The 115343-nt window shown below is 60.6% G+C and carries 95 protein-coding genes and 3 pseudogenes (1 of these 98 running past the window's edge); 43 read left to right on the top strand and 55 right to left on the bottom strand.

Annotation, left to right across the window (positions count from 1 at the left end):
- Both ACSQ3E_RS06270 and ACSQ3E_RS06265 read left to right on the top strand, forming a co-directional pair.
- On the top strand, window positions 1-175 hold the final stretch of the coding sequence (locus tag ACSQ3E_RS06270; protein WP_436122025.1) for an adenine deaminase C-terminal domain-containing protein. 1610 nt of this gene lie to the left of the window's left edge; only the last 175 of its 1785 coding nucleotides appear in the window; its start codon lies beyond the left edge, outside the window; its stop codon occupies window positions 173-175.
- Between the two features lie 159 nt (window positions 176-334).
- Window positions 335-1258 (top strand): LysR family transcriptional regulator, encoded by a 924-nt coding sequence (locus ACSQ3E_RS06265; protein ID WP_310322962.1) that lies wholly within the window; start codon window positions 335-337, stop codon window positions 1256-1258.
- Window positions 1259-1318: 60 nt separating this feature from the next.
- Here the strand turns inward: ACSQ3E_RS06265 and ACSQ3E_RS06260 are convergent, their stop codons facing one another.
- From ACSQ3E_RS06260 to ACSQ3E_RS06210, 11 genes are all read right to left on the bottom strand, one after another.
- Complete coding sequence (locus ACSQ3E_RS06260) at window positions 1319-1801, bottom strand: NUDIX domain-containing protein (RefSeq protein WP_436122024.1); 483 nt, start codon at window positions 1799-1801, stop codon at window positions 1319-1321.
- Window positions 1802-1973: 172 nt separating this feature from the next.
- Window positions 1974-3020, bottom strand: coding sequence for an XdhC family protein (locus tag ACSQ3E_RS06255; protein ID WP_436122023.1), 1047 nt, complete (start codon window positions 3018-3020; stop codon window positions 1974-1976).
- A 1-nt stretch (window position 3021) separates the two neighbouring features.
- Window positions 3022-3606 carry a UbiX family flavin prenyltransferase gene (locus tag ACSQ3E_RS06250; protein ID WP_067964800.1) on the bottom strand — a complete coding sequence of 195 codons (585 nt, stop codon included), beginning with the start codon at window positions 3604-3606 and terminating at the stop codon, window positions 3022-3024.
- Between the two features lie 3 nt (window positions 3607-3609).
- Window positions 3610-4983 (bottom strand): UbiD family decarboxylase, encoded by a 1374-nt coding sequence (locus ACSQ3E_RS06245; RefSeq protein WP_436122022.1) that lies wholly within the window; start codon window positions 4981-4983, stop codon window positions 3610-3612.
- Window positions 4984-5043: 60 nt separating this feature from the next.
- Entirely contained in the window at window positions 5044-5988 is a 945-nt protein-coding gene (locus tag ACSQ3E_RS06240; protein WP_310322955.1) for an amidohydrolase family protein, read from the bottom strand.
- A gap of 18 nt (window positions 5989-6006) precedes the next feature.
- On the bottom strand, window positions 6007-6930 hold the full coding sequence (locus ACSQ3E_RS06235) for an amidohydrolase family protein (RefSeq protein WP_067964806.1): 924 nt from the start codon (window positions 6928-6930) through the stop codon (window positions 6007-6009).
- Window positions 6931-7333: 403 nt separating this feature from the next.
- Window positions 7334-8455: a CobW family GTP-binding protein gene (locus ACSQ3E_RS06230; RefSeq protein WP_436122021.1), complete on the bottom strand. Its 1122-nt coding sequence runs from the start codon at window positions 8453-8455 to the stop codon at window positions 7334-7336.
- The gene (locus tag ACSQ3E_RS06225; protein WP_436122020.1) at window positions 8452-10758 is read right to left on the bottom strand and encodes a xanthine dehydrogenase family protein molybdopterin-binding subunit; all 2307 of its coding nucleotides are present in this window, start codon (window positions 10756-10758) and stop codon (window positions 8452-8454) included. Before ACSQ3E_RS06225 ends, ACSQ3E_RS06230 begins: the two co-directional genes overlap by 4 nt.
- Window positions 10755-11237, bottom strand: coding sequence for a (2Fe-2S)-binding protein (locus ACSQ3E_RS06220; RefSeq protein WP_436122019.1), 483 nt, complete (start codon window positions 11235-11237; stop codon window positions 10755-10757). The genes ACSQ3E_RS06225 and ACSQ3E_RS06220 overlap by 4 nt, the downstream gene beginning before the upstream one ends.
- Window positions 11234-12097, bottom strand: coding sequence for an FAD binding domain-containing protein (locus ACSQ3E_RS06215; RefSeq protein WP_436122018.1), 864 nt, complete (start codon window positions 12095-12097; stop codon window positions 11234-11236). The genes ACSQ3E_RS06220 and ACSQ3E_RS06215 overlap by 4 nt, the downstream gene beginning before the upstream one ends.
- 93 nt (window positions 12098-12190) lie before the next feature.
- A complete protein-coding gene (locus ACSQ3E_RS06210) occupies window positions 12191-13585 on the bottom strand; it encodes a nucleobase:cation symporter-2 family protein (protein ID WP_436122017.1) in 1395 nt (464 codons plus the stop codon).
- A 162-nt stretch (window positions 13586-13747) separates the two neighbouring features.
- Between ACSQ3E_RS06210 and ACSQ3E_RS06205 the strand changes: the two genes are divergently transcribed.
- Window positions 13748-14644, top strand: a complete 897-nt coding sequence (locus ACSQ3E_RS06205; protein WP_436122016.1) for a LysR family transcriptional regulator — start codon at window positions 13748-13750, stop codon at window positions 14642-14644.
- Between the two features lie 269 nt (window positions 14645-14913).
- On the opposite strand, the gene ACSQ3E_RS06200 is transcribed toward ACSQ3E_RS06205, so the two are convergent.
- Window positions 14914-16392, bottom strand: coding sequence for a protein adenylyltransferase SelO (locus ACSQ3E_RS06200; protein ID WP_436122480.1), 1479 nt, complete (start codon window positions 16390-16392; stop codon window positions 14914-14916).
- Between the two features lie 719 nt (window positions 16393-17111).
- Here ACSQ3E_RS06200 and ACSQ3E_RS06195 point away from each other — a divergent pair.
- The 7 genes from ACSQ3E_RS06195 to ACSQ3E_RS06165 all read left to right on the top strand — a co-directional run bounded on the left by ACSQ3E_RS06195 (window position 17112) and on the right by ACSQ3E_RS06165 (window position 27717).
- Window positions 17112-19808 carry a LuxR C-terminal-related transcriptional regulator gene (locus ACSQ3E_RS06195; RefSeq protein ID WP_436122015.1) on the top strand — a complete coding sequence of 899 codons (2697 nt, stop codon included), beginning with the start codon at window positions 17112-17114 and terminating at the stop codon, window positions 19806-19808.
- A 137-nt stretch (window positions 19809-19945) separates the two neighbouring features.
- Window positions 19946-21622 carry a hydantoinase B/oxoprolinase family protein gene (locus ACSQ3E_RS06190; protein ID WP_436122014.1) on the top strand — a complete coding sequence of 559 codons (1677 nt, stop codon included), beginning with the start codon at window positions 19946-19948 and terminating at the stop codon, window positions 21620-21622.
- Entirely contained in the window at window positions 21619-23673 is a 2055-nt protein-coding gene (locus ACSQ3E_RS06185) for a hydantoinase/oxoprolinase family protein (protein ID WP_436122013.1), read from the top strand. Before ACSQ3E_RS06190 ends, ACSQ3E_RS06185 begins: the two co-directional genes overlap by 4 nt.
- A 3-nt stretch (window positions 23674-23676) precedes the next feature.
- A complete protein-coding gene (locus ACSQ3E_RS06180) occupies window positions 23677-24771 on the top strand; it encodes an ABC transporter ATP-binding protein (RefSeq protein ID WP_436122012.1) in 1095 nt (364 codons plus the stop codon).
- A 99-nt stretch (window positions 24772-24870) separates the two neighbouring features.
- Window positions 24871-25998, top strand: a complete 1128-nt coding sequence (locus tag ACSQ3E_RS06175) for an ABC transporter substrate-binding protein (RefSeq protein WP_436122011.1) — start codon at window positions 24871-24873, stop codon at window positions 25996-25998.
- Between the two features lie 61 nt (window positions 25999-26059).
- Complete coding sequence (locus ACSQ3E_RS06170; RefSeq protein WP_310322942.1) at window positions 26060-26917, top strand: ABC transporter permease; 858 nt, start codon at window positions 26060-26062, stop codon at window positions 26915-26917.
- 41 nt (window positions 26918-26958) lie between these two features.
- Complete coding sequence (locus ACSQ3E_RS06165) at window positions 26959-27717, top strand: ABC transporter permease (protein WP_436122010.1); 759 nt, start codon at window positions 26959-26961, stop codon at window positions 27715-27717.
- A 196-nt stretch (window positions 27718-27913) separates the two neighbouring features.
- Here the strand turns inward: ACSQ3E_RS06165 and ACSQ3E_RS06160 are convergent, their stop codons facing one another.
- From ACSQ3E_RS06160 to ACSQ3E_RS06150, 3 genes are all read right to left on the bottom strand, one after another.
- Entirely contained in the window at window positions 27914-28204 is a 291-nt protein-coding gene (locus ACSQ3E_RS06160) for a hypothetical protein (protein WP_436122009.1), read from the bottom strand.
- A gap of 178 nt (window positions 28205-28382) precedes the next feature.
- Window positions 28383-29144, bottom strand: a complete 762-nt coding sequence (locus tag ACSQ3E_RS06155; protein ID WP_436122008.1) for a FadR/GntR family transcriptional regulator — start codon at window positions 29142-29144, stop codon at window positions 28383-28385.
- A 111-nt stretch (window positions 29145-29255) separates the two neighbouring features.
- The gene (locus ACSQ3E_RS06150; RefSeq protein ID WP_436122007.1) at window positions 29256-30152 is read right to left on the bottom strand and encodes an NAD-dependent epimerase/dehydratase family protein; all 897 of its coding nucleotides are present in this window, start codon (window positions 30150-30152) and stop codon (window positions 29256-29258) included.
- Window positions 30153-30246: 94 nt separating this feature from the next.
- On the opposite strand from ACSQ3E_RS06150, the gene ACSQ3E_RS06145 reads away from it, so the two are divergent.
- Complete coding sequence (locus ACSQ3E_RS06145; RefSeq protein ID WP_310322935.1) at window positions 30247-31173, top strand: NAD(P)-dependent oxidoreductase; 927 nt, start codon at window positions 30247-30249, stop codon at window positions 31171-31173.
- A gap of 23 nt (window positions 31174-31196) precedes the next feature.
- Here ACSQ3E_RS06145 and ACSQ3E_RS06140 read toward each other — a convergent pair whose 3' ends face one another.
- The 3 genes from ACSQ3E_RS06140 to ACSQ3E_RS06130 form a co-directional block, all read right to left on the bottom strand.
- Window positions 31197-31964: a FadR/GntR family transcriptional regulator gene (locus ACSQ3E_RS06140; RefSeq protein WP_436122006.1), complete on the bottom strand. Its 768-nt coding sequence runs from the start codon at window positions 31962-31964 to the stop codon at window positions 31197-31199.
- Window positions 31965-32104: 140 nt separating this feature from the next.
- On the bottom strand, window positions 32105-33091 hold the full coding sequence (locus tag ACSQ3E_RS06135; protein WP_310322933.1) for a substrate-binding domain-containing protein: 987 nt from the start codon (window positions 33089-33091) through the stop codon (window positions 32105-32107).
- A gap of 47 nt (window positions 33092-33138) precedes the next feature.
- A complete protein-coding gene (locus ACSQ3E_RS06130; RefSeq protein WP_436122005.1) occupies window positions 33139-34119 on the bottom strand; it encodes an NAD-dependent epimerase/dehydratase family protein in 981 nt (326 codons plus the stop codon).
- A 248-nt stretch (window positions 34120-34367) separates the two neighbouring features.
- Between ACSQ3E_RS06130 and ACSQ3E_RS06125 the strand changes: the two genes are divergently transcribed.
- On the top strand, window positions 34368-35111 hold the full coding sequence (locus ACSQ3E_RS06125) for an ATP-binding cassette domain-containing protein (protein ID WP_436122479.1): 744 nt from the start codon (window positions 34368-34370) through the stop codon (window positions 35109-35111).
- A gap of 41 nt (window positions 35112-35152) precedes the next feature.
- Entirely contained in the window at window positions 35153-36151 is a 999-nt protein-coding gene (locus tag ACSQ3E_RS06120) for an ABC transporter permease (RefSeq protein WP_310322930.1), read from the top strand.
- Between the two features lie 102 nt (window positions 36152-36253).
- Here the strand turns inward: ACSQ3E_RS06120 and ACSQ3E_RS06115 are convergent, their stop codons facing one another.
- From ACSQ3E_RS06115 to ACSQ3E_RS06040, 16 genes are all read right to left on the bottom strand, one after another.
- Entirely contained in the window at window positions 36254-37012 is a 759-nt protein-coding gene (locus ACSQ3E_RS06115; RefSeq protein ID WP_436122004.1) for a hypothetical protein, read from the bottom strand.
- A gap of 10 nt (window positions 37013-37022) precedes the next feature.
- On the bottom strand, window positions 37023-37916 hold the full coding sequence (locus ACSQ3E_RS06110; RefSeq protein WP_436122003.1) for a glycosyltransferase family A protein: 894 nt from the start codon (window positions 37914-37916) through the stop codon (window positions 37023-37025).
- Between the two features lie 386 nt (window positions 37917-38302).
- Window positions 38303-39235 (bottom strand): LysR family transcriptional regulator, encoded by a 933-nt coding sequence (locus tag ACSQ3E_RS06105; protein WP_310322926.1) that lies wholly within the window; start codon window positions 39233-39235, stop codon window positions 38303-38305.
- Window positions 39236-39445: 210 nt separating this feature from the next.
- Window positions 39446-40114 (bottom strand): RraA family protein, encoded by a 669-nt coding sequence (locus ACSQ3E_RS06100; protein ID WP_310322925.1) that lies wholly within the window; start codon window positions 40112-40114, stop codon window positions 39446-39448.
- Between the two features lie 108 nt (window positions 40115-40222).
- Entirely contained in the window at window positions 40223-41047 is an 825-nt protein-coding gene (locus ACSQ3E_RS06095) for a carbon-nitrogen hydrolase family protein (protein ID WP_436122002.1), read from the bottom strand.
- Between the two features lie 31 nt (window positions 41048-41078).
- Window positions 41079-41813, bottom strand: coding sequence for an aldolase/citrate lyase family protein (locus tag ACSQ3E_RS06090; RefSeq protein WP_310322923.1), 735 nt, complete (start codon window positions 41811-41813; stop codon window positions 41079-41081).
- A gap of 61 nt (window positions 41814-41874) precedes the next feature.
- Window positions 41875-42666, bottom strand: coding sequence for an ABC transporter permease (locus ACSQ3E_RS06085; protein WP_436122001.1), 792 nt, complete (start codon window positions 42664-42666; stop codon window positions 41875-41877).
- A gap of 12 nt (window positions 42667-42678) precedes the next feature.
- A complete protein-coding gene (locus tag ACSQ3E_RS06080; RefSeq protein WP_436122000.1) occupies window positions 42679-43575 on the bottom strand; it encodes an ABC transporter permease in 897 nt (298 codons plus the stop codon).
- Between the two features lie 6 nt (window positions 43576-43581).
- Window positions 43582-44718, bottom strand: a complete 1137-nt coding sequence (locus tag ACSQ3E_RS06075) for an ABC transporter ATP-binding protein (protein ID WP_436121999.1) — start codon at window positions 44716-44718, stop codon at window positions 43582-43584.
- Window positions 44719-44810: 92 nt separating this feature from the next.
- Complete coding sequence (locus ACSQ3E_RS06070; protein ID WP_436121998.1) at window positions 44811-45881, bottom strand: extracellular solute-binding protein; 1071 nt, start codon at window positions 45879-45881, stop codon at window positions 44811-44813.
- A 733-nt stretch (window positions 45882-46614) separates the two neighbouring features.
- Window positions 46615-46965, bottom strand: coding sequence for a metal-sulfur cluster assembly factor (locus ACSQ3E_RS06065; RefSeq protein WP_436121997.1), 351 nt, complete (start codon window positions 46963-46965; stop codon window positions 46615-46617).
- Entirely contained in the window at window positions 46962-48113 is a 1152-nt protein-coding gene (locus tag ACSQ3E_RS06060) for an amidohydrolase family protein (RefSeq protein WP_436121996.1), read from the bottom strand. The genes ACSQ3E_RS06065 and ACSQ3E_RS06060 overlap by 4 nt, the downstream gene beginning before the upstream one ends.
- Window positions 48114-48153: 40 nt before the next feature.
- The gene (locus tag ACSQ3E_RS06055; RefSeq protein WP_436121995.1) at window positions 48154-48975 is read right to left on the bottom strand and encodes an alpha/beta fold hydrolase; all 822 of its coding nucleotides are present in this window, start codon (window positions 48973-48975) and stop codon (window positions 48154-48156) included.
- Window positions 48976-48983: 8 nt separating this feature from the next.
- Entirely contained in the window at window positions 48984-49982 is a 999-nt protein-coding gene (locus tag ACSQ3E_RS06050) for an ABC transporter permease (RefSeq protein ID WP_436121994.1), read from the bottom strand.
- Window positions 49979-51493, bottom strand: coding sequence for a sugar ABC transporter ATP-binding protein (locus tag ACSQ3E_RS06045; RefSeq protein WP_436121993.1), 1515 nt, complete (start codon window positions 51491-51493; stop codon window positions 49979-49981). Before ACSQ3E_RS06045 ends, ACSQ3E_RS06050 begins: the two co-directional genes overlap by 4 nt.
- An 83-nt stretch (window positions 51494-51576) precedes the next feature.
- Window positions 51577-52704 carry a sugar ABC transporter substrate-binding protein gene (locus ACSQ3E_RS06040; protein WP_436121992.1) on the bottom strand — a complete coding sequence of 376 codons (1128 nt, stop codon included), beginning with the start codon at window positions 52702-52704 and terminating at the stop codon, window positions 51577-51579.
- 183 nt (window positions 52705-52887) lie between these two features.
- Here ACSQ3E_RS06040 and ACSQ3E_RS06035 point away from each other — a divergent pair, with 183 nt between their 5' ends.
- Both ACSQ3E_RS06035 and ACSQ3E_RS06030 read left to right on the top strand, forming a co-directional pair.
- Window positions 52888-53835, top strand: coding sequence for a helix-turn-helix domain-containing protein (locus ACSQ3E_RS06035; protein WP_436122478.1), 948 nt, complete (start codon window positions 52888-52890; stop codon window positions 53833-53835).
- Window positions 53836-54255: 420 nt separating this feature from the next.
- The gene (locus ACSQ3E_RS06030; RefSeq protein ID WP_436121991.1) at window positions 54256-55173 is read left to right on the top strand and encodes an MBL fold metallo-hydrolase; all 918 of its coding nucleotides are present in this window, start codon (window positions 54256-54258) and stop codon (window positions 55171-55173) included.
- Between the two features lie 154 nt (window positions 55174-55327).
- On the opposite strand, the gene ACSQ3E_RS06025 is transcribed toward ACSQ3E_RS06030, so the two are convergent.
- The gene (locus ACSQ3E_RS06025; protein WP_436121990.1) at window positions 55328-56095 is read right to left on the bottom strand and encodes a DUF1194 domain-containing protein; all 768 of its coding nucleotides are present in this window, start codon (window positions 56093-56095) and stop codon (window positions 55328-55330) included.
- 1053 nt (window positions 56096-57148) lie between these two features.
- Window positions 57149-58678 carry a winged helix-turn-helix domain-containing protein gene (locus tag ACSQ3E_RS06020; RefSeq protein ID WP_436121989.1) on the bottom strand — a complete coding sequence of 510 codons (1530 nt, stop codon included), beginning with the start codon at window positions 58676-58678 and terminating at the stop codon, window positions 57149-57151.
- Window positions 58679-59654: 976 nt separating this feature from the next.
- Between ACSQ3E_RS06020 and ACSQ3E_RS06015 the strand changes: the two genes are divergently transcribed.
- The 8 genes from ACSQ3E_RS06015 to ACSQ3E_RS05980 all read left to right on the top strand — a co-directional run bounded on the left by ACSQ3E_RS06015 (window position 59655) and on the right by ACSQ3E_RS05980 (window position 67032).
- The gene (locus ACSQ3E_RS06015) at window positions 59655-60539 is read left to right on the top strand and encodes a LysR substrate-binding domain-containing protein (RefSeq protein WP_310322902.1); all 885 of its coding nucleotides are present in this window, start codon (window positions 59655-59657) and stop codon (window positions 60537-60539) included.
- A 323-nt stretch (window positions 60540-60862) separates the two neighbouring features.
- The gene (locus ACSQ3E_RS06010; protein WP_310322901.1) at window positions 60863-62221 is read left to right on the top strand and encodes an NAD(P)H-dependent oxidoreductase; all 1359 of its coding nucleotides are present in this window, start codon (window positions 60863-60865) and stop codon (window positions 62219-62221) included.
- A 24-nt stretch (window positions 62222-62245) separates the two neighbouring features.
- Window positions 62246-62563, top strand: a complete 318-nt coding sequence (locus tag ACSQ3E_RS06005) for a putative quinol monooxygenase (protein ID WP_310322899.1) — start codon at window positions 62246-62248, stop codon at window positions 62561-62563.
- Between the two features lie 34 nt (window positions 62564-62597).
- Window positions 62598-63488, top strand: coding sequence for an NAD(P)-dependent oxidoreductase (locus ACSQ3E_RS06000; protein WP_310323428.1), 891 nt, complete (start codon window positions 62598-62600; stop codon window positions 63486-63488).
- A 34-nt stretch (window positions 63489-63522) separates the two neighbouring features.
- Complete coding sequence (locus ACSQ3E_RS05995; protein WP_310322898.1) at window positions 63523-64515, top strand: DctP family TRAP transporter solute-binding subunit; 993 nt, start codon at window positions 63523-63525, stop codon at window positions 64513-64515.
- A 98-nt stretch (window positions 64516-64613) separates the two neighbouring features.
- Entirely contained in the window at window positions 64614-65168 is a 555-nt protein-coding gene (locus ACSQ3E_RS05990; RefSeq protein WP_310322896.1) for a TRAP transporter small permease, read from the top strand.
- Window positions 65169-65170: 2 nt separating this feature from the next.
- Complete coding sequence (locus ACSQ3E_RS05985; protein WP_310323426.1) at window positions 65171-66454, top strand: TRAP transporter large permease; 1284 nt, start codon at window positions 65171-65173, stop codon at window positions 66452-66454.
- A gap of 71 nt (window positions 66455-66525) precedes the next feature.
- Entirely contained in the window at window positions 66526-67032 is a 507-nt protein-coding gene (locus ACSQ3E_RS05980) for a gluconokinase (protein ID WP_310322895.1), read from the top strand.
- 47 nt (window positions 67033-67079) lie between these two features.
- Here ACSQ3E_RS05980 and ACSQ3E_RS05975 read toward each other — a convergent pair.
- Window positions 67080-67718, bottom strand: a pseudogene (locus ACSQ3E_RS05975) (SOS response-associated peptidase).
- 485 nt (window positions 67719-68203) lie between these two features.
- Here ACSQ3E_RS05975 and ACSQ3E_RS05970 point away from each other — a divergent pair.
- Window positions 68204-69403 carry an ABC transporter substrate-binding protein gene (locus ACSQ3E_RS05970; protein ID WP_409014626.1) on the top strand — a complete coding sequence of 400 codons (1200 nt, stop codon included), beginning with the start codon at window positions 68204-68206 and terminating at the stop codon, window positions 69401-69403.
- Window positions 69404-69605: 202 nt separating this feature from the next.
- On the opposite strand, the gene ACSQ3E_RS05965 is transcribed toward ACSQ3E_RS05970, so the two are convergent.
- Together ACSQ3E_RS05965 and ACSQ3E_RS05960 are read right to left on the bottom strand one after the other, a co-directional pair.
- Window positions 69606-70079 (bottom strand): tyrosine-type recombinase/integrase, encoded by a 474-nt coding sequence (locus tag ACSQ3E_RS05965; RefSeq protein ID WP_436121988.1) that lies wholly within the window; start codon window positions 70077-70079, stop codon window positions 69606-69608.
- A 162-nt stretch (window positions 70080-70241) separates the two neighbouring features.
- Window positions 70242-71330 (bottom strand): sensor histidine kinase, encoded by a 1089-nt coding sequence (locus ACSQ3E_RS05960; RefSeq protein WP_310322890.1) that lies wholly within the window; start codon window positions 71328-71330, stop codon window positions 70242-70244.
- 313 nt (window positions 71331-71643) lie between these two features.
- Between ACSQ3E_RS05960 and ACSQ3E_RS05955 the strand changes: the two genes are divergently transcribed.
- Window positions 71644-71829 carry a hypothetical protein gene (locus ACSQ3E_RS05955; RefSeq protein WP_310322889.1) on the top strand — a complete coding sequence of 62 codons (186 nt, stop codon included), beginning with the start codon at window positions 71644-71646 and terminating at the stop codon, window positions 71827-71829.
- A gap of 189 nt (window positions 71830-72018) precedes the next feature.
- Here ACSQ3E_RS05955 and ACSQ3E_RS05950 read toward each other — a convergent pair whose 3' ends face one another.
- Entirely contained in the window at window positions 72019-73653 is a 1635-nt protein-coding gene (locus ACSQ3E_RS05950) for an OmpA family protein (protein ID WP_310322887.1), read from the bottom strand.
- 513 nt (window positions 73654-74166) lie between these two features.
- Here ACSQ3E_RS05950 and ACSQ3E_RS05945 point away from each other — a divergent pair.
- Window positions 74167-75666: a winged helix-turn-helix domain-containing tetratricopeptide repeat protein gene (locus ACSQ3E_RS05945; RefSeq protein WP_436121987.1), complete on the top strand. Its 1500-nt coding sequence runs from the start codon at window positions 74167-74169 to the stop codon at window positions 75664-75666.
- Window positions 75667-75672: 6 nt separating this feature from the next.
- On the opposite strand, the gene ACSQ3E_RS05940 is transcribed toward ACSQ3E_RS05945, so the two are convergent.
- From ACSQ3E_RS05940 to ACSQ3E_RS05895, 10 genes are all read right to left on the bottom strand, one after another.
- A complete protein-coding gene (locus ACSQ3E_RS05940; RefSeq protein ID WP_310322884.1) occupies window positions 75673-76005 on the bottom strand; it encodes a hypothetical protein in 333 nt (110 codons plus the stop codon).
- A gap of 336 nt (window positions 76006-76341) precedes the next feature.
- Window positions 76342-79425 (bottom strand): efflux RND transporter permease subunit, encoded by a 3084-nt coding sequence (locus tag ACSQ3E_RS05935; protein WP_310322883.1) that lies wholly within the window; start codon window positions 79423-79425, stop codon window positions 76342-76344.
- A gap of 118 nt (window positions 79426-79543) precedes the next feature.
- Window positions 79544-81112: an FAD-dependent monooxygenase gene (locus tag ACSQ3E_RS05930; protein WP_310322882.1), complete on the bottom strand. Its 1569-nt coding sequence runs from the start codon at window positions 81110-81112 to the stop codon at window positions 79544-79546.
- Window positions 81113-81114: 2 nt separating this feature from the next.
- The gene (locus ACSQ3E_RS05925; protein WP_310322881.1) at window positions 81115-82254 is read right to left on the bottom strand and encodes an efflux RND transporter periplasmic adaptor subunit; all 1140 of its coding nucleotides are present in this window, start codon (window positions 82252-82254) and stop codon (window positions 81115-81117) included.
- A gap of 708 nt (window positions 82255-82962) precedes the next feature.
- Window positions 82963-83367, bottom strand: coding sequence for a sunset domain-containing protein (locus ACSQ3E_RS05920; protein WP_310322880.1), 405 nt, complete (start codon window positions 83365-83367; stop codon window positions 82963-82965).
- A gap of 145 nt (window positions 83368-83512) precedes the next feature.
- Complete coding sequence (locus ACSQ3E_RS05915; protein WP_310322878.1) at window positions 83513-84031, bottom strand: prepilin peptidase; 519 nt, start codon at window positions 84029-84031, stop codon at window positions 83513-83515.
- A 1-nt stretch (window position 84032) separates the two neighbouring features.
- Window positions 84033-84581, bottom strand: a complete 549-nt coding sequence (locus ACSQ3E_RS05910) for a tetratricopeptide repeat protein (RefSeq protein WP_436121986.1) — start codon at window positions 84579-84581, stop codon at window positions 84033-84035.
- A 58-nt stretch (window positions 84582-84639) separates the two neighbouring features.
- Window positions 84640-85497, bottom strand: a complete 858-nt coding sequence (locus ACSQ3E_RS05905) for a type II secretion system F family protein (protein WP_310323424.1) — start codon at window positions 85495-85497, stop codon at window positions 84640-84642.
- A gap of 108 nt (window positions 85498-85605) precedes the next feature.
- Window positions 85606-86577, bottom strand: a complete 972-nt coding sequence (locus ACSQ3E_RS05900; RefSeq protein WP_310322875.1) for a type II secretion system F family protein — start codon at window positions 86575-86577, stop codon at window positions 85606-85608.
- Window positions 86577-87965, bottom strand: coding sequence for a CpaF family protein (locus ACSQ3E_RS05895; protein WP_310323422.1), 1389 nt, complete (start codon window positions 87963-87965; stop codon window positions 86577-86579). The genes ACSQ3E_RS05900 and ACSQ3E_RS05895 overlap by 1 nt, the downstream gene beginning before the upstream one ends.
- A 683-nt stretch (window positions 87966-88648) precedes the next feature.
- Here ACSQ3E_RS05895 and ACSQ3E_RS05890 point away from each other — a divergent pair.
- The 10 genes from ACSQ3E_RS05890 (at window position 88649) to ACSQ3E_RS05845 (ending at window position 96815) form a co-directional block, all read left to right on the top strand.
- Window positions 88649-88858: a Flp family type IVb pilin gene (locus tag ACSQ3E_RS05890; protein WP_310322874.1), complete on the top strand. Its 210-nt coding sequence runs from the start codon at window positions 88649-88651 to the stop codon at window positions 88856-88858.
- Between the two features lie 106 nt (window positions 88859-88964).
- Window positions 88965-89969 carry a Flp pilus assembly protein CpaB gene (gene cpaB / locus ACSQ3E_RS05885; protein WP_310322872.1) on the top strand — a complete coding sequence of 335 codons (1005 nt, stop codon included), beginning with the start codon at window positions 88965-88967 and terminating at the stop codon, window positions 89967-89969.
- 72 nt (window positions 89970-90041) lie between these two features.
- Window positions 90042-91490 (top strand): type II and III secretion system protein family protein, encoded by a 1449-nt coding sequence (locus ACSQ3E_RS05880; RefSeq protein ID WP_310322871.1) that lies wholly within the window; start codon window positions 90042-90044, stop codon window positions 91488-91490.
- A gap of 19 nt (window positions 91491-91509) precedes the next feature.
- Entirely contained in the window at window positions 91510-91764 is a 255-nt protein-coding gene (locus ACSQ3E_RS05875) for a hypothetical protein (protein ID WP_436121985.1), read from the top strand.
- Between the two features lie 71 nt (window positions 91765-91835).
- Window positions 91836-93350 (top strand): TadE/TadG family type IV pilus assembly protein, encoded by a 1515-nt coding sequence (locus ACSQ3E_RS05870; protein WP_310322868.1) that lies wholly within the window; start codon window positions 91836-91838, stop codon window positions 93348-93350.
- A 5-nt stretch (window positions 93351-93355) separates the two neighbouring features.
- Window positions 93356-93883 (top strand): TadE/TadG family type IV pilus assembly protein, encoded by a 528-nt coding sequence (locus tag ACSQ3E_RS05865; RefSeq protein WP_310322865.1) that lies wholly within the window; start codon window positions 93356-93358, stop codon window positions 93881-93883.
- A 2-nt stretch (window positions 93884-93885) separates the two neighbouring features.
- Entirely contained in the window at window positions 93886-94509 is a 624-nt protein-coding gene (locus ACSQ3E_RS05860; protein ID WP_310322863.1) for a TadE/TadG family type IV pilus assembly protein, read from the top strand.
- A complete protein-coding gene (locus ACSQ3E_RS05855) occupies window positions 94506-95669 on the top strand; it encodes an AAA family ATPase (protein ID WP_310322861.1) in 1164 nt (387 codons plus the stop codon). The genes ACSQ3E_RS05860 and ACSQ3E_RS05855 overlap by 4 nt, the downstream gene beginning before the upstream one ends.
- A gap of 52 nt (window positions 95670-95721) precedes the next feature.
- Window positions 95722-96252 (top strand): L,D-transpeptidase, encoded by a 531-nt coding sequence (locus tag ACSQ3E_RS05850; RefSeq protein ID WP_310323420.1) that lies wholly within the window; start codon window positions 95722-95724, stop codon window positions 96250-96252.
- Complete coding sequence (locus ACSQ3E_RS05845) at window positions 96249-96815, top strand: hypothetical protein (RefSeq protein ID WP_310322860.1); 567 nt, start codon at window positions 96249-96251, stop codon at window positions 96813-96815. Before ACSQ3E_RS05850 ends, ACSQ3E_RS05845 begins: the two co-directional genes overlap by 4 nt.
- Window positions 96816-96828: 13 nt before the next feature.
- Here the strand turns inward: ACSQ3E_RS05845 and ACSQ3E_RS05840 are convergent, their stop codons facing one another.
- Window positions 96829-97368: a hypothetical protein gene (locus ACSQ3E_RS05840; protein ID WP_310322859.1), complete on the bottom strand. Its 540-nt coding sequence runs from the start codon at window positions 97366-97368 to the stop codon at window positions 96829-96831.
- 470 nt (window positions 97369-97838) lie between these two features.
- Window positions 97839-98615 (bottom strand): annotated as a pseudogene (locus tag ACSQ3E_RS05835) (IS110 family transposase); the annotation flags it as partial.
- Window positions 98616-98774: 159 nt separating this feature from the next.
- Here ACSQ3E_RS05835 and ACSQ3E_RS05830 point away from each other — a divergent pair.
- Window positions 98775-99005, top strand: coding sequence for a hypothetical protein (locus ACSQ3E_RS05830; protein ID WP_310322857.1), 231 nt, complete (start codon window positions 98775-98777; stop codon window positions 99003-99005).
- A 1119-nt stretch (window positions 99006-100124) separates the two neighbouring features.
- The gene (locus ACSQ3E_RS05825) at window positions 100125-100847 is read left to right on the top strand and encodes a GGDEF domain-containing protein (protein WP_310322855.1); all 723 of its coding nucleotides are present in this window, start codon (window positions 100125-100127) and stop codon (window positions 100845-100847) included.
- A gap of 52 nt (window positions 100848-100899) precedes the next feature.
- Here the strand turns inward: ACSQ3E_RS05825 and ACSQ3E_RS05820 are convergent, their stop codons facing one another.
- On the bottom strand, window positions 100900-101355 hold the full coding sequence (locus ACSQ3E_RS05820) for a MucR family transcriptional regulator (RefSeq protein ID WP_310322853.1): 456 nt from the start codon (window positions 101353-101355) through the stop codon (window positions 100900-100902).
- A 362-nt stretch (window positions 101356-101717) separates the two neighbouring features.
- On the opposite strand from ACSQ3E_RS05820, the gene ACSQ3E_RS05815 reads away from it, so the two are divergent.
- The 5 genes and pseudogenes from ACSQ3E_RS05815 (at window position 101718) to ACSQ3E_RS05795 (ending at window position 107590) form a co-directional block, all read left to right on the top strand.
- Window positions 101718-101939, top strand: coding sequence for a hypothetical protein (locus ACSQ3E_RS05815; protein WP_310322851.1), 222 nt, complete (start codon window positions 101718-101720; stop codon window positions 101937-101939).
- A gap of 82 nt (window positions 101940-102021) precedes the next feature.
- The gene (locus ACSQ3E_RS05810; RefSeq protein ID WP_436121984.1) at window positions 102022-102336 is read left to right on the top strand and encodes a transposase; all 315 of its coding nucleotides are present in this window, start codon (window positions 102022-102024) and stop codon (window positions 102334-102336) included.
- A gap of 27 nt (window positions 102337-102363) precedes the next feature.
- Window positions 102364-102759, top strand: a pseudogene (locus tag ACSQ3E_RS05805) (transposase); the annotation flags it as partial.
- A 98-nt stretch (window positions 102760-102857) separates the two neighbouring features.
- Complete coding sequence (locus ACSQ3E_RS05800; protein ID WP_436121983.1) at window positions 102858-105074, top strand: putative bifunctional diguanylate cyclase/phosphodiesterase; 2217 nt, start codon at window positions 102858-102860, stop codon at window positions 105072-105074.
- A 2213-nt stretch (window positions 105075-107287) separates the two neighbouring features.
- Window positions 107288-107590 (top strand): DUF982 domain-containing protein, encoded by a 303-nt coding sequence (locus ACSQ3E_RS05795; RefSeq protein ID WP_310322848.1) that lies wholly within the window; start codon window positions 107288-107290, stop codon window positions 107588-107590.
- Window positions 107591-108135: 545 nt separating this feature from the next.
- Here ACSQ3E_RS05795 and ACSQ3E_RS05790 read toward each other — a convergent pair.
- Window positions 108136-109239 (bottom strand): TIGR03032 family protein, encoded by a 1104-nt coding sequence (locus ACSQ3E_RS05790; RefSeq protein WP_310322847.1) that lies wholly within the window; start codon window positions 109237-109239, stop codon window positions 108136-108138.
- An 87-nt stretch (window positions 109240-109326) separates the two neighbouring features.
- A complete protein-coding gene (locus tag ACSQ3E_RS05785) occupies window positions 109327-115236 on the bottom strand; it encodes a hypothetical protein (protein WP_310322845.1) in 5910 nt (1969 codons plus the stop codon).
- Window positions 115237-115343: the final 107 nt, after the last annotated feature.

The following is a 115343-nucleotide window of genomic DNA, read 5'->3' as shown; positions in this document are numbered from 1 at the left end:
CCTGCCTATGAATATCTACGGCATGATGACCAGCTATTCCGTCGGTGAATTGATCAAGCGCTCGAAGGAGCTAGACCACGCGCTCGAGGTGCTCGGCCATGCAAAATCGGGCGCTGCCGTGAGCACGCTGCTGGAGGTGTTCTATCTCGCCGACCGCCACGGTTATCTGGATTGAACTCAAACCGGTCGGGCCGGGTGTGGTATCAGACTGTATCCGGTCCCACGAAGCAGTGTTGCCAATGGCAGGCGAGACCGAACAACCGGTGCTGCGGGCTGGACAGGCATAGGGACGGCAGGATTTGATGACATTGGAGAACAGGAGGGCCGCACATCCATGAATATCACCCTGCGGCAACTCAGGGCCTTCATCGCCGTGGCCGACCTTGGCCAGTTCAATCTCGCGGCCCGGAACCTTCACCTCACGCAATCGGCCGTCAGCATAGTCATTCGAGATCTGGAATCGGAGATTGGCGTACGCCTGTTTGACCGCCACACCCGCATGGTTTCGCTCACTCTCGTGGGCCAGGAGTTCCTGCCACAAGCCCGTAAGATACTGAAAGACCTGGAACTAGCAGTTGGCGATATGCGCGACAACGCATCGTTGAAACGCGGCCAGGTGACGATCGCTGCTGCAATCGTGCTCGCAGCGACCATTGTGCCCCCTATCATTGCAGCGTTCGTGAGCATGCATCCCGAAATTCTGGTCAGCATCCGCGACATGCCCGAAGAGGCGATCAGTCCGGCGCTCAAGCGCAATGAGGTCGATATCGCCATCGGCACGCTCTCAGAAGACGATCCCGAAATCACCGCTACGCCTCTCATGCGCGACAAGCTCATGCTTGTCTGCCGCGAAGACCATCGCTTCGCCAGGCAAAAATCCGTTCGCTGGGCCGAGCTGCAGGGCGAGACACTCATCACGCTCGCCGCCACGAATCCGCTTCGCAGCATTGTCGAGCATAACCTCATCCGTGTTGTGCCCAACTTCCAGCCAAAATACGAAGTGCGCTTCTCGACCACCGCCATCAGCATGATCTCCGCCGGCATGGGCGTTGCCGTCTTGCCGGAGAATTCCAGCCAACTGGCGTCAGCAGTTCGTGTAACGACCGTGGATCTCGTCGACCCGACCGTAATGCGCAATGTCTCGCTCCTGCAACGGCGCCAGCATAGCCTGTCACCGGCAGCTGAACGTTTGAAAGCGGCCTTCGTGGCGGCGATGCGACCTGAAAACGCTGGCGCAAGCGCCCTCGGTCGCACTTAGGTGGTGCGATCCAGTCGTCGGCACCTGGCTTTCGGTGAGCCTAAGGCTGGCCTGGACCTGTCAGGACGCTCTGAACATTACGATTTCGCGACTCTCCAGCGCACAGACAGTCTCTTCGGTAACACCTTCGGGCGGTTGACCAAACCACCGCGCCTCATCCAATTGGCCAGAGGCTGTTACACGCGGTTCTCCGGAGAGTATGGAAACCGCATAAGTGATCGAAAGTGTGTGGAGGCCACTAATGTCATCAAACTGGTCATTTATGAAAACTGCCGTGACTGGCCATGTGAGGATTCCCAGATCGTCGTGAAGGCATCGAACAATCGACATGGCGCAGCTTTCTCCGCGCCCTATTTGGCGACCTGGCATCTGCCACAGACGATTGGCTGAATTCTTGGATCTGACCAGCAGGATATTGCCACGCTCATTCTTGATCAGCGCGCGAGATGTCAGTTCGATGCGATTTGAGAAGGATAGCTCTGCCCCTTGCGGACAGGCACCTTGAATGCTGCCGTTTGCTCGTGGCGTGGAAACGCTCTTCATCGGTTCGCCTTTCAAACGATTTGCTGGCACTGCATGCAGGGCAGGATAAGGAGCCGGCGACGCAAGGGAGCGTTGTGGGAGCCCCCGAATGCGTCGCCGGCCTACGCCGGACTTTGGGAACACGCTGGACAAGCTGGGAGGCCTGCGGCCAGCGAAAAGCCCGGGCGTATCGCTAGTCGACCACCGCGTTTGTGATGAGTTCACATGCGTTCATGGGGTCGAAGCACTTGTCGATCGTGTTGAGAGCAAGCGTCCGGGGGACCGTCGGGTCGGTCGGGACCTTGCCCTTCAGGTGGACCAATCTTGCCTGCGCGAGGTCGGCGACCACCGAAAGGGCAAGCGAGTTTGCGTCTGTCGCCTTGTCGAATATGCCGATAGGCGCCTTGATCCTGGCAAGCGTGGTCTCGCCGTGACCGCGTTTGCGCAAGACCTCACAGCGTTTCGCGTGGGTACGGCGGCTTCCCAGAGCGCCAATGTAGAAGACGGATGAGGCGAGCGCAGCCTCGAGCAGCGGCAATTCACGGTCGATGTCATGGAAGAGGAGCACGACCGCCGTGTCAGCGTCCAGCTGTTTCGGCGATGGAGCTTGGCCCCGCTCGATCTTCACGACTTCATAGCCGGATACTTCCGCGAGACGCGCCACCACGCCAGCCTCCAGGGGCGTGCCGGCAACAAGCATGCGCTGCTTTGGGTGGTAGACGCGCACAAATTCCTCCCCCTCCCAGCAACTCACGCCTTCGCCTGGTTCGAAGAAAAGAACCTGCCTGCCAGGGTTGTACCGGAGGCGCCCAGGAGCACGGCTGTGCAGCGCGGCAAGTATGTGGCGGAGTGCGGTGACATCTCGCAGGACGTGGATAGCCAGCGTGATGCCGCCGCCACAGGGCAGCACGATGTCGAAGAACGGCGAACCTTCGCCGAGGCGAAGCTTGCGATCGATGCCTTTCTGGAGGGCGACCACGGCGTCAGCGGCGACCGCCGCTTCGGTGCAGCCGCCGGAGACGAAACCGCAATAAAGGCCGTCATCGCGCACCGCCATCTGCGCGCCGATGGCGCGGGCAGCGCCGCCGCGGATTTCAACGAGCGTGACGAGGGCGGCGGCCTGGCCCTGTTTGAGCGCTTCGGCGGCGAATGCCAGGATGTCGATCGCATCGTCCGAGAGGAAGGCAGCGCGGGGTTCTGGCGTGAGCGTTTTCGGCTCGCTGGCAATGCGGGCGCCCATATCATTCCCCTCCCTGCGTTCCCGGCCAGCGGCGTACGATGCCGGGGTCGAGATCGAAGAGGTCGAGCACCCGGCCAACGGTGTGGTCGACCATTTCTTCAAGGCTTTGCGGCTTGGCGTAAAAGGCCGGAACGGGCGGATAGATGATGCCGCCCATTTCGGTGACCTGCGCCATGTTGCGGATATGGCCAAGATGGAGCGGCGTCTCGCGCAGCATCAAAACGAGGCGGCGGCGCTCCTTCAGCACCACGTCGGCGGCGCGGGAAAGCAGATTGTCGGTCGTACCAGTCGCAATTTCCGCCATGGTCTTCACCGAACAAGGCGCGACGATCATGCCAAGCGTCTTGTAGGAGCCGGACGAGCAGACGGCGCCGATATCCTTGTTGGAATGGGTGACTGTCGCCAGCGCCTCAAGATCCTGCTTGGTGAAATCCGCCTCGGCCGCGAGCGTGATGCAGGCGGCGCGTGACATGATCAAATGAGTCTCGATCTCGAGGTCGCGCAGCACTTCGAGGATGCGCTTGCCGTAGACCATGCCGGAAGCGCCCGAAATGCCGACGATCATGCGACTTGGCCGCGTCGTCATGGCCTATCCCACGCTTTTGAGGAGTGCGGCAGCGCGAGCCGAGGCCTCGTCGCTTATCCGGGCGCGAACGCCGTGGAAGTTCGGGCCGCGCGTCGCATCGAGCCCCATGCGCGAGGTCGTGCCGATGCCGCTCGCCGACGGGTCGAGCGCATTGCCAGGCAGGCCCTCGATGATGACGACATCCTTGTGTGGCTGGAAATGGGTGGCAAGCGCCCAGAGCACCTCGCTGTCGCGGGTGATATCCACGTCCGCATCGACCACCACGACGGTCTTGAGGTACTGGTCCCAGCCGAGCAGGCCGAGCATGACCTGCCGTGCCTCGCCCTCGCGCGTCTGATTCATCGCGATATAGGCGTGGAAATGGGTGCCCGACGACGGGTAGTGCACGGCTGTAATGGAGGGGAAACGAGCTTTCAGCTTCTCCACCACCTCCGCCTCGCGCGGCACGCGGCCAAGGTTGAGGTGTTCAGCTGAATTGCCGCCGGCGACAGAGACGAGGATCGGATCACGCCGGCGCATGATGGTTTCGACTGTGAAGAGGTTGTTGGTCGAACGGTCGGAGGAATAGCCGGTGAACTCGCCGAACGGCCCCTCCTCCACATGGGCCTCGGGATCCAGTACGCCCTCCAGCACGATCTCGGCATGTGCGGGCACACGGATGCCGTATTTCGGCGTGCGCACGACCTGCAGGGGTTCGCCCATCAGTCCGCCGGCGACATCCCGCTCGTCCTCGCCGAAGGCAAGACGGGCGGAGGCGGCGATCATGAACAGCGGATGGCCGCCGATCACCATGGCGACCGGCATTGGCTCGCCCTTCTCCTTTGCCATGTTCATCAGGCGCCAGAGATGGCCGCGCGAATGCAGCGAGGTCGCGAGCGAATTCTTCGAATGGATCATCGCGCGGTGATAGCTGAGATTGCCGGCGCCGGTTTCAGGGTGCTCGCCGATGATGATGCCGCTGGTGATGTATTTCGCACGGTCAGTGTCGAAGTGCTTCAGCATCGGCAATGCGTGCAGGTCGACGGCGTCACCAGAAATGATCTCCTCGGTGATCGGGCCGCTTTCCAACACCTCTGGCGCGAACGGCCGGTTGGAGCGGGCCTGATACGCCTCGTGCAGCTTGTCGGCGGTCGAGCCGAGCAGACGGGCGATGCGGTCACGCGAGGCAAAGATGTTGCAGACGACCTCACTGCCGATGCCGCTAACATTCTTGAGATGCAGCATCGGATGTTGGCCCTTGTCTGCCAGGTTCCAGATCAACGCGGTTGCGTCCTGGTCGTCCGAGACCGGCCCATCGATGGTGATGACGTCCTCGGGATGCTGGTCCCGGTAGTCGGCCAGGAAGCGGCGGACGTCTTGCTTGTGATGCTGGGTCATGTTCTCGGCCTCGATGCTGCGGGTGGAGAGCGGCGCCCCGGAGGGCGCCGCCCTGGTCGATCACGCGAACTCCAGATGCCTGCCGGTGGCGCGGTCGACGCCGGCGTAGGAATCCTTGAGGCGTGCCTGGGCATCCTTTACGTCGCGCGGCGGCGGGGACGGGTCGATGCCGACAAGCTTGGCGATGTTGTTGCCGAGATAGCCTTCCAGGTCGTCCTCGGAGAGGTTGATGCCGTGCGGCGGGTCCTTGCAGAGCACCTCCAGCTCGCGCAGCCACATGCCCGGATCATTCGGCGGGCTGTCCGTGCCGAAGACGATCTTGTTCTTCGGCAACTGCTGGGCGAACTCCACGATGCGCGACTGAAAGCACCAGCCGGATTCGCAGTAGACGTTCGGCGTATCCATCGCCATCCAGAAGGATTCGAACGAGTAGTTGCCGCCCGTCTGAATGCCGAAATGGCCGATGATGAAGTTGACCATCGGGAATTCACGGATGATCGGGTAGAACATCGTCGGGATCGTGTACGGGCCGTCGCCAGTGTGGATCAGCACGACCACGCCGAGCTCGGCGCACTTCTTCATCGCCGGACGCAGCCAGTCGAGCGCACGGTCGGGACGATAGCCGTGCATGTTGGCGTGCAGTTTCAGCATCTTGAAGCCGTATTCCTTGACGTGGAATTCCAGCTCCGCCGCACCGTTCTCAGGTCCCCAGCGCGGGTTGTAGTTGAAGTTGCCAATGAAGCGGTCCGGGTACGTCTGGCAAAGCTCGGCGCAATAGGCCATGTAGTCGCGAATGCCGTCGCGGCCCTTGCGGTTGCCGTCCCGGTAGCCGGTGTTGCCTGGTGGCGGCTGGATGAAGCCCATGTCGATCCGGCGCGGCTTGCCGTTGATCATGTAGGGGCCGTCCATCAGTTTCAGCATGCGCTCACCCGTGAAGGGCGAACCGGTATGACGCCATGCCTCGTCCACGAGGTTCGTCGGGTGAAGATGGGTATCGATGATCATTGTTCACTCCGTTCAGTTTTACGCGGCAAGCGCGACGCCGTGCTGGCGCAAATACGCTTCGGCTTCCTCGACGGTCGCCGGCGGCCTGGTCGGCTCGAGACCGATCATGCGGGCGGTGTTGTTGCCGAGGTAATCCTCCAACGTATCCTCATCGAGGTTGAGCCCCTGCGGCGGCTCGTGGCAGAGGACTTCCAGAAGGTTGATCCACATGCCTGGTTCGTTCGGCGGCGTATCGGAGCCGAACAGGATCTTGTGCTTGGGCAGGACCTTGGCGAACTCGACGATGCGCGACTGCAGACACCAGCCGGATTCGACGTAGACGCTCGGCGTATCGAGCGCCATTTGCATCGGCTCGAACACGTAGACACCGCCGGTCTGCACGCCGAAATGCGCGAGGATGAAATTCACTTCCGGGAACTCCCGGATGATCGGATAGAACTCGGTGGGGATTGAGTATGGACCGTCGCCGGTATGCACCTTCACCATCAGGCCGAGCTCGGCGCATTTCTTCATCGCCGGACGCAGCCAGTCGAGCGCGCGGTCAGGGCGGTAGGCATGCATATTCGCCTGCAGCTGTACCATCTTGAAATCGAACTCCTTGGCATAGCGTTCGATTTCTTCGGCGCCGTTCTGCGTGCCATAGCGCGGGTTGTAGACGAAGCAGCCAAGGAAACGGTCCGGGTGCTCCGTTACCATCTTTTCCGTATAGGCCATGTACTGGCGGATGGCGGCCTTGCCTTCCAGGTCCATGACTTCATGGGTGTAGATGGTGTTGCCTTGCGGCGGCTGGATGAAGGCTTTGTCGATCCGGCGCGGCTTGCCGTTCACATAGTACGGGCCGTCCATCATCTTCAAAAGCTTGTCGCCGGTGAACGGCGGTCCGTCGTGGCGCCAAGCCAAGTCCACCAGATCGGTGGGGTAGCAGCTTAGATCAATGATCATCCTTGTTCTCCTGTCGTAGAGGGTCCGGTCGATGCGGGGCCGCGCGATGAACCCCAGGCCGGCCAAAAGCCGGCATGGATGCGCGATCTCAGGAAATGCCGATGATGGGGAAGGATAGTCGGTGCGGATGCCGCAGGGCGGCTGCAACCGACAGGTGTTCCTTTCGCAGTGAGCATCGACATCGCGGCCTCATCGTCCAACAGACGGTGAGCAATTGTCGGCGCTTCTACTCGGCTTTGAAGAAACCATGAGGCCGACTTCATGTCAATAAGAAAGTTGCATAAGCCATTCTTTTTAAAAGACTTTTCTCAAAGAATGGCGTCGATCGCCCCCGCGTTGGAGATTGCGCGAGCGTGTTAGACAGAGGACTTTGAGCAGACGGCCTATGACGGGAGAAGTGCTGCTAGGCGGCCAGGCATGCGCGCAAGTTCCTGTCTATGCCGTCACGGTCGAGATTGCGGCCGATGAAGACGAACTTCGACTTCCGCGTGTCCTCGCCCCAGCCGTGATCCGGACGGAAATCGACCAGCTTGTGCACCGCCTGGAGCACGAAGAAGCGCTCGTCATTGGCCACCGAAACAATGCCCTTGGTACGGAAGATGTCGTCGCCGCGCTCGCCGAGATAATCCTTCAGGAAGGTGGCGAGCTTCTCGCCGTCGAAGGAGTTGGGATAAACGAAAGAGTGGGATTTCACCGTCGCATCGTGGCTGTGCGGGCGCAGGACCGATGCTCGGCCGTGGCCGTGGTCATGATGGTGCCCATGGTCATGGTCCGGATGGTCGCAGGCCGCATCGTTGCATTCGTCATGGCCATGCGCATCGTGGTCGTCGTCCATGTCGATGTCGAGGATTTCCGCCCGCTCGCGAACATAGGACGGACGGAAGCCGTTGACACCGAGGATGTTGGAAAGATCGACCACCCCGTAACTGGAACGCAGGATGGGTGCTGTCTGGTTGAGCTTGCGCAGCGACGCCTCCAGCGAGCCAAGCGCCTCTTCGCCAGCAAGGTCGATCTTGTTGACGATGATGCGGTCGGCCGCGACGATCTGGTTGACGGCCTGGTTGTCACTGCCGTCGAGCACCGGATCGTAGAGGTGCTGATCGATATGCATGGCATCGACCAGCGTGACGATAGCATCCAGTTCGACCTCGTCGGCAACGCTTCTGTCGACAAAAAAGGCGGTTGCTACGGGGGTTGGGTCCGCCAGCCCCGAAGTCTCGACGATGATGTGGTCGAACTTGTCCTTGTGGCTCAAAAGCTTCTTCATCACGTCAATGAGGTCGTTGCGCACGTCGACGAAGCAGCAGATGCAGCCGTTCTGCATCTGGAAGATTTCCTCGTCGGAGGCGAGCACCAGGTCACTGTCGACGTCGACTTCGCCGAACTCGTTCTCGATCACCGCGATGCGGTGGCCGTGGCGTTCGGTGAGGATGTAGTTGAGCAGCGTCGTCTTTCCCGATCCGAGGAAGCCGGTCAGGATCGTTATAGGGAGTTTCTGGCTCACAGGTTCGATTTGCATGTTCATGCGCCCTTCTCCCTCAAGGCTTTCAGGATGTCTTCCGGGGTGATCGGATAGTGGCGGAAACGGACGCCGATGGCGTCGTGGATGGCATTGGCGATGGCCGGGCCGATGGCGATGATCGGATCCTCGCCCACGCCCTTCGCGCCCCAGGGGCCACCCGGATCGGGTGCCGCCTCGAGAATGATCGTCTCGATATCCGGCATGTCCATTGAGAGCGGCATCTTGTAATCGACGAGACCGGCGTTGAGCGACCGACCGGTCTTCTTGTCGATGATGTAGTCTTCGGTCAGCGTGTGGCCGATGCCTTGCTGGATTCCGCCCTCGATCTGGCCCTGCGCAGCGATCGGGTGGATGACCCGGCCGACATCGTGAACGGGTATAACGCGCTTGACCTCGACAATGCCGGTTTCCGTATCGACATGCACCTCAGCGAAATGCGCGGCGAAGGAATAGGATTTCGTCGGCTCGTATGTGCCGTTCGCGACGATGTTGGCGGCGGGAATACCACGCGAAGGACCCATCGCCTGAGCGACCGTCATGCAGCGGCCTGGATCGGTGATGACGAAGACCTTGCCTTCGGAAAGATCGATCTCGGCCGGCGAGACCTGCAGCTTCATCGCTGCCCGTTCGAGCACCGCAGTGCGGACCTTGCCGGCTGCCATCTTGGCAGCAGTGCCTACGAGATAGGTCGTGTGGCTGGCAAACGCGCCGATGTCCCACGGTACTACGTCGGTATCGCCATGGATCGTGCCAACATCCTCGAAGCGCACCCCGAGTTCTTCCGCAACGATCTGTGCAAGTGCCGTGTGCGCGCCGGTGCCCAGGCCGGCGGCCCCCGTGAGCAAGGTCACAGTACCGTCCTCGTTGACCTTCACTGTGGCGTTGCCCTGTTCCTTGATGCCGGGATAGGCGGAAGAACCGTGCATTTCGCAGCCGATGCCCCAGCCCGTGCGGATGTGGGGGTGCTTGGGGTCTGGCGTGCGGTCGCGGTTGCGCAGCTTCTTCCAATCGAGCACGTCGACGCCGTGCTGGAGGCAGATTTCGAGGCCATGACCAAGGATCGGGTGGCCCGACGGTGCGATGTCGCCGGCGCGAACGACGTTCTTCAGCTTCAGCTCCGCCGGATCCATGCCTAGCCGTTCGGCCGCCTCGTCCATCTGGATATCGAGCGCATAATAGCTCTGCACCACGCCATAGCCGCGGAAGGCACCGTTGATCGGCGTGTTGGTGTAGACGCAGCGCCCTTCCAGCCGCACGTTCTCGCAGCGATAGAGAGAGGTGGCAGCCGTCGTGCCGACTATGGTGACGCCCGGACCATGCGAGCCATATGCGCCAGAATCGTAGACCAGCTTCATGTCACGCGCGACGAGCGTGCCGTCGTTCTTGAAACCCTGCTTCAGCCAGATCTTGCAGGGGTGGCGCGAGCGGCCGGCAACGAAGGTCTCGTGACGGGTGAACTCCATCTTCACCGGCCGGCGCGTTTCTTTCGCAAGCTGCGCGCACAAGAATTCGTGCTGGAACAGATCCTGCTTTGCCCCGAAACCGCCGCCCATATGGTCGACGAGCACGCGCACCTTGGTGAGCGGCAGACCGAGCACCTCGGCAAGGATACCGCGCACCATGAAAGAGGTTTGGGTAGAGGTCCAGAAGGTGAGCTTGTTCGAGCCGTCCCAGTCTGCAATGCAGACATTCGGCTCCATATAGGCCGGATGTGGCCGCCCGCCGGAAAAGATACCTTCGAGCACGAAATCCGCCTGGGCAAAAGCGGCGTCCACATCGCCGCGATTAATGCGCACCGGATCGAGAACCAAGTTGCCGCCAGGGCCGACCTCGTGAATGAGCGGCGCACCCGGCTGGGCAGCATCTTCCGGCTCGAAGACGGCGGGCAAGGGCTCATATTCGACTTCGATCAGGTCGAGCGCCTCGTCGGCGATCTCCTCGCTGACGGCCGCGACGGCGGCGACGCCCTCGCCCCAGAAGCGTACCCTGTCATCGAGGATGTACTGGTCCTTGGTGCAGGAGGCCGAGCGTGGATGCGGAGAGCCGTAGTGCAGCACGCGCGGCACATTCTCATGGGTCAGCACAGCCTTGACGCCGGGATAAGCAAGCGCCTTGCTGACATCGATGCTCTTGATGCGGGCATGCGCGATTGCTGCGCGCTTGATCTTGCCATGCAGCATGCCCGACAGTTTGACGTCGCCGGTGTACTCGGCCTCGCCCGTCACCTTTTCGAGCACGTCGTCGCGGCGAACGCTCTTGCCGACGATCTTGAAATCGCGCTGTTCGATAGGGGTCGTCACGTTCATTGTCTTGCGGCCTCCATCTCGATCGCGGCGGATTTGATCGCGTCGAAAATCTTGGTGTATCCGGTGCAGCGGCAGATATTGCCGCTTAGGCCGAAGCGGATGTCCTCGTCCGACGGGGTCGGATTGTCGTCGAGCAGCTTCTTGGCCATCATCAGGATGCCCGGCGTGCAGAAGCCGCATTGCGAGGCGCCGTGGCGCATGAACGCATCCTGCAATGGGTGCAGCGTGTCGACGCCTGGTTGAAGCCCCTCGATCGTCTCGACCGAGCGGCCTTCGGCTTCCACAGCTAGCATCAGGCAGGCATTGACCGGCTCGCCATCAACAATGACGGTGCAGGCACCGCAATCGCCGACATCGCAGCCCTTTTTGGTCCCGGTGAGGCCGACGTCGTCGCGCAGCGCATCGAGCAGCGATCGGCAAGTATCCACCGTCATGTCGCGCGGCTCGCCATTGATGGTGAGTTCGACGATCCGTTTCATGCGAAAGCCTCCAATGCCTGTTTGATGGCGCGGCCGGTTAGCACGCCAACCATGTCGCGGCGGTAATCGGCGCTGGCGCGCACGTTGCTGATCGGCGCGCACTCTTCCATCGCCCTGTTGGCGGCGCTTTTGACTATTGCCGCGTCGAGTGAAGTGCCGCGCAACATGGCCTCGGCTTCGGGTGCACGCAGCACGGTTGCGCCGACCGCGCCAAGCGCGATGCGGATGTCATTGCAGAGACCGTTTTCCATGGTGAGGCTGACGGCGACGCCGACGGTGGAGAGTTCCATTGCCTTGCGGCGGCCGTGCTTGAGATAAGCCTTGCCGGAGTTGTCGCTGGCGGGCGGCACGGTGATGCCGGTGACGATCTCGCCCTTTGCCAACACCGTCTTGCCGGGGCCGGTGAAGAATTCGGCAAGTGGCACGACGCGCATGTTGGTGCGGCTGTAGATGTGGATGAACGCGCCGTCGGCAATCAGCGGTGGGATCGTATCGGCTGACGGCGAGGCACGACAGACATTGCCCACCACAGTTGCACGGTTGCGCACCTGGATGGAGCCGAGCGAGGCGAAGGCCGCATACAGGTTCGGGTAGCGCTGGCGCACCAGTGCCAGGCGCTCCAGGCGGCCCACGGTCACCAGCGCGCCGAAAGTCAGGCCGCGCGTTTCGTCATAGGTGATGTCGGACAGGCCAGGGATCTGCTTGATGTCGACGACGTTGCGCACGCGGCGCAGCCGTTCGCGGATTTCGACCAGGAGGTCTGTACCACCGTTGAACAAAAAGGTGTCGTCACCGAGATCGGTGAGAAGACGGGAGGCCTGCTCCAGCGTGTCCGCCCGATGGTATTCAAAGCGCCTCATGGCATTCCTCTTGGATTCTGGCCGCTTGGCCTCTTGCCTGCGCGGCTCGGGGCTCCGGCGGCGCGCAAGCCGCCGGACTAATGTTTGTGCTGTTCAGGCGAGGTCGGCAGCTGGCGTATGGTTCTGCAGTTCGCTGTCCTCAGGCTCTTTCGCGGGCACGCCGTTGAAGAGGATGTTGAGGAGTGCTGCCGCGAAGGTGCCAACGAGCACGCCGCTGTGTAAGAACTTTTCAACTGCTGACGGCAGTTGGGCGAAGATGTTGTCGGCCACAACCGGCACCATGGCGAGACCGACGCTGACCGCGACGATGTAGAGGTTGCGACGGTTGGCGACGAAATCCACTCTCGCCAGGATCTTCACACCCGTCGCCGAGACCATGCCGAACATGACGATGGCGGCACCGCCCACGACGTAGCTTGGGATCGACGCGCTGATGAAGGCAACCTTCGGCAGCGAACCGAGCAGGATCAGGATGACGCCGCCCGCCGCGACCACGAAGCGGCTCAAGACGCCGGTGATCTGGAGCAGGCCGACATTTTGCGCATAGGTCGTATAGGTGAAGGTGTTGAGCAGGCCACCGATGATGTTACCCACACCGTCGGTTCTGAGGCCGCGGGTGAGTTCGGCCTGGGTGATCTTGCGCCCGGCCATGTCGCCGACAGCCAGGAATTGCCCGGTCGATTCAATCATCATGACCGTCATGACCGCGCAGAGAGAAAGGATCGACCAGAATTCAAAGACCGGCCAGCCGAAGGCAAGCGGGTGGATGATGCGCACCCAGCCGGCGTCGGCGACGCCATGGAAATCAACCTTGCCGGATGCGATCGCGATGGCAAAGCCGATGCCGATGCCCATCAGCACCGCAAGGTTGGAAAGAAAGCCTTTGAGAACCCGTGTGAGCAGCAGGATCGACAGCAGCACGATGGCTGCGACGGCGAGCGCAAAGGGTGCGCCATAGGCGGGGTTCGGGATCATGCCTTCCGGCCCACGGATCATCGGCTGGCCACCAGCGGCCCAATTCACGCCGACGCGCATCAACGAAAGGCCTATGACCAGCATAACAGTGCCAGTGACGACCGGCGGAAAGAACCGCACCCACCTCCCGAAAAAGGGAGCGGCGATGATAGTGAAGACACCAGAGCCGATGACCGCGCCAATGACGCCGGGCATACCAAGGTCCGGATTGTTGCCCGTCGCGATGATCGACGGAACGGCGGTGAACGAGATGCCCATCATGATCGGCAGCCGGATGCCGACGTGGCGACCGAAACCGAGCGCTTGGATCAGGGTGACGATGCCGCAGCAGAACAGATCCGCGCTGACCAGCATCGCGATTTGATCCTTGGGCAAATGCAGCGCGCTGCCAACGATGAGCGGCACGGCGACAGCGCCGGCATACATGACGAGAACGTGTTGCAGGCCTAGAGCGAAAAGGCTCGGGAACGGGTACTTCTTCTCGACGGGATCCGTCGTTACAAGATTGGACATTCGCTATCCTCCCAGCGAATAGTGTTCCGGCGCGGTGGGGGGCATCTTGGCCTCATGTTTTTACACCGCACGCCGTACAAGGGGGATCATGCGGCTGGCCAAATCAGCAAACAATCGGCATAATCATATTTATTCATCTAACAACTGAATGAATGGATCAGCATGGACATCACGCTGAAACAGCTTCGCGCCTTCGTTACCGTGGCAAATCTCGGGCAGTTCACGCTGGCCGCCGACAAACTCGGCTCGTCGCAATCAGCCGTCAGCACGCTGGTCCGGCAACTGGAGCAAAATCTCAGTCTTCGTCTCTTTGACCGGCACACCCGCCTGCTGCGCCTCACGCAGGCGGGCATGGACATCCTGCCGATCGCAGCTCGCGCCGTTGCCGATATCGAGGGCATGGTGGAGAGCTCGCGGGAACTGACCGCGCTGCGGCGCGGCAAAGTCACGATGGCTGCCGGCACGGTTCAGGCTGCCCTGATGCTACCACAGCTCGTCAACGCCTTCACCAAGCTCTACAGCGAGATTACGGTCGAGCTGCACGATGTCGCTGAGAAAACCGTGCTGGAGCAGGTCGCCAACGGTTTGGTGGACCTTGGACTTGGCACAGTACCGGAAGACGATTCGGAACTCGTTGGCACACGGCTCTCCACCGATGAGTTCTTAGTGGTGCTCCATGCCGAGGACCCATTGGTGAAACGTCCCGAACTGCGCTGGACCGACCTTGCCGACTGCAGGTTGATCGGCCCGCAGCGCGGCAACCCGATCCGTGACCGGCTGGAAAACGAACTGGCGCGCAACGGCATCGTTCTGCCACTGGACAAGTCGATGCAAGAAGTGGCACTGCCACTTACGATCATAGGCATGGTTGAAGGCGGCCTCGGCGTCGCTATCATGACCTCGGCCGTAACGCGCCTTGCGACCTCCATGGGCCTCGTCGTCCGCACACCGACCGAGCCGCACATCAAACGCGAGGTCAGCCTGATCCAGAAGCGGACGCGTTCCCTTTCGCCGGCCGCACGGTGCTTCCGCGATTTTCTGCTGAAGTCAGTTCATTGACCCGCGACCAGTCCGGCGCTGATGACTGCAAACTGGCGGTGGGGGCGTTGTCCGAGTGTGGATGTCTGCAAAGGGCCGACAGCAGACAGTCCGGTTTTGAGCCCCTGATGTGGGATAGCTGCCGGCAAAAAACGTGTCGATTCCAGAGACGGCTTCCGCCTCACAGACAGCAATAGCTGTCATTCCCCACACTCATTCTCGCCGAACCATGCATGGTAAAACGATCAGACAGCAACCCATCTCATTCGGCACCTGTAGCGTAGTCGCAATTACGTACCGCAGAATGTCTGCAGGACGCGCTCTTCGTCTGCTGGTGGCCGCGCGTATTCCTCCATCTCGGGCTGCTCGTCGAACGGGCGCGCCAAGACGGCGAGCAAGCTCTGGAAAGGGCCAAAATCGCCTTCGTCGGTGGCGGCGGCGATGGCAGCTTCGACACGGTGATTGCGTGCTATGTACTTCGGGTTCACCGTGCGCATGCGAGCAGTGCGGTCGGCTGCAGTCTCCGGCTCGCGAGCCAGCCGTTCACGCCAGCGCAAGGCCCAGCCATCGAAAGCAGTAGGGTCGATGAAGTGGTTGCGCACGCGGCCGGCGCCGTCGACCTCATCAGCGAGATCGCGAAATGTGAGGGTGAAATCCGCCCCGTTGCGCGCCATCAGGTCAAGCAGTTCGGCAGCAAGGTCAAGGTCGCCTGGCTGTTCGGCAAACAGTCCGATCTTGTGGCGGATGCCTTCATGAAACGCAGCCTCGTAGCGTGCCTGGAACGATCCGATTATCGCTTTCGCCTGCTCAAAGCCTTCATCGTCTCCGCCTGCTTTGCTTCCCAGAATGGGCAGCAGCGCTTCGGCCAGTCGCGCCAGGTTCCAGACGGTGATGCGGGGCTGGTTTGCAAACGCGTAGCGGCCTTGATGGTCGATGGAACTGAACACAGTCGCCGGATGATAGGCGTCCATGAACGCACATGGACCATAATCGATCGTCTCGCCAGAAATGGCGACGTTGTCGGTGTTGAGGACGCCATGGATAAAGCCGACCAGCATCCACTGCGCCACCAGCTTCGCCTGCGCTGCTACAACGGCATTGAGGAACCCAAGGTAGCGACGGGGGATTTCGGCGAGATGCGGATAGTGCCGCGCAATTGCGTAGTCCGCCAACGCCCTCAGGCCGTCGATGTCTTCCCGTACGGCAAGGTACTGGAACGTGCCGACGCGGATGTGGCTGGCGGCGACGCGCGCTATCAGCGCTCCGGGAAGCCTGGTCTCGCGGTAGACGTGCTCGCCAGTGGCAACCAGCGATAGGGTTCGCGTGGTTGGGATGCCGAGTGCGTGCATCGCCTCGCTGACGACGTACTCGCGCATCATCGGTCCGAGCGCAGCGCGCCCATCGCCATTGCGGGAAAACCGGGTCGGACCGGAGCCCTTCAATTGAACGTCGCGCAATTGGCCGCTGGTATCGAGCAACTCTCCGATGAGGACGGCACGACCGTCGCCAAGCTGCGGCACGAAGTTGCCGAACTGGTGACCCGCATAGGCCTGGGCGATGGGGCGCACGTCAGCGGGGAAGCGGTTCCCGGCCAGCATTTCGATACCGTCAGGACTACGCAACCAGCCGATGTCGAGGCCTAGTTCCGTCGCCAGTGTTTCATTCAGTTCAAGCAGACGCGGTGTCGAAACCGAGGATGGATCCGGATGGGCGTAAAGCCGTTCGGGGAGGTCGGCGGCATAAGTGTGTTGGAACCGGGGACTGCGCATGACATCTCGGGGCTTGTTCAGGTTACCAGCTAAATAGGATGCCGCGGGTCGCGGACCAACAATTTGAGAGGGGCTGTTGGGTCGCAACTGATATTGGACTTCCAGCCAGGAAGCTGCTGTCAGTTGTCGCCGTAGCGCCATTCCATATCCAGAAGGAAGCGAGCGACCGAGGGTCTGATGGGTACTCTTGACGTAGTCCTCGTTCTGAGTCCCCTAGCTGCCTCGAATTGCTGCAAGGACCTACCGCCGCGCGACGCGCAAACCCAGACTGCCCAAGTGTTAAGACTGCGACCCGGGCGCATTCGCCTGACCGAGTACCGCTTCCGCAGCGTCGAGCGCGGCTGTTGCCAACCTCGCCAACGGCCTTCTCTACTGCGTCCTTCGATGTGCCAGGCTTGCCGGCGGATTGACGTCTGCTTTTGGCGGCTTGCAGCAGATGTCCGAGCGAGGCGTTCTTCGACGAACCGGCCTTCCTCGAGAGCGGCCACATCGTCATGAGTTCGGGTGTAGAGGCTCTTAGGTTCACAGGATCGGATGACTGACGAAGCTCGTTGGCAAGTCGGGGGCCGATAGCTGACTGGCAGCTTTGCTCTCTATAGCCCGCAACCACGCCCGCTATCTCGAATTCTATTCGCATCCGATGCCCGCCCGGCGGCCTCAAGGTATACATACTCGCGCGGCTCATGATATCGGCATGTCGATCGATCCTGGATGACAGAATGGTGGCACCCAAGCGCATCTCTGAAGGCGACGCAGATGCACGCATGGCGCAGGTCAGGCGCGTCCGGACGCTGAGGCTGCTCGACGATGCCGGCGACCGGCGCCTGACACTGGTCATAGCGCCTGCCGGTTTCGGCAAGTCCTCGTTAATGAACCAGCGCTACGAGGACCTGCGCAAGCAAGGCCACCAGGCAGCCTGGGCCGCGCTTGATGGCGACGATCGCGACGGCACCCATTTCCTCCTCGGACTGCTTGGAGTTCTCACCGCAGCACACGTCTTTCCCGCTGCGGCCCAGGACTATTCCAGCCTGTCGCCGCAGCATGCTCTGGGCGTCATCCTGACCCAGTTGCAGCGGCTGCGCCGCCCCCTATACCTGTTCCTTGACGATTATCATTTCGCCCAGAGTGACGAAAACGATGCGACGCTGGCGCGCCTCCTGTTTTCGCCACAGGCACGAAACCTCAGGCTGCTGATCATCTCGAGATCCGAGCCGAGGCTGGCGATCTCGGCAATGCAGCTGAATGGCCAGCTCACTTATCTCAAGGCCGCCGACCTGCGCTTCTCGGCCGGAGAGGCCCAGAACCTGCTCGCCATGGCCGGGGTCAAGCTCGACAAGTCGCAAATCGAGGCGCTGGTCCAGAAAACCGAGGGCTGGGCCGTGGCACTGCAGCTGGCGCGCGTGCTGCTGCGCGACGGAGCCGTGACAGACAGGGACCTGCTGGAATTCAGCGGCACCCAGCTCGATATGGCGCGCTACCTGTCCGAACAGGTGTTTTCGTCGCTCTCGGTCACAATGCAATCGGCGCTGGTCAGCGTTGCGGCCCTGCCCTATTTCAGCGCCGAGCTCGCGAGCGCTGTCGTCAGTCCTTCGGCCGCCGCCGAACTGACCTCCGATATCGCCTTCGGCGGCCTGCCGATAGAGGCATTCGACGAAGGACACAAGCAGTTCAAGCTGCATGCGGTGTTCCAAGAATACCTGATGCAGGAAGCCCTCGCGCGCGGGCTGGACATCAACCAGATCAGGCGCGATGCCGCACACTGGTACGCGGCGCGGCGCGACTGGGCGAGTGCCATTCGCCACGCCTTGCACGCGCAAGACTTCCGCCTTGCCGGGGAATTTTCCGAGAATGCCGGGGGATGGCGGCAGGTCTATGCCGGCGCCCGCGGCCTGCTGCAGCAGTTTCATGCACTGGCAGCGGTTCTGCCCGAGCCGGAAGCCTCAAAGTTCCCACGCAGCTTTCTCGGACTGGCCGTCGCTGCTGCCAAGGGTGGCAACCTGGCGCTGGCAACTCACTATTTCGAGCTGGTCAATCGGACCATCGACCGCTCCGACAACGTCCTGGTCAATGAGGTCCGGCTGATCGGTGCGCTCATGGCATTGTACCTGGACGATCGTATCGAAGCCCTCGACCTGTCGCTGCTCGAGCGCGATCTGACCTTGCTTGAGCTGGCGGAACCTGTGCAGCGCGCGCTGACCTACAATCTCTTGTGCTTCCAGTATCTGGAGCGCAGCGAGTTCGAGCGCGCCGAACGCCACGGCAACCTGGCGATCCAGTCCTTTACCCAGGCAGGAGCGCTTTTCGGGGCGATGCACCTCTACGCCCATGTCGGGCAGGCTCAGTTCTTTCGCGGCGACATGGAGGGCGCAAGTGCTGCCTATGAGCGCCTGGCCCGCGACGCCCAGAACGCCATCGGCAAGGGTTGCGACCTCGACGCGATCGCCCAGGTCCTGCTGGCCGAGACGCTGTCGGAGCGCGGTCTTCACGATGGCGCCGAACGCATCCTCGAATGGTCGCTGCCGCATCTGGAGAAGAACGACTGCTGGTTCGACCTGCTGGCCGCAGCCTATCTGTCCCGCATTCGCGCAAGAATGGTCAAGAGCGATTTCGACGGTGTGGACGCCGTGCTCGAACAGGCAAGGCGCACCGCACAGCGCCGCGGCTTTCCCCGCCTGCAAAGGCTCGCGGCACGCGAGCAGATGCGCTCGATCATCCACTTCGGCGACATCGAGGGCGCCAAGCGTTTCGCCGACCGTTTTGATCTCGGGCCGGAAACGGCGTTCGACATCGAGCGCAACCGACTTTCATTCCGGCTGCGCGGCGAGGTGCCCGCAACGCTGTGGGTACGGGTCTGGATACAGGAAGGCCAGGTGGAGCGCGCGCTCGATATGCTGCAGCGGCTCGAGATTGCCCAGGAGCGCCCCTTCAGCGTGCCGCGAAGGCTGAGGATGCGCCTGCTGGCCGTACTGGCCGGCATGAAGACCGGCAAGGCCGAACGCACCGCTGCCGTGCTCGATGAAATCCTGCTGACCTTGCCCAGCGCGACCTATCGCGCGGCCTTTTTCGAGGAGGGTCCCGACATGCTCGCCCTGCTGCGTCGGCGCGCGCAGGAGGCAGGCCCCGACAGCCTGATCGCCCGGCGCGTCGGCCAGATCCTTGCGCCGGCAGATGCGTCCGCTCCAGGTTCGGCCGAACCGGCGGAGGATGCCTCGAGCGCACCGCATATGCTTACCCAGCAGGAACTGAAGGTCGTTTCGTTGATTTGCGGTGGATTCTCCAACAAGGAGATCGCCAAGCACATGGATGTCAGTGAGAACACGGTGAAGTTTCACATCCGCAATGTCTTCGCGAAGCTCAAGGTCCACTCGCGCACCTCGGCCATCTCGGTCGCGCGAGAGCTAGGACTATTAGCCTAGCCGTCATTTTGGGCGGGCACCCAATCGGCCTGCCCACCCGATCGGTCGGGTATGCAAGCCCCCTCCCCGGTGCAACCTTCCGCATGGGCAGCAGATAAACACGCTGCAAGTCATGAAGGTGCGGAATGGAGCAGCAGGTGCGAACCGTCGATCCCGTGACCCAGGAGATCATCCAGGGCAAGCTACTGTCGACGGTCGACGAGATGGGCATCGTGATGGCGCGGACCAGCATGAGCCCCGTCATCTACGAGGTTCTGGATTTCGCCTGCGGCATCTGCACCCGCGACTGCGATCTCATCGCGCAGACAAACGGCATCACGCTGTTCACCGGCACCTTCGCCACCCAAGTACGCAGCCTGGTCGAGAGGTTCGCCGACGACATGGCTCCGGGCGACGTACTGGTCACCAACGACCCCTATGCCGGAGGTACGCATTCCTGCGATCTGGCGATCATGCGCCCGATCTTTGCCGAAGGCCGCATCATCGCATTCGCCATCAATGTCGCTCACTGGCTGGATGTCGGCGGTGCGGTGCCCGGCAGCCTGCCTCCGGACGCCAATTCGGTCTACCAGGAAGGCCTTCGCCTGCCCTGCGTCCGCATTGCCCGCAATGACAAGCTTTTGCCCGACATGGTCCGCATCATCAGCGAGAATGTCCGTCTCCCGGAAGTCGCGCTTGGCGACCTCAACGCACAGTTCGCCACCGTGCGCATCGCCGAGCGCCGCATCCTGGAGATGGTCGAAAAATACGGTGCGGACACGATCCAGGACGCGTTCGATCACCTTCTCGACGTCAGCGAGCGGCGCAGCAAGGAGGTCATCGCGGCACTGCCGGACGGCCTCTACGAGGCAACCGACATCATCGATGGCGATGGCATCACCACCACCCCCATCGAAGTGAAGGTCGCCATCCGGATCGAGGGTGGCCGCATGGAGGTCGATTTCACCGGCTGCCCACCGGCCGCGGCAGGACCGATCAACTGCGCGCGCGGGGCGCTCAGCTCGGCTGTGAAGACCATCTTCAAGGCGCTTGTGGCGCCGCAGGAGCCATCCAACGAAGGATGGTTCCGGCCGCTTTCGGTGATCGCTCCCGACGGAACGGTCTTCACTGCGCAGAAACCCTCGCCGACAGGCTGGTACTACGAGGGCTCCGTCCATGCCTCGGAGCTGGTGTGGAAGGCGCTCGCGCCGCTGCTGCCGGAACGTTTCTCGGCCGGCTCCTACTCGAGCCTCTGCGTGACATACATCAATGGCCGGACCGCCGACGGCGAAGAGTTCATCCACATCGAGCCGCAGCATGGCGGCTGGGGTGGCGCGCCCGGCCGCGACGGGGCCAGCGCGGTGATCGCCCTGACCGACGGCGACACCTACAATTATTCGGTGGAACTGATCGAAGCCAAGTTCCCACTCCGCGTCCGGCGCTACGCGCTCAATGTCGAAGACGGAGCCGGCGCAGGTCAGTGGCGCGGCGGCTTCGGGGTCGTGCGCGAATACGAGATCCTGTCCGGCGAGGCCGACATCCACAGCGGCTTCGGTCGCTCGAAGACACCGCCCTGGGGCATGGATGGCGGCGGCGCCGGCAGTCTCAACCGGCTCGACATAGTCGATACGGCAGACACCACCTCCTATGGCCGCCTGTCTCACCGCCGCGTGGTCAAGGGCGATGTGCTGCGCATCGCCACCGGCGGCGGCGGCGGCTGGGGCGATCCGGCTAAGAGAAGCAAGGACGCGATCGAAGAAGACATCCGCGCCGGCTACATCAGCGCGGAACGGGCGGCATCGGACTACAACCACCGGGGCATGACGGCGAAATGATCAGACTTGCAACCGATGTCGGCGGCACCTTCACCGATCTCGTCGGCTATGACGAGAAATCGGGCAAGGTGTTCACCTCAAAGAGCCTGACCACTCCCCAGGACCAGTCGATCGGCGTGCTAGACGTGATCGACCGTGCCGAGAGCGCCAGCGGCCTGGACACCGACAAGGTCCGGTTCTTTGCCCATGGCGGAACGACGGTCATCAACGCGATCACCGAACGCAAGGGCGTCAGGACCGCGCTCGTGACCACTGAAGGGTTCCGCGACGTGCTCGAGATCGGCCGAGGCAACCGCCCCGACCTCTACAATCTCCAGTTCCATAGTCCCGAGCCGTTCATTCCCAGGAAGCTGCGGGCAGAGGTCCGCGAACGCGTCGGCGCGGATGGAAGGGTCATCGAACCGCTCAACGAAGACGATGTTCGCGAGGCTGCGCGCCTGTTCGTCAAGGAGGGAGTCGAGGCCGTAGCGGTCATCTTCCTGCACAGCTACGCTCATCCCGAACACGAGAAGCGCTGCGCAGCACTGCTGCGCGAGCTCATGCCCGATGTCACCGTCTGCGCCAGCCACGAAATTTCGCGTCAATGGCGCGAATACGAGCGCACCAACACGGTTGCCCTCAACGCCTATGTACAGCCGATCATCCAGCGCTATTTCGCCAATCTCGAAAAGGCGCTTGCCGCCAAGGGCGTGTATTCGGCCTATTATGCGATGCTGTCGAATGGCGGGGTCGCGACGTTCTCGCAAGCCGTCGCCAGTCCGCTGACGCTTGTCGAATCCGGCCCTTCGGGCGGTGCAGCAGGTGCGGCAAGGATCGGCGCGATCCTTGGCGAAAAGGACGTTCTCTATCTCGACGTCGGCGGTACGACGGCAAAGTGCACGCTCATCCGCGACGGCAAGCCCAATCTCGACGCCGAATACAAGCTGGAATGGGCCCGCACGTTCCCCGGCTATCCGGTGCAGGTGCCGGTGGTCGACATCGTCGAGATCGGCTCGGGCGGAGGCTCGATCGCCTGGATCGACGCTGCCGGCGGCCTGCGGGTGGGACCGAAAAGTGCCGGGTCCTCGCCCGGACCGGCCTGCTATGGACTGGGCGGAACCGAGCCGACGGTCACCGACGCAAAGGTGGCAATCGGACTGCTCAATCCTGCCGCGTTCGCTGAAGGCGCCATGACCCTCGATGTCGAACTCGCGCGCCAGGCCATCACCAGGCTGGCCGGACCGCTTGGCCTGTCCGTCGACGGCGCAGCCCAGGCCATCATCGACGTCGCCGAATCCAACATGATCAACGCCCTGAAACTGGTCACCGTTCAGCGCGGTCACGATCCACGCGACCTTGCGCTGATCGTCAGCGGCGGCGCCGGGCCGATGCTGGGCGCCCGTCTCGGCCGCGAACTCAACGCCAAGTCGATCATCATCCCACCGCATTCGGGCATCTTCTCGGCCTGGGGCATGCTGGCTGCGCATCCGCGCGCGGACATTCGCAAGACGTGGTTCTCGCCACTCGTCCCATCCTCGCTCGGCGAACTGGCCAGGCTGTTCGCCGACATGGAAGGCGAGGCGCTGTCCTATTTCGAGCTCGACGACAAGGAAGGCGTCGCCTTCAGCTATGGGGTCGAGATGCGCTATCACGGGCAGGAGCACAGCGTGTCGGCGCGGTTCTCGCCGTCGATGCAACTCGCCGATTTCGCCGAGGCCTTCCATCTTGCGCACGAAACCGCCTACTCGTTCCGCCTGCCCGATGCACGCATCGAGGTGACGAACTTGCATCTGCAGGCCGAGATCGCCGGCAATGTCATCGACTGCCCGCCCATCGACAATGACGGCCGCACAGTCGCCAGGGCGCGCAAGGGCGAACGCAACGTCTACTTCGGCAACGATGGCGGCTGGAAATTGTGCGCTGTCTATGATCGTAACGGTCTGCCCTGCGGCGAGCGTCTGAGCGGCCCTCTGCTTGTCGAGGAGCCGACCACGACAACGCTCGTTCATGCGGGGCAGGTCCTGGAGGTCACTGACCGGGGCATCATGGTAATCACCGAAGAGGTCCGCTAGCCCATGGCCATCTCGATTGGAATTGACGACGTCACCCGGACCTTTGGCACAGTCAAGGCCCTGGAACGCGTGGGTCTCAAGATCGAGGCCGGCGAATTCTTCACATTGCTCGGCTCTTCGGGCTCGGGAAAAAGCACGCTGCTGAAACTGATAGGCGGCTTTGATCGCCCCACCACCGGGCGCGTCCTGTTCGATGGCCAGGACGTCACCGATATGCCGGCAAACCGACGTCCGTCGAACACCGTTTTCCAGGATCTCGCCCTGTTTCCTCACATGACCGTAGGCGACAACGTCGCCTACGGCTTGAAGGTGAAGGGTATGGCCGCCCCCGAACGCAAGAAGCGCGTGGACAGCACGCTTGCGCTGGTCGATCTGGCTGGATTTGCCGAGCGCAATGTCAATCTTCTGTCCGGCGGGCAGCGGCAGCGTGTAGCGCTCGCGCGCGCACTCGTCATGGAGCCGGGCATCCTTCTTCTCGACGAACCCCTGACCGGGCTCGACGAAAGGCTGCGCCAGCAGATGCGCGACGAGTTCGGCAGGCTGCACCAGCGGACCGGGTCGACCTTCGTGTTGGTCACCCACAATCAGGACGAAGCGCTGAGCCTCAGCGACCGCATGGCCATCATGCACAAGGGCAGGATCGAGCAGGTGGGACGGCCGGCCGAATTCTTCGCCAATCCGGCAAATGATTTTGTGGCACGCTTCGTTGGCATGGAACGCGTCCTCAAGCCCGAAAGGCTGGAACGCAGCGGCGATGACACGGTCGCCGTCATAGCCGGCGAGCGATTGGTCCTGCCGGGCGCTCGCGACGTTGGGGAAACGGGACTCCTGGCGGTTCGTCCCGACCGAATTTCGCTCGCGAACGGACATGCAGCGCCCGGGAGCTCACTTGCAGCGACCGTGGCCGGGCGTCAGTTTCGCGGCCGGTTCTTCGACTTCTATCTCGAACTTGGCGATGGCCAGAAGCTCGACGCCGAGATTCCGGTCGAGTTCGCCGACGCCTGGCCCGAAATGGGCAATCCAGTGCGACTCGAGTTCGCGGGCGGCGCCCTGGTGCCCGTGCCCGCATCGGGAACTGCGGCCAACCGTGACACCTGATCATCTGATCATCTGATCATCTGAAGAAATCTCATAAAAAGAAGGGGTAACACGATGACAAATCACAACAATCCTTTGAGTGGAGCGATGGCGAGCAACATGAGCCGGCGCCACCTGCTCAAGACCATAGGGGCCGGCGGTGCCGCACTCGCAGCCGGAACCATGTTTCGGCCGATGGCGGCGATGGCTGCGGGAGATCTGGCCTTCTGGGCAACCGGCACGCTCGACATCGGCGATGCCTGGTCGCGGGCAGCCGACGATGCGGGCCTGAACATCGCCTTCACCGACAATGGCAACGACCCTGGCCCGGCCGTTGCCCGACTGGTCGCCGGCAACGCAAACGACCTCTACGACATAGGCGGCCTGCAGGGCGGCGCCGAGAAGGAACTCGCGGTCCAGGGAGCCATCGTTCCGTGGGACCTGTCGAAGATCCCCAACTACGAGAGCGTCTGGCAGTGGGCGAAGGACATTCCCTACCTGCACCATGACGGAAAGCAGTATGGCCTGCCGGCCGTCATCAACGCCGACTCGATCATCTATCGCCCAGACAAGCTGGGCAAGGTCGACAGCTACGGCGTCATCTTCGATCCGAAGCTGAAGGGCCAGGTGGCGATGGAGGACGCCTGGATCAACAGCGCGGTCTTTGCGGCCATGTATCTGAAGGAATCGGAAAACCAGAAGATCGGCAATCCGGGCAACCTGACCGCGGACGAGCTTGGCCTGGTGATGGAGTTCCTCATCAAGCACAAGCGGGACGGCCAGTTCCGCACTTTCTGGAGCGGCTGGGAACAGGGCGTGCAGCTTATCGGCGACGGCGAAGTGCTGGCGATGACGGGGTGGGAGCCCATCGTCTACGAAGGCCGCAAACGCGGCCTGCAGGTCGAGTATGCAGCGCCCGTCGAAGGCTACGAAGGCTGGGGCAACAACCTGGTGCTGCTGAAGGGTGCGATCGACCGCGGCTTTGGCGATGACGCCCACAAGCTCGCCAACTGGCTGCTCGACGGCTTCTATGGCTGTACGCTCGGCGAACAGCGCGGCTATGTGGTCCCCAGCGACCGCAATCTTGCCTATGCCGAGGCGAATGCAGGCCAATTCGACCCGACCAAGGTCAAGTCGCTGGCCGAGCACGTCAAGGCCAAGTTCGGCGGCAAGGTCGCCTGGCAGAACACCCGGCCCGACAATTTCCAGCTCTACGAAGAATGGTGGCAGAAACTGCGTAACGCCTGATTGCGACCAACAGCGGCGGGAGCGATTTGCGCTCCCACCGCGCTTTTTTTCTGGAAACCAGATGAAATCGCCCGGCTTCTTGCTTGCACTGCCCACCGCACTCATCGTGCTGCTGCTCGGCTTCGTGCCCCTGATCGTCATCCTGGTCTGGAGTTTCTGGACCTGGGACCCCGCCACCTACTGGATCAGGCCGGAGTTGAGCCTCGCCGGTTATGAGGCGATCCTCGAGGCGGGGCGCTGGAGCGTCATCCTGGGATCGCTGGGCAAGGCATTCCTGACCGCCACGATCTGCGTGGTCATTGGCTACCCCGCGGCAATGGCGGTGCATTTTCTGGCGAGCAGGCGAACGGCGCTCCTGCTCATGGCGCTGTTCACCATCCCGTTCTTCACCTCGTACATGATCCGCGCCTTCTCCTGGCGGCTGGTTCTGGGCCGCAACGGCCTGATCAATGGCTGGCTGACAGGTACAGGGATCATCGACCAGCCGCTCGACTGGCTCCTGTTCTCGAACTTTGCCGTCAATGTCGGGCTTGTTGCATCCTACCTGCCCTTCGTTATCTTTCCGCTGATCCTGTCGATGCAACGCGTCGAGCCGTCGCTGCTCGCCGCCAGCCAGGACCTTGGCGCGGGCTTCTGGCGCACCTTCCGCTCGGTTTTGCTGCCGCTCACGCAAGCCGGCATATTCGCAGGCTTCCTCTTCGTGTTCGTCATGGCGGCGGGATCGGCCACCGAAGTGCAGATGCTCGGCGGCGCAGCCGCATCGATGATCTCGGTGATGATCAATGACGTCATGCGGGTGGTGAATTTCCCGCTGGCCTTCGCAATCTCGACCGTGGTGCTGATCATCCTGTTCGGGCTGATCTTCATCGGCAACCGTCTGTTCAAGCTGACCAGACTGTTCGAGGGTTTCACATGGTAGCCAGTTTCGAAAGCCGCCCGCTGAAGGTCGCCATATGGCTGATGACAGCCATAGGGCTGGCAATCATCTATGTGCCGCCGCTTTATCTGGTGGCCGTATCGTTCAACCCGGCGCTGCAGCCGGCATTGCCGGCGCTCTCCGATATCAGCCTGACCTGGTACGTGGCTCTCGCCAAAGAGCGCAGCCTCATGAGCGCGTTACAGGAATCCCTGCTGGTCGCGACCGTTACCGCACTGGTGGCAACGGCCCTCGCGCTGTTGTCGGCGCTCGCCTATATGGACCTCGGCAAATGGCGCTCACGCTGGTTCATGTTCGTGTTGCTGCCGATGTTCGTTCCAGGCATCATTCAGGGCCTGTCGCTTTCGGTGATCTTCGGGCGCATCGGCTTGAAGCCGTTCTGGGGTACGGTAGCTGCGAGCCACCTGTTGTGGGCGCTGCCATTCGCATTCACCGTCATCCTGACCAGCATGGCAGCTGTCAGGCGTTCCTACCTGCTTGCGGCGTCCGATCTAGGCGCGTCTTGGTGGCGCCAACTGGTTGATGTGACACTGCCGCTGATCAGGCCAGGCCTGGTGGCTGCCTTCATCTTCTCGTTCCTGCTGTCGCTGAACGAATTCGGCCGGGCCTTCTATCTGGTCGGGCGGCAAAACACGCTGCCTTTGGCGATGTTCGGCAAGATGAACTCGGGCGCGTCGCCAACGATTTATGCCCTGTCAGGCTCGATTTTCCTGGCTTCGATATTGGCGGTAGCGTTTGTGCTTCTGGCGGCACGGGCCAGCGACCGAAAACTTCGCCGATAGGAGCCCCCCCTCTCATTTTTGTCTGGTCAGGACAGCACCCTTCCACGCGCGGGAGTTCCGATAGTTTGGCTGATTTGTCCGTAATGGGTCGTGTGTGAACGGTCTGGATTTGGCCCTTCAAAAGCGGACCTTCAGGTCTGCGCGATCAGCTTCGTAACCTGACCCGCTACGGACATTCGCTTCGGCCGAAGTCGCCCTACCGCAGCGAAAACTTGCTCAGGCGGCCTAATTCGAACCGAGCCGCATCGAGCCAGGCCTTCTCCAAAGACATGCAGAAAGTCGGGTGCATGGCCATGCCTTTCACCTGTGGCGAGGTGTGGTTGTACAGCTTGCGCCAGAATGGCTGGATGATGATACCCGACGACTGAAGGATCGCTTCGATATCCGCCATCAAGACACGGCGCTTCTCAAAATCCAACGTAGCGATGTCAGCAGCCTGATCGAGCTCTTGAAAGCAGACGCTCAAGCCCCCTTGGGTGACATGCACTCAAATGTCAGCTTAGTCCGCAATATAGCTTGTGGCCTGAGCATCGGCGATGTCCGCTTTTCGCGGAGTAACCGGACCGTGCGAATGACCGACATTGGGCGGCAACGGCTTCAAAGACACAGCTGATGACATATTGACGATCACGACCGCGCTTAGCGATGTGACTGAAATGTAACCTCTATCTTGATCGGCGGCCGATGATTTCATCGGTATTCGCCAGAAGCTTGCGGACCGCGTTGCGCGCGGCATTTGGCTTCTGCAACCGAATGCACTTCTCGATGTTTTCGTGAAGTTTCTGCGCGTGAAGCAGGCTGCTGTCTTCGCGGGTCACATGAACAAACAGGTGGTTCAGTGCGGATTCGATCAATACACCGAGTGGCACCAAAAGGTCATTGCCAGAGGCGCGCAGGACCGCCATGTGAAATCGTGTATCAGCTTGTGTCCGTTGCTGCAGTGAAGGGGCATTGCCCATGTCGTGCAGCGCCTGGCTTATCTCTGCCATTTGCGCTTCGGTCCGGCGCTCCGCGGCCAGTGCCGTCGCTTCCGGCTCGATGATGTGGCGGAACTCCTGCACGGTCCTCAGAAAGCCCTCGCGATCCGGCGAAGCGGCGTACCAGCTCAGGACGTCGCGATCCAGCAGGTTCCAATGCTCTTTAGGCTCCACCCAGCTGCCGATCTTGGGGCGGGAGGCCAGCAGGCTCTTGGCCATCAGCATCTTGATCGCCTCGCGCACCGCGGAACGGCTGACATCGAAGATTTCGGTCCACTTGGCCTCGTTGGGCAGGATCGTTCCGGGAGGATAGTCGCCGCGAACGATCCTGAGGCCGATCTCGCTGGCAAGGGACGTATGCACGCTTGCGCCCGAAATACGCGTGGCGTCCGTTCGGCGGCTTGCCAGCGGCTTGTCGGTGATGAGTGCGTCTGTCGGCTTTGAGGCCATTGGTGTCTGGTCTTCCTGTTGTCGTCTTGCCGATGCTGACGATCGGGCCGCCCTCGCAACTGAGTGGTGCGCCATCCCAAGTGTCAAGCGTCGCTTCCCGGCGCCGGCCAATCAATTTTGCAGGACGTATTTTCGCCAGCTGTGCTGGCTGCGGAAACCCAGGACCTCTTTGGCCTTACGGTTGGAAAGCAAGGTCTCGAACTCGCCAAGTTCATGCTTCAGCGGCACGTCAGGATAGAACCTCTCGAGCAACTCTTTCGTTGGCAGGTCGGATGATGTGTCGTCATTGGCCGCATTGAAGACCTGATATCCCAGACCGTCTTTCTTGATTGCGAGGTCGGTGATCTGACCGAGGTCGCGGGCATCGATGTAACTCCAGGTGATGCGCTTGCGGAAACCCGGGTCGGCAAACCATTTCGGAAACAGCTCATATTCGTGCGGCTCGATGACATTGCCAATGCGCAGGGCATAGATGTCGACGCCAGCGCGCAGGGCAAAGGCGCGCGCCGTCTTTTCGTTGACGACCTTGGACAGCGCATAGCTGTCCATCGGATCCACGTCGTAGTCTTCATCGAGCGGGAAGTAGCTGGGAGCCCGCGGTTCATTGGCGAAGACAAGGCCATAGGTGGTTTCGCTCGATGCAATGACGACCTTGCGAATACCAAGTTTCACCGCCGCCTCGATCACGTTGTAGGTGCCCAGCGCGTTGATGCGGAATACTTCATTATCTGGTGTGAGCATGATGCGAGGGATCGCGGCAAAATGCACGACGGCGTCAACCGGCTGCGGCCGCAGCGATGGGTCGAACTCGTGCAGCCCCATATAGCTCGACAGCGCGTTAAAGACCTGGCCGCTGTCCGTGATGTCGGTGATCAGCGTCCGCACCTTCGGATTATCGAGCGGCTTGGTGTCGAGGTTGAGAACCTGATGCCCCAGATCGACCAGATACTGCACAACATGTCGGCCGGCCTTGCCGCTGCCGCCCGTGAACATGATCCGTTTCGACATTTTGTCCTCCACATTCTGCCAGATCGGTGGATATTGTCAGACAATATCATCGACGGCGGCGCTGAATTCAACCTGCGAACAGAGGGCAAGGAAGATGGCAACGAACACGAAAGCAATCGAGCAGATCGGTTTCGTCGGACTTGGCTTGATGGGCCATGGCATTGCCAGGAACATTGTCGACAAAGGCTATCCGCTGACCTTTCTCGGCCGCCAGAACCGTGGCCCGGCGGAAGACATGATCGCGCGGGGCGCTGCCGAGGTTTCGACTGCTGCGGAGGTCGCCGCCCGCTCGACCATCGTGTTCATCTGCGTCACTGGTTCACGCCAGGTCGAAGACGTCATTCGCGGCACAGGAGGGCTAAGCGAGGCTTTGAAGCCCGGCTCGATTGTTGTCGACTGCTCGACGTCCGACCCTGTTTCGACGATGGCACTGGCGGCCGAGCTTGCCGCTGTCGACGTCACATTGGTCGATGCGCCGCTGAGCCGCACGCCTAAGGAGGCGTGGGAGGGCACGCTGGACACGATGGTCGGAGCTTCCGACGCGGTGTTTGCCAGGCTGAAGCCTGTGCTCGAGACCTGGGCGGGGCGCGTCGTCCATGTCGGCCAAACGGGCGATGGCCACCGGATGAAGCTGTTGAACAATTTCCTGTCGCTCGGCTATGCCGCGCTCTATTCCGAAGCGCTGGCGCTGGCCGGCAAAGTTGGCATTTCGCCCGCCCGCTTCGACAGCGTCATTCGCAACGGCCGCATGGATTGCGGTTTTTATCAGACTTTCATGCGCTGGACGCTGGAAGGCGATCGTGATGCCCACAAATTCTCGCTCGCCAATGCGGTCAAGGATCTGACCTATCTGGAATCGATGGCCGATTCCGTCGGAATGGTGAACCCCTTGGGAAATGCCGCCAAGAATTCCTTCGCGGGCGCCGTCGCCGCCGGTGGGGCCGAACTCTACGTGCCGATGCTGGCGACGCATATCGGGCGCATCAACGGCGTCGACCTGACGCCGCCGGAAACGACCTGATGCAACCTGGTCGAGGCAGGCGTCTACCTTCCCGAGCGGGCGATCACTTCGTCGGTATTGGCCAGCAGCCTGTGCACCGCGTTGCGCGCCGCTTGGGGGCGCCGCAGTCGGATGTTCGTCTCGATCGCCTCATGCAGGCTTTGGGCTCGTTCATCCTGGATCTCCTGCGTCACGAAGGTGAAGAGATGATGGAGCGCGGATTCGATCAGCACGCCCAGCGGCACCAGAAGGTCGTTGCCGGATGCACGGAGGATGGCAAGATGGAAGCGCGCGTCTGCCTGGGTGCGTTCCTGCAATGACGTCGCCTGGCCCATGTCGCGACAGCTCTGGCTGATCTCGCCCATCTGCGCTTCGCTGTGGCGTTCCGCGGCAAAGGCGGCGGCTTCCGGCTCGATGATGTGGCGGAACTCCTGCACTGTACGCAGAAAAGCTTCGCGATCGGGCGAGGCCGCATACCAGCTCAGCACATCACGATCGAGCAGGTTCCAGCGATCCTTCGGTTCGACCCAGCTGCCGACCTTGGGGCGCGATGCCAAAAGGCTCTTGGCCATTAGCATCTTGATCGCCTCGCGCACGGCCGAGCGGCTGACATCGAAGGTTTCGGACCACTTCGCCTCGTTCGGCAGGATGGTGCCCGGCGGATAGTCGCCGCGCACGATCCTGAGGCCGATCTCGCTGGCGAGCCAGGCGTGTACGCTCGATCCGCTCATGCGCGCGGCGTTGGGGCGACGCATTGCCGGCGGGCGGTCGGCGACCGTTTCCTGGGGCCTTTTGGACGTTCCGTCAGCCATCGACCGAGTTGATCTCTGCTGGATCAATTCCGTTCTGATTGGTGCAGCAAAAGCCGGCTCGTGCGGCGGAACCGTCCGCGCCCGACATCAACCGCGCAGGCTTGTCGGAGCGCCGGCGAGCCGGGCGCTCCGACCTGCACCTACTTCTGGATACAGGTATCGACAGTGTCCTTTGTGCATTCGTCGAGGCCGGTGAAGACCGGATCATCGACCTTCTTGCCTTCGATCAGGTCGATCATGACAGTCGGTGCCTTGTAGCCCATTTCGAACGGCCGCTGGCCGACCAGCGCAGTGACGAGGCCCTCCCTGGCAATCGCCACTTCGTCGCCGATCGTGTCGGCAGCGCCGATGACGAACTCGTTCTTGGCGATCTTGTCGGCCATCGGCTTGAACAGGTCGCGATAGGGCTGCGGGGCGCCGAACAAGGGCCAGCCGCCCATGATGCCGAAGGCATCGAGGTCGGGATTGGCCGCGAGGATGTCGGTCATCGCCTGCACGCCCTTGGCGCCGTCGTCATTGGTGAAGACAGGGCAGCCGGCAACCTCGGTCCAGCCGCCTTCACCCTTCAGTTCGGTCAGGCCCTTCTGGCCGGTCAGCGTGTCGCGCATGCCCTGGGCACGGCGCAGGATGTTGTCGGCGCCCGGATTGCCCTCGATGGTGCAGATCTTGCCGCCACTGGGCTTGGCTTTCTTGATGTATTCGCCGATGCGCGCGCCCATCAGGTAGTTGTCGGTGCCGAGATAGGTCTTGCGCAGTGCGGCGTCTTCGGCGGCGAGATCCGCATCCAGCGTCATGACCGGAACAGTCGGGTTGGCAGTCTTGATGGTCTGGGCGATCAGCTTGGCGTTCGAAGGCGAAATGGCGATCGCAACGGTGTCGGCCTTGCCCAGCATGTCCTGGACGATCTGCGCTTCGCCAGCCTCGTCCGACGTCGATGCCGGCCCGGTGTAGAAGCATTCATATTCCGAGCTGGCGTTTTCCTTGTTCCACTTCTGGCAACCCTGGTTGATGGCTTCGAAGAACGGGTTGTCGAGGCCTTTGACGACGATGACGAGTTGCTTCTTGGCGAACGCGTTTCCAGCGCTGAGTGCCAGGACAGCGGTAGCGAGCAATAATGCCTTCCTCATTGTTTCCTCCCATTTGAACAAACGGGCACGGCGTGCCCGCGACGAAATCAACCCGGATACCAGACGGTGCGAGGATCATTGTCCGAACGCTCGTACCGCCAGGCCGAGTCGATGAGCATTTCGAGGTCGTATTCGGGCTGCCAGCCAAGCAGGGACCTGGCCTTGGCATTGTCCATCCAGTTCGAGTGGTACTGGCTCGCAATGTCGATCGAGGCGAGGTGACGGGTGCGGGCGAGGTGGTCGGCGACCTCGCCATAATCGACCGGACGATCCATGCAGACGTTGAAGAGTTGCTGCCTGGCGCGCGGATTGTTGATCGCCGCAAGGATCGCCGACACCAGATCGTCGACATGGACGAAGTTGCGTTTCAGCGGCTGCCCGTCGGCATCACGCAACAGCGGCACGGTGCCCGCCCTGGCATGACGCCTGGCGTCTGCCTCCGGCACCAGTGTCTTCCAGTCCGGGCCGCCAAAGACGTCGTCACCGAAAGACAGCGTGTATCTGAAATCATCCTTCTCCATGATCCACGGCGCGCGCAGGCAGCACCAGTTGAGGCCATATTGGATGCCGAACTGCTCCAGCATGACTTCTTCGAGAACCTTCGACAGCGCATAGCTGCCGGGATAGGCCTGATAGCGTGCCGCCTCGGTGAGGGGCGCTTCGTTGCGGTAGTAGAAATGACCGATCGCCGCGTCGCCGCCTATGAGGATGAACTGTCGGGCGGTTGGACTTAGCCGAAACGCCTCGAGCAGCCAGAATAGGCCCTTGACGGCGACGTCCATCACGTCAGCTGGCGTTTCCTTGCATGTGGCGAGGTGCACGACGTGGGTGACGCCGACGAGCGCGTTGGCAACGACTACGCGATCGGCGATCGAGCCGCGGGCCATCTCGATGCGGTCGGTTTCATCGAAGGAGCGGTTGTGACAAAGCGCGCGGATGCGGGTCTCGGAAAATCGCGGATCGTCAAGCAGCCCGGCGATGAAGTGCCGCCCGACCTTGCCCGTTGCACCGGTAACAAGGATCAGCATGCTCTTCCTCCGATGCCCAGCTAATATCCTGGCGCCGTGCTCGTCAATGCCATTTGTCCGACAAAACAGATTTTTGAGACATTTGTGCCGAGTCCATCCGACAATTGATTGACGCTGTCGTGACGTTTTGCATAAATGCGGGTCTTCGCGTTTCCCGAGGAGGAAACCGGGAGCGCGAATTCGCGAAGCCAGACCGGGACGGGTGTGCGGGACGGCTGCGAGGCTTGCATGTTTCGGGAGGCTAGAGGCTGGTGGCAGTTCTCGAACTCGCCAACATTTCCAAGCATTTCGGCGCCATCCAGGCGGTCAGCGACGTGTCTTTCTCGCTCGAGGCGGGACAGGTCGTCGGCCTGATGGGGGACAACGGCGCCGGCAAGTCGACCTTGGTCAAGATGATCGCCGGCAACTTTCGGCCGAGCCATGGCAGCATGCGGCTGGAGGGGGCCGAGCTGGTCATGCATCGCCCGGTGGAAGCGCGGCAGCATGGTATCGAGATCGTCCACCAGGACCTCGCGCTGTGCAACAATCTGACGGCGGCGGCGAACGTCTTCCTTGGCCGCGAGCTGCGCCGCGGTTTTGGACCGTTGCGCATCCTCGACTACAAGGCGATGTACAAGCGGGCCGGCGAGATCTTCAGGGACCTGAAGTCCGAGACGCGGCCGCGCGACCTCGTCCGGCAGATGTCGGGTGGGCAGCGGCAGGCGGTGGCCATCGCCCGCACCATGCTTTCCGAGGCCAAGATCGTGTTGATGGACGAGCCGACGGCGGCGATCTCGGTCCGTCAGGTGGCGGAAGTCCTCAACCTGATCCGCCAGCTGCGCGATCGCGGCATTGCCGTCGTGCTGATCAGCCACCGCATGCCTGATGTCTTTACGGTGGCCGATCGGGTCATCGTCATGCGGCGTGGCCGGAAGGTTGCCGACAAGCCGATTGCCTTGAGTTCGCCGGAGGAAGTGACGGGGCTTATTACCGGTGCCATCGAACAGGTATGATCAACCCTGCCGGTCGCGCAGTGACGAAACGAAGGTCGACGATGGCTATTACCCTTGACCAGACCATTTCACAGAAACAGCAGAGCTGGATGGCGAAGGTTCTCGGCAGCCAGACCTTCTGGGTCCTCATTGCCGTCATTCTGGCCTGCATCTTCCTGTCCTTCGCCACCGATTCATTCGCGACGACGAAAAACCTCTACAACATCACCCGCAACGTCACCTTCGTCGCGATCATCGCGCTCGGCATGACGCTGGTTATCATCACCGGCGGCATCGATCTGTCGGTCGGTTCGGTGCTGTGCCTGTGCAGCATGGTGCTGGCGGTGGTCATGCATGCCGGATACGGCATCGAGGTCGGCATTGCGGCGGCCATCGGCACCGCGCTGGTAATCGGGGCGTTCAACGGCATCTTGATCGCCTATCTCGACTTTCCGCCATTCGTGGTCACGCTCGGCATGCTGTCGATCGCGCGCAGCCTGGCCATGGTCGCATCCAACAACACAGTCGTCTTCCAGTTTGGCCCCGACCACGACAAGCTGCTGGCGCTGGGCGGCGGCGCCTGGTTCTTCGGCATTGCCAATCCAGTGCTGTACATGATCGTCCTGGCGCTGCTGACCGGTTTCGTGCTGCGCTGGACGAGATTTGGCCGCTACGTCTTTGCCATCGGCGGCAATGAGCACGCAGCGACGCTGACGGGCGTTCCGGTACGCAAGATCAAGGTCGCCGTCTACATGATCTCGGCCCTGTCAGCCGGCATCGCCGGCATCATCCAGACCGGCTGGCTCGGTGCCGTCACCACCAATATCGGCGCAGGCATGGAACTTCAGGTGATTGCGGCCGCCGTCATCGGCGGCGCCAATCTGGCCGGCGGGGTCGGCACGGCCTTCGGCGCGATCATCGGTGCGGCGCTGATCGAGGTGATCCGCAACAGCCTTGGCCTGCTGGGCATCAACGCCTTCTGGCAAGGCACATTCATCGGCAGCGCCATCGTGCTTGCCGTGCTGTTCGACCGGATCCGCAATTTCCGACTGAGCGAATAGTGGTTCCGCGCGGCGTTGACTGCCGAACCGAACAATTCCGTCCCGTTGCCTGTGCGAGCAACCGGCTTGAAGCGAGCGAAAAGCCGACCAGCGGAGCCGCCGTCAATCTCCAGCCGGCAGTCCGCCCGCCCTTTCGCTGAGGTCGAACATCCACAGGCCGCCATCGTCGATGTGAGGCGGATGATAGCGGCGGTCCATCGGGATGGGTTCGAGCCGCACGCCGGTTTCGTCGGCAAGGTAGTCATAGCCGATGGCCTGGTCGCGGCGGTCGGGATCGAGAAAGCTGTAGAGATCGCGCCGCGCGCTGCGCCGGGCTGGGTCGATCATCTTCAGATGATAGAGATTGAGCCCGCTGCGCAACTCGCGGAAGCCGGCGTTCCTCGGGTACCACAGATCGTGCAGGCCGGTGTCGGTGCGTTCGGCCGGGTCGAAGGCGCGGAACAGGCAATGGCGGATCTTGGCGCCCCAGATGCCGTCGACGCGGTAGCTCAGCGGCGCATACAGCTCGCGGAAATGGAACCCCCAGGCGATGCGCCCCGGTTTGCGGGTCAGGGCCGCGATCTCTGACGCCACGGCGGTTTCAAAACGTTCGTCGGGATCGACGGCGAGGATCCAGTCGGCGCCGGCCTGCCGCGCTGCCTCGAGCAGGCAGCGCCGGCGCCCGACCTCGCTGCTGAACACGCCGGTCGATGCACGGTCGTCGAAGGCCACCCAGCCGTCGACGAACGGATCGATATTGGCGATGAGATCGGGGACCAGATGCGCGTCGAAGCGGTAGCTGAAGACGGCGATCACCCTTTGCCTGCGTCGCAACAGCGTCTTCCACCGCGGCAGTTTCGGCTTGATTTCTGAGGAGATCATCAGGGGAGGCCTATTGCGCAGTCATGCCTGAGGCGGCTGGACGGGGCCTGTCGGTTGACCATTGCGACACCAGCACGCCGCCGGCCTTGACGGCCAAGGTGAGCCAGAAGATCGGCATCGACAGCCTGACATAGGTCAGGTCGCGGCCATCGAGGCCGGCGCGCGCAAGGGCTTGAGCCGGCCGCCACTGGCGCAACACGTCGCGGGCAATCCTTGCATGGGATTTTCCCAGGATCCGGTGCATGTCGCGGCCATAACGGATGCCGCGCCGGAACTGATCGATCAACAGCCGCATCAGCCGCGTTTCGTTGAGGTGGATGGTCTGGACATCAGGCTCCCAGACGGGCTGCAACTCAGGCGGCAGCCGTTTCAGGAACTCGGTGTCCTCGCTTGCCGGAACGGTTTCGTCGAAGCGGCCGAAGGCGTCGAACAGCGCGCGGTCGAACGACGCGCCGAAGCGGATCGCCATGGTCTCGGGCAGGCCGGGCAGGCGCCGCATGAACATGCCGATATAGGCGGCACAGGCGACAAGGTTGCGCGGGTGGCTGTTGGCGATGGCGCTTGCCACCGCGCCTGCGCCTGCGCGGTGGCGGACAAGGCGCCGTTCGACCCAGCCGGGACAGGCGCGGCAGTCGCTGGCAAGGAAGGCGATGAACGGCGCCGTAGTGTTGTCGATGCCGCGATTGCGCGCCGCCCCGACATAGAGCCGCTCGGCATATTCGAGTGAGGGCACGGTAATGCCTGCGCGCCTCAGCACGGCCTCGACATTGCCGCCGCCGGAATTGACCACGACGATCTCCGTCGGCTGCTCCTGGTCGAGCAGGGAGCGCACGGCACCGACGACGTCTTCCGACGCCTTGTAGCAAAGCACGACAGTTGCAAGTTCGGTTCGTTCGGCAGGCACGCGCATTAAACTCCGGGGGACAGCCTGGATAGGCCGCCCTTTTAGCCAAAAAAGCACAATCTGCAATAGGTAATCACTGCAACTTCAAATCAATCCTTGATTGTATTTGAGGCGTGTCCCGTCGGGCGGTGCCAGCACAGCGGAGCGGCATCTGCGCGCCCGAGCGTTGCACTCGGGCATGGTGACCGGGCGAGGACGGGGACGATTGTCTTTTTGTCCGATCCTTGTCCGCGGCATGGCTGGCGCGGCGGGACACGAGGGCTCACCGGATCGCGCGCATCATGGCGCACGGCGTGTCCTGAAATGACCGGCCGGACAGCGGCGGAACCGGAGCTGCGGCAACCCGATGCCTGGCGTCGTCGCCGCACCGTGCGGCCGATTGCGCCTCAATAGGCCTCGATCTGCTGGATGAGCGAGCGGTCGTAGAGCGTGCACACCTTGCCGACCACGTCGCGGGAAATCGAAGCGATCAACGAGCACAGCCGCGACGAAGCGGCTTCGAGATAGACGACGCTGTAGCGCGTGACGGGAAAGGCCGGCTGCACGTTGAGCACGTGCAGGGCGCCGCTGCGCAGCTCGTTTTGGATGACGATGGGCGGCAGCACGGCGATGCCCAGACCGTTGGCGATCATGCTGATCGTCGTCGACAGCGAGTTGGAATAGTGCAGCACCGCACTCTGGGCGTCCTGGCCGCCGAGATAGTCGAGCAGCTTGCCGTGGTTGTAGGTCCCCCGCTCATACGAAATGATCGGGTAGCGCAACAGGTCGCTGCGCCCCATCGGCTGGTTGGGCGCGCCTTGCAGCAGGGCCGGGGACGACACCCAGAACATGCTGAGATCGCAAAGGTCTGTTACGTTCATCTTCGACATGTTCGGCCCGGGGAAACCCAGGATGATGTCGAGTTCCCGATTTTCGAGACGTTGCAAAAGGACGGAGGAAGAATCGGTCGAAACCGAAACGCGCAGGCGCGGCGAGCGTTCGCGCAGCGTTTCCATGATGCCGCGCAGCACCACCAGCGCCATGCTGGGCAACACGCCAATGCGGACCGTGCCCTCAAGTTCGTCCTTCGGTCCCAGATCCTGCAGAAGCGCGTTGTAGCGGCTGACGATGTCGCGGGCGCCGGTGACGAAATGCGCGCCCTCTTCGGTCAATCTGACGTCGCGGGCGTCGCGGTCGAAGATCCGGAAGCCAAGCTCCTGTTCCATGGCCGAGACGCGGTTGGAAATGGCCGCCGGCGTCATGTTCATCCGCTCGGCGGTGATGCGGAAATTTCTCAGTTCCGCCAACCAGATGACGGTCTCCAGGAAACGAATGTTCACTGGCTCTGCAAGCTCCGGAATGCCTTCATTGTCGACCTCGGCTGGTTTCGGCGAAGCATCTGATGCAGCATGGGCTGCCGCTTCGCAGGCGCGCCGGCATTTTAGCCAGCGGCCGCGACGAGGCAATCAGCGTCCCCGAGAATTTGCGCACTCGCTAAAATATGTCGGCGGCGACGCGGTTCGCCGCCGACTCGCCCGGACGTGGACTGGTCAGGCGCTGAGCTTTGCCAGGACCTTGGCGCTGGCGCCCGACATGTCGCCGAGTTTCTGGACCTTGTCGCGGACGCTCGCCTCACGCTTCTTGCCGCTGTCCTGCATGCCGAGCGCCTTTTCGGCGACGGCCCTGACCTCGTCGCGCGGGATGACCAGCACGCCGCTTTCGTCGGCCAGGATGGCATCGCCGGGCATGACGACGGCACCGCCGCAGGACACCGGAATGTTGAGCCCGCCTCCGAGATCGTAGAGGCGCGTGGTGATGGGCGAGAGCCCGCGGGACCACATCGGAAAATCCGACTCCTCGATCTCGGTCAGATCAGTGCATGGCCCGTCGACGATGCCGGCAACGGCGCCTGCAGCCTTTGCGGCAACGGTGACGCCGCCGCCCCAGCAGGCATATTTGTCGTCGCCGAGCCGATCGACGACCAGTATGTCGCCCGGGCGCAGCAGGCCTGTCGCGTGATGCAGCAGCGTCGAGTCCGAGCCGGAAATCGCCAGCGTCACCGCCGTCCCGACGACCCGCCGCTTCGGCAGAAGCGGCTGAATGCCCCGGTCCATGAAGCCGAACAGCCGCCAGTGACCGACGGTCGCCGTCTCGACATCGGCAAGCAGATCGAGGTCGGCCTGCGGCACCTGCTCGGGCATGTCCTTGATAATGTACATCGTAAGGCCCTTTCCCAGAGCGCTTCCGCTTTTCCTCGAAACGCGGAAGTGCTCTATCTTCTTGTTTTTGCGGACGGAAAACCGCTCCGCACTTGTCCTGGAATTGCTCTAGGCGCAGGCGAGACGGCGATGCTGGGTCATCGGGATCAGCGTGCGGGCGCGCTTGATCTGTGCCGGATCGACGCGGGCGGTGACGAAGCCGACCCCGTCGGATGCTTTCGCCACGACATGGCCCCACGGGTCGCAAACCAGCGAGTGACCCCAGCAATGACGCTTTTCATTGCCGAAGACCGTTGCACCGGTCTGTCCGCAGGCAACGAAATAGGTCTGCGTTTCGATGGCGCGGGCACGCGCCAGCACCTCCCAGTGGTCCTTGCCGGTCTGCAAGGTGAAGGCCGCGGGAAGCACGATGATGTCGCAACCGGCCTTTTCCAATTGCAGGAAAAGCTCGAAGAAGCGGATGTCGTAGCAGATGGCGCAGCCGACCTTCACCCCGTCGATCTCGTAGGTGACGATGTCCTCGCCGGGCTTCACCGACGCCGATTCCTTGTAGGCCGTGCCGTCGGGGGCGACGATGTCGAACATGTGGATCTTGCGATAGGCGGCGACCTGTCTGCCCTGGCGGTCGAAGACGAAGCTGGTGTTGTAGATCCGGTCTTCGCCCTCGACCTTTTCCATGATCGTTCCGGCATGCACATAGACGGCATGCTCGCGGGCAAAGGCGCTCGCCATGCTGTAGGCGGCCCCGCCAGGGGCGGCTTCCGCTGCCGCCAGCTTTTCCTCGATGCTGCCGCCGTAATATTCGAAATATTCGGGCAGGACGATGAGGTCGGGCCTGTCGGTCCTGACGGCGTCGAGCATCAGGTCGCCGATGTCGCGCAGGTTCTGGGCGCGGTCCTTCTGCGGATTGGTCTGGATGAGACTGATTTTCACGTTGGTTCTCCCTGTTCGGATTGTCGGATCTTCAGGCGACGATCCTCTCGTCCCTGAGCGCGTGGATGGTGGCCATGATCCCGGCCCGTAGCGTCATGGTCTGGGTGGCGACGACGAGCAGATCGGCCCCTTCGTCGAGGGCAAACTGGCGTTCGGCGGAGGTCCAGGCCGGCATCACCCAGCTCTTGCCGGCGTTGCGCGCTGCTGCGGCGACGCGCCTGAGATCGGCGCGGTCGGCATCGTTGAAGGCATAGGCGCCGCGGCCGCGCGCCAGAGCGAGATCAGAGGGACCGGGGAAAAGGCCATCGACGGTGTCGAGCGCGATGATCTTTTCGACGTCTTCCAGGCTTTCCGCCGTTTCGATCATGGCAAAGCACTTGGTCCGGCTGTTTTCGGCCTCGAAGGCGTTCGACGCCGGTCGTGCGTAGCCGAAGACGCGGCCGCCGGCGTAGGACCGTGTTCCGGTCAGCGGATATTTGGCGGCCCTGGTGACCTCGCGGGCATGGTCGACCCCGAGCACATGCGGAACGATGACGCCGTCCGAACCGAAATCCAGCGCCTGCTGGATGGACTCGGCGTTGGGCGCGATGATCTTGGTCAGCGTCGGCATGCCGATCGCCTTGGTGTAGGCGAGGAACTGATCGAGCGAGGCCAGGTCGAAGGTGCCGTGCTCGAGCTCCAGAACCAGCGACTTGACCCCGCATGTGCGCGCGATTTCGAGATAGCCGTAATGCGGCTGCGACATCCAGAGCGCGATATTGTCCATGACTTTCATTTCCTTCGGGGGATGATTGCCCACCGGCGGCGCGCCGCCGGTGGCGAGAGCGTTATTTGCCGATGGTCCGCGACAGGCCGAGTGTGCGCTCGATCAGCATGATGATCAGCAGCGTCGCCGTGACCAGAACCACCGAGATGGCCGCCGTCATCGGATCGGTCTGGCTTTCGACATAGTTGAAGATCTCGACGGGCAGCGTCGTCAGCCGCGGACCGGTGATGAAGAGCGAGATCACCACCTCGTCGAACGACAGCAGGAAGGACAGGGCCGCACTTGCGACGATGCCTGGAGCCATCAGGGGCAGGGTGATGCGCCGGAAGACGGTCAAAGGCGAGGCGCCGAGCATTGTCGCTGCTTCTTCCACCGAGGGCGGCAGCGTCGAAAGCGAGGTGATGACGATGCGGATCACGTAAGGCGTGGTCACGATCAGATGGGCGATGATCAGGCCGGTGACGGTGCCAAGCAGCCTTGCCTGCACGAAGACCAGCAATATCGCCAGGCCAAGGACGATGGAGGGCAAGAGAAGCGGCGCCGTGAATAGGCTGAGCACGAACTCCTTGCCGCGGAACTCATGCCGGCCGATCGCATAAGCGGCCGGAATGCCGATGGCCAGCGACAGGGCGGTGACGATCGCTGCGATGCCGAGGCTGAGCCAGAAGGCGTTGATCAGCCCGGCGTGCTGGAACATCGCCACATACCAGCGCACGCCCCAGCTCTCGGGTGGAAAGGTCAGGTAGCTGTCATTGCTGAACGACAGCGGCAGGACCACCAGAATGGGCGCCAGCAGGAACAAATAGAGGAAGATGACGAGAATGCGGAAAGGAAGGCTTATTCTGCCGATCATGTTCAATCTCCCTCAATCGAACCGGCGCACGACCCGCGAATAGACCGCGAGCGCAAAGCCGAAGATGATGAGCACGATGACCGAAGTGGCCGCGGCCCGCGGCCATTCGAGCTGGATGATGGCCTGATCGAAGATTTCGGTCGCCAAGAGGAAGACGCGGCCGCCGCCGAGAAGTTTTGGCGTGATGAACGAGCTGATCGCCAGGACGAAACACAGCAGGCAGCCGAGCGCCACCCCCGGCAGCGTCAACGGAAAGATGATGCGGCGGAAACGGGTGAAGGCGTTGGCGCCGAGCGAGGCTGCGGCTTCTTCCAGACTCTGGTCCAGCTTGCCGAAGCCGGCGATCAGGGCCAGCGCCATATAGGGGATCAGGATTTCCACCAGGCCGATGAAGACGCCGAGCGTGTTGTTGATGAGCCGGATAGGTTCGGCGATCAGCCCCATCGACAACAGCGAGCCGTTGATCAGCCCCTGGTCGCCCAAAAGCACCATCCAGCCATAGGTGCGCACCACGCTGGAGACCAGCAGCGGCGAGACGGTGATGACAAACAGCACATTGCGCCAGACCGGCGACACACGGTGCAGGAACAGCGCGATCGGATAGGCGCAGACCAGCGTGGCGATGGTGACGGCGAAGCTGATCCACAGCGAGTTGATGACAAGCCCGAAGTTGAAGCTGTCGGTGAAGAAGTCGAGATAGTTCTTAAACGTATAGACATCGGTCAGAACGCCGCCCGAGCGGCTTTCCAGGAACGAAATCTGGCCAAGACGCAGCACCGGCAGCACGAAGGCGGCGAGATTGACCACGGCCATCGGCACGAGCAGGAGCACGATTGTCAGCGGAAAGCGCCGTTTGGGCGCGGTTGCGGCCGATGCAATGTCGGCCGGCATGTGGGTGATGGCGCTCATGACGGCCTAGCTCCCGAAAACCAGCATGTCTTGCGGCTTCCATTCGCAAAGCAGCATGTCGTCGGTGTCGAAGCCGTGGCCGGCACTGGCGGTCGGCACCTCGACCTTGAGCATGGCGCCGCCGATTTCGACCTCGTATTGCACGATGTCGCCGATATAGGTGATGCGAGCGATGCGTCCGCGCGCACTGTTGGTCGCGTTGCTGACCAATGCGCGATCGCGATCCGGCGTCAGGCTGATGCGATGCGGCCGGATGGCAGCCTTGGCCTTGCCGCTGCTCAGGCCCCTGGTGTCGCTGCGATAGACCTGGTCGCCGATGCGCGCCTGGTCGCGGCCGACGATCTCGCAATCGATGACATTGGCGCGGCCGACGAATTCGGCGACGAAAAGCGAGGCAGGCTTTTCATAGATTTCCGAAGGTGTGCCGAGCTGGGCCAGCCTGCCGCCGGACATGACGCCGACGACGTCGCACATGGTCAGCGCCTCGACCTGATCATGGGTGACGAACACGGTGGTGATCGACAGGCGCTTCTGGATTTCCCGGATTTCGATGCGCATGTCGTCGCGCAGCTTGGCATCGAGGTTGGACAGCGGTTCGTCCAGAAGAAGAATGCGTGGCCGGATGACGAGCGCGCGCGCCAGCGCGACACGCTGCTGCTGGCCGCCCGACATCTCCTTGGGCTTGCGACTGCCATATCCCGGCAGGCGCACCATTTCGAGCGCCTCCTCGACGCGGCCGCGCGCCTCCTGCCGGGAGACGCCGCGCATATCGAGGCCGAAGGCAATGTTCTCGGCAACCGTCATATGCGGGAACAAGGCGTAGCTCTGGAAGACCAGGCCGATGTCGCGTTTGTGCGGCGCGCGCCGGGCAACGTCGTCGCCGCCGATCAGGATTTCTCCTGAGGAGACCGGGGCAAGGCCGGCGATCATGCGCAGCGTCGTCGTCTTGCCGCAGCCGGAGGGGCCGAGAAGGCCGAGAAGCTTGCCTTTGGGCAGGTCGAGATCGAGCTTGTCGACGGCGATGAAGCCTGACTCGTAGCGTTTGGTCAGGCCGCGCAGCTGCAGGAAAGCGTCGTCCGGTTTCGGCTCGGCTTGCGGAATGGCGGTCGGGTGCGCCTCGAGGCGCGTGGCCAGCGTTTGCATGAGCTTACCTCTGTTTCATCTGGTTGAAGCGGTCCGCACGGGCCGACCGGCCGGAGCGGGCATGAAGTGCCATGCCCGCTCCGGCGTCGATGTCAGCGGCTTGCCGGGATGATCTGGCGCCGCCAGGGCGACAGGATGTCGTCACGCATGGCGCCGATGCTCATCCAGTCGACGGGGATCAGCTTCTTCTGCTGATCGGCGTTCATCAGCGGGATACGCTTGCGCGTCTCTTCGTCGACCTCGGCCTTGGTGTTGGTCGGGGCATAGAACATCGCCTTGGCAAAGCGTGCCTGGACCTCCGGGTCCAGCGTGTAGTTGATGAATGTTTCCGTCGCCTCCTGGTCGGGCGCATTGGCGATCGCGCTGATCACGTTGATCTGCGATGCGGTGCCCTCGACGGGGCCGACCGACTGCATGCGGCCTTCGGTCTGGTCGCGGAAGAACTGCGACCGCGCATTGTAACCGATCGAGACGGTGGCGGTGCCGTTTGCCACCAAAGTGTAGGCGTCGGGCTTGGGCTCCCAAGTCTGCACCGCCGGGGCAAGCTCGACCAGCTTCTTGACGCCTGGCTCGATCGACTGCTTGTAGTCGTCCTGGCCGGCAAGACGGTTGGCGATGATGGTCAGAAGGATTGCCTGGATGTCGCCGCCGCCCTGTGCCGGGATGATCACCTTGCCCTTTTGCGCCGGATCCCACAGCGCCTCCCAGCTGGTGGGCGGATTGTCCTTGTAGGTGTCGCGATTGTAGATCAGCGACAGCGTATCGTAGGTCAGGGGAATGGCGGCGCCGCCGAGCTCCTTGCCGATGTCGGCGAGGTCGGCATAGTTGCTGATCTTGGTGGTATCGAGCTTGGCAACGAGGCCTTCTTCCGACGCGATCTTTGCCACCGACAGGTCGTAGATCACGGCATTTGCCTGCGGCGCGTCCTTCTGGGCACGCATGTTGCCGAGCGACGTCGCGGCATTCTGGACGCCGAAGAACGTCACCTTGATGTCGGGATGCGCCGCGTTGAACGGCTCGATGACCGCCTTCTGGTAATTGTCCTGAAAGGCACCGCGATAACCCATGACGGTGATGTCGGCGGCCTGGGCGACGACCATGCCGCCTAGTGTCATCGATGCGGCGGCAAGCGCCAGGACGGAGGTAAGGTCTGCCAGTTTCATGTTTTCGTTCCCCATTGCTCTGACTGTTTTTGTTCTCTGGTCAGGCTAGAAGCAGGGAAATTTTCGGTCCAACGGGTATTTCTGTCTGGCTGTTCGATTTTCCTTTCCGGGCATGGAGCGGCAGGGTCCTGCCGACGCCCTGCGCAACGCCGAAGAGCATGACCGGCACACCATGTCATCGCGGAAGGGGCAGCAAACTCGTCTTATGAGCTGAGGATAGCCGAAGTCGACGCGAGCACATCTGAGAAAGGGTAAACTCGCGTGCCGCGGCAGGCGACATTGCCGGAGGCAGCCAGCGGCATCGATGTGGGTCAGCAGGCCGGCAGCGTTGGGGCCGTTTCCGGGCTGTCGGCTTTTCGGAAGCACTTGGCGAAAAGCTGCCATTCCAGGTCAGCGCCATCATTCAAAATTTGTCTCGTCAGCTTACGACCCCGATTGAGACATTAGAGGTCGAATTACGACATCCCAAAAGCAGTCATTCACCTTCAAGCCTGCGACAGCAGCTCAGCGCCCTCAAGTCAGCCGCAGATTTCCCGAAAGCGAACATTTGACTGTCTATCGATAAGCAGTGAGCGAATTAGCGACTACACTAACGGTCAGCTTCCAAATGGAAGTCTGAGAGTGCCGATTCGATTGCCTTGGCTGCTTCAAGCACCATGCCTTCCGCCCCTCGACGGCTCATCGTCGCAGCCATGCGCGCTGGCCCAGGACGATCCGATCGGGCAAGACCTTGCTATGCCTCCGGGTAGCCAATCCGCGGACCGCTGAGGGTAGCGCGATAGGACGGGGCCATGTGGCCCGGCGTCCAGTCGATCTCCGGGGAGATGGTCACCTCGACCGAACAGATGCCGGGCAGGCTCATGAGCTTCTCCTTGGCTTGCGCCGTGAAGCTGGGGCCCATCATGCAGCAGGGCGAGGTCACGCGCAGATGCAATCTTACTGCTACAGCGTCGCCCTCCATCGCAAGATCGAGTTCCTTGATCAGCCCCATCCTGACAAGCCCGACCGGCTTGCCGATCCCGGCACTGCAGGGATCGATGATCTGATCCAGGGCGTCCTCGACCGCGCTACGCATATCCATCATTCCGTCCCCCTGCCGCTTGTCCACGGTTCGGCGAGCCGGTCGCGTTTCGCAAACTCATCGGTTGCGGCAACCCGCTTTAGGTTTTCCACGTCGAGGTTGAGGATACGCGCCTGTGTCCCTCCAAGCATCATGCGCTTGATCTCGGGAGTCAGCGCTGGATAGGCATAACCTTCCTGCATGCTGAGCGGAATCTGGAAATTCCAGAAAGCTTCCAAGAACGGCTGGGGATGGATGACCGGCACGCCGGTTCCCCAAACGATGCGATCCGCAGCGCCCGCCTGAACCAGAGAGCCCAGTATGTGGGCTAGCCGTTCCGGGGCGTAGAAGATCAGGGCGCTTGTGCCCTCAAGGTTGATCGTCACGTTGGAGTTGTAGGTCGCCTTCAGCACGGTATCTTCGAGGAACGCAAAGCCACCGTGGAAGATTTCGAAGTTCATCTCCGGGAAACTGGTCGCGGCATCGTTGACATCATCGACCATGAAATACTCGTGGCCGACGTTACCGAACGGGATTGCCTTGTGCATGGCAACGGTCTTGATGCCGCGCTTGAGCATCCGCTCGTAAAGCGGAAACATCAGTTTCTCGTCGTCCATCCTGGTGCCGCGCACCGTGCCGCCTACGAGATCAAGCGGGTAGAACTTGAAGGCCGACACTTTCTCCTCGTCCAGGAAGCGGTCGATCTCATCCAGCACGTTCTCGTGATAGGGGCTGATACCGCCATAGATGAGGACGCGTCCGGGCCACCGCTCGCGCATCTCCTTGCCGACGTAGAGCGGACCGCCGCCATCCTTGAACAGGTTGAAGATCGGCAGGTGGTGATAGACGCAGGCATCGACCTGGCTCTCGCCGAAGAGCGAATGGCCGATCAGATCGGCATCCTGCATGATCCGATGCGGTTGCGGGACAAGCCATTTGGGCGCGTCGCGCGGCGTGTAGAACTCGTGGATCCCCCACAACATCTGCGTCATCATGGGGGCATATGAGCCGGGTATCAGGTTGTCGGGCGCATGATTGTAGGTATGCGCTACCCCATCTATGACGAAGATGTCGTCGGGAAGCGGTTCCCAGGCTTTTCCGTCGGATATCCGGGCGGCGATCCTCGGGTCGATTCCGGTCTCCCCACCGAATTGCGCTGTTTGTTCTGGCATTGTTTTTCCCCTGGCTCTCTGGCGTGGATCTGGCCGACCTTTATGTCTGCTTGTGGCGAAGCAGGAAGTTCAGCGCGGCATTGTTGAAAGCGACCGGATTCTCGATGTTGAGAAGATGGCCGGCATCCGGCACCACGGTCAGCGTCGCATCCGCAATAAGCTGCGCGATCTCCTTGGACATGGAGAGCGGGGTGAGCGGATCGTCCGCCCCGCACATCACATGGACGGGCACGGTCATGTGGTCGAGGCCCGCATGAGTGTCGAGATTCACCAGCGCCTCGATGCTCTTTATGTAGCTGTGCTTGTGCAGTCTCGACATGCTGTCTACGAGTTGCGCCAACGCCGCCTCGGACGCCTTCGGTCCCAGCAGCGATCGCGCTACGGGTTCGGCGATATCGGCTGGTTCCTTGCCACTCATCAGCGGTTCTTTGCGGGACCGGATGAATTCCGCTCGGGCCTCCGGCGTGAAGCGGGAAAAACCAGTGTTGGTCGCGCACAAGGTAATCGTACTAAGCCTGTGAGGGTAGGAATGAGCGAAATCCATAGCGATGCGCCCCCCCATCGACAGCCCGATGATATGCGCGCGCTCCTCGCCAAAATGATCGAGGACTCTGGCCAGGTCGTCGGCAAAATCCCTGAACCGCAACGACGCTTCGTAGTCGTCGCTGTCGCCATAACCCCTGGCGTCCCAGGCGACGGCGCGGAAATGCTCTCCGAAAACCGGCAGATTGTCACGCCAGTTTCGCCGGTTGCCGCCGATGCCGTGCATGAAGACGACAAGCTCTCCCTTGCCGACGCTCTCCACCGCTATCCGGGGCGATGACCCGACGAAACTCGTTTCGATTGTAGCGAGACCAGGCATGACTGACTTCACTTGTGCAGCAGGTTGCGGACGCGTGAGCCACCGGTCGCAGCGATAAGCACGGCTCCCGCGAACAGTTGCTGCGAGTAGGCCGGAGCGCCGATCAGAAGCAGGCCGAGCGTTCCGGTCCCGATGATATAAACGCCGATTACCGTGCCGAGGATGTGGAAGCGCCGGTTGGCAAGGGTTACGTACCCAAGGAATGCCGCGGCATAGGTCGGGAGCATCATGGACGTGCCGAACAGAGGGGTAAGCGAACCCTGCCTGGCGGTGTACATGAAGCCGGTGATGCTCGCCAGGACGGCGCAGGCAACGAACGCGAGAAGTACGTTTCGGTTGACACGAATTCCGGCCATACGGCTGGCCGCCCGATTGCCGCCTGTCGCGTATAGATGACGCCCTGTCACCGTATAGCGCAGCGCTATGGCGATCAGTATTGCCAAAACCAGGAGATAGAAGAAGGGCGCCTGCAACCCGGCGATGCGCCAGGAACCGTACCATACGAAAGCGTCGGTGAAGCCCATGAAAATAACCGAATTGCCGGTCACCCAGAGGGTCGCGCCGTCAAGCAGGCTTGCCGTGCCGATTGTCGCAACCAGGGCCGGGATTTCGAGCACCGTTACGAGGACGCCGTTGAAGGCTCCAATGATCAGTGCGCTGGCGAGAACCACAAGGAACGCTGTCGGGACCGGCCATCCGAGCTGCGTGATCAGGACAGTTGCAAGCGCGCCCGCCAAGGAAGCGGTCGCAGCGATGGAAAGATCGAATTCGCCGACGATCAGGACCAACGTCAGGCCGCACGCGAGGAGGGCGAGCAGCGCTCCGTCGTTGAGGATCGTCACGAAATTTTCGCGCGTGGGAAAATAGGCAGGTTCGGCGATCGAAAAGCCCAAGATCAGCAGCACGAGGAAAATTACGGGTGTCGCGGATGCGGTGTCAAAACTGCCAATCCATGACGAGCGCGCCGATGTGTTGGGCGGTGTGTCAGTGGTTTCCGGAATCGTCATACGGCGACCTTTGTGCTGTCAGAGGAAGACAGGAGGCGATGCAGCATCGCATCCTTGGAAATATCGGCGCCCCTTAGTTCGTCGATGATCGTCCCGTCCTTCAGGAGAAGGACTCGATCGCACAGGGCTTGCAGTTCCTCCAGTTCGGAAGACACCACCAGAATGCCGCGCCCTTCATGGGCAAGCTCGCGAATGGCGCCATAGATCTGGGTCTTCGAGCCGATATCGACGCCATGCGTCGGCTCGTCGAGCAGGAGCAGGCGAACCGGACCCAGCACCCATCGCGCGAAGATCACCTTCTGTTGGTTTCCGCCGGATAGAGCCAGCATCGAGGCGTTTATCGAGGGCATCCGTACAGAGAACCGTCGCGTCGCTTCCTCGGTTTTGCGCTGCTCGACGCGAAGGTTCAAAAAGCCCCTTGTTCGAAAACGGTTTCCCCAAGGCAGGGATACGTTCTGCCAGATAGGCAGCGTTTCGACGAAACCGTCATGGCTGCGCTCTTCCGTCACGAGGGCAATGCCCTCCTGCAACGCCTGCCGCACCGAGCCGATTGCGGCAGGCCTGCCGTCAAGAAGGACATCGCCGGCAGTTCGCGGTGATGCGCCCGCAATCATCCGCAGTATGCGCGACCGGCCCGAGCCTCCAAGGCCGGCTATCCCGACGATCTCGCCCTTGGCAATGTCAAAGCTTATGTCGGTAAGTCTCTTGTCGCAGAGCCCCTGAACTGAAACCAGCGTTTCCCGTTTCTGGCCGACCGGTCCGTCTTCGCGCGCAAACAGGTCCTGCATGTCGGAGCCGACGATGTCGTGCACCAGTCCGGCCTCGGTCATCTCGTCAAGCCGCGTCGTCGATATGCGCCGACCGTCGCGCAACACGGTCACGCGATCGGCGATCCGGAAGACCTCTTCAAGGCGATGGCTGACATAGATGACGCTGACGCCCCGCTTCCTCAGTTTGTGGATGGTGTCGAGAAGGGTGCGGACCTCCGGTTCGGACAGGGACGCCGTGATCTCGTCGAGCACCAGGAGTCTGGGCTTGCGGAGCAACGCCCTTCCCAATGCCACCATCTGGCGTTGATGCGCGCTCAGCGAGGCGAGAGCCGTCCGTGGATCGACGGACAGTCCCAGCGATGCCAGGCTTGCCTCACACTCGCGATGCTGGGCTTTCCAGTCGATCAGGCCGGCCCGACGATGTTGATATGGAAGGCCTATGAGAAAGTTCTCGGTAATTGAAAGATCGGCAATGAAGGGCGGCCGCTGATGGACGAAGCCGATCCCTGCGGCCAGCGCATCGCTGGGATGCAGGAGCCGCAGCGGATTTCCGGCCAGCATCATAGAACCCGCATCAGGTGGGAAATCTCCCGCGAGTATCCGGATGAGAGTCGATTTCCCCGCGCCATTCTCACCGACCAGCGCGTGGATTTCGCCCTCGCGCACATCGAAATCCACTCCCTTCAGTGCACGGGTCTCACCGAAGGTCTTCGAGATATTGGAGAACTGGAGAAGGGACATATCGATGCTTGCTCCGCGAGCGAATGAAGCCGGCGGCGGACTGCATGTCCGCCGCGAAGGCCCTGACGCGTCTGTTCCGCAGGCTACTCAGCCGCCGCCCAGATCTCACGGAACTTCACCTTGAAATCGAAGCCCGGATCGTACCGCTTGCCCGGCGCGGCATTCGACTGGATGGTCAGTTGAAGCGGGAAGTCCTTGTTCACGCCGACCTCGGCCTTGTTGATGGCGCGATTGCATTCGTCGATACCGGCCCAGGCCACCCATTCCAGGCCCCAGCTGATCGTCGCGACCTGACTGCCGCCGGAAACGATCGAGGCCAGCGCGACAGGTTCGCCGTCGAAGCCCAACGCCTTGATCTCGGTCCGGTCACGTTGCCGCGCGGTTGCGAGCACCGGAACGAGCGATTCGTCATACGGCCCCAGCACCCACTGGATGCTATCCTTTGGATGCTTGGTCAGCAGCGCCTGTGTCTTGGTGATCAGGTCGGAAGCGCCCGCGCCGACATTGAACTCCACTTCTTCCACGACCTTGGCGACGTCGCCGCCATGTTCTGCGAGATAATCCTTGAACCCCTGGAGCCGCTCCCCCAGTTGCGGAAAGGCGGGGGCGGTAAACATGACGACGTTGCCGCCACCATTGGCAACCACATAAGCCGCAAGAAGCTTGCCCGCTGCGGTCTGATCAATGCCGAAGCCGATGTCGCCGCCAAACTCCCTCGGGTCGTCGGCGAAGCCCGTCACGAAGGCAATCCCCTTTTCCTTCCCGCGCAGGATCTGGGCGCGGATATCTCGCGAAGGTGAGCCGATGGTAAGCACGCAACTCACATCGCGGTTGATTGCCGCCTCGACGGCTTTTTGAGTGACGGCGGGATCGCCTTTCGAATCTATTGGTATGACTTTCCACCCTATGGCTTCGGCGGCGGCTGTGGCGTCGGCAAGAGCGGTCTGGCAGACCGAGAGTGCGAGAGGACATGGAACAACCGCGATCGTCGCGTCCTTCACGGGTTTCGGTGATGTCTCGGCGCCGGTCCAGCGCGACGAGCCCGCACCGAGCGGGTCGCGCGACATCACCGTGTTGGTGGCCTGATCGACAACCTTCTTGGCGAAATCGATGGCGCCCTGATCTACGGCCGAGGCCGGCAATGCGGTGGTCGCGGCCAATGCGAACGCAATCAGCGCGACTCCTGTCATTTTCCGTGAAGTACCGTTCATCCCGTTGTTCCCCAATGCGTGGTTGTGATCACCACTGCCTGGCCTTAGTAGAGCGTCGGCGCGGACAAATGTCTTGGTGCAATCGTGCACGACAAATGCTGCGTTTGTGCACTCCCATGGGTAGCGCTGCGGGCTTGTGAGAGACCAATCGCTGCGGTAACGTATCCAGGGTTGTTGGTGCCGATGATTACTGTCCTATCCACCGATGCGGTCGATCCGACCGCCCGATTTACGAGTTTCCAGCAGGCGATCTGCCAGATCGCGGATTTGTCGGCGCATCGGTCCGAAACCGACGCCTACCACGCCAAGATTCGAAAGAGCCGGGTTGGTTTCCTCGACTGTTCGTTCGTCGACTGCGAATCCGTTGTCATCGAACGGAGCCTTGCCAATATCGGGCGGGACAATGGCAAGGATTATCTGCTGGCATTGCAGATAGACGGGAGCGGTGTAACCCGCCACATAGGCCGCGATGTCCGGCTGATGCCCGGGGACTTCACCATCGTTGACGCCACTCTGCCCTATTCTGTCGAGTTCGATGGTCCAGTTCGGCGGGTCGTCGTCCGGTTTCCGCGCAACGAGTTCGTCCAACGGGGGCTGAGTACCGACAGGCTGTGCGGACATGTATTCCGTGGGGAAAGCGGTGCCAGCGGCCTCGCCTCCCAGATACTTGGCTCGCTCGCTGCCGATCGCGCAGGTATCGGCCCGCAAGCGGGATACTCGCTGGCCGCCGCCATTCTCGACCTCATAGCCGATTCCGAGCCCAATGACGATTCATCGCGCGGCAATGACCTCACGCAATCCCACGATCATCTCATCCGCCGCATTCGCAGCATCGTGCTAGTCAATCTCTCGGATCCGGAGCTTTCGGTTTCTTTCGTTGCGGCAAAGGCGGGTATTTCTGTTCGCTACCTGCACAAGCTTTTCAGCGCCACAGGAACGACACTTCATAAATGGATCGAAAACGAGCGTCTCGATCGCTGCTACCGCACTCTCCAACGCCTAAATCAGCGCAGCCAGACGATACAGGACATAGCATTCGCGAACGGTTTCAACGATCCCGGCTACTTCAGTCATCGCTTTACCCGCAAATATGGGAAGAGTCCGCGTCAGGTGCGAATGAAGGCGCTTTAGCTGCTTGAAACTCGCGCTTGTTCTGCTTTCTTGAATACAATCTCCAGAAGCCGCCGGTCCGATTTCGGCCCCTAATTCGCTAACCTTGGCACATCTGCTTCCAATGCGGGAAATGATTTTCCGCGGCTCATCTGGGGCCGGAAGCAGTCAGTCCGGTTTTGGAACGAACTAGCCAGAAAGTAGCCCCCACGGAACGAGATCGACCTGCGCGGTGAAGACGAGCATATCGCGAATCCACTTCTGAAGCCTCCAACAGCCGGTCACGCCGTGTCAGGGCGTCGCTGCGAGGTCGATGTCCTTTTGTGGCCCCTGGGTAAAGACTAACCGTTCGAATTGTTCTGCGCACCGGACGAGATGAACCTTGGTACCGCTGTGTCATTGCTGCCGCCATAGATTTCTGAGATCGTTCTTCGAGGCAGGTTGCGCTTCGCACTGCCACAAGCTGCGTTCGTCCGAAGAAAGGCCGAATCGATGGATGAGTGGCGAATTGGAGATGTCCAGGTAACCAGAATTCTGGAAATGTGTGAGCCGCTGCGGACACCGTCGGAATGGTTCCCCGACAGCACTGTCGAAGCAATCAAGCCCCATCTTCATTGGCTATTGCCGCGATCGATATCTCCTGCGACAGGGCGAATTATTCTTCCCATTCAGAGCTATCTGGTTCGTACCAGGCACCACACCATTCTCGTTGATGGTTGCGTTGGCAACAACAAGTCATGCAAAGACTTTGCGCATTGGCATGACCGCAATGACGGCTCCTTTCTAGACCGATTGGCGATAGCCGGAGTGGCGCCGGAACAGATCGACTTTGTACTTTGCACCCATCTTCATGCCGACCATTGCGGGTGGAATACGCGACTGGTGGACGGGCGTTGGGTTCCGACATTTCCGAATGCGCGCTACATCATCGCACGACGCGAATTTGAGGCTGTCCTAGCAGCGTCTGGTGACCCGGAGGAACGGACCTACGACGAAAATGTGCTGCCAATCATTGAAGCGGGTCAAGCCCATCTTGTTGAGATGGATCATGCACTTGACGACGAGGTGTGGCTGCAGCCAACGCCCGGCCATACCGCTGGGCACGTGGCCATCAGGATAAGGTCTCTTGGAGTGGAGGCCGTGTTTTCAGGCGATATCATGCATTGGCCGATGCAATGTATCCACCCGGACTGGAATTTTCGCTACGACGCCGACCCCGACCAAGCTCGTCGGACCCGATGGGCATTTCTTGAGGCGTGCGCAGACAGCAGCCACATAGTCATGACGGCACATTTTCCCCTACCCTCGGTGGGGACGATCACGCGGCGTCAGTCATCATTCTGGTTCAATGACTATTAGTCGCCTTGACCTGCCAATGCATTTGCCACGATCGAGCATCAAGTCTCATTAATCGGCCGTTCGTTGTCACGCCCATAGGGCGTGCAGCTCAGCCGTCCTTCCGTACTCGCGCTCGACATTCTGCCGCTCGGATCTGTTTAACCCGTGACCGCAATCAGCAATTGCGACACAACGACGAAGACCGCTCATCCGCCTCTGACGGAAATTGTGGGTCAACGGTCATGCTAATTTCAGTCACCAATTTCCGCCGGAGAGCCGCGGCATAGTCGCCAGGGTCCTTCAGCGCCATTACGAATGCCTGCGGACCGCCAATGACATTGTCAGCGAAGTATTCGGTGAGATCGTACACAACGCTACGTATCATCTCGGGAATGGCAATTGCGTTGATTGTGTACCCCTTGGCAATAGCCTGCCGTCGGCTCACTTCAACGGGCAAGCCGTCGTTGTTGGTGCCATTGGCCGAGATGTCGATGATCTTGCTGGCGGCTGATCCAACGTACCTGTCAAGCAGAAGGCAGGCCAAATCGATGGCGAAGGAAATGGAGGTCGCGCACTCGTATTCACAGCCGAGGCCTCTATCGCCTTCCTCGCGGATGATCGATGCCACGGCTTGCGCATCCTCAAGCCCGCAGACGCTTGTCCACGGCACCACCGAACGAGCATGCCCGGAACTTGCCCATTCGAAATAGGTTAATGCGATGCAACCGGTTCGGTTGCGGGCAATAGCTGCGACGACCTCAGGCGAGGAGATTGCTGCGGCATGGCCTTCGCGTTGCAGGTTGGCGGTGGCAGGATCGATGGATGCTGAGACGTCGACCGCGAATACAATCGCCGCATCAACGTCAGCAGCATTTGCCTGCGGTGTACAAAGCGCCGACGCGGCAAGCATTGCTCCCAGATGGGCAGCGAGATACGCGGTCATATCAGGCACCGTCTGGAGGCGCGAAGAAGCAGTAGACGACGCCCCCCATGGAATGGAGGCAGATGTGAAAATTGCTGTCGCCGGACGGCAACTCGTCACCGCAAGGGATCAAGAACAACTCCGGCCACATCACACGCGGGTGATCACCGCGGCCAAGCGCGACCAAGAAGCCGCGAGGTCCTTTCTCGACTGATCGGTTAGGTATCCTCTGGCATTCGCCGCTGAGAGCATCACCCTTGCAGCATTCTGGAGGGTAGGTCCAACCCGTACCAGCTTCGTGGGCTTGCGCCTGATGGATCGCTGGAAAGAGGGCTATCGCAACCACAACTGAGCCTACAAGGCTCCCCATTGCGTCTCCGGCCCGAAACCGCGCCACGCCCATGTGGCCCCCCCAATCCCTAGGAGAACATGACTGATGCTACGCCGCGTTACGAGCATCTGACAGGTGGCCGAAGGAGCTAGGCGATCCGAATAGTACACGCTGAGCTTTTCGAGCCTGAAAGCGCTAACGCAGCGCGTGGAGCGTGGCATCATGTTCCTGGCCTTTCTTCATAGTGTGGCCAGCTGCCCCTCACGCCTTCCGGTCGTGAGAACAAAGCTTGCTGCTTTGAACGGCGCAACGTGTCTGATCATGGCTGACCGCTGACGCCATCGGCCGACAACGCCAGCCCTCTTCCCCAGCCGTCCATGATTTTCGACAGTTGCTCGGGTAGTCGGGAGTGAGAGTCCACTAATGCGCGTCCGATACTCGAGCCCGCCCCTAATCCTCAGGGGATGCGGGATGCCAGGTTGGAAGATCAGCCCATTCGGCTGTGGTCATTGTCGAAAGGAGCTCGGTCGAAGGGAGCTCGGTTTGGACTGGAGGCCGCCACTTGGGCATTATGTGCCCAACTGCACCGAGAAGCCGAGATACGGCGTGCGAGAACGAACTACTAGATATTCCAATGACTTGGGACATAGCCACCTCCTGTCGATCAGCGACAGCGGCAGTCTCGGCTCATCTGGCGGTTTGTGTCCCAAAAGACCGCCAAAATCTCTCGAAAATCCACGAGCTCAGTCCGGCAGGCCTGCCCTGCGAAGCCCTTCGGCAAGAATATGATAGCGCTCATGATAGGGGCGCCGATTTAGCCTTTCGAAATGCGACATGGTCAGCCAGGGAGCGAGGGCCAAAAGTCTTTCGACTGCTTGTTTGGCTTTCTCAACTTGGCCAAGGTGCCCGTATGCAGCCGCCAAGGTGTACCAAGACGCCAGCCACTCCCCATTGGCTGTGATGCTCCTAAGCGCCCATTCGATAGCCGCCTCAAACTCCTTGCTGAAAATGTGGGAGTAGCTGATGCCGAGGAGGATTTCGTAGTTTACCAGCGCCGCAGGAGAAATCTCACACGCCTTCAAGAACGTTTGCCTTCCCAGTTCCAGGTCACCGGCCAGCACATTGCAGAAGGCAAAGAGCGACAACACAGTTGGGTTATTAGGGTTGGCGAGGCGAGCCTCCGCAAGCATTGCAAGGCAGCGCTCACGCTGACCTCCGAGGATAAGGAGGATCAACGCCGCAATGGCGACGACTTGCGGATCATCATGTCCCACTTCGGCGGCACGTTCGGCAAGTTCGAGCGAACGTCTTCGTTCAGTGTCGCTCATGCCTGTTCCAAATGTGTCTTGTCGCTCATACGCCCAGGCCGCTTGCGCCAAGCCGGCAGCAAAGTCTGGATCGAGCCTCACACATTCTTCAAGCAAGCGAATTGCCTCGGCTCGCGCCGTCGGCTCAACGGTTCGAAAGAGCGGAAGTGCTCGCAGGTATAGGTCATAGGCATCAAGACTCTCCGGTCGCTTTCGCCGAGCACGCTCGATTTCCGCTCGACTGATGGCGGGTTCGACCAGCCCTACGATCGCCTCGGTGACCCGGTCTTCAAGGTCAAAGAGGTCGGCAACGACCCCCTCGAAGCGCTCAGCCCAGAGCTGAGTGGCGTCGAGCGCATCGAGCAAATGTGCACTGACACGAACCCGTTCGCCCGAACGAAGTACGGAGCCTTGGAGGAGATACCGGACGCCGAGCGTCGCAGCGATGTCCCCCGGCGAGGAGCTGTGTGCCAAAGCCGCAGCGGATGTGAGTGAGGGTGTGACGGAGAGGCCTCGGAAGCGGGACAAGGCAGCGACGATTCCCTCGACGACTCCCTCCGCCAAATAAGCTGAATCGCCGGCTCCAGATGGGTCTCTAAAAGGGAGCACTGCAATGACAGGGCGTATCGGTTCCGAATGGTGGTCGTCACCGCGAGCGAGCGTTCGCAGGAAGCGGTAGCCGAACCGAGGAACCGTCGCGATCCATTCCGCTCCGTTCTCGGTGCGGCCCAGAACCTTGCGAAGTGCTGCAATCTGGACTGAAAGGTTGGCTTCTTCGACCGTCAGACCCGGCCAGCCGCGCTCAAATAATGTATCCTTGGAGACCGGCTCGCCGCGCGCCTCGATTAGAGCAGCAAGCAACGCCGTACCGCGTTGCCCTATGGATAGGGGCTCGCCATCCCGCGTCAGGATGCCGGTCAGCGGGTCAAGAACAAACAAACCGAAGGAGTATTTGGCGTCCACCATAAGGTCAGTTCTAGCCCACTGGCTATGTAGATGGAACCGACGGTCCGCCCTCGTCGCTCACCATCGCCGTGTTGGGAAAAGCCTCTTCGGCATACGACCGTATTCGGCTGACGAGGAGTCCCCGTGCAACCTGAGGGGGCTAGGCTCTCTCTGGCTTAGCGAGGGAAGATATGGTCGATCCGATCTTGGCCGACGCCGACTGATCTGCCCCCACCGAGTGTCCATCGACTATCATAGTGTGGACCACTCGGAAGGGGCCCGATTATGAACGCCATCGACGCTGAATGACAGCTTTCGGGAAATCGCCGACAGGTTCGGAACGACCGATATGGGCGCAAAGCAGACCCGTCTTTGCGCACGCTACTCTACTCCAGGGCACTCCCGCCCATGAAGGCGACTTTACATCATCTCGAAAATGGGCGCAGATCGAACCAGCAAGGCAGAGATGGAGAACGCCAATGCGCGACGGCGGAATTCGCCGCCGAAACTACGCTGTCGCCGCCGTTTGCACGCTCACTCCCACTCAATTGTTTTTGACCCAGCTAGGTTGTTGATCTAGCTGGGTTTTTTCTTATTTTCAGCACCGAATGCCGACCCATGAGCCGTCAATATCTTACGCTGTTGATTTCATTGAGGATTTGCCGAAAAATTATAATGTGAATACTTCGGCGTCTGTCGACATCAATCGCCGATTTTTGCTCGCCAGTCAGCCCCTAGAATCAAACGACTTGCACGAAAAAGTACCGTCACCCACGAACCAGTTTGGCATTGGTGTCGAAGTCCCCAAATTATCGGAAGTTCGAAATATGACGAATGGTTGCGGCAACCGGAGCGCGTCTTTGTTCCAGCGGGGCTAGAACACTGACCCTCAGAGGCGCGGTAGCACCAGCCGGCGACCTTAGCTGCATGAACCATCTCGCCAAGTTCGGTGAATCTGGATATCGCCTTGGTGTGTCGATGCTTCAGGATGGATAGTGTGCAGCTTCCTGTGCGAGCGATTTGGGTTTTCCATGCGGCGGCGCGGGCTGGAAGCATCTCGCGCGCAGCAGAGGAACTCGGCGTCACTCCTTCCGCCGTCACCCAGCAGATCCAGTCGCTCGAGGTTCAACTCGGGGTCTCTCTACTCACCAAGCTGGGACGTCGAGTGGTACTGACCGAGGCTGGCGAGTTGTACTATGCCAAGATCACCGACGAGATCGAAAGGATCGAGGAAGCAACCGGCACCATACGCGGCTACAGGTCCGTGACGACCCTCACCGTGCGGGCTACGCCGACGCTCGCCAACAAGTGGCTGCTGCCAAGACTCGGTGCCTTCCTTGACCGAAACCCGACACTCGACATTCGCCTGGACGGGACGAACGAACCAACTGATTTCAACCGCGAACTCGTCGACCTGGAGATCCGTCATGGCGATGGGCGCTGGCCTGGTTTGTTTGTCGAAGGCATGGCCGAGGAGACATTCTTGCCCGCTTGTTCGCCAAAAATCGCGGCGGCCGGAAGTCTCGGGCCCGAGGAACTGACAAGGTTCCGCCTTATCCACTCGGTGAAGTCGCAGGCTCAGTGGACGACCTGGTTCAAGCTGACAGGCGTGCAACCCGTGCAAGGATGGCGCCGAGTCCTGTTCGATCGCAGCCACATGGCCATCGACGCTGCCGTCGACGGAATGGGGATAGCGCTCGAAAGCACGATGATGATGGAGCGCGAGTTGCGCCAGGGCTCGCTGGTCTGCCCGATCGCCGAACCTCCGCCGGTCCGGATCGTCACACAGTGGATCGTGTGTCCGCGTGATCACTTGCGACAGAAGAAGGTCCGCCTCTTCCTAGACTGGCTGCGTGAAGAGCGCGCCTTAATCCCCGGATAGTCCGCAACCGACGAGCAGGTGGCAAAGACTCCCCCCCCTCAAGATACTGGTGCTGCCGCGCCATGATCGTTTAGCACCGCTAAACAATTGAGCCCGACTTCTAAATTGCGCTAATATCTCTACTCGCTTACGAATGAGCTGCTGCACACGACGAGTGTCGGCCCGCCGGAAGAGGAGCCGGGCGGAGGAGGTCTCTGAAGTTCTCGAAAAGATGCGATGCATCGTTCAGCCTCGCCAGCCCAGCCGCTGGCGAACCGACCTTCTGCGCGTTGGTTTCAGGTGGCGTGATTTTGATTTGAATTGATCGTGCGAAGGATATCGCAATGAACCTCTACACACTCCTTGCAGCGCGTGCGGATCGTGGACGTCCAGTCCGCGTCGGATTGATCGGTGCCGGCAAGTTCGGCTCTATGGTGCTTTCCCAGGCGCAGCGCATTGCCGGATACCATATGGTTGCCGTAGCTGATCTCAACGTCGTCAAGGCACGGGAGTCGATGCAGCGTGTCGGCTGGCCAGAAGAGCGCTATCGGGCAAAAAGCGCAGGCGAAGCGGTGAAGACAGGTACAACCTTCGTCACTGACGACGTGGCGGCGCTGCTTGCTTGCGATGAGATCGAATGCGTGATTGAGGCTACAGGTCACCCGATCGCGGGAACCCGTCACGCACTGGCAGCCATTGAAGCGGGCAAGCACGTCATCATGGTCAATGTCGAGGCCGATGTCATGGTTGGCCCGATCCTGGCGGAGAAGGCCCGTCAGAAGGGCGTCATCTACTCCATGGCCTATGGCGATCAGCCTGCTCTGATTTGCGAATTGGTTGACTGGGCTCGCGCCACAGGCTTCGAAGTGACTGCCGCCGGCAAGGGCATGAACTTTGAGCCGCGCTACCGCTATTCGACGCCGGACACCGTTTGGAGTTTCTTCGGCTGGACTGAGGAAGAAGTTGCCAAGGGTGACTTCAACCCAAAAATGTACAACTCGTTCACCGATGGCACCAAGGCAGCGATCGAGATGGCCGCAGTCGCCAACGGCACTGGCCTGGACTGCCCCGATGACGGCCTCGCCTTCCCGCCAGCTGGTCTCCACGACCTTGCCAAGGTCTTCCGTCCCGCAGCCGACGGCGGCCGGATGGCGCGCTCGGGCCTGGTGGACATTGCCGCCAGTCAGGAGCCTGATGGCCGCGAGGTGTTCAACAACATCCGCTATGGCGTGTTCGTGACGTTCAAGGCGCACAATGAATATTCTCGCGCCTGTTTCAAGCAATACGGCCTGCTGACCGACCCCTCCGGCTGGTACGCCTCTATGTGGCGGCCATTCCACATCATCGGGCTCGAGACTTCGGTCAGCGTGCTATCGGCTGCGCTGCGCAACGAACCGACCGGTTGCTCGCGGGAATTCCGCGGCGATGCCGTTGCGACAGCCAAGAAGGACATGCAGCCGGGCGAAATGCTCGACGGCGAAGGCGGCTACGCAGTCTGGGCGAACGCCATTCCGGCTACGCGCAGCCTCGATCTCGCCGCGCTGCCAATCGGCCTGGCTCACAATGTCAAGCTGAAGCGGCCGGTCAAGAAAGACCAGATCGTCAGCTTTGACGACGTGGAACTGGTGAACGACCTCGATGTCGTCAAGGTTCGCCGCGACATGGAGGAACAGTTCCGCCCCAAGGCAAGCGCTGCGGCTTGAGATCGGCTCGTGGGAGGAGCGATCATGGGCGAGCGCGAAAAGACACCACATTTCGTTGTGATCCCCGAGTTCCGCGTGGAACCGGACGTCATGGCGGCCTTCTTGGAGGCCGCCATGGACGACGCGAAACGCTCCTTGGCAGACGAGCCAGGATGCCAGCAATTTGACGTCGTGTGCCCGGAAGACAAGGACAACGTGGTTCTCTTCTACGAGGTCTACGACGACCGGGACGCGTTCGAGGTGCACTTGCAGACGCCGCATCTGAAGCGGTTTCAAGCTGCAATGCAATCGCTTGGCGTCGAGGAAAGCCAAGTCCGCTTTGCGGCAAGGGAGCCCCTCTAGGAAAGACTACATCCTGGCGTTGGGAGGCGCTGGCATGAGCAAACATTCTCAACGTATCGGTTTCGTAGGCACAGGCATCATGGGTGGCCATATGGCTCGCCGGCTGGCCGAGGCCGAATTTCCCGTGATGGCCTGGAACCGCAGTTCGGCCAAATCCGAGGCACTTGCCCCCTATGGCGTTTCAACTGCATCGTCCGCGGACGAGGTTGCGCGCGATGCCGATATCGTCATCTGCATGCTGAGTTCCGGACCGGTTTGCGACGAGGTCCTGTTTGGCAAAGGTGGTGTTGTCGCAGCGATGGTGCCCAGCACCACTCTGGTCGTGATGAGCTCCATTCCTGTCGCCACAGCTCAAGACCAGGCGGCGCAGGCGAAGCAAAAAGGCATCCGTTATGTCGATGCTCCGGTGTCAGGCGGTGAGACGGGCGCTCGGGAGGGTACGCTCGCCATCATGGCGGGCGGCGCTGAAGCGACGGTCCACGAGTTGATACCCGTCCTGACCCATCTCGGCCGTGTCACGCATGTCGGGCCGGCGGGGTCGGGCTCACTGGCCAAGCTCGCCAATCAGCTCATCGTCGCAAGCAATATATGCGCGGTCGCCGAGGCCTTGCTTCTAGCCGAAAGGGGTGGCGCCAGCCCAGCAAGAGTGCGAGAGGCCCTTTCAGGCGGCTTCGCTGACTCGACTGTGTTCCGCCAACACGGTCGACGGATGATCGAAAGCGATTTCGAACCTGGCGGTCCGGCGAAATACCAGGTCAAGGACACCGGTACAGCTTTGGAGCTTGCTGGATCGCTCGGGCTACACCTGCCGGTCGCAACAGAAGTCGACCGCATTTTCCGCAGTCTGGTGGACCATGGCGGCGGCGACCTCGATCACAGCGCTGCCATACTGGAATTGAGGCGCATGAATCCGGTCGCGCAATGAAACAGATCTGACAACAATCAAGGGAGGATAGGTTATGAAAATGAAACTGATCGGCTCGCTCGTGGGCGCGCTGCTTCTTTCGGTCGGCGCAAGCCAGGCAGAGTCTCTGACGCTTTCGACGCCCGACGCCGACACTTCGGAAATCACACTCGCTGCGAAACATTTTGCCGAACTCGTCAAGCAAAAGACCAACGGCGATCTTGAGATTCGCGTCTTTCCCAACGGTACGCTGTATGGCGGAGATCCATCAGCGGGCGTCAAACAGCTCGCCGGCGGCTCGCTCGACATGCTGTTGAACGCGACGTCGCTCTACGCCACCTTCAATCCGAAATTCACCGCGATTGCGGTGCCCTACCTGTTCAACGACGTGACCCAACTCAGGGGATTTCTCGATGGAGAACCCGGTAAGGAGCTCACAGCCGAACTCGACAAGATCGGCATCAAAGGGCTCGATCTTTGGTCGCGGCCGCTCAGGCAGATCACAAATTCGAAGCTGCCGATCACCAAGCCGGAAGACCTCAAGGGCATGAAGCTGCGGGTGCCCAACAATCCGCTCTGGGTCGAATTCTTCGGTGCGATGGGCGCGGCGCCGACGCCCATGGCCTTCGCCGAGGTCTACAATGCGCTGCAGCTCAAGGTCGTCGACGGACAGGAAAACCCCGTCAATGTACCTGTCAGCGCAAAGCTCTACGAAGTCCAGAAATACCTCACCATCAGCAACCACATCGCCGATGCTTGGGTGGTGGGCGTTAATCCCGCACGCTTTGAAGGGTTGTCGGACGCGCACAAGAAAGCGCTGCAGGACGCTGCCGTGGAAACCGAGGCCTGGAAGGCCGAAAACGATGCCGCCGATATCGAAAAATCGATTGCGACGCTGAAGGAAAAGGGTGTGGAGGTCAACGAGTTGACGCCAGAGCAGCGCGAGGCCTTCATTGCCGTCTCGCAAAAGCTTGCTCCGACCTTTGCGGGCCTCGTCAAGGACCAGGCATTCTTCGACCGCACCCTCGCTTTCGTCGGCAAGAACTGACGGGTCGGGCCACCGCAGTGACCTCCGGAGGGGCGGCCATGTGTCGTTCCCCGAATGGCACTGCGGATGTTCCGGACCATTTCGCAAGGACTGTTCAGATGAACTCCAAGGATCCCCTGTTCGGCCGCGCCGTCAGGCTGGTAGCCGACGTCGCCGCCGGTGCCGCATGTGGCGGCATCCTGATCGTTGTGCTCATGCAGGTGACAGGCCGCCTGCTCGGCCGGCCTCTGCCCTGGACCGAGGAGGCGACCCGCTTCCTCTTCATCTGGATGGTCTTTCTTGGGCTTGCCGCCGGTTTCCGGACCGTGGAATCGGCGCGCGTCGTGGTCTTCATGGCCATGGCCCGTGGTTTGTTCCGCCATATTGCCGTGCCGATCTATGTCGTCTCTTCTGTGACGTTCTTCCTCATCACGGGATGGACCGGCATCACGCTCGTTCGCCAGCAGATCATGATGAACGAGGTCGCTGCCACCTTGCCTTTGCCGATGTGGGTCATCGGGCTCGTAATGCCGGTGTCTTCGGTCGTCGCCATCCTGGCCATCATCGAGTCGCTCAGGACTCGTCGCGAATTGATCGCGTTGCCGGAGCCCGGCCTTCCCCCCGGTGAGATCGCCCATGCCGACATCAATATGACTACGGGAGCAAGACCATGAGCATGAGCCTCTTCCTGCTGATCATCTTCTTCGTCATGAGCATGTTCGGGGTACCGCTGGCCATCGCCTTGGGACTGGCCGGTGTGGCAACTCTTTTGCTGTTTACGCCGATGCCGTTCGATCTCCTGACACAGACGATGTTCTCATCGATGAACTCGTTTCTGCTCGTTGCTGTTCCACTGTTCATTCTCGTCGGCGCCGTCATGGAGCGAGGCAGGGTTGCCGAACGTATCTTCGACTTTGCTGAGGCGATCGTAGGCTGGCTTCCTGGCGGTCTTGGCCATGTCAACGTTATCTCGTCAGTCATATTCTCCGGCGTGTCCGGTTCGTCCGTGGCCGACATTGCCTCAGTCGGCGCGATCGAGATCAAGGCGATGGAGCGTCATGGCTTTCCCAAGGGCTATGCGGTTGGCATGACGCTTTGCACCGCAACCCTGTCTTCGATCATCCCACCCTCGATTCTCGTCGTCATCGCCGGTTCGATCGCCAACGTTTCAATCGGCACCCTGTTGGTCGCAGGCCTGGTGCCGGGCCTGTTCATTGCCTTCGCTTTCATGGTCTTCAATCATTTCTACTCGGTGCACTATGGCTACAATCCACCCTCGCCATTTGTGCTTCGCACCGTGATCGTCACCGGCCTTCGAGCCATCCTTCCCATGTTGACGCCAGTCATTCTGGTGGCCGGCATTGCCAGCGGTGCCTTCACGCCAACCGAGGCGGCGGCGGTTGCGGTTGTCTACGTGCTGGTGCTGGCGATGCTGGTCTATCGCACCATTCCGTTGTCCGCCCTTCCCGAAATCCTGATCTCAACCGCGCGTCTCTCGGGCACCATCTTGTTCATTGCTGCTACCTCGCAGCTTGCGGCATGGATATTCGCTTTCGAAGGTCTGCCAGACAAGGTTGCTGTTCTCCTCGATGCCATGAGCGTAGGGCCGGTGTCCGGACTGCTTGTCATTTTCGTCTTCCTGTTGATCATCGGCATCTTCATGGAGGCGATCCCGGCGATGTTCATCCTCATACCGGTGCTGATGCCGCCGGTGATGTCTCTCGGCATCGACCCTATCCACTTCCTGGTTGTTGCGGTGATGACACTGACGCTCGGCCTTGTGACACCGCCAGTGGGTGTCTGCCTGTTCGCAGCCGCTCAAGTAGCCAATATGCGTGTGGAAGACGTCATACGCGGCTCGCTTGCGCCAATGGCAGTTCTCACGGTGGCAATCTTCCTGCTCGTCCTCTTCCCGGTGTTCACACTCGGACCGATCCGGCTGCTGGGACTTTATCCATGACGCCGAGTAGTCCCAGGCCAGTAAGCTCTGACGAGCCAAGAGCCGCCGTCCCTTCTAGATACCTTGTCGTCATGGGTGTGGCCGGGACGGGCAAGAGTGAGATCGGACACCGGCTTGCCAAAATTCTTGGGGGCGCCTTTGTGGAGGCCGACCAATTCCACAGCAAGGAAAACGTGGAACGGATGCGAAATGGCATCGGCTTGACGGATGCCGATCGCTGGCCTTGGCTCGCCACCGTTTGCGATGCTGCAACTGCAGAAACGGGGCAGCCGGTCGTGATCGCCTGCTCGGTCCTGAAGCGAAGTTACAGGGATTTCCTGCGGCAGAGACTGGGCAACGTCCAGTTTTTGTTCCTTCACGGATCAAAAGACTTGATCAATTCAAGGCTGCTGGCCCGCAGAGATCACTTCGCATCGGCCTCCCTCCTGGAAAGCCAATTCCAAGCCTTGGAACCTCCTGCCGCTGATGAGAAACCGATCTGGTTGGATATCGCCGAGGAACCAGCAGCGATCGTAGCCGACGCAATCGACGCACTCGGCGTGTGGCTGGCAACGCTCTCCGAAGCCATTCGCCCCTAGAGCGTCGCGGGTCATACCGTTGTTCGACCGCCGTGAGGCGAGAAAGACTAGATGTCGTCGAGCGTGTCATTCTTCGGCGAACCGACCTTCCTCGAGATCGGCCAGATCGTCGTGAGTTCGGATGGAAACGGCCTCATTAGGTCTGCAGTATCGGCCTCCGGACCGATCCAACGGGCATAGTCCGTCGAGGCCAGTATGACCGGCATCCGATCTTGGATCGTCGCCATCAGGTCGTTGGGCGCGCAGGTGACAACAGAATATGTGCGAACAAGCTCGCCAGTTGATGGGTTGCGCCAGATGTCGAAGATAACGGCCAATGCGAAGGGCGAACCGTCCTTCATCGCCATCGCGTAGGGCTGTTTCTCCTTGCCTGTGCCGTGGATGTCCTTCCACTCGAAATAGCCGTCGATCGGTATCAGACAGCGCTTAGAGGCATAGGCACTCTTGAACATGCCGTTGGTGGCGATGGTCTCGGAACGGGCATCGGCCGGGCGGACGACCCGGGCTGGCCTCCTTCTGCCAGGCTGGCACCAACAATTTCGCCGACACGAACAGGCGCTGCCCTTCTAGGCCTCGTCCTGAATGATGATCGGGTACTTCAGGCTCGGGGCGCCATTGTAGCGAGGAAAGCTGTTGTCGAGTGCGCCGACGGCAGTAGGGTCTGCAAAACTGAAGCTCTGCACCATCTCGGCAAGGGTCGATTTACGAAGGTCCCTGCGCAACTACTAACCCTTCTTCTGCAAGGTGGCCACGCAGGGCATTGTCCGTCTGTGTGCGCTGCCGCTCCAACAAAGCGCGCACTTGCCCATGACATCAAACGGGGGCTTTCCGCCATGGGTCACGGCGACGACTGCAACGGAGCCGCCACCTCTCGGGTGGCCACCGCTCCCGCGATTACGTCATGTTCATTCTTCGCCCCCTTTGCAGCCGTTGCTCCATTTTGAATTGCGTCCTGGTCTTGCGGTCATCACCGCAGCTCTGCTCGTGGGACTGCATATCGCGCACTCCCTACATATGGCATAGTGGATCATAGGACGTCGCGAACCCGCTTCTCGCTCCCACCTTCAAGACCGCGGTCGATGCCAGAAAATCGACGCGGAGGAACTTGCATCGAACGCAAGCCGATGGAGGAAAACGAACCATGAAACATGGATCGACAGACGAACACACAATGGGGCTTGAACCTGCCGCTGGTCAGCGACCGCTGAGTCGCCGTGATGCGCTCAAGGTAGCAGGTCTGGCCGGAGCCGCCGCCCTATCAACGGGTGCCGTGTCGGTTTGCGACGCCCTGGCGTCCGCCGATGCAATGGAAGACCTGGTTGCCGCTGCCAAAGCAGAAGGGCAGCTTACCGTCATGGGGCTGCCGCGCGACTGGGGCGCATATGGCGTCTTGATAGACAGGTTCAAGGCGAGATACGGTCTGACAATCAACGAACTCCGGCCCCGTGCCAGCTCAGCCGTTCAGATCGAGGCGATCAAGGCAGGGCGAGGCAAGACCGCCCTCCAAACACCGGACATAGTCGACCTTGGCATGTCCTTTGCTTCATCGGCAAAGGGGGACGGCTTGTTGCAGCCGTACAAGGCGTCAACGTGGGACACAATCCCGGAAGCGGCCAAGGATGCACAAGGGCATTGGTATGGCGGCTATTACGGAGTCCTTGCGTTCGAGATCAACGCTGACCGGGTGACCAAGATGCCGCGGGATTGGGCGGATCTTGCCGCGCCGGAATATAGGAACTCGGTCGGCCTCGCAGGCAATATTTCTTCAAATCAAGCGATCCAGAGCGTGTTCGCCGCAGGCTTGTCAGCGGCGAAGGGAGACGTCGAAGAAGCCGCGGATCAGGGTCTGAAGTTCTTCGCCGATCTCAATGATAACGGCAATTTTGTTCCCATTATCGGCGATGCCAACTCGATTGCTGACGGCCGCACGCCGATCCTCGTTCGCTGGGACTACCTCGCGCTTGGCGACCGCGACCGCCTTAGAGGGGCAACGAGAATCGAAGTCATCAGGCCAAGGACCGCCGTCGTTGCGGGTGTCTATGTCCAGGCGATCAGCGCCTATGCTCCGCATCCAAACGCTGCTCGGCTATGGATGGAGTATCTGTGTTCAGACGAGGCGCAGCTCGCTTGGTTGAAAGGCCATTGCTATCCTATCCGGTTCGCAGACCTCATGCGCAATGGAAAGGTCCCTATCGAGTTCCGGGGAAGCCCCCAACAGCCCAGCCACAAAGGGCACGATGTCGACCCGGTATTTCCGACCCTCAAGGATCAGGAGAAGGCTAGAGACATCATCACCAATGGGTGGGACGATATCGTTGGCGTCAAGGTGCAGTGCCTGCCTCCTGAGGAGTACCTCGTCCCGATGTCCTAACAACATGGCTTACGAAGCGCCGACTCCTCAGCAACCAATTTGACGTCAGCAACGGCCTCGCGCCAAGGCCATCTGTAATGCTGACCATTACCGATGGCCAGCTCTGTGGCGCTGTCGGGCAGAATAACAGCTACGACCTCGAGCGGCGGATCACCAAAAGCGGTGACCGGCAACGTTGTTGCGTTCCGAAACGCAACCAGCATCAATGCGAAGGTCGCCGCGTGGGGCCCGGCGACCGCATGGATCGTCCTGGTCGAGACCTTGGTGTAGAGAGCGTGGTCGTATCGAGCTTGTTGTGGCCGAGCAGCGCCTGGATAACGCGAATGTCGACGTCTTGTTCGAGCAGATGGGTAGCGAAGCTATGCCGCAGCGTGCGCGGGCCGACGCGTTTGCAGATGCCGGCGACTTCGGCTGCCTCCTGAACCGCGCGATGCAGTTGCCGCCAAGAGATCGGATCGGCGCAGCTGCGCCCGGGGAACAGCCAGCCATGCGGGAAGATCACCCCGCGGCGCTTGCCCTTCGCGCCACCAAGGCCGCAGCAGTCCAGCAGCCGCGGCAAGAGCGCGGCGTTGCGATCCTTGCGACCCTTGGCTTGCTCAACGCGGATCAGCACGCGCGTGCTGTCGATGTCGTCGACCTTGAGATGAGCGACCTCGGACACCCGGAACAGCGACATAAGCGGCGCCGAGTCCGGCCTTGTACTTGATGCCTAGGGCTGCTTCGAGCAGCCGCGCTGCTTCCTCCACGCTCAGCACGTCGGGTAGCTTGCGCTGATATCGGGTGATTACCAACGCACGTGCCAAATCCCGCCGCTTCAGCGTCACCAAGACTGAAGGCGTCAGTTCGCTGCGGCAGCCGCCGACCGTTTGAAAACGATGGTTACCTTGGTTCCCTCCGTAGCACTTGAGTTGACCTCGAATTCCGCCTTGGCGTTCTCAGTCAACGAGTGCGCAATCAGCGCGCCCAGCTTACCATGCTTGGGCCAGCTCTCCCCTTCAGGCAGTCCGATACCGTTGTCCGCAACGGTGATCTTGCAACCATCGCCGTTCACGATACTGTGTAGGATTATTGTGCCACCGTCACGCCCACGAAAGGCATGTTTGAGCGCATTGGTCAGCAGCTCGTTTACCACCAAGCCTGTCGGCATGGCGACGTTAATCGAGACCGGATAGGTATCCACCTTCATGTCGAGGCGAATACCCTCGACCGCATGCGAGGTCATCACCGCTGACGCGATCTGGCTGAGATAAACGCCGAGATCGACCTCATCCTTCTGCTCGTCATCGGACAGCGTCTGGTAGAGGATGGCGAGGGCGTCGACGCGGCCGGCGAGCCTCTCGAAGCGCTTCTGGTCCGGCTCGGTAGCATTTCGGGCTTCCAGACGAATCAACGCGGTTATCATCTGCAAGTTGTTCTTCACGCGGTGCTGCAACTCGCGCAATAACGTGTCCTTTTCGCGCACGCGCTCTTCGACCGAGCGCGGATCCTCAGTCTCGCCATGAGCCGACACGTCGACAAGCGCCACCAGCCGAAAGCAGACTTTGCCGTTGTCGTCCTCGATAAGATTGGAATAGACGTCGATAAGCGCCTGCTTATCCTCGTCGCGCTCCAGCCGGAAGGTGCCAACGAAATCGGTTTCCTCGATCACGGCCTTCGCCAGCGATCGGTCCTGTTGCTGGTGGAGGCCAACGCCGGAAAGTGCGGACCAGTTTTGCCGCGTAAGGCCGGCCGCCGTCAGGCCCGAGAGTTTTTCAAACTCCGGATTGGCATAGACGACGCGCTCCTTCGCCTTGAGGTCCGAGACCGCTATGGCAATCGGCACCTGATCGAGGAATTTCTTGAATTGTTCGCTTTCCAGCGCAGTGGCAAGGTCTGGTGTATCGAACAGTTGCTCGACAGCCTCGGGTTTATCTGTATCTGATGTCATCTGCCGCGCCCGTGCTGGAAATAGGCGACATCAATACCAGCGATACGATGCTCCCGCTATTGACAAAGCAAAAGGCAGCAAGGCCCCCCGGTCAGGGCTAGGAGGCCTGGTGTCGCGGAGCGGCAGGACCATTGTGAAATACAGGTCCTCGCGGGCGCAATCCAGTTCGACTTTTCCGTGGCATTGCAGGAAGATCGGGAAGGGTTACGGTGGATGTTTCCCGCGCGTCCAAGAGCGTGCCTTATATAAGTCGTCCGTTTCGCTCCGATGCCACTGCGCGCTAGAGAAAAGCGACTGAAAAGGAACGTCAACGATGACCTACACGCTGATTTGGTACGGTAAAAAGGGCATTGTGGAGAAAGTCCCGGTCGACGCAGAGAAGGCCGCGCGGGACCACGCGCTGGCGGCCTTCTCCGGTAGAAAGCAGAAAGGTATCGTAGCGGTGGAGGTGCGGAAGGGCGACCGAACGGTTGTGTTCAGCCAAGCTGGCACCAATTAGATCGTTAGCCCATGGACAGGTCGTCAGCCGCCGATCTTCACTGTTCGCCTATCTGTCGGTGCTCTAGCATCTGACGGAACTGCGACTTCAGGGGTAGGCTGGATATCCGTCAGGATTACATCGGCGCTGTCCTAGGTCGATGGCCTGTTGGAACCCGCGGCTCGTTGTCAAGCCGCGGGTAATGTGGACTTATTTAGCTGCTGCCACAGGCGCCACCAGCGGCGTGATGCGACGGACAGCAACGCGCCGATTTTGGCGGTTGGCTTCCTCGGTGTTCACCTTGAGATATTGCTCACCATACCCCTGTGGCGCCAAATTCTCCGGCGGGATTGCGAAGCTGTTCGTGAGCGCCTCGGCAACGGCTTCCGCACGCCTGTCCGATAGGGCCAGGTTATCGAGGTCGGAACCCACGGCATCGGTGTGGCCTTCGATTAGGAAGGTTTCCGCGGGGTTCTTCTCAAGCAGCCTTTCCATCGCCTTCGCCACACCTTCCAGCTTGACGACCTCGCTCTGAGGGATTTCCGCGGAACCAAACTCGAAGGTCAGGGTGTCGAGGTCGACGCGCCGGGCAATATCGCGGATACGAGCTGAGCGCTTGACCTCGTCGATCGAATAGAGCCTTTGCACCCGTTCCACGGGCGGTTTTTCAAGGAACTCATAGTAGTCATCCGCTTCCTCGACCTGCGCTGCCACCAGGATGTATTCGTTGACGGGAATGGTTAGACGGATCGGTCCCAAGTCGAGACCCGGATCGCGCCAGTCCCCGACACGATCGTAGTTACGCTCATCGACATAAACGAGCACGTATTCGCGGCCATCTGGGCTAATGCGCGAGCGGCGAATGACGTCGCCATATCGATTGCGGATAGTGACAATCTGCGTCCCGTTCTCGCGCACAATCGTTTCGCGTGTCCGTCCGCGCGGCAGGTCCTCGTAGTAGACCTCGCGCGCGCCGCGAGTCATACGCGGCCGATCGTTGCTCTCGACGATCACCTGATTGTTGATCTGGATGATGATGCGGTCGCCAATCTCGCGCACGACATCGGCTCCTTCCGGTCGTTCGCGGCGGCGCATATCTTGGTCGGGCGCTCGCTCGACGCGAGTGCCCTTTTCGACCGTCACCGCCTGGATCTCCGCTGGCTGGGCAGCTTCGGTGGCGGCAGCGTCGGAAGTGGGCGGCGGCCCCTGATCGACCGGTGCAGGGGCCGGCTGAGCTGCCTTGTCCCCAGGCTGGTCCGATTGGCTAGCGCCGTCCGACGCCGGGGCTTCCTTTTGGCTGTCAAGGAGTGGTGCAGCATTAGGGTCAGCGGGCGTTTCGCCCGATTGCGGAGCCTGGTCACCAGTAGCCGGCTGCACAGGTTCGGTAGCCGGCGCCTTCGGAGCTGGTTGTTCACCGGCAGGCTGTTCGGGCTGTGGCTGATCAGACGGAACCGGCGCGGGTTCAGCCGCAGGCGCCTCTGGCGCTGGTTGTTCGGCGGTAGGCTGTTCGGGCGGTGGCTGATCAGACGGGACCGGCGCGGGTTCGGCCGCGGGCTGATCAGCCGCCGGAGCTTCCGGCGACGGCGTTGCCGGCGCTTCAGGCGCCGGGGCTGTCTCCGGCACCGGGGCGGGCACCTTTTCAGCTGGAGCCCCTTGCTGCAGGCGCAATGAACACGCTTCTGCCGTCTCGCTCTCGAGGCAATCGGCTTGAACCAGCATCCCCTGTGTTGTCGTCAAGTTCGGTGTAGCTGCCAACTCGTTGCCATTCGGCATAGCACCCGATTGCGAAGATGCCATTAGCAAACTAAGTGCAGTCCCCGCCAGAATCCTGGGGTGGAATTTCATGATCAATCTCCAAAAAACAGGTCCCATCCGTGTCGTAACATCTCTCTGACGCGTTTGTTCCGCTGGACCGAATAGGCATTCCTATCGAATTATTAGTTTGCAGCGCCGTTCCACCCAAACACTGCTTAAGCCGCCGGTCGCGAATTTGCTCCGACATCGTCCCAGCAGTGTCGCCCTATCAGACGCGCTGATGTATCCGCTTTATGCGCTGCTTGTTTTGATGCGGCCAGAACAGGCATATCCGGCCGTTTGGCTCTTAGTGCCACGTCGTCCGATGTGCGCCACATGAGAGGCGTAGAGATCAGTTGCCGTTGCCCGAAACCAGACTGGAAAAGCACGATAGGCTGCAGCAGTATTATGACCATGCTGGCGCGATCACGCGATTGATGATCCCTGATTCTGCTGAGCGCGGACGGCCAGTTTGCTCGCACTTGCGTAGTGGGCAATAATGAGCTTAGACCATGCCGCGTCGGATGGGATCGACGCGGCGCTGTACCCGGGCAGAGGTGTCCGATGACGACGGCGACTGCTCATCAGGTCTTCCGATTTGGCGGGTTTACGCTCGACCTGGCCATGGGAACGTTGCGCGGCCTCAACGAGCCGCTGTTCCTGCGTCCGAAGGCTTATGCGCTTCTTTCACATCTTGCCCGCAACATGGGGCGGGTCGTTCCGAAATCGGAGTTGATGGACGTAGCCTGGCCAGGCGTCTACGTCACCGAAGACTCGCTCACCCAGTCGATCCGCGAGATCCGCAAGGTTCTCGGCGACGACATGGTGCGCACGGTCTCCAAGCGTGGCTACATGCTTGCCGCCGAGGCCGAGGCGGCGCCCGAGATCGGCGCCCAGCCGGTCGTCGCCGTGGTGCGCTTCCGCAACGACAGCGGCGATCCGGCCGACGAAGCTATGGTCGACGGTTTTGCCGAGGACATCATCAACGGCGTGGCGCGCTTTGGCACGATCACTGTTCTGGCGCGCAATTCGAGCTTCTCCTTCGCCTCATTCGGACGCGCCGACTGGCCTCAGATACGCGCCCGCATTGGCGCCGACTATTTGGTCGAAGGTTCGCTCCGCCGGCAGGGCGAGCATGTCGTGGTGGCTGTCAGCCTCGTCGACATCGCGACCGCCAGCCAGCTCTGGGGTGACCGCTACCAGTCGCAAGGAACAGGCCTCTTCGCGATCGAGCGCGAGATCGTCGAGCAGATCGTCGGCAGGCTGGTCACCCGGGTGACCAATGTGGGACTGGAGCACGCCTCACGCAAGCCAGTCACCAGCCTTGCCGCCTACGAGCTGGCGCTGCGTGGCTTTGCGCTGTTGCGCGATCCGGCCCAGACCGACCAGCGTGGCGCCGAGGCTTTGTTTGAGGCCGCCATCGCCAAGGACCGGAACTATGGATTGGCCTTCACTTACCTCGCGCTGGCGCGGGCACTCGACGGCGAATTCGGACGCGCCAGTGACGCTGTGCTGCAAAACGCGCAAGACCTTGCTGACAAGGGACTGGCGCTATCGCCGGACCAGCCGACCGGACATCGCGTGCAGTCGCTCATCCGCCTCTACATGCGCGACCACGAAGCCGCGGAACACCACATGCGCATAGCGCTGCAGCTGAACCCCTATGATGCCGACAGCGTTGAGCAGATGGGCATGCTGCTCACCATGCGAGGGCGTCCGATGGAGGCGTTGACTTGGCTGGCGCGCGGCATCCGTATCGATCCCTTGCATCCGCATTGGTACCAGTTCGACCGCGCGCTTGCGCTCTACATGATGGGCGAATACCGGCAGGCATCAGATGCGCTGGAGCTTGCCACGCGCCCGGCGCCGTGGATTCGGACAAGGCTTGCGGCCTGCTATGCCCAGATGGGCGACATTGAGCGGGCGCGGCGGCAAATCGCCCTCATCAAGGAGGGCGATCCTTTCTCGCCGCTGGACTATGCACTGCGTGGCGTACCGTTCGAGAACCAAGCCGACGCGAACCACCTCGCCGAGGGCATCCGGCTTGCCCTCGGCGATCGCTGAGGCCGGTCAATCGACGACGACCACGACGTAGCGGCCCTGATAGGGCCGGTAATAGGTTCCGGCACAACGCCAGACGTCAAAGCCCTTGACCTTGGTGCGAACGCAACCTGCCGGCAAAGTCGCGACCCAGGCGGTGGTGTGCCTGAGCACCTGCCCTGTCGTGTTGCGCCGTGCGACGCCCGCGGCGCTGCGCGGCGTCCAGGGCTGGCCGACACGGGCCTCAGCCACGCCGACCAGCGACAGGGTGGGCGCTGTGCTGCCGATGATTTCGACGGCGGCGATGCCGATGGCGAGCAAAGCTGCAGCCGAGCGGATTTTCATGATCGATTTCATAGGCATTTTCTTTCTCCTAAGTGTCTGATCAACGTTTAGTGGGAGGATGCGGCAAGCTTGGCGGATCTCGCCGCAGCCACGACGTGGGCAACCACCGCAGTCGTCGCGTAGCTGACACTGAGCCTGTACGAGGCGATCAAGCTGATGCCGGCGCCGGCGCCCGAAGAACGAGCCGGCAATGTTGGTGGAAAGCCCACCGGCCGATGCGAGCACCAGGAAGCCGGCAGTGATGCGAATGGGTGGTTTGCACGGAATGGGGTCATGATCGATATCCTTCTGTTTGGGTGACTGCCGCTCGACCACCACGGCGGCATAGTCCGCCGTGGCCGGCTGAGCGCCTGTTCAGGCGGCAATCGCTTCGGCGGGTTTCGCCACTGGCAATGCCTCATCGGGCGCCTTGATGCCGAACCACGTCACATAGAGGGTCGGCAGGAACACCAGCGTCAGCAAGGTCGCCACCATCAGGCCGCCCATCACCGCATATGCCATCGGTCCCCAGAACACGGTCGGAGCGATCGGGATCATGCCGAGGATGGCCGCTGCAGCCGTGAGCAGGATCGGCCTCAGCCGGTGCTGAGTGGCGCTGATTACCGCGTCCCATGGCTCCTCGCCCGAGGCGATGTGCTGGTCGATCTGCGAGATCAGGATCACCGAGTTGCGGATCACCATGCCAATCAGTGACATCACGCCGAGGATGGCGACGAAACCCATCGGTGCGCCTGACAGAATAAGAGCACCGGCGACGCCGATCAGGGCGAGCGGAGCGGTGAGCAGCACCAACACAAGGCGCTGGAAGCTCATCAGCTGAATCATCAGCACGGTCGCCATGATGAACAGCATCAATGGGAAGACCACGAGGATGCTGGCTTGGGCCTTGGCGCTGTCTTCAATCACGCCGCCCTGCTCGACTCTGTAGCGGGCCGGCAGCTCCGCCTTGAATGCGGCGATGGCATTCTCCAGCCTCCGCGTCACTGAAGTGGCGTCGTTGCCCGGCGCAACGTCGGCCTGCACGGTCACAGTCGGCAGGCGGCCGCGGCGCCAGATCAGTGGCGGCTCGGTCTGGTAGCTGAGCTTCGCTACCTGCTCGAGCGGCACGCGCCGTCCACCCGATGCGTTGATCGTGAGGCTGCGCAGCGTGTCGATACTGGCGCGTTCCGTTTCGACTGCACGGGCGACGATGTCGACGAGGTACGTGTCGTCGCGCATCTGCGTGATCTTCGAGCCCGAGAGGACTGCGTTGATCGCGTCGGAGAGCTGCTGCGAGGAGATGCCCATCGCACGCGCCTGATCCTGGTCGACCTCGACCTTGATGATCTTGGCCGGCTCGTTCCAGTCGTAGTTGATGTTGCGCACGGCGGCATCGCTGCCCAGTACCTGTGCGAACTGCTGCGCCAGGCTACGCGTCTTGTCCGGGTCGGGACCGCTCAGACGGAACTTCAGCGGCCAGCCGACCGGCGGGCCAAGCTCCAGCGGCGTGACACGAGCCATAACGTCGTCGAAGCCCACGCTGAGCGACTTTTCCAGCCGATCGATTACGGCCTGACGCACGGCATGACCCTTGGTCACGACCACCGCCTGGGCGAAGAAGTCGTTGGCGAGTTGCGCGTCGAGCGGCAAGTAGAAACGCACGGCGCCCTGGCCGACATAGAAGCTCCAGTGGTCGATATCCGGATCTGCCGCGAGTAGCTTTTCCACGCGCTCAACCACCGCGTCAGTCGCCTTGATAGAGGCAGTTCGCGGCAAGGTGAGATCGACCATGACTTCTGGCCGGTCGGACTTCGGGAAAAACTCTTGTCCGACAAAGCCCATCGCTACGACCGACAGCGCAAACAGCCCCGCAGTCGCTGACAGCACCAGCCACTTCGCCCGCATAGCAGCTGCGAGCACCGCCTGAAAACCGCGGGCGATGCGCGAGGGCTGATGTCTGCCATGGCTTTTGATGCGCTCCGGCAAGAGCGCAACGCCGGTGAGCGGCGTGAACAGAACCGCCACGACCCAGGAAGCGACCAGCGCGATACCGACGACGGCGAACAGCGAGAAGCAGTATTCACCAGCGCCGCTCTTGGCAAAGCCGACCGGCACGAAGCCGGCGATCGTCACCAGGGTGCCGGTGAGCATCGGGAAGGCTGTAGATGTGTAGGCATAGGTGGCGGCCGAGATCTTGTCGTAGCCTTCCTCCATACGCGAGATCATCATCTCGACCGCAATCATCGCATCGTCGACCAGCAGGCCGAGCGCGATGATCAGCGCGCCGAGCGAGATGCGCTGCAGCGAGATTCCGAAATACTCCATAGTGACGAAGGTGATCGCGAGCACCAGCGGGATGGCGATAGCCACCACGATGCCAGGGCGCCAGCCGAGCGCCAGCAGCGAGACGGCAAGCACGATGGCGATCGCCTCGCCAAGGCTCTTGGTGAATTCGCCGACGGATTCTTCCACCACATGCGACTGGTCAGCCACCAGTCCGAGCTCGGCGCCGAGCGGCAGCTCGGCCTCCATCTCGCGCATCTTTTCCTTGACGTTCTCGCCCAGCGCCAGGGCGTCACCGCCCGAGGTCATTGAGATTGCGATACCGACCGCTGGCTTGCCGTTGAAGCGAAACATCGGCTGCGCCGGGTCCGAATAGGCGCGCCTGACCTCGGCGACGTCGCCCAGCCTGAAATAATGGCCATTGGCGTAGAAGTTGATCGCCTTCAGGCTCTCCTCGGAAGTGAAGCTGCCGGAGACCCGGATGGCAATGCGCTCGGGGCCCGCGTCGACCGTGCCGCTCGGGGTCAGCGCGTTCTGGGCCTGCAACGCCTGCGACAGCGTGCCAACGTCCAGACCGAGCGCGGCCACCTTGTGCGTCGAGAATTCGAGATAGATCTTCTCGTCCTGCTGGCCGGTCATGTCGACCTTGGCGACGTCGCGCACGGTGAGCAGCCCGGTGCGCAGGCTGCTGGCCAAGTCCTTCAGCTCGCGATGGCTAAGACTATCGGAGGTGAGCGCGTAGATCAGCGAGTAGGTGTCGCCGAACTCATCATTGTAGAACGGGCCCTGGACGCCGGATGGGAGGGTCGCCTTGATGTCGTCGAGCTTCTTCCGCACCTGGTACCAGAGCGGTTGCACCTGATCGCCCGCGACCGTGTCCTTGAGATTCACGAAGACGACCGATTCGCCAGGCTTGGTGTAGCTCTTGACATAGTCGAGGTCGGGAAGCTCCTCGAGCTTCTTCTCGATGCGGTCGGTGATCTGCTCAAGCGTGTCGCTGGTCGTGGCTCCTGGCCACAGCGTTTTCACCACCATGGTCTTGATGGTGAAGGGCGGGTCTTCCTCGCGGCCGAGGCCTTGATAGGCGAACAGGCCAGCAAGGGCCGCTGCGATCATCAGGTAGATGACGAAGCTCCGGTGGCGCAGCGCCCAGTCGGAAAGGTTGAAGCTGGTCATATTGCATCTCCGTTTCATGGCACGCGCCATCCCGACGCGCGGCTGGCTGCGCCGGCTGGCGGACAAGTGGCGATTAGAGCTCTGGCGGTCGCCCCCCGATCCGGCGGGCGCCGTGGGTTCAGGCCAGGCTGTGCATGGTGCAGGGCACCCGGTAGGGCGCGCGCTCGGCGGTTCTCGGCCTGATGGCGAGGCCGGCGAGGTAGCGCTGGAACGGTGCGGCCTCCTGCACGGGCGAGACGAGCGCGACATGACCATCCGGTCGCACCAGATAGGCCGCGTTACGCTGCAGGCCGGCTTTCTGAGCCGCGTCCGACCAGGCAAAGGCGTGAACCGGAATGCCGGTCGGGGCGTGCATCGACCGGAACTCGGCATTGACTTCGCCATAGACATGGACCTGCCAGTCCAGTGACTGCAGCGGCTCGAAATTGTCACCCCTTACACCTGGGACATAGGGCAGACGGTCGCCGCCACTCACCTTGCCCGCCGTGCCCGTGCTGATCGGCCCGGCGCGATACTGGATCGCTACCTGCGAGATCAATCCGAAGAAAGCCCGCGAGCCGAACGAGGTGTGCAGCGCGACGTTCATTATCTTCGGCATCAGATAGCGCCGGAACAAGCCGATCAGCCGCGAACGGCTGGTGACAACGCGGAACGCCTTGTCGGTGCTCTCGATCAACGTGTGGGCAAAGGCGATGCGCTCCGGCTCGTAGCTGTCGAGCAGGCGCGGATCGGCGCGGCCCTGCACCACGGCGGCTAGCTTCCAAGCAAGGTTCACAGCGTCACCCATCCCGGTGTTCATGCCCTGGCCGCCAGCCGGGCTGTGGATGTGCCCGGCATCGCCGCACAGGAAAACGCGGCCGATCCGGAACCGCTCGGCAACGCGGTGATGTACGCGATAGGTCGAAAACCAATTGACCTCGTTGACCTTAACTCCGGTATCGCGCTCGACATCGGCGCGGATTGCCTCGAAGGTGATCGTTTCGTCCGCTTCATGCTCCTTCGGCACAATGCCAATGAGCCGCAACGAGCCCGACTGCCGGACCGGCATGACGATGGCAAAGCCATAGGAGCTGATGGTTACGTCCATGCCGTTGCGAGTGACGTCGCCGCTGCCGATCACATCGGCGACGTAGAAAGACTGCTCGTAGGTACCGCCAGGGAAGCCGATGTTCAGGCCATGGCGCACGGTGCTGCGCGCGCCGTCGCAAGCAGCAAGATAGGCGGCGCTGACGGTCTCTGTTCGCCCATCCTTGCTCAAGGTGGCAATGACTGTTTGGCCTTTGTCCTGGAAAGTGACGAGCTCGGTGCCGCGCTCGACCTCGACGCCAGCGCGTTCGAGATGCGTGATCAGTAAGCGCTCGTGAATGTCCTGCGGCAGCGCAAAGGCGAAGGAGTAGGGACTGATGTCGCGACCGAAATCGGAGAGCGGCAGCTTTGCCTCAACGCCGGCCGGCGTGTGCACGGTGAGCTGCTCGAGCCGCACGCCCGCGGCAAGAATGTCGTCGACAATGCCAATTTGGCGATGGAACTCCAGAGTGCGCGCCTGGACGGCAAGCGCGCGCGAGGTTTCGCCGGGAGCGGCAGCCTTGTCGAAGATGCGCACCTGCACGCCGAGCCGCGTCAACCAAAGCGCGAGCGTGAGACCGGTCGGACCGGCGCCCGCGATCAGGACCTTTGTCTTCGACATGCTCATTTTTCTTGTCCTTCAACCGTACGAACTTTTTCGTGTTCCCGCAGCCGGTTGACGCCGGCAGTAACGACGATATTGCCCTCCGCGAGCCCATCGCTGACGACGATGCGGTCGGTCTCATAGCGGGCAATCTCGATGGGCTTGAGTTCTACTGCCGACGAGGCCGTGACAACCCAGACGGCTGGCTTGCCTTCCTTGTCGAACAGCGCGCTGCCAGGCAGTACAACGACCGGCTTGCCTGCGGTGTCGACGCGGCCAGAGATGCTCGCGCCGAAGCGCATTTCCTCGGGCGCATCTTGAAGTGACACCTTCACTTCGAAAGTGCGGGTCGCGGCATCGGCCACGGGCGCGATCTCCCTGATGGTTCCTATTGTTGAAATCGCCGGATTACTGAGCAGCGAGACCGTCACGACCGGCATCTCTTTGCCATGACGATCGCGCGCAAAGACCGCTTCCGCGATCGAAAACACCGCGTCGCGGCTCTTCGGATCGGCGACACGCACCACCATCTGCCCGACATTGACGGACTGGCCGGCTTCGCCGCCAACAGCGGTGACGATGCCGTCGAAATCGGCATGCAATTCGGTGTAGCCGAGCTGGTCCTTGGCCATCTCAAAGGCAATGCTCGCCGATTTCAGCTTGGCCTGCGCGGAGCGCAAATTCTTAAGCGTCGCGTCATGGTCGGCACGAGTCGTGAAACCCTTGGCGAGCAACGCACCGATGCGTGCTTCCGCGGCACTTGCCTCGACAAACACCGCCTGTGCTGACGCCACGTCGGCCTCGGCGCTGCTCAGGCGGTTGCGGTAGTCCTGGTCATCGATGCGGGCGAGAACCTCGCCCTTCTTCACCACTAAGCCGATCTGCGCGGTGCGCTCGACCAGCTTGCCGGAAACGCGGAAGCCGAGATCGCTCTCGAGTCTCGGGCGTATCTCGCCGATAGCGTTACGGGTATCGGCATTGCGTATGGGCTCGACCGCTATTGTCGTGACCAGCTTGGTCGCGGGTACGGCGGGCTTGGCGTTCGAGAAGTCGCTGCTGGCACCGTGCCAGACCATAGCGGCGCTGCAGGTAAGAACGGCTATCGGTGCGACAAGGAGGCGGCGCCTCAGTGGGCGGTTGTAAAAAGCTGCGGCAATCATGTTGTCTCCATGACCAGATGTTGCGGTAGCGCGGGGACGATGCAGCGACCGGGGAACACGCGTTGGCTGGGAGCGATCGGGCGATGCGGCTTCCAGCCCCATCTTTTTGCGACTAAGGCCCGCGGAAATCCCGAACGGTTTCTGAAAATTTTCCGATGTTTGGCTGAGAAGCGGTTTGCTTCACTCAAAACTGCGCATGACTTCGCCTCGCGGGCGATCACCGGCTGCAGGGGCGATGAGATATGACGGCGAACCAGGCAGATTGGGAGCCGGGACAACACGAGCGTATGTTGTGAGCGACATTGCCCAGAAACCAACAGAGTGGGACCTCACTGGCGGAAGGGCCAGCGGTCAATGTGAACGACTGCACTCAAAAAGGCGGAACGAAAGACTGCACCAGACTCCAGTCGTCGAGAGCCTCAAATCACCCTTGCAAAGTGGTCGCCAAGGGCGTTCTGGCATGTTCGGTGTCTCGCCATCGCCAGCCTCAAAGACAGGTCCGCTCGCGATGAGCCAGCCGCAAAGGCCCGGATAACCACCATCGATCTAGTAGTGGCATGAGCAGGTGGCGCCACATATCCGTGTAGGGGTAATATTGGTTGCTGACGATGCATCCTGAGCATCGGCGGGCGTGTTTGAGTACCGCGGCGCGCCAAGCGCGGACAGCTTGCCCCGCCATCGTGAGGTGGCGGGGCCTTGGGTCAGGCGCTAGACCTTCGACTTGCGCCAGCCGGCCCACCAAGCTTCCCATTGCGAGCAGAACCAACGCTCGCCACGCGCCAAGTTCACTCTTGTCTCGAAGTAATAAGACTGGCCGGGCATATGATAGATTTGCTCGCCGCGTTCATTGATGTTGCCCTTGATATTGCAGCCCGGTTTGTGACCGGCGGACGGCACAGAACTCAAGTCGAAGGAATGAACGCGTGGCAGCCTCGTCGGGCTGTCGTCGATCGCCAGATAGACGACCAGTGTTCCGCTCAGCAGTGTCAGCGTCGTCAGCAGCCGCACGACCGGATCGCGCGGCACCAACCGGCGCCGCGATGGCTTGCGTGGTTTCAAGCGGTTAACCTCGCCCAACGTCGCCCCCAAAGCGATCTTGATAGGTTTGTTCAATCAGCAAACGATGCTCACTGGGGGTGACCGCGACAATCCTCCCCCCACTCGGTTGCGCAGGGATCACTTGCGAGTCACTACAAGCAACGCACAAGCGGCTAAGGATTTCTCAAAGCTCTTTTCCAATCCGGCGATTGGATGGAGTTCAAATGATTCCTTCCCTCGAAATTTGTGCAAAAACTTGCAAGGCAATCGTCACAATCAACGCCGCCGCGATCGGCACGCCAAACGGGACGACGCGCTTTCGATCAAGGTGCTCAACATAAACGCGAAACGCCGGCGACGGCAGAAGCATTGGGTTCTTGATCACCGCAGCCGTCATCAGCGCGAAGACCAGCAGCGCGATCGCAAAGACCGTCAGGTCGGCACCGCCCGACACCATCGGAGCGACGGCCATCAATTTTACGTCGCCGGCGCCTACCTTTTGCAGCAGCCAGAATGGAAACAGCGCCAGGAACAGAACGAGCCCGGCGAGCGCGCTGAGGCCGAAACTCCACCACGAACCCTCGGCGAGCGAGACAAGGAACAATGACGCTACCCCCAGGCAAAACAACAACAGCACGTCGCTATTGGCAATCCGCTGTGTCGTGAAGTCGAGCTTGCCGATCCGAAGCAGCAACGGGACTGCCAATAGCTTCATAATGATCGAGGCAACAGGCAGCATGTCAGCGCTCGAGGCTTTTCACGCTGGACGAGAGCAACTTAAGATTGTTCACCACCGTGGGATCGTTGGGAGCCAACTCGTAGGCCTTTAGGAAGTTGTTTCGCGCCTCCTGCAGATTGCCGCGCAGGAGATACGAATATCCGACATTGTTGTAGTATTCGATTGTTGCACCGAGATGCTTGAGGGCTTGCCGGTAGGCCATGTCCGACAGGTCGAAACGGCGGATGCGGTCGCAGGAGGCTGCAAGTCCGAGCCAGGCGACGCCGTCATTCGGAGCGAGCTTCACCGCCTTGTAGAACAGAGCGCCGGCGTTGCCGTAATTTTCCTGCCGGAACTGGTTCTTGGCCTCGGTCATTGCCTGATCAGAGGCGAAATATTCGACGTCAGCGACTGTCTTCAAGCCTTGGAAGGCATCGCCAAAAGCAGTGAATTCAGGCGAAACCGGTTCGTTGGTACGGACCACGCCATCGTCGAGAGTGCTGCTCTGACAACCCGCAAGTGCGCTGCCCATCAGGCATATGGCGATGGCGATATGGATAGGCCTTGTCATTCTTGTCCCCTCGGCACCAACGGGTGCCATTGCAAATTCGTATTGGCCACCAGTCGAATCAGAAGAAGACCCCCTGCATTCTGACAATGACGGGCAGCAAGACAATCATCAGCACGAGCGGAAAGATGAACAGCCCAAGGGGGATCATCATCTTAACGGGTAAGGCATTGGCACGCTCTTCAGCGCGCAGGATTCTTTGTGACCTCATCTCGTCGCTATAGACCCGAAGTGCCTCTGTCAGGCTTGTGCCTAGCTCTTCCGACTGTCGAAACAGCACGGCTAGAGATCGAGCCTCATCGAGGCCAATGCGGTCCGAGAGGTCGCGCAGCGCATCGCGCAATGGCTTTCCCGCGCGCAGTTGGAGGTTCATGATCGACAGCTGTATGCCGAGCCACTTGTGCGTCCCGGCGAGTTCGCTGCTCACCCGCTCCACCGCGGCCTCGAGGCTCATGCCGGCGTCGGCGCAGGTGATCATCATATCCATGAAGTCGGGAAAGCCCCGCCGGTAAGTCTGCTTCTGGGCATTCTCGAACCGATCCAATGCGACACTCGGTATAACCAGGCAGCCGAGGCCAAACAAGGCGGCGCCCGCGAATGCCAGGAACCCGGGCATTTGTGGAGGCAGCACAGAGGTCAACCCGATGTAGCAGCCCAAAAAACCCAGTCCGACTGCTCCAATGCGTGACAATGTGTAAATGGTTGGCGCGCTCGCCTGATAGAACCCCGCACGGAACAGCTTAGCCTCGAGTGCGTTCGGCGCGCCTCGTTCCTTTTCGACAGAGCGAAAGTATGCTTCAACCGGACGCTGAGCCGAAAGCTTGGCCAACTGCTCCTGCCCGGCGAGAGAGCGGCGACTGGCCATGCCTTCGGCGATCAGGCTTTCCGCAATCAGCTTGCGGGTCTGGAAGGCGGGCATCAAGATAAACGCGCCGAACAGGAACAGCGCAACCGCCGCCAGGAAAACCGAAACCGAGACCAGCAGGCCTGGGTCAATGTTCGCGATCGGATCTATCTTTTTCTCCCCTCAGAAATCGAAATTAACCATTCGGTACATGATAAGATTGCCGAGCAGGGCCCAAAGACCAAAACCGACAAAAACAGGGGTGACTAGCGGGCTGTTCCAGATGTCGCCATAGTAGCTCGGGGCTATGACCAGCAAGATACCGAACATCACGATCGGGAAGAGCGAAATAATCCATGCTGACACACGCCCCTCGGCAGAGAGCGCCCTGATCTTCAGACGCAGTTTCTGCCTTTCACGCAAAACGGACGAAAGGTTGGACAGAATCTCCGTCAGGTTTCCGCCGGTCTTGGCCTGAATCGACAGCGAAACTGACAGCAAATGCAGCCCTTCAAAGCCGACGCGCTGCGACAGCTTCCTGACGGCCTGCTCAAGGCTTAGGCCGAAAGTTATCTCATCCGACACGATGCCGAACTCAGTGCCGATCGGGTCGGGCATTTCACGCGCGACAAGCGAGATTGCCACCGATGTGGGATGGCCAGCACGGAGCGAGCGCACGATCATATCAAGCGCATCAGGCAATTGCCTTGCGAATTTGGCAATGCGCTTGTTGCGCGCGCGCCTGAGCACCAGAAGCGGTAGAACGAGTCCGACCAGCGGAATGCTGATAAGGCCGACAGCCGCTGGATAGCCCAAGATTATAGTCGAGAGCAGTCCTATAAAAGTCCCGGCCAGCAGGAATATCGCTGCGAAAGCGAGCAGGTTTCCCGTGATCCCGGACTGCGTATAAAGTCGGTTGAGCCAAACGACACCAAAAACAAAATCGCCGCTGTCGGTCAGCCCGCGCTCACGCAAGAGCCCCCGCAGCGTCTGCTCGGCGGGCGCCTCTTCGGCCAGTCGCTTGAGCCGGCGATTGATGGTGCCGGCGGTGGCTCGCCGCGACGCATAGGACAAATAGAAAGTTTCTATCGCCAGGATGACCGAAGCAGCCGCCAGCACATAGATGATGTACAGAAGTGTCTGGCCGGTCAGCATCAGAGCGGCACCTGTGGATTGAAGGCATCCTTGGCAAAGTGATGACCGAGCGTCGCGGCCTCCTGAGCGAAACGTGGTCGTATGCCTGTGGCCCTGAAGTCACCGACGATCTTGCCCTCGTCCGTCACATCGCGGCGAATGAAGTGGTAGATCTCCTGCAACTGGATGACGTTGCCTTCCATGCCGGTCAGCTCCGAGATCGAGATCACGCGCCGCCCGCCGTCCGACAGCCGCTGCGTCTGTACGATGATGTCGATCGCCGAAGCGATCTGCGCGCGGATGGATTCGGCAGACATCGGCATGCCTGCCATGCCAACCATCTGTTCCAGGCGCGCCAGTGCGTCACGTGGCGTGTTGGCATGGATCGTCGTCATTGAGCCTTCGTGCCCGGTGTTCATTGCCTGCAGCATGTCAAAGGCTTCTTCGCCGCGCACTTCGCCGACGATGATGCGGTCGGGGCGCATGCGCAGCGCGTTCTTGACCAGTTCGCGCTGGCGCACTTCGCCTTTGCCCTCGACATTCGGTGGGCGGGTTTCCAGCCGCCCGACATGCGGCTGCTGCAGCTGCAACTCCGCCGCATCCTCAATGGTGATAAGACGCTCGCGGTGGGAAATGTAGCTCGACAGCGCATTGAGCAGCGTAGTCTTGCCACTGCCGGTGCCGCCGGAAACCAGAATCGACTTGCGCGACTGCACAGCGATCCGGAGCATATCAATCATCGGCGGGCGGATCGAATTGAATTCGATCAGACGCTCAAGCGAATAGGGATGCTTGGAGAACTTACGGATCGAGACCAGCGGACCGTCGACAGTGATGGGTCTGACGGCCACGTTGACACGCGAGCCATCTTCCAGCCGCGCATCGACCATTGGGTAGGATTCATCGACACGGCGGCCGATGGCAGAGACGATCTTGTTGATGATGCGCATCAGATGCGCCTCGTCACGGAAGCGGATCGGCGTTTCCTCGAGCACGCCGCGGCGCTCGATAAACACGCGCCTGTGCGTGTTGATCAGAATGTCGGCGATCGAATCGTCCTTGAGCAGCGGCTCGATCGGCCCCAGACCCAGCATCTCATCGGCAGTGTCGCTGGTCAGCTGGTCGAGTTCACGCGCGTTGAACGGAATGTTCTTGTTCCGGACGAACTCGCGAACGATCGGCAGGATCTCATTGAGTATCTCGTCCTTGGAAGCGGTTTCGAGAGCTGCGAGATTGAAACGCTCAATCAGATGGCGATGGATTTCCACCTTCAGGGCGAGCAACTTGTCAGCATCGGTATCGACGTCTGCCACCGCGGGCGCGACAGCAGCAACAGTGACTGGCAGCGGCGCCAGGGCCTCGGCCTGGGGGACCGCTGTTGCATTCGACCTGGTAAAGCGCCCGAGCATGACTACGCCTCGCTGCTCCCCTCGCCGCCGATCGGCGGATCCCAAGTTTGACCTTGCCGAGCCCACGAGAGACAGACCGGATCTTTCACGCAAGAAACCAAAGCCGAGAGCAACCCACTTCCGAGGTCGCCATGATGGCCCGCTTCCGCCTTGCGCTTGATCGACAATCCCCCATCGCCCAGTTTCATTAGCCATCCATAAACTATTTGGTAACCAAAGGCAGCGCAAGCGCGGTACGTCCGCGGCAGCCACATTACTTCACCTATAGTTAAGAGAAGCTGCTTGCCGGGAATGATTTTTCCCGCAAATGTTGAATGCAAAGTATGTAGACCTCATACAAATCCATGCACCAAGAACCTACCCTCTATACTTCGAACCAAATTACCGTTTAAAATCAATGTATATAACCGCATATGCGCATCATCTAATACGCATACGCAGGGCAAGCGAATGTGATTTTATAGTTAAGGATGCGCTAAAATATCGTGAATTCAGAAGGTTAGCTGCTTCGAATTGCGGCAGCCCTGTGGCGACTCATGTATTGCGGGGTTAAAAATCCGTTAAAAGGATTTGACTTGGAAAAAAACTCGGACCTAGCATCACAACTGACGGGGGATGCTTGGGTATGGATTTCATCCTTTGCTCGTCTCGTCGGGTTCAAAACTCCAAGGGGAGAAATTGACATGAAGAAGCTCATGACGATGGCCCGGCAGTTCCGCGATGACGAAAACGGAGCTGCCATGGTCGAATATTCTATTCTTGTCGGTATCATTGCAGGCGCGGCGATTCTCATCATCGTCGGCATCGGCCTCTGGGTGAACGGCCGCTTCACTGATCTATGCACTGATCTGGCTGCTGCAGCCGGTACTTGCGGTTCCGGCGTCGGTAGTTGACAAATTAAGATCAGGCCCGGGTCGCACGCCCCGGGCCTGATGCTCATCGACCTAGTTCGGCAAGGATTCTAAATTCGACATCGTTGCGGGAAAGCAGGAGCACCGTATGCGCGCGAATTCGATCATCATGATTGTGCTGGCCGGCATTTTCGGTGTGCTCGCCGTCGTGCTCGCCAATATGTGGCTCGCCAACCAGCGTAACCAGATGGCCAGCGCCAGCGAGGCGCCGCGATCGAGCATCGTGGTCGCGTCCGTTCCGCTGAAATTCGGTGACGCGGTCACCGCCGACAAGATGCGCCAGATACCCTGGCCGGAAGGCGCCATTCCCGCAGGCGCTTTCAAGACCGCCGAAGAGATGCTCGCCAAGGAAGGCAGTCGCCAGGCACTGCAGGCGATCGGCACAAACGAACCCATCTTGGCCAGCAAGATCACCGGCCCCGGCCAGCGCGCGACGCTGTCGGCCGTGCTTGCCGACGGTATGAAGGCCGTCTCCATCCGCGTCAACGATGTGCTAGGCGTCGCCGGCTTTGTTTTCCCCGGCGACCGCGTCGACGTGCTGCTGACACGCACGGTGCGCAACGCCAACGGCGCCGACGAGAGCTTTGTCGACGTGCTCCTGCAAAGCATGAAAGTGCTGGCCGTCGACCAGGTCGCCGACGAGAGCAAGGAAAGCCCCACGGTCGTCAAGGCGGTAACGCTGGAGGCCAGCACCAAGGATGCCCAGAAGCTGACGCTTGCCGCAGGCGCGGGCCAGCTGTCGCTGGCACTGCGCCAGGTCGCTGCGAGCCAGGGCGAGACGACTGCGCGCGTCACCCTCTCGGACCTCACAGGCGAAACGCCCAGCGATATTGCCGCGCGGCAGGCCGAGCTTGACCGACTGGCAGCCGAGCGCAAACGCAACGATGAGCAACTCGACGGCCTGAGGAAGGCGGTTGAGAACGTCGACAACCGACTTGACGAGCTGGGCAAGGCCAAGCCAGCTTCAGCGGATACGAAAGAGCTCATTAAGGAAGTGGTAAAATACGTGCAGCCCGAACCGCCCGCCTATGCGACAGTAGGAGTGTTTCGAGGCGTCGAGCGTGTGACTTACGATGTGCCGCGGGCGAAGTGAGGGGAAAAACGCTCACCGTGGCACGGGTCGAAAGCTGAAACGACAGGCGCATAGCCAGGGGGATTGAGATACATGCGAGCACTTCGCGCGGCTTTGGCAGCAGCGGCACTGGCGATCATCGCGCTGCCCTGTCTTTGGGTAAGCGACGCTGTGGCCGCCGACCGGCGCATAGATGTCTCCAGCCCGCGCGTTCACCGCATTTTCCTGCCGATGTCCCAGTCGGTGACAGTTCAGGTGAACCAGAATCTCGGTGACATGGTGGTGGCAGACAACAAGATCGCCGACGCCCAGCCAATGACCGACCGCACACTCTATGTCATAGGCAAGGGTGCCGGCACGACCTCGATCAATCTGTTTTCCGAGGACCGCCGTTCGCTCGGCGTCATCGAGGTCGAGGTTGGTGTCGATGTCGACGACATGGCGCAGGCCATCAGGCAGGTGGCGCCACGGTCGCGCGTGACCATCGGCTCGGTCAACGGCAAGGTGCGGCTCGGCGGCCGCGTCAAGGACGGCGCCCAATTGGCCGAGATCCTTCAGGTCGCCCAGCAATACGGACCCGACGCGATCATCAACGCCATCGAGGTCGAGGACAGCCAGCAGGTCAATCTTGAGGTCCGCGTGCTGGAAGTGTCGCGCAATGCCGGGCGGGAACTCGGGGTGTCTCTTCGCGCCAAGAGCGATGGCTCGACCACCAGCAACGGGCTTTCTTCGGGGCCGCCGATCGTCCCGGGCCTGGCAGGTGCTGGCGCTCTGTTCGCAACAGGCAACGCGCCGTTCGCCTCGATGATCGCCCGCGTGATCGACGCCGGCATCAATGTCGACGTGATGATCCGCGCCTTGGAAGACAAGCGCCTCGCTCGCCGTCTCGCCGAACCCAACCTCACGGCCCTATCCGGCGAAGAAGCAAGTTTCCTCGCCGGTGGCGAAGTGCCGATCCCGGTGGCGCAGGATGAGAACAAGATCAGCATTGAATTCAAGGAATTCGGCGTCAAGCTGCGTTTCACACCGATCGTGCTGGAGAACGGCAAGATCAATCTCAGGCTGGCACCGGAAGTCAGCGAAGTCGACCCGACGGTCTCTATTCGCGTCAACGACATTGACATTCCCGCCTTCAGCACGCGCAAGGCCTCGACCGTTGTCGAGCTGCGCGACGGCCAGAGCTTCGCCATCGCCGGCCTGCTTCAGTCGACCAACCGCAAGCTGCAGAGCCAGGTGCCGTGGCTCGGCCAGGTGCCGGTCATTGGCGCGCTGTTCCGCTCGTCGAGCTACATCAAGAACGAGACCGACCTGGTCATCATTGTCACGCCTCGCCTCGTGCGGCCGACCAAACCCAGCCAGGAACTGGCGACGCCGCTCGACAAGTCGCGGCCTGCCAACGATCCGGAGTATTTCCTGCTCGGCCAGCTTGAGATCACCAAGGACATGGTGCGCGCCTACGAACTCGGCCAAGGCGTGACCGGCCCCTACGGCCACATGCTCGACGTCAATTCCAAGGACAAGATGATCTATGCCAAGAAATAGCGCCTTGCTCCTTATTGCGATGACCGGGCTGCTTTCGGGCTGCGCTGACTATCTCAACCGTTACGACACGGTCACTCTGGCGGCTGGCGACACGCAAAAGCACAACATGCTTCTGCAGACCGCCGATCCGTTCAACCCGGCCGCCCAGAACAACCGCATTCCGACCAGCGGCGCGCGCACCGACGCGGTCATGAAGCGCTACCTCATCCCGCCGGCGCCGGCAGCGTCGCAGAACGTTACGATCAACGTGGGGGCCGGCGCGGGAGGAACATAGGGACAAGGATGCGGCGAAAAGTGCGGGGCTTACGAGGCGGCCGCGCGAGGAGCAGGAAGAAGGCATTCGCCATGTTGCGGACACTTCGCGCATTCTGGCAGGACCAGCGAGGGATTGCGCTTATCCTCGTCAGCATCATGCTGCCGGCGATCATCGGCCTTTCCCTCCTCGTCATCGACATGAGCAGGGCGAGCACCCTGCACAACGATCTGCAAAAGGCTGCGGACAGCTTTGCACTTGCGGCGGCCGCCGAACTAGACGGCTCGGCGGGCGCATGGGCGCGCGCCGAACGCGCCATGGCAACACTGGTTCAGAACGAGAGTTACTTCTCCACCGCCGGGAGGACGACACTGACTGCCGGCCAGCCGGGAGGAGCGTTGAACTGCAACAACGCGGGAAGCATCTCCTGGTGCTTCCTCAAGGCCCTTCCGGCAAACGACAGCGCGGCCGTGACCAGCGCACAAAACGCAAATGCCGATCCGGTGGTCGGCGAGAAGGAGTCGGGTTTCATTCAGGTCACTGTCGCGCCAACCGCTTTCAGCACTATCATCCCGGCGTCGTTCCTAAGTGGCAATACAGCGGACAACGGCTTCAATATCGGTGCTCGTGCTGTGGCCGGCTTCAGGTCGAGCGTCTGCGACTACACACCGGTCTTTATCTGCAATCCCTATGAAGACACCAGTGTCACAGGCGGCGTCACGCTGGAGCAGGCCGCCCAAACCAGAGAGTACCGGCGTCGACAGATACTCATGCGTATGGGCGGCTCCTATATGCCGGGCAATTTCGCGTTCCTGGCATCACCGACCGGCAACGGAGCCCAAGCCCTGGAAGAAATGCTCGCGAGCACCAAGCCGCTAGCCTGCTACGCTCAGGATGGCGTTGACACCGAGCCAGGACAGAACGCAGGGCCTGTAGAAAACGGCCTGAACTCTCGGTTTGGCATCAGCAAATCGTATATCGGAACAAGTAACGGTCCTGCCGCAAACGTGCGCATGGGGTTGAAATCGATCAACTGCAACAACGGCAAAGTCACATGGGAAACCGACCCCACAAAAGGGGTAGGGCTGGAGCGCGACTCCTGCCACATCACCGGGACTTGCACCAAGATGGACCAGCGCATGGGCGAAGGCGACTGGAACTTCGCCCGCTATTGGTCGACCAATCACCCGGCACGAGGGGTCCCGGCTGCATTGTCTGGAACAGGAGCCAACCTGCCAACACGTTATGAGGTCTATCGTTATGAGATCGACCCCGACGGCAACCCCGCCACCAACGACAGCATCGTGAATGATGCCGCAGTCAGCGGCGAAACTGGGGTTCCTGCCTGCAATCAAACCCCTGTGACGAAAGTAGACAGGCGCATCCTCTATGGGGCGATCCTTGACTGCAAGGCAATCAAGGATTCTGGGCTAAAATTCACTGGGCGTCTTGAGGACGTCCCTGTCCGGGCTTTCGGCAGCTTCTTCATCACCGAGCCGATAAAGGTAGATAAGGACATCTTCGTCGAACTGGTCGACATCACCGGCAAGGGCGGGCGCGGCACGCTCGACAACTTCCTGCGCGACGAAGCGCAACTCTATCGGTGACGGCTATGTTCGACGTTCTGAGGCACCTGCGAGACCGCTTCCGCCGCGAAGAGCGCGGCACGGCGCTTGTTGAGATGGCGCTGGTCGCGCCACTGATGGTTGTGCTGTCCGCCGGTGTGTTCGAGTTCGGCAACATGATCCACCAGAAAATGCTGATGCAGGCCGGCGTCAACGACGCGGCGCGCTTTGCAGCCCGCTGCAATAGCCAGATGTATACGGACTTCGGCTTTCCGGCTGTGAACTGCGCCGACATCGCCGCCAACATCGCCGTCTACGGAAACCCTGCCGGCTCAGGCAGCCCCAGAGTTGCCGGCTGGGCGAAGACGGACGTGATCGTCGACATCGCCAACGTCGCCGACTGCCACGACGCGGTGGTCAGCGGCGTTACGCAGTATCGTTCCGTCACCCCGCAAGTGTGCATCGTCAGGGTGACCAACAGCAAGGTCTACAGCGACATCGGCATGCTGTCGGTAATCGGCATCGGTCCAATGACACTGACCGGCACCCGCGAAGAACGACTGATACGGTTCTGACCATGCTGAAGCGTTTCTCAAAATCGGAAAGCGGTGGTGCGATGGTGGAGGCGGCCATCGTCATGACGCTGCTGCTTGCGCTGACGCTAGGCTTCGTCGACTTCGGCAACGCCTTGTACCAGTGGAACGCCGCTGACAAGGCGGTGCAGGTCGGGGCTCGTCTGGCGTCGATCTCCGACCCGGTCGCCACCGGGTTGGCAACTGCCGCGCCGACCGCCACGCCGGGTGCGCCTGTTGTCGCCGGCGCCTATGGCCCCTTCGTCTGCACCTCGGCCGGCGGCGCCTCTTGCCCAGGTTACAGTGCGGCGAATTTCAGTCGGATATTCCGCGGCGACACGGCTGTCACCAACGACGATGCCTGCCCAGCCCCCACCGGCACCCAGCGGCCGGGCATGTGCCATTTCTATCCGTTCCTGACCCGTGCCAATGTGGTGGTGACCTACACCGCCACCGGACTCGGCTTCCAGACGCGCCTCGGCGGGCCGGTGCCGACCGTCACGGTCAGCCTCCAGAACGTCAATTTCCAGTTCTTCTTCCTCAGCGGGCTGATGGGTTTTTCCAATATGGCCATGCCCTCGATGTTGAGTACGGTAACCGGCGAAGACTTGAAGAGCACAGCATCATGAATGCCATCGATTCTAAGGTCCTGCCCACCCGCCGCAAGCAGATCGCTTTGTTTTCGGCCGATCCGCAGTTCAAGCGCGATATAGCTGCGAGACTCGACGCTCTGGCAATCTACGAAGTTCAGGTTGCCGAGCCTGATGCCTTTCTCAAAGGAGCCGTGCCGGGCACGCGGCCAGGCATCATCATCCTTGACGTCGGACAGGGCGAAATCCTAGGCAGCCCTGGGCTCGTCGAGGCGCGCGCATCATGGCCATCCGTGCCGTTGATTGCGGTATCGGCGGAATTGCAGCCGGACCAGATGCGCAATCTCGTCCGCCTCAACACCTCCGACTGGCTGCGCAAGCCGCTCGACGGCAAGGAGCTTATCAACGCCGTTACATTCCACGACAGCGGCAGCCAGGCGAGCAAAAGCCGTATCATAAGCTTTGTGGCCGCGAGCGGCGGCGCCGGCGCCACTACCCTTGCCATCGCCGGGGCCGAATATCTTGCCGCAAAATCGCCTGAGCGCGCCGCCGCCACCTGCCTCGTCGATCTCGACTTCCAGAACGGCAATTGCGGCGCCTATCTCAACCTGTTCAGCAAGTTCGACCTCAGCGGCATCATCACCCAGCCTGATCGGCTTGACGTCGAGTTGATGGACGTCATCAAGCTTACCGGCCCGCGCGAGTTGACGATCTATTCCTTCGAGCGTCCGGAGATCCCCTTCGAGCCGCGCGGCGCAGACTTCGTCCTCAAGCTGCTCGACCTCGTCGCCTACCGCTTCGACGACATTGTCCTCGATCTGCCCAATCTCGAAACGCCTTGGCAGCACTCGGTGCTCTCGACCAGCGACGAAATCTTCATCGTCTTCGAGCTCAACCTCGCCTCGCTGCGCCAGGCCAAGCGCCTCTACGGCAAGATCCGCGAACTGCGCGGCAACAGCGCCAGCGTTACGCTGGTGGCCAACAAGCAGAAGCGCAAATGGTTCGGCAACCACTTCTCGCGCAAGGAACTGGAGAAGGTGTTCAAGGCTCCCAACATCCGGTCGATCAGTCTCGACCAGACGCTGCTGACCGACGCACTCAACCGCGCCATTCTGCCCTCGGAGGTGGACGCGCGGGCGCGCTTCAACAAGGAAGTCAAAGCGATGTTCCACGAGCGGCTCGACGGCAATGCGCGCTAGATTTTGGCGAACTGCAAGGCAGCGAGGATCCTGGTTGGCGAGCCTGCTGGCCATGCTGGCACTGGCTGCCACTGTTGCCGCTCAAGCCGCCAGCTGGCGCAGCGCCGACCGCCCACCCTTGCCGGCGATGGGTCCCAGCCTGCGCAGCGCGGTTGCCTTTCCGTCCAGCGAGGCGGTTGGCACCATCGTCATCCGCAAGAACGAAAAGGCGCTATATCTCGTCACCACGTCAAGCAAGGCGTTGCGCTACCGGATCAGCGTTGGCCGGGACGGTTTTGGCTGGACGGGAACGGTAAAAATCGGCGCCAAGAAAGAATGGCCGGAATGGCGCCCGCCTGCCGAAATGCGCGGTCGTCAGCCCGGCCTGCCCGAATTCGTTCCGGCCGGCCCCTACAATCCGCTCGGCGCGCGGGCGCTATACCTCTATCGACAGGGGCAGGACACGCTCTACCGAATCCACGGCACCAACGACCCGAAGGGTGTGGGTTTCGATGGCACTTCAGGCTGCTTCAGGCTGACCAACACCGACGTGGTCGACCTCTTCAAACGTGTTGCCGTCGGCGCAAAGGTGATTGTCGAATGACCACGATCATAGATTCGAGCGTGCCCTCGATCGGTGCCAGCGACGCCATGCTCGACCGCGAGACCAGCACCTCCCGGCTGATCGTCTTTGCCGGCGCTGCGGCAGTGGTAGTGACCGCGCTCAACTTTGCCGCTGCGGTCTATTTCTACCGCGGCATCGGTGAGTTGCGAACAGTCGAGCGGCAGCTGGAACAGCTTTCAGAGTTTGAAGGAAGGATCATTGCCAAGGTCGACAAGGTCAACACCGGCGTACAGAGCCGCTTCGAGGCACTGGATGGTAACCTGCAGGGCAGGCTCGCAGAGATTCGCGAGCGCCTAGAAAAGATCGAAAACCAGGTTCCGTCCCGGGAAGAGGCAAGCATGCTGCCATCGGCCGAGGCGATGCCGGCTGATGTCGAACCACAAGTGATTCCGCTCGACGAAACTCCCCCCACGCTCGAAGCGGCGGCAGAGCCCTTGGCCACACCTCCACCGTCGCGGCGTGCATCCATGCCTTCGCCGAGCGCTGCTTATCAGCGGCTCGAAAACGCCGAGGGAAAGGTCTACTATCGCAAGGTCAAATAGGATCGAAAGCGGTTCAGAGGTCGCGTTTCAAGGTCTGCAGCGCGAATGCCACTTCGCGCGTACTCCGCCTTGCTTCACTCAGAAAAAGGTAGTGGCAGTAGCCGCAGGCGGCAATCCCAATCGCCAGAACCGAACCGGTCAGCCCGTTGAGTGAGAAACCGACCGGAAGCATATAGGTTTCTAAGCCAGGGAGATCCGCGAACACGCTTGCGGTTCTGGCTTGATAGCTCGTGGCGAACATGGCGGCTGTAAAGAGCAGGGCTATGTGATTGACCAGGAACGGAATTGCGAAACGCGTCCGCACTCGGACTAGACTGCAGCATGCAAGCATGACCATGCCCAGCCCAATCAGTTGCAAGGTCACGGCCCCTCCCGCAAACTGATCAACTAGCAGCCAGAAACCTCCAAACTGCGTCCGCAGCGAGAGCCAGATACGCCACACGTCAGGATCTGATGGAAAATAGCCGAGCAGGACGGTCGCTATCCTCTCGCTTGCGAGAAGCAGCAGTACAAAGACTGGGAAAGCAATGATAGGTGTCGCCCGGCTGCGCATGGCTTCCCCCGCTATGGTCACTGCAAGATTAGGCCAGCATGCTTGCCCGGAGCTTACAGAACAGATGTCGCTGGCGCGTCTCCGAGGCGGAAAGCTGGCCGAACGTGAACGGAGGTCACTGCATCCTCATCTGCTTCGGCCGGTCCTGCATGAAGACAGTTCTACGTGAAAGTCGGAGCGGCCTCTTTCATGCCACCTTCTCTCCAATGAAAGAACTCAAGGGTAGAATCCAGCGCTTCGCCGGCTGTTTCCCTGGGTTCGATTGCGTTTTGATCGGCTTTCGGCCGATCGGCTAAAGCTCTCCCGTTCGCAAAACAGTTTTTTGCTGCTCTGCGGCTCTGAACCATTCTCCAATCCGTGCCCTGACGCCGATTGTCTTTGCGGCTCAGTCACATAGTGGCGTTCGGCTCCCGGCTTCCCATGCTCCCATATGAGCGCAATCCGGCGCTGCCGGACTCGCTAGAGGAGAATCAGGACAGTCGGGATATCGTCGACGATGCGCCTTCCTCGCCGCTGGCGCCGCGCCGCTCGTAAGGTCGCTGGTCGCGCAGGATCTGGAAGGCGATCGTCAAAAGCTTGCGCGCCACCGCCACCTTGGCTTTGTTGGTGCCGCGGGACCTCAATCGGTCATACTGGGCTCGGAGCTGAGGGGCCGTCGCAACGGCCGGCGCGACCGCCTCCACGAAGGCCCACCGCAGCCACTTGTTGCCCTGCTTTATAATTCTGCCGTGGTGCGTTTTGCCGCCACTCGAATAGGTCGAGGGAACGAGACCGGCATTGGCGGCCAGTTTCTTCGGGTTGCGGAAGCGGCTGATGTCGTCGATCTCGGCGTCAAGCAGTCTGGCAAAGAACTCCCCAATGCCGGGAATCGTCTTCAACAGCTTCACATTGCCGTTGGTCTTGGTGATCGCGCGGATGGTGGCTTCCGACTGTTTGATGCGCCCCTCGATGTCGCCAATGAACGCCAGTCCGCGATCAATCTGGATACGGTCGATGTCGGAGACATGGATTGCAGCGAGTTGCTGGTGCCCGGCCTTACCGAATAAGTCCCCGAGCTTCTTTAACAGGGCCGTCTGCTCCGGATAGCGATCGAAGACAGTCACGATCCGGTTCTTCACCATCGTGCGCAGCCGCACGTAAAACATCCGCTCGCGAAGGGCGATGCGCAGCTCACGCGCCTTCTCTCCGGGAGCCCACGCTTCGGGCACCAGGTCGGCCCGCGGAAGATGGGCCAGTACCGTCGCATCGCTGCTTACACCCTTGTCCTCTGGCTTGCCGCAGCAGGTCCGGTGCTCGGCAATTGCTCCCAGGCTCCTTGTGCCCAAGTGTATCTCCGGCAATGATCGTGCCCGTCATTGACATTGATTGCGTGATCCGTTGCCAATTAGATTTCGGAAAGGCGTTATATGTCGGATGATCCCCGTGTTGACACCTTGGCGGCAAGTGAGCTGGTGTCGTCGTCGCTACTTGCCTCCCTAGTCGGGATGTTAGGGGCCAAAGGTATTCTCTCTGACGAGGATGTTCACGAGATTTACGAGCAAGCCTTGTTCCTGCTTGAGCAGCACCACGCTGCAGAGCCGGCTCTGGGGGCCATTTATGAGGCTGCGAAACAGATTCTCAAGGCAGAGATGCAATAACCATCATTCATCACCGTGCCAGTTCGTGCCGCGAACGACTCAATTGAAACTGCGCGGCTGCTGCAGCGTACCGCGGCTTCAATTCGATCCGATCAAGGTCAAATTGCCTGTTTGGAAAGCGCGGCGCACGGTGCACCTTGAAGAAAGGCGGACCACATCGTAGGGAGCCCTTGGCAACCGTAGCTGCCATTCGCTGAAGATGAGGGGGCCACCTCAGGGCCGGCCTTCGATTCACATTCACGAATATGGTGAGCCAACAATTTCTATCTTGCTGGCGAACGTGCCGAACAAGAGAATGACTGTACTGGTACTTGGTTTTCGACAGGGCAAATCTTTACAACTGTCTTTGCGCAGCACAACTGGAAATGCGTGGTCACTGTCAGTGGTCGCAGGCCCTGGCGACCCTCACCACACCGCAGCCGATACACTATGCTTTGGTAAACTCGACTGACGGCTGCCGCGAGCGATTTGGCTTAGTGAGAGAACGTAAGAGCTTGCAAAGTTCATGAAGGTCATTCTCAAAGGCCTGCGGATTTGCAAGTACCGCGTTGCAGTGATTGATTTTGCTGGCAGGGGGCAAGTCTGTGCCTGGGGTGTTGACGCGAGGCCCCTCAGGTCTGCTGCCGATACTAGTATCGGCTGCCGTCGCTGCTCCGCCGAGGCACAGCAGGACGATGCTACCGACCAACATTCTTTTAAAAGCCGTCGATGCATAGGGCATGCTCGGTTCCTCCTACTACCGTCAGAGCCTTCAACCCTTCGAAAAATGTGGTTTTATTCTATGTGATAACCTTTAAATTCTTCCGAGCGGATAGTGATTTAGTTTAATCAATGTCTCTAAAAAACCAGACTGCACACCCCAGACCTAATCTCCTGATTGCGACGTCAACCCCGTTGTCGCCGAGTATGGGCCCACCAAGTTTCCAGCAAAAACACCAAGGGCTGGATATGAGTAGCCCGATTTACCGTCCTGCAACGTATATTCCAAAGTGGCGAGGCAGGAACGGCGCGTTGACGCTTGACCAATCATTTTCGCCATTTCATAAGGGATGCTTAATGAGCCTATCCTAATATAAAGAAATGACTCGGCGCAATTTCATTCTCGCAAAAGCAGCTGTCGTGACCGCGATTGCGGTTGTTTCGACTTTTGCACTTTCATTCTCTAGCCGACTAGCCTTTGGAATGCCGATCGACTGGCTCAGTTGGGTCGAGTGCACCGTGATTCCTATTGTTATAGCGATGCCAGTCGCCTCATATATTTTTTATCAGTCTGAGATGTACAAGGAAGCCAGTGAGGCGCTCGCGAGATCGCATGCGGCATTGAGCGAAACCCACGAAAAACTCAACTATTCGACAAGCCATGATCCGGCGACCGGACTCCTGAACCGAGAGGCCTTCATTGGCCACCTGGCACGCGTAGGCCGAGACGAAGAATGCGACATGCTACTCCTGATTGATGCCGATGATTTTACAAAGATCAATGATCAGCACGGCCACGCCAAAGGCGACGAGGCCTTAAATCGGATAGCAAAGGCTCTTTTGTATGCAACTCGACCCAGCGATGTTGTGGGCCGAACTGGAGGGACAGAGTTTGGCGTCATCCTGCGTGACGCCGACAAGGATAGTGCAATGTTGCGTGCGGAGATGATAAGACGGCAAGTCGAGACAATTCGCTGGATGAAAAGCGATCGCGGAAGCATTAGGACGACTGTCAGCATAGGTGGCGCCGAAATGCGGGGCTCGCCCGATACAGCACAGAGCCTGCGTCAAGCGGCTCGATGCTTATATGAGGCAAAGCAGCAGGGACGAAACCGCGTCTCATTCACCTACAAATTGGCCTAGCCTTTCCCGGCGTTTGGACCGGAGGTGTTGCTTCGGGGTCATATTAGGACCTTCATTTGTCGCGGCGCTGCCGCACCTGCGCCTTTTTGGTTCTGCGGCCGAGACCTAGTTCCTTGGCGATCCGCGAGCGTAACGCTGAATAATTGGGAGCAACCATAGGATAATCAGAAGAAAGCCTCCACTTCGCCCGATATTCATCTGGAGTCAGATTGTAGTTTTGGCTGATGTGATTTTTGATAGACTTAAACTTCCGTCCATCTTCCAAGCAGATAATATAATCTACCGTCACAGAGCCTTTAATCGGGACGGCAGGTCTCAATGACCCATACTGAAAATATTGGTCCCTGGGAATATTTATATCAACAAATGATTTGTGAACAATTTCTATCAGATCACCCACGCCGCTTAAAGGTACAGCATTATTTAATAAATAAGCGGAAACGAACCTGGCAGTTAATTCTACATGAGAAATATCCGCTCCACGCCTAACAGAAAGCATTTTCTTCATTCTGTTCCCGTTTGTTTCTATGTGACGAAATGAACTATACGATGCTTTCCGTTAGGGCAACATACAATCAGGGTTGCATAACCTTCTCGAAACTGATACCCTACCGTGCAAATTATCGCGCGCGACCCGCAATGGGTGATTGAGCTTGAGTCATGAGCACGCGCGCGCGTTGCTTGACGCTGCGTTAGGATCGGCTAAATCACCCGCTTAACCCCAGCATTACAAGCCCTGCCCGGGGCGCGCGTATCGCTGGCGCGTGCCGAAAAATGATGACTTACACCCTCGTTCATTGCGTTCGTGAAAATGCCGAGTGCTGAAGCAGCGCTTACATTGCGACAGCAGATCCAAAACTGGATGGTAGAATGCCCGACCTCGAACTGTCCGAAGCCCAGGAGCTGGCGCAGGCGATGGGCGATCCGGAATTCACTTACACTCTTGACGCCGATGAGGCTCTCGAAGTGTTGAAGCTTCTGACCAACGCCAAACTCGACGCCGACACGATGGGGGATCAGCACCTCAGCCGTGAGATCGGCATGGGCATGCAGATCGCAATAGAGATCGCACTCGGCCGTTTAATCCACTGACCATGGCAACGTAGTGCCCGGACCCATAAAAATGTTGGCATCGCTTCGGGTTTGTGTGATTCGTGACTTCCGAAATGGAGACATGATGAAGCGGGACCATTTCTGGCTTACAGAAGAGCAGTTTCGCCGCATCGAACCTCATCTTCCGGCTGACACGCGGCGCAAGGAACGCGTCGACGACCGACGTGGGATCAGAGCGGTAACTTCAGGTTCTGAAGTTGGGCGACGCTGGGTCGATGCGCCACCGGACTACTGGCCGCGCAAGACGCTCCACAATCGGCATGTCCGCTGGGCCAACGGAGTGTGGTCTGATCTCTTTCACGCGCTTGCCAATGCAGGTCCGCCCGAGCAGGTTCTTATCACTCGTAACGCAGTGAGGCGCATCGCTCGGCTGTAAAGGGGAGCAACATCAGGCCATCGGGCGTTCGCGGGCCGGCCGCATCACCAAATGCAATGCCCTGACCGACCGCTATTGTCGCTTGCCTTCATGCTCACCGGCGGACAGGTCGCTGATTGCACAGCGGAAGGCGAGCTTCTAAAACGCCTACCAGACACCCGCATCCTGCATGCCGACAAAGGCTATGATTCAGATGCGATCCGCCACCAGGTCGACCAAAGGCCAACCGTCGGCTCAAATTTCTCGCGACCGTCAGCTATTGGTTATGAGTCTGGGCCAAGCTGGCGCGCGACGCACTCGATCCCTGTAATACCTCGAGTTGGCATCGCTAACCGCAAAGTTGCCCCCCCCCCCCCGGAGAACCCTTCCTACACAGTTATTATTACCACCCACACAGACAGATCCTCGGCACACCATGCTTGATACGATCAACAATTTTAGTAATTAGTTTAGGAATTTCTTATTGAGCCTTAACTTAAGCGTTCAGTTTAATTTATCATTGGGCAGCGGTTTTTCCTTTCATGAGCTATTCAATGGCCGGCGGTGCTCATCTCCCCCCTCGCGGTTCCTCGGGCAATCATAAAAAAGCGGTCATCATAACCGCCGTACTTCTCTCGCTTGGGGTGGCAGCGGCACTAGGGGTCGTCGTCAGCGGCGCCATCTATTCCATCGTGCGTACTGCTGATGAACTCGATGAGACAAGGGCAACCAGCGCAGCCGCGTCTGCAGCAGAGTCACTGCGCTCGCAAATGGCCGGTACAGTTAGAGACAACGCATTCTGGGACGAGGCTTATCGCCAACTGGGTTCGCCAACTCGAGATGCCTGGCTGATCGAGAACTGGGGATTCTCGACTCTGGACCATCCGCTCTATGACATGGCACTGGTGATCGGACCCGACGACAAACCGCTGCTGCACTATCGGCATGGTAAAGCAATGCGCGTGCAGCCCGGTGAGTTTTTCGACAGCTCCCTGGCTCGAATCGTGGAGCGTGCGCGCGCTGCTGATGGCCTGCAAGGAGACGTCCATGCAGAATTCATCGGCACTGTGCACGGGCCTGCGGTAATCGGAGCCGCGCGCATCCGTCCCTTCATTCAAGGGATCCCGCCGCCTAATCCTTACATTCTGATATTTGAGAAGGATCTTGACGCCAAAACGATCAACGAAACTGCTCGAAAATTCAACCTTCGTGGCCTTCAGCTGACTGATAGCCGCGTGGATAGCACTGTTGCGGTCCCGATAAGAGATGTTGACGGAAGTACTGTAGGTTTCCTCAGCCTCCCATCGGAGAAGTCGGGTACACGCAGCTACGAACGTGTACGTCTGCTCATTTTCGGAGCGGCTGCAATCCTGCTCCTGCTGATCATAGGCATTGGAATGATTGGCCTGCTTTCGGTGCGTTCGCTCGCCAAGGAAGAGGCCCGTGCAAGGCGAAGCTCTCTGCACGACCATCTGACCGGTGTGCTCAATCGTCCGGGATTGTCCGAATATGTTGAAAATCTCGCGTCTGACGTGAGCAGTTCGGCGATGATAGGTCTGTGTTTGGTAGACATAGACGGATTCAAAGCCATTAACGACCTGTGGGGCCAGACGATTGGCGATCAACTGCTGGGAGCTGTCGCAGCGCGCTTGACCAAGGATTTGCCAGTGGGAACAACGATATCTCGGTTGGACGGCGATGAGTTCGCAATCGTGTCGGTCGACGCAGCCGGCAAGGTCGCCCATTTGCAATCGGCCGTGAGCGAGGCGTTCGCAGAACCCTTCACGATTGGGCGACGCGAGATCGAGATCAGCGTCAGTGTTGGCGTGACCGAGGCCGTGTTGTCACGGGCTAATTTTCACAACTTGTTACGACAGGCCGAAATGGCTCTGCATCAAGCAAAGCATGGTTCAGCTGGTGTCACTGTCGTGTTTCACCCCGATTTTGAAGCGGAACTTTCTGAACAAGCGAAGCTAGAACAGCAGCTTATCGACGCGTTGGATAGGCGCGAACTGAAGGTCGCATTCCAGCCGGTCGTTGATGCAGGCAACGGGGATCTTTGCGGTGTGGAAGCACTGGCGAGATGGAACAGCAAGACCGGTCCGATTGCTCCTGATATCTTCATACCACTTGCCGAGAGGGCCGGGCTCATTGGCATACTTGGATCCCAAATCCTGGAAGAGGCGATAGTTCAAGGCTCACATTGGCCAGGCTTGCAGATTGCTGTGAATGTCTCCCCAGTGCAGCTCCGCAACCGATATTTCGCGGGAGGCCTAAAGGCCACTCTCGACAAGTTTGCATTTGAGCCTCACCGTCTGACCATCGAGCTTACGGAGGGAGTCCTGATTTCGGATGCCGATCAGGCGAAACGCTCAATCTCCGAGATCAAGGCACTGGGAATCAAGGTTGCTCTCGACGATTTCGGCTCTGGTTTTGCTAGCATCGGCTCCTTGCGGCAATTCCGCTTCGATCGCGTCAAGTTAGACAAGTCGCTTGTCGCCAATATCGAGCACGATGCTAAGGCTGCAGCAGTGTTGGATGCCACTGTCAAACTGGTGAATGCTCTCGGGGTCCCCGTCACAGTCGAAGGAATAGAGAACCGGTACCAGGCGGATTTTGCCCGGGATGCCGGCAGCCATCAATTGCAGGGCTATTGGTTTTCTAAACCTCTGTCGAAGGAAGAACTGAACGAGCGCTTCCTTAGGCGCGACCGCTTGAGAGAGTTTCGGGTGGGTGGTTACGACACCGTCGCCCGCTAGCATAGATATCCGGCCATCAAGGCCGACTCAGTGTTGATTGTATTCATTTACAAGCGTGCTGGTAAGCGCCGGACGAAGAAGACCCCGCTCCCTGACAGGAGCGGGGTCTCAAATGAGCCTCGCAGGTAAAGTACTTGTTGGTAGAGCGCGTCAGGGTGGGGTTGGGGGCGCGCGCGCTACATAGCAACCATATCAAAGCGCAATTCTTAAGCAATGGCTAATATATATCTGACCTCAACATAGTACGGAGGAACACGCGGACAACAGTGAATTCCGACAAAGCTGTCGGAACACCCGACGAATTTGCCGAAAGCGCCATCGACTAGAAAAACATAAAATGCGCGCGCAAGAAACCCGTGGCCGGTGGCAATTCGCGGGGTGTCGTGGGCTTTTGAAGCGCTAAAATGCTTATGGCATATGGCTGCAGGCAGGCACTGCGAAAACTCACCAAGCTGCGATCAATTGTACAACGATCTTTTCTCAGCAATCCAAAACGACGAACTTCACTTGTTTGTTCTGGCCTTTTTCATTCTCCTGTATAAGATGCGGACATTACAAGCAGTTGGATTTTATAGATTGTCAGACGGCTCGTGAGGGCTGCTACCATGGACATAAAGACTGACGAATACAGCGCATGGATCGAAGGGCCTGACCTCTATTTCAGTGGGGTAATGCGTCTAGAGAACAAGACCGCTTCAGAGATCACGTCACTGGTAAGAGACCTCCTCACCTCAGGCCCACCAGTTATTACAGTTCACCTGTCCGACTTGGAATTCATCAACTCGCACGGCAGAAATATTCTGGCAAGATTGGTGATTGAAGCCCGAAGTCATCCTCAGACCCGGATGGTGGTTCGGGGCAATAGCAATATTGTATGGCAGCAACGAACGCTGCCAAATCTAAAGAGAATATATCCGGGCCTACTTCTGCTTCTGGATTGAAAAGCAAAATCCTGCCGGAGGAGGCCTGTCCAAAAAGTCTAGGTGCTTTCGCACCGCGTTTTCAATACACGCTCACCGGGTTGGAGCCCTACAATTCGTCACGGCTCTCCCTTAGGAAGAGATTGGCGGCTTCCCTCGAACCGCGACGACGACGTCAATCGTTAAATCTGTCGATGAGCAGCGCCATTGCGACCTGAACCTGGCACATGGGACAGCAGCTAAGCTTCGGCGTGGAACGGACGACGGAGCCCCTACCGCCACATGCGCAAGAAGCCATTTTTTTGACGCTGCTTAAGTAATAGCTGATTTGCAGCCAAGCTCCGGGCGTGCCCTGCCATTGAGCCCAGCGCCCCTCGACGAGACGGGGCGCGCAGCAGGTTCTTCGCGTCGCTCAGCTTCCTTTTAGCAGCGATACCCTGGTCGATCACTAGACTTGGGACTTGGTTCTTGTAATCATGTTCCGCGACATGGTTCGCCGCAACAATCCATGTCGTTGCCGGCACAGTGACCCTCCAATCGCTCACTGTGCCGGCCGCTGAATGCCGTGTGGCGGTGCACCGGACTGACCAAACTCACCCTCGAGATCGACGAAGACGCGCGCCTTCGACCCGCTCGCCGGTTCAAGCACCTCGACCGACGCTGTCGGAACCGTTTGGGCTGCCGACGATTGATTCCAGGCGTCCCAGAGGAGATGTTCTGGATGGATAGGAACACAGGCATTTACGCGATGACTGTGGCCGTCGCATTTGCGGTGGCTACCCTCCTGGCCATCGGGCTCACGGACCGTGCGCGGGATCCTGGCCCCATTCAGGAAGCCGCCCCGCACACACTCAACTAGTGATACCCGCAGTTGGCACCCGATTTTTTGTGAACATCATATCGGGGAACGGGAGGCTTGGTTGAGTGGACCATGGGCGGCCAGCGGTTTGATCGTAGGGGGATGGTTCAGGACCATCTGCTGAAGAAGTCCACGTCACTGGGTGGCGCGCTGTTGACCGCCCTTTGAGGCTAGCAAGAGTTGCGTGGTATTCTGCTTGTCTGCAGCAGGTCGAACACCAATCTTCTGTGATTCCAGGGGTGACCACCAACCCAGCAGCCCGGCTACCCATCCCCGGGTCTCCTCATGCTGAACCAGCCTAGCGGTCGATGTTGAACTTTCATCAAGGCTTCTTGAAGCGGGGGATGTGCCGACACATATCGATTGCGGGCCGCTGCCGCTGTCGGCATAGGCCTTTACAGAAACGCAAACTTTCGTTCGACTTGGAGAATCTGATGAGCGATCGGATGTTTGACAGTCCCGTTTTCGTGAAATCCGGAAACAGCCTAATCGAGGAGGTTGCCTGCCTGGAGGACGCCCTCGAATTTCTGTACGAATGGCCCAAGAACCGCCGCGACACTATCTACGAAACAGCGCTTCGGGCGTGCCAGCGAGCGTTTGATAGCGGATATCCGCTTGCCGCTGCGAAGCAGGCTTTCTGCGGCTTTGCCAAATCGGCCAAGATACTCGAAGACGTCAGATTGCCGTTGCCATGGACAGTAGGCGGCAAGACTGGCGCAAGCGGTCGTGGCACTTGATCGGGGGGCTCGCCATGCTCGCGCAGGCTTTCGAAAAGCCGATCCTTGCCTGGGTCGGACGGTCGGACTTGGATATCCTCGCCAACTCGATATCGTCGTCGACGCTTATCAGAGTTTGTGATGGAATGGTGCGGCAAAGGCTCAGAGCAACGAGCCGCGATCAGATAGAGACAGCCACAGCTATCTTCATGGCCTTTACTCGCAGAAGGACAGAAGGACATCCTGCTTCAACACGATGATGCCTCCGGTCTGGAGCGCACTGCAATGACCCGACCCGTTGGCGCTGTAGAGCGAGACCTGTCGCGACGCCGTCCGGCACGTTTCAATCCATACGCATACGCCCGAGGGTGTCGGCGAGCGCGGCTCTTCCTGCGGATGTTCGAGCGCAGGTAAGGGTCGTGAGGGCGCAGATTCCCTAGAATGATCGCGATCATGGTTCCTTGCGTGCAGAGTCGTGTACGTTCAATCTGAAACGGGTTTTGCCTAACCCACCGCCGGTGTCGATCGAAAAGACCTTGGGTACAAACTGAACCAGACCAGCAGGGTCAGCCAACTGGTCCAAAGGACAGCGTACGACGAATTTCTGATCCCATGGGCCCAAGCGCTGCGGGTTGAGCCTTTCCGGGGATCACGGCAACATCATAAAGCTCGCTTACCACCCCTTCGATCGTCAGAGAGTGGACGATGTCCCCACTGTCGAGGTTGACAACATAGAGGCCGCAGCGTGGTTCCATCTTGCGTGTGTTGAGGCGTTGATCAAGCGCGAGGCCAGAGAACGTCTTGTTGTCGCGGGGTTTCGACAGTCCCATGACAGCGAAGTTTCCGATGAACGACAAGCCGCGAAGGTAACCGGGACAAAAACACGTCGGATTGAACATGTTTGTTGTTAGATCGACCCAGCCGAACTCGCCTGTTCCGGAATTGTGAACCCACAGCCTCTCGCGGTGCCAGCGGGGCGAATGCGGCATGCTCAAGCCCGAGCAGACGATCTTGCCGCTCTCTATTTCGATGACGATGCCACCGTTTTGGCGCTGGTCGCGCCAGCCGTCGAACGTGTCACTGTTGGCCACCGCAGTGACGAAAGCAGGCTTGCCATCGCGTATCGCAACGCCGTTTAGGTGACATCTGTCTTCTGCCGCCATGCGACTTATGAACGGCGGTTGCCACAAGGGTGTAAAGCTAAAGCAGCTACTGACTGTTGCTAAGCAATTGAACAGCGTATTTGCAAAGACCAACTCCCCATCAGATCCGATAACGAGATCATGGGCATCAAGGTCCCCGGTAAAATAGCCAACCTGCGGCACAAAAAGCGCATCATGACCTTCGCTGCTTTTCTGTCCGGGTTCGAACGCGTTTACGAACTTGAAGATCTGGGTGTCGCCGGTGACCCACAAATCGTTGTCGCGGATTGCCAGGCCAAGACAGCGGCCGACATTTCGGTTGAACACCCAGAGCTTTCCGTCAGGCTGGACACCAAAGAAGAACAGCTTGCCAACTTGATAGGTCGTGACTGCCAGGCTTGTATCTTGTTGTTTAAGCCATGCAGTAAACCCGCGTGACGTGTTAACGGTGAAGAGTGGATCGCCGCCGGCTGCTTTGGCAGCATCCGCTGGATTGGCATCTGATTGCGAGCTGACCAACTTGTCCATGTGCTCCCCCTTTTTACCTACCCACCTACATATCTACCATGATCCGGCTCAGCCGGATCATGGTATCGCGAGGACCTACCGGGAAGCTCAGGGCAAAACTCCTGCGATGTTGATGTCGGTATCGACGATCAGCTGGGCCTGTCCGTTCTCGAATATAGTGAATGTATCGTCGTCGATCGTCGTCGTCCCGACATTGGTCCAGCCGGTCTCGAGTGTACTGACACTGTCGCCGGCATCGCCGTGAACGGTGAGACGCGTGAAGCCTCCGAGCGTGTCGTCAGACAAGTCAAACAGATCACGCGCACCGAGGACCAGATTGTTGTTGCCAGTCCCCGCCAGATCGATCATCTCGATGCTGGTGACCTTGGCGGGAAGGATCACAGAGAAGTCGAACATGTCGCCCGAGCCGTCGAGCCGCAATGTATCGATGCCGGCGCCGCCATCGATGTCGGCAAAGCCGGTGCCGGAGACCCCGAGCACATCGTTGCCGGCACCGCCGCGCAGAATGTCCGCCCCGCCGCCACTGGTCAGGGTATCATTGCCGAGACCGCCGATCAGTATTTCGGCGGCGGCTGTGCCAGTGGTCGTTACCGGTGTCGAGTCTCGCCCGAAGGCCCCGCCGAGTACCACATAGGCCTCGCCGGCACTGCTACCGCCATTGTCGCCGGAGCCTGCCCCAATGATCAGATCATCGAAGCCGTCATCATTGACGTCGCCCGCCGAAGATACGCTTTGACCCGCTAAGTCACTTGGCGCATCTCCCTGCACGATGAAGCCCTGGGCAGCGGTCATGGTCGAGAGGTCGATGTTGACCGGAGCTGCTCTGCCGAACACCACATAGGCCCCGCCGGCTTCGAGGCCGCCATTGTCGCCGAACGGTGCCCCGACGATGAGATCAGCGAAGCCGTCGCCATTGACGTCGCCCGCCGAGGAGACGCTAAAGCCCGCCTCGTCACCTGCCACATCGCCTTGGATGATAAAGCCTTGCGCGGCAGTGATCGTTGTGAGGTCGATGTTAGCCGGAGAAGCGCTGCCGAACACCACGTAGGCCTCGCCGGCATTGCTGCCGCCATCGTCGCCGAATGGTGCCCCGACGATCAAATCGTCGAGGCCATCGCCATTGACGTCGCCCGCCGAGCACACGCTAAAGCCCGCCAAGTCAACTAAAACATCACCCTGGATGACAAAGCCTTGTGCGGCGGTGAGGGTTGTAAGATCGATATTGGCTGGGGAAGCACTGCCGAACACCACATACGCCTCGCCGGCGTTGCTGCCGCCATTATCGCCATTTGGCGCCCCGACGATCAGGTCGTCGAAGCCGTCGCCATTGACATCGCCCGCCGAGGACACACTACGGCCAGCCTGATCATCTGACGCGTCTCCCTGTATGATGATCCCTTGCGCAGCAGTGAGGGTTGTGAGGTCAATGTTGACCGGGCTGGTGCCGCCGAACACAACATACGCCTCGCCCGCACTGAAGCCGCCATTATCGCCATTTGGCGCCCCCAATATCAGGTCGTCGAAGCCGTCGCCGTTGATATCGCCCGCTGACGAGACGCTGAAGCCCGCCTGGTCACCTGCTACATCGCCCTGGATGATGATCCCTTGCATGGCGGTGAGAGTTGTGAGGTCGATATTGACCGGGGAAGCTCCACCGAACACGACGTAGGCCTCGCCGGCTTCAGCGCCACCATTGTCGCCAGCGCGCGCGCCGACGATCAGGTCGTCGAAGCCGTCGCCATTGACATCACCTGCCGAGGAGACGCTCCAGCCCGCCTGGTCACCTGCAACGTCGCCTTGGATGATGATCCCTTGCGCGGCAGTCAGGGTTGTGAGGTCGATGTTGACCGGGAAAGCGCCGCCGAACACAACATACGCCTCGCCGGCTTCAGTTCCGCCATTGTCGCCATTTGGTGCTCCGACGATCAGGTCGTCAAAGCCGTCGCCATTGATATCGCCCGCCGAGGAGACGCTGTAGCCCACAATGTCACCCGCCGTATCGCCCTGGATAATCATCCCTTGAGCGGCGGTGAGTGTCGTGAGATCGATGGTCCTGGCAAAGTTCGCGATGACGCCGTATTCGACCCGCAGCTCCGCGTTGCCATTGGTGTAGCGCTCGTAACTCTCGCCGCTGACAGTGATGCTGCCCTGATAGAACCACCCTGCATCGGCGACATTGACGACATCGCCAGCATTGCCTGTCACGGTGAGGACAGCCATGCCGTTGGCGCGCTCCTCACTCAGGTCGAGCACGCTGAGCCGGTCCACCGTCAAGCTGTTGTTGCCGCTGCCGGTCAGATCGATTAGCTCGATCGAGGTGATTTCGGCCGGAAGGGTGGTGGCCAGATTGAGGGCGGTGCCGCTGCCCTCTAAACGCAGCGTATCGATGCCGGTGCCGCCATCGAGATCGGCAAAGCCGGTACTGGATACGGCGAGCACATCGTCGCCGGCACCACCGCGCAGAATGTCGGCGCCACCACCGCCGGTGAGGGCGTCATTGCCGAGCCCGCCGATCAGCATTTCGGCTCCCGCCGTGCCGGTGGTCGTCACCGGTGTTGAGCCAAGCCCGAAGGTTCCGCCCAGCACGACATAGGCCTCGCCGGCATTGCTGCCGCCATTGTCCCCGAAAGGGGACCCGACGATCAAATCGTCGAAACCGTCGTTATTGACGTCGCCCACCGAGGACACGCTCCACCCTGTCCGATCCCCTGCCACGTCACCCTGGATGATGAAACCTTGCGTAGCGTTGAGGGTTGTGAGGTCGATATTGACTGGAGACGAACTGCCGAACACCACATAGGCCTCGCCGGCACTGCTTCCGCCATCGTCGCCATAGCGCGCCCCGACGATCAAATCGTCGAAGCCATCGCCATTGACATCCCCCGCCGAGGAGACGCTCCAGCCCGCATAGTCACCTGCCGCATCGCCCTGAATGACAAAGCCTTGTGCGGCGGTGAGGGTGGTGAGGTCGATATTGACCGGGGTTGCCCCCCCGAACACCACATAGGCCTCACCGGCATTGCTTCCACCATTGTCGCCCGAGACTGCACCAACGATCAGATCGTCGAAGCCGTCACCATTAACATCGCCGGCAGAGGAGACGCTGAAACCGGCCTGGTCGAACGGGACATCGCCCTGAATGATGAAACCTTGTGCGGCCGTGAGGGTTGTGAGGTCGATGTTAGCGGGCGATGCACTGCCGAATACTACATAGGCCTCGCCGGCAAAGTTACCGCCATTGCTGCCGCCCGGTGCGCCGACAATGAGGTCATCGAAGCCGTCGCCATTGACGTCGCCTGCTGAAGCGACACTGAACCCTGCCAAGTCATCATATGTATCGCCCTGGATGACGAAGCCCTCGGCGGCGGTGAGATTGGTGAGGTCTACATTGATTGAGGAAGCGCCGCCGAATAGCACATAAGCCTCGCCGGCATTGTAGCCGCCATCATCGCCGAATTTTGCTCCCACGATTATGTCGTCGAAGCCGTCGCCATTGACATCGCCCGCCGAGGCGACGCTCCAACCTACCTGGTCGCCTGCGATATCGCCCTGGATGATGACACCTTGGGCAGGCGTGAGGACGCTGAGGTCTACGTTGGCTGGGGAAGCGCCGCCGAACACCACATAGGCCTCTCCGGCACTGGTGCCGCCATTGTCACCATAAGGCGCTCCGACGATCAGGTCGTCGAAGCCGTCACCATTGACATCGCCCGCCGACGATACGCTTCGGCCCAGCTGGTCATTTGTTACATCACCCTGGATGATGAACCCCTGTGCGGCAGTCATGGTCGTGAGGTCGACGTTGACCGGGGTCGCCCCCCCGAACACCACATAGGCCTCCCCGGCCTCGGCGCCGCCGTTGTCCCCCCCTAGCGCTCCGACGATAAGGTCGTCAAAGCCATCGCCATTGACGTCGCCTGCCGAGGAAACGCTCCAGCCCGCAAAGTCTCCTGCCGCATCACCCTGGACAATGAAACCTTGCGCGGCACTCATCGTGGTGAGGTCGATGGTTCGTGCAAAGTTTGCCGTGACACCGTTCTCGACCCGCAACTCCGCATTGCCGTTGGTGTAGCGTTCGTAACTATCACCTCCCACGGTAATGCTACCCTGATAGAACCAGCCCGCGTCAGCGACGTTGACAACATCGCCAGCGTTGCCGTTCACAGTAAGAATGGCTACGCCACTGACGCGTTCTTCGCTTAGGTCGAGGATGCTCAGCCGGTCCACGGTCAGGCTGTTGTTGCCGCTGCCGGTCAGGTCGATTTTCTCGATAGAGGTGATTTCGGCAGGAAGGGTTGTGGCCAGATTGAGCGACAAGCCGTTCCCGTCGAGCCGCAGAGTATCAGTGCCGGCGCCACCATCGACGTCGGCAAAATCAGTGCTGGAAACGCCGAGCACATCGTCGCCGGCACCGCCGCGCAGGATGTCGGCGCCGCCACCACCGGTGAGTATATCATTGCCGAGACCGCCGATTAGCATTTCGGCAGCGCCTGTGCCCATGGTCGTCACTGGTGTTGACCCTAGACCAAAGGCTCCGCCCAGGATCACGTAGGCCTCACCGGCCGCAGTGCCTCCGTCATCGCCAAGAGGCGCGCTGACCAGGATGTCATCGAAGCCGTCACCGTTGACGTCGCCTGCCGCCGAGACGCTCCACCCCGCTTTGTCTGCGACGGCATCGCCGAGAATGGCAAATCCCTGGCTTGCGGTCATCGTAGTGAGGTCGATGTTGCCGGGCGAAGCGCTGCCAAACACGACATAGGCGCTGCCTGGCGTTGGCCCGCCAAAATAGTCAGTCAGTGGGGCGCCGACGATAATGTCATCGAAGCCGTCCCCGTTGACATCGCCCGCCGAGGACACGCTACGCCCCGCAGAGTCGTCAGCAACGTCGCCCTGTATTATGAAGCCCTGTGCCGGGGTCAGGGTAGTCAGATCGATGTTTACAGGCGCCGTACGGCCAAAGATCACATAGGCCTCACCGGCATTTCCGCCGCCATTGTCGCCACCCGGGGCGCCAACGATGATGTCATCGAAGCCGTCGCCATTGACGTCGCCAGCTGACGATACACTGTAGCCGGCATTGTCCAGAGAGACGTCACCTTGGATGATGAAACCCTGGGCGGGGGTCAGAGTAGTCAGGTCGATATTGACCGGTGAGGCGCTACCGAGGATCACGTAAGCTTCACCCGCGCTGCCCCCGCCATTGCTGCCGCTCGGTGCACCGACAATGATGTCGTCGAAGCCGTCTCCGTTGACGTCGCCAGCTGATGATACGCTGCGACCCGCATAGTCCCCAGCAACGTCCCCCTGGATGACGAAGCCCTGGACGGGAGTCAGTGTGGTCAAGTCGATGTTAATCGGCGAGGCACTGCCAAAGATCACATAGGATTCGCCCGCACTGTAGCCACCGTCGTCGCCTCTGAACGCCCCTATGATGAGATCGTCGAAGCCGTCGCCGTTGACGTCGCCGGCTGATGAGACGCTCCATGCGGCAAAATCTTCGGCGGCATCGCCTTGGACGGTAATGCCCTGAACGGGGGTGAGCGTGCTCAGATCTATGTTGACCGGCGCCGCACTTCCAAAGATCACAGAGGCTTCACCGGCGCGATTGCCACCATCGTCGCCCAGGGGTGCGCCGACGATCAGGTCTGCAAAGCCGTCGCCGTTAATGTCCCCGGCGCCGGAAACGGCTCGACCGGCCGTGTCTGCTGCGGCATCGCCGCTGATGATGAAGCCTTGGGTCGGCGTCAAGTTGGCCAGATCGAGGTTGGTCAGCGAGGCGCCGCCGAAGATGACATACGCTCTCCCGGCTTGGGATTCGCCAATCAAACTGTCTGCAAAAGGCGCGCCAATAATGATGTCGTCAAAGCCGTCGCCGTTGACGTCACCTGCTGAGGATATGCTCCAACCGGCCCTGTCGCCGGGATCTTCACCTTGGATGACGAAGCCCTGTGCAAGGGTTAGGGTCGTAAGATCGATTGTCGCTTGGCTAGATACCACACTGTAGCTCTGGGTGTCGGTGGCGGTGGTCTGGTTGCCGGCCGCATCGGTGGTGATGACACTGGCCGCGACGGTGGCGTCGGGGTCGGCAGCAAGGTCGGCGCCGG

This window comes from Aminobacter sp. LjRoot7 (assembly GCF_964252895.1).
In the GTDB taxonomy this organism is placed as follows: domain Bacteria; phylum Pseudomonadota; class Alphaproteobacteria; order Rhizobiales; family Rhizobiaceae; genus Aminobacter; species Aminobacter aminovorans_B.
This window is presented reverse-complemented; position numbering and strand designations above follow the sequence as displayed.

Coding starts and splice junctions, on each gene's coding strand:
- ACSQ3E_RS06265 (WP_310322962.1), top strand. CDS start 335: ATGAATATCACCCTGCGGCAACTCAGGGCCTTCATCGCCGTGGCCGAC.
- ACSQ3E_RS06260 (WP_436122024.1), bottom strand. CDS start 1,801: ATGAAGAGCGTTTCCACGCCACGAGCAAACGGCAGCATTCAAGGTGCC.
- ACSQ3E_RS06255 (WP_436122023.1), bottom strand. CDS start 3,020: ATGGGCGCCCGCATTGCCAGCGAGCCGAAAACGCTCACGCCAGAACCC.
- ACSQ3E_RS06250 (WP_067964800.1), bottom strand. CDS start 3,606: ATGACGACGCGGCCAAGTCGCATGATCGTCGGCATTTCGGGCGCTTCC.
- ACSQ3E_RS06245 (WP_436122022.1), bottom strand. CDS start 4,983: ATGACCCAGCATCACAAGCAAGACGTCCGCCGCTTCCTGGCCGACTAC.
- ACSQ3E_RS06240 (WP_310322955.1), bottom strand. CDS start 5,988: ATGATCATCGATACCCATCTTCACCCGACGAACCTCGTGGACGAGGCA.
- ACSQ3E_RS06235 (WP_067964806.1), bottom strand. CDS start 6,930: ATGATCATTGATCTAAGCTGCTACCCCACCGATCTGGTGGACTTGGCT.
- ACSQ3E_RS06230 (WP_436122021.1), bottom strand. CDS start 8,455: ATGAACATGCAAATCGAACCTGTGAGCCAGAAACTCCCTATAACGATC.
- ACSQ3E_RS06225 (WP_436122020.1), bottom strand. CDS start 10,758: ATGAACGTGACGACCCCTATCGAACAGCGCGATTTCAAGATCGTCGGC.
- ACSQ3E_RS06220 (WP_436122019.1), bottom strand. CDS start 11,237: ATGAAACGGATCGTCGAACTCACCATCAATGGCGAGCCGCGCGACATG.
- ACSQ3E_RS06215 (WP_436122018.1), bottom strand. CDS start 12,097: ATGAGGCGCTTTGAATACCATCGGGCGGACACGCTGGAGCAGGCCTCC.
- ACSQ3E_RS06210 (WP_436122017.1), bottom strand. CDS start 13,585: ATGTCCAATCTTGTAACGACGGATCCCGTCGAGAAGAAGTACCCGTTC.
- ACSQ3E_RS06205 (WP_436122016.1), top strand. CDS start 13,748: ATGGACATCACGCTGAAACAGCTTCGCGCCTTCGTTACCGTGGCAAAT.
- ACSQ3E_RS06200 (WP_436122480.1), bottom strand. CDS start 16,392: ATGCGCAGTCCCCGGTTCCAACACACTTATGCCGCCGACCTCCCCGAA.
- ACSQ3E_RS06195 (WP_436122015.1), top strand. CDS start 17,112: ATGGTGGCACCCAAGCGCATCTCTGAAGGCGACGCAGATGCACGCATG.
- ACSQ3E_RS06185 (WP_436122013.1), top strand. CDS start 21,619: ATGATCAGACTTGCAACCGATGTCGGCGGCACCTTCACCGATCTCGTC.
- ACSQ3E_RS06180 (WP_436122012.1), top strand. CDS start 23,677: ATGGCCATCTCGATTGGAATTGACGACGTCACCCGGACCTTTGGCACA.
- ACSQ3E_RS06175 (WP_436122011.1), top strand. CDS start 24,871: ATGAGCCGGCGCCACCTGCTCAAGACCATAGGGGCCGGCGGTGCCGCA.
- ACSQ3E_RS06170 (WP_310322942.1), top strand. CDS start 26,060: ATGAAATCGCCCGGCTTCTTGCTTGCACTGCCCACCGCACTCATCGTG.
- ACSQ3E_RS06165 (WP_436122010.1), top strand. CDS start 26,959: ATGACAGCCATAGGGCTGGCAATCATCTATGTGCCGCCGCTTTATCTG.
- ACSQ3E_RS06155 (WP_436122008.1), bottom strand. CDS start 29,144: ATGGCCTCAAAGCCGACAGACGCACTCATCACCGACAAGCCGCTGGCA.
- ACSQ3E_RS06150 (WP_436122007.1), bottom strand. CDS start 30,152: ATGTCGAAACGGATCATGTTCACGGGCGGCAGCGGCAAGGCCGGCCGA.
- ACSQ3E_RS06145 (WP_310322935.1), top strand. CDS start 30,247: ATGGCAACGAACACGAAAGCAATCGAGCAGATCGGTTTCGTCGGACTT.
- ACSQ3E_RS06140 (WP_436122006.1), bottom strand. CDS start 31,964: ATGGCTGACGGAACGTCCAAAAGGCCCCAGGAAACGGTCGCCGACCGC.
- ACSQ3E_RS06135 (WP_310322933.1), bottom strand. CDS start 33,091: ATGAGGAAGGCATTATTGCTCGCTACCGCTGTCCTGGCACTCAGCGCT.
- ACSQ3E_RS06130 (WP_436122005.1), bottom strand. CDS start 34,119: ATGCTGATCCTTGTTACCGGTGCAACGGGCAAGGTCGGGCGGCACTTC.
- ACSQ3E_RS06120 (WP_310322930.1), top strand. CDS start 35,153: ATGGCTATTACCCTTGACCAGACCATTTCACAGAAACAGCAGAGCTGG.
- ACSQ3E_RS06115 (WP_436122004.1), bottom strand. CDS start 37,012: ATGATCTCCTCAGAAATCAAGCCGAAACTGCCGCGGTGGAAGACGCTG.
- ACSQ3E_RS06100 (WP_310322925.1), bottom strand. CDS start 40,114: ATGTACATTATCAAGGACATGCCCGAGCAGGTGCCGCAGGCCGACCTC.
- ACSQ3E_RS06090 (WP_310322923.1), bottom strand. CDS start 41,813: ATGGACAATATCGCGCTCTGGATGTCGCAGCCGCATTACGGCTATCTC.
- ACSQ3E_RS06085 (WP_436122001.1), bottom strand. CDS start 42,666: ATGATCGGCAGAATAAGCCTTCCTTTCCGCATTCTCGTCATCTTCCTC.
- ACSQ3E_RS06080 (WP_436122000.1), bottom strand. CDS start 43,575: ATGAGCGCCATCACCCACATGCCGGCCGACATTGCATCGGCCGCAACC.
- ACSQ3E_RS06075 (WP_436121999.1), bottom strand. CDS start 44,718: ATGCAAACGCTGGCCACGCGCCTCGAGGCGCACCCGACCGCCATTCCG.
- ACSQ3E_RS06070 (WP_436121998.1), bottom strand. CDS start 45,881: ATGAAACTGGCAGACCTTACCTCCGTCCTGGCGCTTGCCGCCGCATCG.
- ACSQ3E_RS06065 (WP_436121997.1), bottom strand. CDS start 46,965: ATGATGGATATGCGTAGCGCGGTCGAGGACGCCCTGGATCAGATCATC.
- ACSQ3E_RS06060 (WP_436121996.1), bottom strand. CDS start 48,113: ATGCCAGAACAAACAGCGCAATTCGGTGGGGAGACCGGAATCGACCCG.
- ACSQ3E_RS06055 (WP_436121995.1), bottom strand. CDS start 48,975: ATGCCTGGTCTCGCTACAATCGAAACGAGTTTCGTCGGGTCATCGCCC.
- ACSQ3E_RS06050 (WP_436121994.1), bottom strand. CDS start 49,982: ATGACGATTCCGGAAACCACTGACACACCGCCCAACACATCGGCGCGC.
- ACSQ3E_RS06045 (WP_436121993.1), bottom strand. CDS start 51,493: ATGTCCCTTCTCCAGTTCTCCAATATCTCGAAGACCTTCGGTGAGACC.
- ACSQ3E_RS06040 (WP_436121992.1), bottom strand. CDS start 52,704: ATGAACGGTACTTCACGGAAAATGACAGGAGTCGCGCTGATTGCGTTC.
- ACSQ3E_RS06035 (WP_436122478.1), top strand. CDS start 52,888: ATGATTACTGTCCTATCCACCGATGCGGTCGATCCGACCGCCCGATTT.
- ACSQ3E_RS06025 (WP_436121990.1), bottom strand. CDS start 56,095: ATGACCGCGTATCTCGCTGCCCATCTGGGAGCAATGCTTGCCGCGTCG.
- ACSQ3E_RS06020 (WP_436121989.1), bottom strand. CDS start 58,678: ATGGTGGACGCCAAATACTCCTTCGGTTTGTTTGTTCTTGACCCGCTG.
- ACSQ3E_RS06010 (WP_310322901.1), top strand. CDS start 60,863: ATGAACCTCTACACACTCCTTGCAGCGCGTGCGGATCGTGGACGTCCA.
- ACSQ3E_RS06005 (WP_310322899.1), top strand. CDS start 62,246: ATGGGCGAGCGCGAAAAGACACCACATTTCGTTGTGATCCCCGAGTTC.
- ACSQ3E_RS06000 (WP_310323428.1), top strand. CDS start 62,598: ATGAGCAAACATTCTCAACGTATCGGTTTCGTAGGCACAGGCATCATG.
- ACSQ3E_RS05995 (WP_310322898.1), top strand. CDS start 63,523: ATGAAAATGAAACTGATCGGCTCGCTCGTGGGCGCGCTGCTTCTTTCG.
- ACSQ3E_RS05990 (WP_310322896.1), top strand. CDS start 64,614: ATGAACTCCAAGGATCCCCTGTTCGGCCGCGCCGTCAGGCTGGTAGCC.
- ACSQ3E_RS05985 (WP_310323426.1), top strand. CDS start 65,171: ATGAGCCTCTTCCTGCTGATCATCTTCTTCGTCATGAGCATGTTCGGG.
- ACSQ3E_RS05980 (WP_310322895.1), top strand. CDS start 66,526: ATGGGTGTGGCCGGGACGGGCAAGAGTGAGATCGGACACCGGCTTGCC.
- ACSQ3E_RS05970 (WP_409014626.1), top strand. CDS start 68,204: ATGGGGCTTGAACCTGCCGCTGGTCAGCGACCGCTGAGTCGCCGTGAT.
- ACSQ3E_RS05965 (WP_436121988.1), bottom strand. CDS start 70,079: ATGTCGCTGTTCCGGGTGTCCGAGGTCGCTCATCTCAAGGTCGACGAC.
- ACSQ3E_RS05960 (WP_310322890.1), bottom strand. CDS start 71,330: ATGACATCAGATACAGATAAACCCGAGGCTGTCGAGCAACTGTTCGAT.
- ACSQ3E_RS05955 (WP_310322889.1), top strand. CDS start 71,644: ATGACCTACACGCTGATTTGGTACGGTAAAAAGGGCATTGTGGAGAAA.
- ACSQ3E_RS05950 (WP_310322887.1), bottom strand. CDS start 73,653: ATGAAATTCCACCCCAGGATTCTGGCGGGGACTGCACTTAGTTTGCTA.
- ACSQ3E_RS05945 (WP_436121987.1), top strand. CDS start 74,167: ATGACGACGGCGACTGCTCATCAGGTCTTCCGATTTGGCGGGTTTACG.
- ACSQ3E_RS05940 (WP_310322884.1), bottom strand. CDS start 76,005: ATGCCTATGAAATCGATCATGAAAATCCGCTCGGCTGCAGCTTTGCTC.
- ACSQ3E_RS05935 (WP_310322883.1), bottom strand. CDS start 79,425: ATGACCAGCTTCAACCTTTCCGACTGGGCGCTGCGCCACCGGAGCTTC.
- ACSQ3E_RS05930 (WP_310322882.1), bottom strand. CDS start 81,112: ATGTCGAAGACAAAGGTCCTGATCGCGGGCGCCGGTCCGACCGGTCTC.
- ACSQ3E_RS05925 (WP_310322881.1), bottom strand. CDS start 82,254: ATGATTGCCGCAGCTTTTTACAACCGCCCACTGAGGCGCCGCCTCCTT.
- ACSQ3E_RS05915 (WP_310322878.1), bottom strand. CDS start 84,031: ATGCTGCCTGTTGCCTCGATCATTATGAAGCTATTGGCAGTCCCGTTG.
- ACSQ3E_RS05910 (WP_436121986.1), bottom strand. CDS start 84,581: ATGACAAGGCCTATCCATATCGCCATCGCCATATGCCTGATGGGCAGC.
- ACSQ3E_RS05905 (WP_310323424.1), bottom strand. CDS start 85,497: ATGCCCGCCTTCCAGACCCGCAAGCTGATTGCGGAAAGCCTGATCGCC.
- ACSQ3E_RS05900 (WP_310322875.1), bottom strand. CDS start 86,577: ATGCTGACCGGCCAGACACTTCTGTACATCATCTATGTGCTGGCGGCT.
- ACSQ3E_RS05895 (WP_310323422.1), bottom strand. CDS start 87,965: ATGCTCGGGCGCTTTACCAGGTCGAATGCAACAGCGGTCCCCCAGGCC.
- ACSQ3E_RS05890 (WP_310322874.1), top strand. CDS start 88,649: ATGAAGAAGCTCATGACGATGGCCCGGCAGTTCCGCGATGACGAAAAC.
- cpaB (WP_310322872.1), top strand. CDS start 88,965: ATGCGCGCGAATTCGATCATCATGATTGTGCTGGCCGGCATTTTCGGT.
- ACSQ3E_RS05880 (WP_310322871.1), top strand. CDS start 90,042: ATGCGAGCACTTCGCGCGGCTTTGGCAGCAGCGGCACTGGCGATCATC.
- ACSQ3E_RS05875 (WP_436121985.1), top strand. CDS start 91,510: ATGACCGGGCTGCTTTCGGGCTGCGCTGACTATCTCAACCGTTACGAC.
- ACSQ3E_RS05870 (WP_310322868.1), top strand. CDS start 91,836: ATGTTGCGGACACTTCGCGCATTCTGGCAGGACCAGCGAGGGATTGCG.
- ACSQ3E_RS05865 (WP_310322865.1), top strand. CDS start 93,356: ATGTTCGACGTTCTGAGGCACCTGCGAGACCGCTTCCGCCGCGAAGAG.
- ACSQ3E_RS05860 (WP_310322863.1), top strand. CDS start 93,886: ATGCTGAAGCGTTTCTCAAAATCGGAAAGCGGTGGTGCGATGGTGGAG.
- ACSQ3E_RS05855 (WP_310322861.1), top strand. CDS start 94,506: ATGAATGCCATCGATTCTAAGGTCCTGCCCACCCGCCGCAAGCAGATC.
- ACSQ3E_RS05850 (WP_310323420.1), top strand. CDS start 95,722: ATGCTGGCACTGGCTGCCACTGTTGCCGCTCAAGCCGCCAGCTGGCGC.
- ACSQ3E_RS05845 (WP_310322860.1), top strand. CDS start 96,249: ATGACCACGATCATAGATTCGAGCGTGCCCTCGATCGGTGCCAGCGAC.
- ACSQ3E_RS05840 (WP_310322859.1), bottom strand. CDS start 97,368: ATGCGCAGCCGGGCGACACCTATCATTGCTTTCCCAGTCTTTGTACTG.
- ACSQ3E_RS05830 (WP_310322857.1), top strand. CDS start 98,775: ATGTCGGATGATCCCCGTGTTGACACCTTGGCGGCAAGTGAGCTGGTG.
- ACSQ3E_RS05820 (WP_310322853.1), bottom strand. CDS start 101,355: ATGAAGAAAATGCTTTCTGTTAGGCGTGGAGCGGATATTTCTCATGTA.
- ACSQ3E_RS05815 (WP_310322851.1), top strand. CDS start 101,718: ATGCCCGACCTCGAACTGTCCGAAGCCCAGGAGCTGGCGCAGGCGATG.
- ACSQ3E_RS05810 (WP_436121984.1), top strand. CDS start 102,022: ATGATGAAGCGGGACCATTTCTGGCTTACAGAAGAGCAGTTTCGCCGC.
- ACSQ3E_RS05800 (WP_436121983.1), top strand. CDS start 102,858: ATGAGCTATTCAATGGCCGGCGGTGCTCATCTCCCCCCTCGCGGTTCC.
- ACSQ3E_RS05795 (WP_310322848.1), top strand. CDS start 107,288: ATGAGCGATCGGATGTTTGACAGTCCCGTTTTCGTGAAATCCGGAAAC.
- ACSQ3E_RS05790 (WP_310322847.1), bottom strand. CDS start 109,239: ATGGACAAGTTGGTCAGCTCGCAATCAGATGCCAATCCAGCGGATGCT.